The 112,868-nt window shown below is 69.0% G+C and carries 103 protein-coding genes and 1 other RNA gene (2 of these 104 cut by a window edge); 57 read left to right on the top strand and 47 right to left on the bottom strand.

The window, feature by feature from the left end:
* The 6 genes from J2W78_RS19770 to J2W78_RS19745 all read left to right on the top strand — a co-directional run.
* Positions 1-246, top strand: partial view of a quinoprotein dehydrogenase-associated SoxYZ-like carrier gene (locus tag J2W78_RS19770; RefSeq protein ID WP_253373313.1) — the end only. 570 nt of this gene lie to the left of the window's left edge; only the last 246 of its 816 coding nucleotides appear in the window; its start codon lies beyond the left edge, outside the window; it ends in the stop codon at positions 244-246.
* 17 nt (positions 247-263) lie between these two features.
* Positions 264-851: a rhodanese-like domain-containing protein gene (locus J2W78_RS19765; protein WP_253374093.1), complete on the top strand. Its 588-nt coding sequence runs from the start codon at positions 264-266 to the stop codon at positions 849-851.
* A 31-nt stretch (positions 852-882) separates the two neighbouring features.
* On the top strand, positions 883-1,278 hold the full coding sequence (locus J2W78_RS19760) for a thioredoxin family protein (RefSeq protein ID WP_253373312.1): 396 nt from the start codon (positions 883-885) through the stop codon (positions 1,276-1,278).
* Between the two features lie 427 nt (positions 1,279-1,705).
* Positions 1,706-2,530: a 3-methyl-2-oxobutanoate hydroxymethyltransferase gene (panB, locus tag J2W78_RS19755; RefSeq protein ID WP_253373311.1), complete on the top strand. Its 825-nt coding sequence runs from the start codon at positions 1,706-1,708 to the stop codon at positions 2,528-2,530.
* Positions 2,531-2,744: 214 nt separating this feature from the next.
* A complete protein-coding gene (gene rpmG, locus J2W78_RS19750; RefSeq protein ID WP_003602581.1) occupies positions 2,745-2,912 on the top strand; it encodes a 50S ribosomal protein L33 in 168 nt (55 codons plus the stop codon).
* A gap of 256 nt (positions 2,913-3,168) precedes the next feature.
* A complete protein-coding gene (locus tag J2W78_RS19745) occupies positions 3,169-3,351 on the top strand; it encodes a hypothetical protein (RefSeq protein ID WP_253373310.1) in 183 nt (60 codons plus the stop codon).
* Positions 3,352-3,382: 31 nt separating this feature from the next.
* On the opposite strand, the gene J2W78_RS19740 is transcribed toward J2W78_RS19745, so the two are convergent.
* On the bottom strand, positions 3,383-3,904 hold the full coding sequence (locus J2W78_RS19740) for a hypothetical protein (RefSeq protein ID WP_253373309.1): 522 nt from the start codon (positions 3,902-3,904) through the stop codon (positions 3,383-3,385).
* A 160-nt stretch (positions 3,905-4,064) separates the two neighbouring features.
* Between J2W78_RS19740 and J2W78_RS19735 the strand changes: the two genes are divergently transcribed.
* Positions 4,065-5,207, top strand: coding sequence for a PA0069 family radical SAM protein (locus tag J2W78_RS19735; protein ID WP_253373308.1), 1,143 nt, complete (start codon positions 4,065-4,067; stop codon positions 5,205-5,207).
* A 220-nt stretch (positions 5,208-5,427) separates the two neighbouring features.
* On the opposite strand, the gene J2W78_RS19730 is transcribed toward J2W78_RS19735, so the two are convergent.
* The 3 genes from J2W78_RS19730 to J2W78_RS19720 all read right to left on the bottom strand — a co-directional run bounded on the left by J2W78_RS19730 (position 5,428) and on the right by J2W78_RS19720 (position 8,122).
* On the bottom strand, positions 5,428-6,078 hold the full coding sequence (locus J2W78_RS19730; protein WP_253373307.1) for a ribonuclease HII: 651 nt from the start codon (positions 6,076-6,078) through the stop codon (positions 5,428-5,430).
* Positions 6,079-6,207: 129 nt separating this feature from the next.
* The gene (locus tag J2W78_RS19725; protein WP_253373306.1) at positions 6,208-7,284 is read right to left on the bottom strand and encodes a glycosyltransferase family 4 protein; all 1,077 of its coding nucleotides are present in this window, start codon (positions 7,282-7,284) and stop codon (positions 6,208-6,210) included.
* A 25-nt stretch (positions 7,285-7,309) separates the two neighbouring features.
* Positions 7,310-8,122: a UDP-2,3-diacylglucosamine diphosphatase gene (locus J2W78_RS19720; RefSeq protein ID WP_253373305.1), complete on the bottom strand. Its 813-nt coding sequence runs from the start codon at positions 8,120-8,122 to the stop codon at positions 7,310-7,312.
* Between the two features lie 653 nt (positions 8,123-8,775).
* On the opposite strand from J2W78_RS19720, the gene J2W78_RS19715 reads away from it, so the two are divergent.
* The 9 genes from J2W78_RS19715 to J2W78_RS19675 all read left to right on the top strand — a co-directional run bounded on the left by J2W78_RS19715 (position 8,776) and on the right by J2W78_RS19675 (position 20,908).
* Positions 8,776-9,984: an aminotransferase class V-fold PLP-dependent enzyme gene (locus tag J2W78_RS19715; RefSeq protein WP_253373304.1), complete on the top strand. Its 1,209-nt coding sequence runs from the start codon at positions 8,776-8,778 to the stop codon at positions 9,982-9,984.
* Between the two features lie 163 nt (positions 9,985-10,147).
* Positions 10,148-11,092, top strand: a complete 945-nt coding sequence (locus J2W78_RS19710; protein ID WP_253373303.1) for a D-2-hydroxyacid dehydrogenase — start codon at positions 10,148-10,150, stop codon at positions 11,090-11,092.
* Positions 11,093-11,238: 146 nt separating this feature from the next.
* The gene (locus J2W78_RS19705; RefSeq protein ID WP_253373301.1) at positions 11,239-12,105 is read left to right on the top strand and encodes an NADP-dependent methylenetetrahydromethanopterin/methylenetetrahydrofolate dehydrogenase; all 867 of its coding nucleotides are present in this window, start codon (positions 11,239-11,241) and stop codon (positions 12,103-12,105) included.
* A gap of 134 nt (positions 12,106-12,239) precedes the next feature.
* Positions 12,240-12,866 (top strand): methenyltetrahydrofolate cyclohydrolase, encoded by a 627-nt coding sequence (gene fchA / locus J2W78_RS19700; RefSeq protein ID WP_253373299.1) that lies wholly within the window; start codon positions 12,240-12,242, stop codon positions 12,864-12,866.
* A gap of 420 nt (positions 12,867-13,286) precedes the next feature.
* On the top strand, positions 13,287-14,459 hold the full coding sequence (locus tag J2W78_RS19695) for a malate--CoA ligase subunit beta (RefSeq protein ID WP_253373297.1): 1,173 nt from the start codon (positions 13,287-13,289) through the stop codon (positions 14,457-14,459).
* 22 nt (positions 14,460-14,481) lie between these two features.
* Entirely contained in the window at positions 14,482-15,372 is an 891-nt protein-coding gene (gene sucD / locus J2W78_RS19690; RefSeq protein WP_253373295.1) for a succinate--CoA ligase subunit alpha, read from the top strand.
* Between the two features lie 281 nt (positions 15,373-15,653).
* Positions 15,654-18,434: a phosphoenolpyruvate carboxylase gene (locus tag J2W78_RS19685; protein WP_253373293.1), complete on the top strand. Its 2,781-nt coding sequence runs from the start codon at positions 15,654-15,656 to the stop codon at positions 18,432-18,434.
* Between the two features lie 187 nt (positions 18,435-18,621).
* Positions 18,622-19,596 (top strand): HpcH/HpaI aldolase/citrate lyase family protein, encoded by a 975-nt coding sequence (locus tag J2W78_RS19680; protein ID WP_253373291.1) that lies wholly within the window; start codon positions 18,622-18,624, stop codon positions 19,594-19,596.
* A gap of 436 nt (positions 19,597-20,032) precedes the next feature.
* Positions 20,033-20,908: a dienelactone hydrolase family protein gene (locus J2W78_RS19675; RefSeq protein WP_253373289.1), complete on the top strand. Its 876-nt coding sequence runs from the start codon at positions 20,033-20,035 to the stop codon at positions 20,906-20,908.
* Positions 20,909-20,950: 42 nt separating this feature from the next.
* Here the strand turns inward: J2W78_RS19675 and J2W78_RS19670 are convergent, their stop codons facing one another.
* Positions 20,951-21,328, bottom strand: a complete 378-nt coding sequence (locus J2W78_RS19670) for a 4a-hydroxytetrahydrobiopterin dehydratase (RefSeq protein ID WP_253373287.1) — start codon at positions 21,326-21,328, stop codon at positions 20,951-20,953.
* A gap of 213 nt (positions 21,329-21,541) precedes the next feature.
* Here J2W78_RS19670 and J2W78_RS19665 point away from each other — a divergent pair, with 213 nt between their 5' ends.
* The 6 genes from J2W78_RS19665 to xoxJ all read left to right on the top strand — a co-directional run bounded on the left by J2W78_RS19665 (position 21,542) and on the right by xoxJ (position 28,180).
* Positions 21,542-22,537 (top strand): ABC transporter substrate-binding protein, encoded by a 996-nt coding sequence (locus tag J2W78_RS19665; RefSeq protein WP_253373285.1) that lies wholly within the window; start codon positions 21,542-21,544, stop codon positions 22,535-22,537.
* A gap of 38 nt (positions 22,538-22,575) precedes the next feature.
* Positions 22,576-23,310: an ABC transporter permease gene (locus tag J2W78_RS19660; protein ID WP_253373283.1), complete on the top strand. Its 735-nt coding sequence runs from the start codon at positions 22,576-22,578 to the stop codon at positions 23,308-23,310.
* Positions 23,291-24,070, top strand: a complete 780-nt coding sequence (locus J2W78_RS19655) for an ABC transporter ATP-binding protein (protein ID WP_253373281.1) — start codon at positions 23,291-23,293, stop codon at positions 24,068-24,070. Before J2W78_RS19660 ends, J2W78_RS19655 begins: the two co-directional genes overlap by 20 nt.
* A gap of 705 nt (positions 24,071-24,775) precedes the next feature.
* On the top strand, positions 24,776-26,581 hold the full coding sequence (xoxF1, locus tag J2W78_RS19650; RefSeq protein ID WP_253373279.1) for a lanthanide-dependent methanol dehydrogenase XoxF1: 1,806 nt from the start codon (positions 24,776-24,778) through the stop codon (positions 26,579-26,581).
* A gap of 193 nt (positions 26,582-26,774) precedes the next feature.
* The gene (gene xoxG, locus J2W78_RS19645; protein ID WP_253374092.1) at positions 26,775-27,326 is read left to right on the top strand and encodes a methanol metabolism c-type cytochrome XoxG; all 552 of its coding nucleotides are present in this window, start codon (positions 26,775-26,777) and stop codon (positions 27,324-27,326) included.
* Complete coding sequence (xoxJ, locus tag J2W78_RS19640) at positions 27,326-28,180, top strand: rare earth element methanol dehydrogenase accessory protein XoxJ (protein WP_253373277.1); 855 nt, start codon at positions 27,326-27,328, stop codon at positions 28,178-28,180. The genes xoxG and xoxJ overlap by 1 nt, the downstream gene beginning before the upstream one ends.
* 46 nt (positions 28,181-28,226) lie before the next feature.
* Here the strand turns inward: xoxJ and folK are convergent, their stop codons facing one another.
* From folK to fhcB, 16 genes are all read right to left on the bottom strand, one after another.
* Positions 28,227-28,703, bottom strand: a complete 477-nt coding sequence (gene folK / locus J2W78_RS19635) for a 2-amino-4-hydroxy-6-hydroxymethyldihydropteridine diphosphokinase (protein WP_253373275.1) — start codon at positions 28,701-28,703, stop codon at positions 28,227-28,229.
* On the bottom strand, positions 28,700-29,092 hold the full coding sequence (folB, locus tag J2W78_RS19630) for a dihydroneopterin aldolase (RefSeq protein ID WP_253373273.1): 393 nt from the start codon (positions 29,090-29,092) through the stop codon (positions 28,700-28,702). The genes folK and folB overlap by 4 nt, the downstream gene beginning before the upstream one ends.
* Positions 29,085-29,954, bottom strand: coding sequence for a dihydropteroate synthase (gene folP, locus J2W78_RS19625; RefSeq protein WP_253373271.1), 870 nt, complete (start codon positions 29,952-29,954; stop codon positions 29,085-29,087). The genes folB and folP overlap by 8 nt, the downstream gene beginning before the upstream one ends.
* 99 nt (positions 29,955-30,053) lie before the next feature.
* The gene (locus J2W78_RS19620) at positions 30,054-30,419 is read right to left on the bottom strand and encodes a hypothetical protein (RefSeq protein WP_253373269.1); all 366 of its coding nucleotides are present in this window, start codon (positions 30,417-30,419) and stop codon (positions 30,054-30,056) included.
* A complete protein-coding gene (locus J2W78_RS19615; RefSeq protein ID WP_253373267.1) occupies positions 30,400-31,149 on the bottom strand; it encodes a hypothetical protein in 750 nt (249 codons plus the stop codon). The genes J2W78_RS19620 and J2W78_RS19615 overlap by 20 nt, the downstream gene beginning before the upstream one ends.
* Positions 31,146-32,300, bottom strand: a complete 1,155-nt coding sequence (pqqE, locus tag J2W78_RS19610) for a pyrroloquinoline quinone biosynthesis protein PqqE (protein WP_253373265.1) — start codon at positions 32,298-32,300, stop codon at positions 31,146-31,148. Before pqqE ends, J2W78_RS19615 begins: the two co-directional genes overlap by 4 nt.
* Positions 32,297-33,382 carry a pyrroloquinoline-quinone synthase PqqC gene (pqqC, locus tag J2W78_RS19605; RefSeq protein ID WP_253373263.1) on the bottom strand — a complete coding sequence of 362 codons (1,086 nt, stop codon included), beginning with the start codon at positions 33,380-33,382 and terminating at the stop codon, positions 32,297-32,299. The genes pqqE and pqqC overlap by 4 nt, the downstream gene beginning before the upstream one ends.
* 166 nt (positions 33,383-33,548) lie before the next feature.
* Positions 33,549-34,448 (bottom strand): pyrroloquinoline quinone biosynthesis protein PqqB, encoded by a 900-nt coding sequence (gene pqqB / locus J2W78_RS19600; protein ID WP_253373261.1) that lies wholly within the window; start codon positions 34,446-34,448, stop codon positions 33,549-33,551.
* Between the two features lie 47 nt (positions 34,449-34,495).
* Entirely contained in the window at positions 34,496-34,585 is a 90-nt protein-coding gene (gene pqqA / locus J2W78_RS19595) for a pyrroloquinoline quinone precursor peptide PqqA (protein ID WP_012317526.1), read from the bottom strand.
* 232 nt (positions 34,586-34,817) lie between these two features.
* Positions 34,818-35,525 carry a response regulator transcription factor gene (locus J2W78_RS19590; RefSeq protein WP_012453681.1) on the bottom strand — a complete coding sequence of 236 codons (708 nt, stop codon included), beginning with the start codon at positions 35,523-35,525 and terminating at the stop codon, positions 34,818-34,820.
* On the bottom strand, positions 35,522-37,156 hold the full coding sequence (locus tag J2W78_RS19585; RefSeq protein WP_253373258.1) for a sensor histidine kinase: 1,635 nt from the start codon (positions 37,154-37,156) through the stop codon (positions 35,522-35,524). The genes J2W78_RS19590 and J2W78_RS19585 overlap by 4 nt, the downstream gene beginning before the upstream one ends.
* Before the next feature lie 108 nt (positions 37,157-37,264).
* Positions 37,265-37,471: a hypothetical protein gene (locus J2W78_RS19580; RefSeq protein WP_056196321.1), complete on the bottom strand. Its 207-nt coding sequence runs from the start codon at positions 37,469-37,471 to the stop codon at positions 37,265-37,267.
* 147 nt (positions 37,472-37,618) lie between these two features.
* Entirely contained in the window at positions 37,619-38,416 is a 798-nt protein-coding gene (locus J2W78_RS19575; RefSeq protein WP_253373256.1) for a formylmethanofuran dehydrogenase subunit C, read from the bottom strand.
* Positions 38,413-39,348 carry a formylmethanofuran--tetrahydromethanopterin N-formyltransferase gene (gene fhcD, locus J2W78_RS19570; protein WP_253373254.1) on the bottom strand — a complete coding sequence of 312 codons (936 nt, stop codon included), beginning with the start codon at positions 39,346-39,348 and terminating at the stop codon, positions 38,413-38,415. The genes J2W78_RS19575 and fhcD overlap by 4 nt, the downstream gene beginning before the upstream one ends.
* Positions 39,349-39,373: 25 nt before the next feature.
* Entirely contained in the window at positions 39,374-41,020 is a 1,647-nt protein-coding gene (locus tag J2W78_RS19565; protein WP_253373252.1) for a formylmethanofuran dehydrogenase subunit A, read from the bottom strand.
* Positions 41,014-42,102, bottom strand: a complete 1,089-nt coding sequence (gene fhcB, locus J2W78_RS19560) for a formyltransferase/hydrolase complex subunit B (RefSeq protein ID WP_253373250.1) — start codon at positions 42,100-42,102, stop codon at positions 41,014-41,016. Before fhcB ends, J2W78_RS19565 begins: the two co-directional genes overlap by 7 nt.
* A 399-nt stretch (positions 42,103-42,501) precedes the next feature.
* On the opposite strand from fhcB, the gene J2W78_RS19555 reads away from it, so the two are divergent.
* From J2W78_RS19555 to fae, 7 genes are all read left to right on the top strand, one after another.
* On the top strand, positions 42,502-43,497 hold the full coding sequence (locus J2W78_RS19555; protein WP_253373247.1) for a beta-ribofuranosylaminobenzene 5'-phosphate synthase family protein: 996 nt from the start codon (positions 42,502-42,504) through the stop codon (positions 43,495-43,497).
* 112 nt (positions 43,498-43,609) lie between these two features.
* Positions 43,610-44,503 carry an NAD(P)-dependent methylenetetrahydromethanopterin dehydrogenase gene (gene mtdB, locus J2W78_RS19550; RefSeq protein ID WP_253373245.1) on the top strand — a complete coding sequence of 298 codons (894 nt, stop codon included), beginning with the start codon at positions 43,610-43,612 and terminating at the stop codon, positions 44,501-44,503.
* Between the two features lie 98 nt (positions 44,504-44,601).
* Positions 44,602-45,726: an ATP-grasp domain-containing protein gene (locus tag J2W78_RS19545; RefSeq protein WP_253373243.1), complete on the top strand. Its 1,125-nt coding sequence runs from the start codon at positions 44,602-44,604 to the stop codon at positions 45,724-45,726.
* Positions 45,656-46,627 (top strand): methenyltetrahydromethanopterin cyclohydrolase, encoded by a 972-nt coding sequence (gene mch, locus J2W78_RS19540; protein ID WP_253373241.1) that lies wholly within the window; start codon positions 45,656-45,658, stop codon positions 46,625-46,627. The genes J2W78_RS19545 and mch overlap by 71 nt, the downstream gene beginning before the upstream one ends.
* 277 nt (positions 46,628-46,904) lie before the next feature.
* Complete coding sequence (locus tag J2W78_RS19535) at positions 46,905-47,819, top strand: ATP-grasp domain-containing protein (protein ID WP_253373239.1); 915 nt, start codon at positions 46,905-46,907, stop codon at positions 47,817-47,819.
* Complete coding sequence (locus tag J2W78_RS19530; protein ID WP_253373238.1) at positions 47,816-48,682, top strand: triphosphoribosyl-dephospho-CoA synthase; 867 nt, start codon at positions 47,816-47,818, stop codon at positions 48,680-48,682. The genes J2W78_RS19535 and J2W78_RS19530 overlap by 4 nt, the downstream gene beginning before the upstream one ends.
* A 256-nt stretch (positions 48,683-48,938) precedes the next feature.
* Positions 48,939-49,451 (top strand): 5,6,7,8-tetrahydromethanopterin hydro-lyase, encoded by a 513-nt coding sequence (gene fae, locus J2W78_RS19525; protein ID WP_003604760.1) that lies wholly within the window; start codon positions 48,939-48,941, stop codon positions 49,449-49,451.
* Between the two features lie 142 nt (positions 49,452-49,593).
* Here the strand turns inward: fae and J2W78_RS19520 are convergent, their stop codons facing one another.
* Positions 49,594-50,289, bottom strand: coding sequence for a HisA/HisF-related TIM barrel protein (locus J2W78_RS19520; protein ID WP_253373236.1), 696 nt, complete (start codon positions 50,287-50,289; stop codon positions 49,594-49,596).
* A 3-nt stretch (positions 50,290-50,292) separates the two neighbouring features.
* Here J2W78_RS19520 and J2W78_RS19515 point away from each other — a divergent pair, with 3 nt between their 5' ends.
* Positions 50,293-51,327 carry a hydantoinase/oxoprolinase family protein gene (locus tag J2W78_RS19515; protein WP_253373234.1) on the top strand — a complete coding sequence of 345 codons (1,035 nt, stop codon included), beginning with the start codon at positions 50,293-50,295 and terminating at the stop codon, positions 51,325-51,327.
* Positions 51,328-51,481: 154 nt separating this feature from the next.
* Positions 51,482-51,682 (top strand): hypothetical protein, encoded by a 201-nt coding sequence (locus J2W78_RS19510; protein ID WP_253373232.1) that lies wholly within the window; start codon positions 51,482-51,484, stop codon positions 51,680-51,682.
* Positions 51,683-51,684: 2 nt separating this feature from the next.
* Here the strand turns inward: J2W78_RS19510 and J2W78_RS19505 are convergent, their stop codons facing one another.
* The 8 genes from J2W78_RS19505 to J2W78_RS19470 form a co-directional block, all read right to left on the bottom strand.
* A complete protein-coding gene (locus J2W78_RS19505) occupies positions 51,685-52,701 on the bottom strand; it encodes a YncE family protein (protein WP_253373230.1) in 1,017 nt (338 codons plus the stop codon).
* Positions 52,702-52,708: 7 nt separating this feature from the next.
* A complete protein-coding gene (locus J2W78_RS19500) occupies positions 52,709-53,239 on the bottom strand; it encodes an SRPBCC family protein (protein WP_253373228.1) in 531 nt (176 codons plus the stop codon).
* 66 nt (positions 53,240-53,305) lie between these two features.
* On the bottom strand, positions 53,306-53,860 hold the full coding sequence (locus tag J2W78_RS19495) for an SRPBCC family protein (RefSeq protein ID WP_253373226.1): 555 nt from the start codon (positions 53,858-53,860) through the stop codon (positions 53,306-53,308).
* A gap of 20 nt (positions 53,861-53,880) precedes the next feature.
* Positions 53,881-54,477 carry a DUF447 domain-containing protein gene (locus J2W78_RS19490; RefSeq protein WP_253373224.1) on the bottom strand — a complete coding sequence of 199 codons (597 nt, stop codon included), beginning with the start codon at positions 54,475-54,477 and terminating at the stop codon, positions 53,881-53,883.
* Positions 54,478-54,535: 58 nt separating this feature from the next.
* Positions 54,536-56,110 (bottom strand): DUF6513 domain-containing protein, encoded by a 1,575-nt coding sequence (locus tag J2W78_RS19485; RefSeq protein WP_253373222.1) that lies wholly within the window; start codon positions 56,108-56,110, stop codon positions 54,536-54,538.
* On the bottom strand, positions 56,107-56,721 hold the full coding sequence (locus J2W78_RS19480) for an amino acid kinase family protein (RefSeq protein WP_253373220.1): 615 nt from the start codon (positions 56,719-56,721) through the stop codon (positions 56,107-56,109). The genes J2W78_RS19485 and J2W78_RS19480 overlap by 4 nt, the downstream gene beginning before the upstream one ends.
* A 5-nt stretch (positions 56,722-56,726) precedes the next feature.
* The gene (locus J2W78_RS19475) at positions 56,727-57,437 is read right to left on the bottom strand and encodes a (5-formylfuran-3-yl)methyl phosphate synthase (RefSeq protein WP_253373218.1); all 711 of its coding nucleotides are present in this window, start codon (positions 57,435-57,437) and stop codon (positions 56,727-56,729) included.
* A 45-nt stretch (positions 57,438-57,482) separates the two neighbouring features.
* Positions 57,483-58,004 (bottom strand): DUF3280 domain-containing protein, encoded by a 522-nt coding sequence (locus J2W78_RS19470; RefSeq protein WP_253373216.1) that lies wholly within the window; start codon positions 58,002-58,004, stop codon positions 57,483-57,485.
* Between the two features lie 232 nt (positions 58,005-58,236).
* Between J2W78_RS19470 and J2W78_RS19465 the strand changes: the two genes are divergently transcribed.
* The 10 genes from J2W78_RS19465 (at position 58,237) to J2W78_RS19420 (ending at position 67,944) form a co-directional block, all read left to right on the top strand.
* A complete protein-coding gene (locus tag J2W78_RS19465; protein ID WP_253373214.1) occupies positions 58,237-59,505 on the top strand; it encodes an ABC transporter substrate-binding protein in 1,269 nt (422 codons plus the stop codon).
* Between the two features lie 178 nt (positions 59,506-59,683).
* Positions 59,684-60,670: a YVTN family beta-propeller repeat protein gene (locus J2W78_RS19460; protein ID WP_253373212.1), complete on the top strand. Its 987-nt coding sequence runs from the start codon at positions 59,684-59,686 to the stop codon at positions 60,668-60,670.
* A 38-nt stretch (positions 60,671-60,708) separates the two neighbouring features.
* Positions 60,709-61,143, top strand: coding sequence for a hypothetical protein (locus tag J2W78_RS19455; protein WP_253373210.1), 435 nt, complete (start codon positions 60,709-60,711; stop codon positions 61,141-61,143).
* A 13-nt stretch (positions 61,144-61,156) separates the two neighbouring features.
* On the top strand, positions 61,157-61,435 hold the full coding sequence (locus tag J2W78_RS19450; protein ID WP_253373208.1) for a hypothetical protein: 279 nt from the start codon (positions 61,157-61,159) through the stop codon (positions 61,433-61,435).
* Complete coding sequence (locus J2W78_RS19445) at positions 61,432-62,181, top strand: ABC transporter ATP-binding protein (protein WP_253373207.1); 750 nt, start codon at positions 61,432-61,434, stop codon at positions 62,179-62,181. Before J2W78_RS19450 ends, J2W78_RS19445 begins: the two co-directional genes overlap by 4 nt.
* Positions 62,178-63,071, top strand: a complete 894-nt coding sequence (locus tag J2W78_RS19440) for an ABC transporter permease (protein WP_253373205.1) — start codon at positions 62,178-62,180, stop codon at positions 63,069-63,071. Before J2W78_RS19445 ends, J2W78_RS19440 begins: the two co-directional genes overlap by 4 nt.
* Before the next feature lie 10 nt (positions 63,072-63,081).
* On the top strand, positions 63,082-63,711 hold the full coding sequence (locus tag J2W78_RS19435) for a hypothetical protein (protein WP_253373203.1): 630 nt from the start codon (positions 63,082-63,084) through the stop codon (positions 63,709-63,711).
* A 435-nt stretch (positions 63,712-64,146) separates the two neighbouring features.
* A complete protein-coding gene (locus J2W78_RS19430; protein WP_367399390.1) occupies positions 64,147-66,666 on the top strand; it encodes a TonB-dependent receptor in 2,520 nt (839 codons plus the stop codon).
* A gap of 313 nt (positions 66,667-66,979) precedes the next feature.
* On the top strand, positions 66,980-67,381 hold the full coding sequence (locus J2W78_RS19425; protein WP_253373199.1) for an EF-hand domain-containing protein: 402 nt from the start codon (positions 66,980-66,982) through the stop codon (positions 67,379-67,381).
* A gap of 203 nt (positions 67,382-67,584) precedes the next feature.
* Positions 67,585-67,944 carry a hypothetical protein gene (locus J2W78_RS19420; RefSeq protein WP_253373197.1) on the top strand — a complete coding sequence of 120 codons (360 nt, stop codon included), beginning with the start codon at positions 67,585-67,587 and terminating at the stop codon, positions 67,942-67,944.
* Positions 67,945-68,062: 118 nt separating this feature from the next.
* On the opposite strand, the gene J2W78_RS19415 is transcribed toward J2W78_RS19420, so the two are convergent.
* The 3 genes from J2W78_RS19415 to J2W78_RS19405 all read right to left on the bottom strand — a co-directional run bounded on the left by J2W78_RS19415 (position 68,063) and on the right by J2W78_RS19405 (position 71,743).
* The gene (locus J2W78_RS19415) at positions 68,063-69,601 is read right to left on the bottom strand and encodes an undecaprenyl-phosphate glucose phosphotransferase (protein ID WP_253373195.1); all 1,539 of its coding nucleotides are present in this window, start codon (positions 69,599-69,601) and stop codon (positions 68,063-68,065) included.
* Between the two features lie 131 nt (positions 69,602-69,732).
* A complete protein-coding gene (locus tag J2W78_RS19410; RefSeq protein WP_253373193.1) occupies positions 69,733-70,992 on the bottom strand; it encodes a glycosyltransferase family 4 protein in 1,260 nt (419 codons plus the stop codon).
* 172 nt (positions 70,993-71,164) lie between these two features.
* Positions 71,165-71,743, bottom strand: coding sequence for a polysaccharide biosynthesis/export family protein (locus tag J2W78_RS19405; RefSeq protein ID WP_253373191.1), 579 nt, complete (start codon positions 71,741-71,743; stop codon positions 71,165-71,167).
* A gap of 221 nt (positions 71,744-71,964) precedes the next feature.
* Here J2W78_RS19405 and J2W78_RS19400 point away from each other — a divergent pair, with 221 nt between their 5' ends.
* Entirely contained in the window at positions 71,965-74,367 is a 2,403-nt protein-coding gene (locus J2W78_RS19400; RefSeq protein WP_253373189.1) for a GumC family protein, read from the top strand.
* Positions 74,368-75,019: 652 nt separating this feature from the next.
* On the opposite strand, the gene J2W78_RS19395 is transcribed toward J2W78_RS19400, so the two are convergent.
* From J2W78_RS19395 to ffs, 3 genes are all read right to left on the bottom strand, one after another.
* Positions 75,020-75,343: a YbaB/EbfC family nucleoid-associated protein gene (locus tag J2W78_RS19395; protein ID WP_012253408.1), complete on the bottom strand. Its 324-nt coding sequence runs from the start codon at positions 75,341-75,343 to the stop codon at positions 75,020-75,022.
* Between the two features lie 89 nt (positions 75,344-75,432).
* Positions 75,433-77,313 (bottom strand): DNA polymerase III subunit gamma/tau, encoded by a 1,881-nt coding sequence (locus J2W78_RS19390; protein ID WP_253373187.1) that lies wholly within the window; start codon positions 77,311-77,313, stop codon positions 75,433-75,435.
* A 57-nt stretch (positions 77,314-77,370) separates the two neighbouring features.
* Positions 77,371-77,467: signal recognition particle sRNA small type (ffs, locus tag J2W78_RS19385), an RNA gene on the bottom strand.
* 113 nt (positions 77,468-77,580) lie between these two features.
* On the opposite strand from ffs, the gene J2W78_RS19380 reads away from it, so the two are divergent.
* Complete coding sequence (locus tag J2W78_RS19380) at positions 77,581-78,084, top strand: DUF5991 domain-containing protein (protein ID WP_253373185.1); 504 nt, start codon at positions 77,581-77,583, stop codon at positions 78,082-78,084.
* A gap of 33 nt (positions 78,085-78,117) precedes the next feature.
* Here the strand turns inward: J2W78_RS19380 and J2W78_RS19375 are convergent, their stop codons facing one another.
* Positions 78,118-78,378, bottom strand: coding sequence for a PepSY domain-containing protein (locus J2W78_RS19375; protein ID WP_253373183.1), 261 nt, complete (start codon positions 78,376-78,378; stop codon positions 78,118-78,120).
* Between the two features lie 150 nt (positions 78,379-78,528).
* Between J2W78_RS19375 and J2W78_RS19370 the strand changes: the two genes are divergently transcribed.
* The 3 genes from J2W78_RS19370 to J2W78_RS19360 all read left to right on the top strand — a co-directional run bounded on the left by J2W78_RS19370 (position 78,529) and on the right by J2W78_RS19360 (position 82,733).
* Positions 78,529-80,067: a YifB family Mg chelatase-like AAA ATPase gene (locus J2W78_RS19370; RefSeq protein ID WP_253373181.1), complete on the top strand. Its 1,539-nt coding sequence runs from the start codon at positions 78,529-78,531 to the stop codon at positions 80,065-80,067.
* A 112-nt stretch (positions 80,068-80,179) separates the two neighbouring features.
* Positions 80,180-81,358 carry an FIST N-terminal domain-containing protein gene (locus J2W78_RS19365; RefSeq protein ID WP_253374091.1) on the top strand — a complete coding sequence of 393 codons (1,179 nt, stop codon included), beginning with the start codon at positions 80,180-80,182 and terminating at the stop codon, positions 81,356-81,358.
* A gap of 10 nt (positions 81,359-81,368) precedes the next feature.
* On the top strand, positions 81,369-82,733 hold the full coding sequence (locus tag J2W78_RS19360) for an ATP-binding response regulator (protein ID WP_253373179.1): 1,365 nt from the start codon (positions 81,369-81,371) through the stop codon (positions 82,731-82,733).
* 22 nt (positions 82,734-82,755) lie between these two features.
* Here the strand turns inward: J2W78_RS19360 and J2W78_RS19355 are convergent, their stop codons facing one another.
* Both J2W78_RS19355 and J2W78_RS19350 read right to left on the bottom strand, forming a co-directional pair.
* Positions 82,756-83,073: a hypothetical protein gene (locus J2W78_RS19355; RefSeq protein WP_253373178.1), complete on the bottom strand. Its 318-nt coding sequence runs from the start codon at positions 83,071-83,073 to the stop codon at positions 82,756-82,758.
* A gap of 165 nt (positions 83,074-83,238) precedes the next feature.
* A complete protein-coding gene (locus J2W78_RS19350) occupies positions 83,239-83,907 on the bottom strand; it encodes a transglutaminase-like cysteine peptidase (RefSeq protein WP_253373163.1) in 669 nt (222 codons plus the stop codon).
* A gap of 244 nt (positions 83,908-84,151) precedes the next feature.
* Here J2W78_RS19350 and J2W78_RS19345 point away from each other — a divergent pair, with 244 nt between their 5' ends.
* The gene (locus tag J2W78_RS19345) at positions 84,152-84,571 is read left to right on the top strand and encodes an acyl-CoA thioesterase (RefSeq protein ID WP_253373161.1); all 420 of its coding nucleotides are present in this window, start codon (positions 84,152-84,154) and stop codon (positions 84,569-84,571) included.
* 34 nt (positions 84,572-84,605) lie between these two features.
* On the opposite strand, the gene J2W78_RS19340 is transcribed toward J2W78_RS19345, so the two are convergent.
* Together J2W78_RS19340 and J2W78_RS19335 are read right to left on the bottom strand one after the other, a co-directional pair.
* A complete protein-coding gene (locus J2W78_RS19340) occupies positions 84,606-85,511 on the bottom strand; it encodes an alpha/beta hydrolase (protein WP_253373159.1) in 906 nt (301 codons plus the stop codon).
* 63 nt (positions 85,512-85,574) lie between these two features.
* Entirely contained in the window at positions 85,575-86,489 is a 915-nt protein-coding gene (locus J2W78_RS19335) for a transglycosylase SLT domain-containing protein (protein ID WP_253373157.1), read from the bottom strand.
* Positions 86,490-86,711: 222 nt separating this feature from the next.
* On the opposite strand from J2W78_RS19335, the gene J2W78_RS19330 reads away from it, so the two are divergent.
* The 3 genes from J2W78_RS19330 to J2W78_RS19320 all read left to right on the top strand — a co-directional run bounded on the left by J2W78_RS19330 (position 86,712) and on the right by J2W78_RS19320 (position 91,851).
* Positions 86,712-88,892 carry a molybdopterin-containing oxidoreductase family protein gene (locus J2W78_RS19330; protein ID WP_253373155.1) on the top strand — a complete coding sequence of 727 codons (2,181 nt, stop codon included), beginning with the start codon at positions 86,712-86,714 and terminating at the stop codon, positions 88,890-88,892.
* Between the two features lie 105 nt (positions 88,893-88,997).
* Entirely contained in the window at positions 88,998-90,626 is a 1,629-nt protein-coding gene (locus tag J2W78_RS19325) for an ABC transporter ATP-binding protein (protein WP_253373153.1), read from the top strand.
* A 4-nt stretch (positions 90,627-90,630) separates the two neighbouring features.
* Positions 90,631-91,851: a phosphopentomutase gene (locus tag J2W78_RS19320; RefSeq protein ID WP_253373151.1), complete on the top strand. Its 1,221-nt coding sequence runs from the start codon at positions 90,631-90,633 to the stop codon at positions 91,849-91,851.
* A 46-nt stretch (positions 91,852-91,897) separates the two neighbouring features.
* On the opposite strand, the gene ettA is transcribed toward J2W78_RS19320, so the two are convergent.
* The 4 genes from ettA to J2W78_RS19300 form a co-directional block, all read right to left on the bottom strand.
* Positions 91,898-93,550, bottom strand: a complete 1,653-nt coding sequence (gene ettA, locus J2W78_RS19315) for an energy-dependent translational throttle protein EttA (protein WP_253373149.1) — start codon at positions 93,548-93,550, stop codon at positions 91,898-91,900.
* A 245-nt stretch (positions 93,551-93,795) separates the two neighbouring features.
* Positions 93,796-94,071, bottom strand: a complete 276-nt coding sequence (locus J2W78_RS19310; protein WP_253373147.1) for a hypothetical protein — start codon at positions 94,069-94,071, stop codon at positions 93,796-93,798.
* Between the two features lie 66 nt (positions 94,072-94,137).
* Positions 94,138-95,013 (bottom strand): DNA/RNA non-specific endonuclease, encoded by an 876-nt coding sequence (locus J2W78_RS19305; protein WP_253373145.1) that lies wholly within the window; start codon positions 95,011-95,013, stop codon positions 94,138-94,140.
* A gap of 7 nt (positions 95,014-95,020) precedes the next feature.
* On the bottom strand, positions 95,021-95,275 hold the full coding sequence (locus J2W78_RS19300) for a hypothetical protein (protein ID WP_253373143.1): 255 nt from the start codon (positions 95,273-95,275) through the stop codon (positions 95,021-95,023).
* 328 nt (positions 95,276-95,603) lie between these two features.
* On the opposite strand from J2W78_RS19300, the gene dxs reads away from it, so the two are divergent.
* The 7 genes from dxs (at position 95,604) to J2W78_RS19265 (ending at position 104,665) form a co-directional block, all read left to right on the top strand.
* Positions 95,604-97,577, top strand: a complete 1,974-nt coding sequence (gene dxs / locus J2W78_RS19295; RefSeq protein ID WP_253374090.1) for a 1-deoxy-D-xylulose-5-phosphate synthase — start codon at positions 95,604-95,606, stop codon at positions 97,575-97,577.
* Positions 97,578-97,752: 175 nt separating this feature from the next.
* Positions 97,753-98,778 (top strand): hopanoid-associated sugar epimerase, encoded by a 1,026-nt coding sequence (gene hpnA / locus J2W78_RS19290; RefSeq protein WP_253373141.1) that lies wholly within the window; start codon positions 97,753-97,755, stop codon positions 98,776-98,778.
* The gene (gene hpnC / locus J2W78_RS19285) at positions 98,775-99,668 is read left to right on the top strand and encodes a squalene synthase HpnC (protein WP_253373139.1); all 894 of its coding nucleotides are present in this window, start codon (positions 98,775-98,777) and stop codon (positions 99,666-99,668) included. The genes hpnA and hpnC overlap by 4 nt, the downstream gene beginning before the upstream one ends.
* Positions 99,665-100,516 carry a presqualene diphosphate synthase HpnD gene (gene hpnD, locus J2W78_RS19280; protein WP_253373137.1) on the top strand — a complete coding sequence of 284 codons (852 nt, stop codon included), beginning with the start codon at positions 99,665-99,667 and terminating at the stop codon, positions 100,514-100,516. Before hpnC ends, hpnD begins: the two co-directional genes overlap by 4 nt.
* On the top strand, positions 100,516-101,817 hold the full coding sequence (gene hpnE / locus J2W78_RS19275) for a hydroxysqualene dehydroxylase HpnE (RefSeq protein ID WP_253373135.1): 1,302 nt from the start codon (positions 100,516-100,518) through the stop codon (positions 101,815-101,817). Before hpnD ends, hpnE begins: the two co-directional genes overlap by 1 nt.
* Positions 101,818-101,861: 44 nt before the next feature.
* Positions 101,862-103,865 (top strand): squalene--hopene cyclase, encoded by a 2,004-nt coding sequence (gene shc, locus J2W78_RS19270; protein WP_253373133.1) that lies wholly within the window; start codon positions 101,862-101,864, stop codon positions 103,863-103,865.
* Positions 103,866-103,996: 131 nt separating this feature from the next.
* Entirely contained in the window at positions 103,997-104,665 is a 669-nt protein-coding gene (locus J2W78_RS19265) for a spermidine synthase (RefSeq protein ID WP_253373131.1), read from the top strand.
* 93 nt (positions 104,666-104,758) lie between these two features.
* Here J2W78_RS19265 and J2W78_RS19260 read toward each other — a convergent pair whose 3' ends face one another.
* Entirely contained in the window at positions 104,759-106,132 is a 1,374-nt protein-coding gene (locus J2W78_RS19260) for an aminotransferase class I/II-fold pyridoxal phosphate-dependent enzyme (RefSeq protein ID WP_253373129.1), read from the bottom strand.
* A protein-coding gene (locus J2W78_RS19255; RefSeq protein WP_253373127.1) for a type I polyketide synthase crosses the window boundary here: on the bottom strand, positions 106,129-112,868 show its 3' portion. It continues 667 nt past the right edge of the window; only the last 6,740 of its 7,407 coding nucleotides appear in the window; its start codon lies off the right edge, out of view — the gene reads right to left on this strand; it ends in the stop codon at positions 106,129-106,131. Before J2W78_RS19255 ends, J2W78_RS19260 begins: the two co-directional genes overlap by 4 nt.

Here is a 112,868-nt window from a genome sequence, read left to right as displayed (position 1 = left end):
TTCTCGGGGATGCAGATGAACCAGCTCACCCGCGACTACACCCCGGCCCGCTACATCCAGGCGCTCGACGTGACCTACGGCGACACGCTCGTGTTCCACCTCGACGGCGACATCTCCATCGCCTCGAACCCGGTCATCAACTTCGCCTTCAAGCCGGAAGGACAGGGGTCGCTCAAGGTCACGGCCTCGGACAACCAGGAAGGGCGCTGGGCGCAGACCTTCCCCGTTCCGTCCGCGAGCAACTGACGCCGATGGGGAAGAGCATGCGGGTGATCGCCAGAACCGCGGCGTTGGCCGCCCTCGGCCTGATGCTCGGCGCGGCCGGCCCTGCCGACTCGCCGGTCAACGTGCCGGAGCCGGACGGGCTCTATACCGGGCCGCCGAAGGGCTACACCCCGGCGACCCTCAAGGGCGCGACGGTCATCGATCTGAAGGGGCTCGAGGGCCTGCTGGCGCAAGGGCCGGTCCTCATCGACGTGGTGCTGGCCGACCGCCGGCCCGAGGGCCTGCCCGCCGACCGGCCCTGGCTGCCGACCCACCGCTCGCTCCCCGGCGCAGTCTGGATGCCGGGCGCGGGCGGCGCCCCGCTCGCACCCGAGAAGGAGGAAGCCTTCCTCAAGCGCGTCGCCGAGCTGACGGGCGGGGACAAGGCCAAGCCCGTCGTGACCTTCTGCCGGCCGGAATGCTGGGGCAGCTGGAACGCCGGCAAGCGGCTGGTCGCGGCCGGCTATAGCCGCGTCCACTGGTTCCCCCCCGGCGTCGAGGGCTGGCAGGACGATCACGACACCGCCGTCGCCAAGCCCGATCCGGCCTGGGCGCGTGTCGACAGCGCGCGCGCCCCCCAGCGCTGAGCCTTTGAGCTGAGAGGCCGTGAGGACACCGATGACGAACCGCCGGAACGTTCTCATCCTCGCGGCGGCCGTCCTGGCCGGCGGCTGGGCCGGTGCCGGACAGGCCGCCGAGTCCGCCGCCTACGACCAGAAAGCCTTCGAGGCGGCGCAGGCGGCGGGGCGGCCGATCCTCGTGCAGATCTCCGCGCCGTGGTGCCCGATCTGCCGCGCACAGAAGCCGATTCTGGCCGCGCTCTCCGCCGACCCGCGCTTCAAGACGCTCGCCGTCTTCACGATCGACTTCGACACGCAGCGCGAACTCGTGCGCCGGTTCGGAGCGCAGATGCAGAGCACGCTCATCGTCTACAAGGGCGGCACTGAGGTTGCCCGCTCGGTCGGCGAGACCCAACCCGAATGGATCGAGCAGCTCCTCGAAAAAGCGCTCTGACACGTTTTTGCCATGATTCGGCCAAGTGTGCTCAAGAGTCTAAATTTCGAGCAATCTCAATCGCCTCGATCTTCAGGCTACGCCATTGACACCGGCTTGGATGTGGCGGAAAAACGGCGGACCCGGAGGCGGTCCGAAGTCTAGGGAGGAAACGCCCGAAAAAGGGCGAGCGGGACGACCGAAGCGCATTTCACGTTGATTGCCGGCCGCCGCTTTCGGCGGTCGTTGCGTGAAGGAGCCGGAACGCCGCAGGAGAAGGCAGGCCCCTCCGGGTGAACCTTCTCGTCGTGACACTTCGCGTCCGATCCACCGGAACCGACCTACAGGCCCCCTGCGGGGCGGCGCGATCGGGCTTATAGAGGCGTTCCGCACGCCGCGCCCGATCCGATGGGCGCCCCCGGGAACGCCAGACTCCGGATCACGAGCCATGTCGCAGGTCGTTCAAACGCGCCGTCTCCAGGCGGTCGATCTGATCAAGCGCAAGGCCGAGGGGCGCAAGATCATCGCGCTCACCGCCTATCACGCGCACACGGCGGGCATCGTCGATGCCTATTGCGACTTCGTGTTGGTGGGTGATTCTCTCGGCATGGTCATGCACGGCATGGAATCGACCCTGCCGGTGACCCTGGAGATGATGATTCTCCAGGCCCAGGCCGTGATGCGCGGCACCTCCCGCGCCCTCGTCGTGGTCGACATGCCGTTCGGCTCCTACGAGGCGAGCCGCGAGCAGGCTTTCCTCAACGCCGCCCGCGTCCTCAAGGAAACGGGCGCCGGGGCGATCAAGCTGGAGGGCGGCGCGCGCTTTGCCGAGACGGTCGCCTTCCTGACCGAGCGCGGCGTGCCGGTGATGGGGCATATCGGCCTCACCCCCCAATCGGTGAACACGATGGGCGGCTTCAAGGTGCAGGGGCACGGGGCCGGCGACGAAGACCGCCTGCGGGCCGATGCCCGCGCGATCAGCGATGCGGGCGCCTTCGCCATCGTGTTCGAAGGCATCGTCGAGCCGGTGGCGCGGGCCATTGCCACCGACCCGACGATCCGCGCGGCGACCATCGGCATCGGCGCGACCGCCGCCTGCGACGGGCAGATCCTCGTGCTTGAGGACATGCTTGGCCTGAGCGACCGGGTACCGCGCTTCGTCAAGAGCTACGGCTCGCTGCGCGCCCATATCGAGGAGGCGGTGCGCGCCTATGCCGATGAGGTGCAGGCGGGCCGCTTCCCGGCCGAGGGGCACACCTACCCGCCGCGGTGACAAGGCCATCGCTTCAGAGCGATCACCCTGGGTTTCGGCCGGCCCCAATCGCTGGCGCCCGCCTGCGCAGGCACAGTCCGGCTTGACGAAACGCCCCCCATCGGGCATTGACCGCGCCGGAATTCGGCCGGGGCTTCCCGGCCTTTTGCGTTTCGCCCGCGCTGGCGCCGCCACCAGCGAATCGCCCCTCGACCCGCTTTAGGAGCGCCACGCCATGGCCAAGGCCGTTACCGTCAAGATCCGCCTCGTCTCGACCGCCGACACGGGCTACTTCTACGTCACGAAGAAGAACTCCCGCACGCAGACCGAGAAGATGGTCATGAAGAAGTATGACCCGGTCGCGCGCAAGCACGTCGAGTTCAAGGAAGCCAAGATCAAGTAAGAGAGATCAAGTAAGCCGGTCTCGCCCAAATCCCGGACCCCGACCGCCTTCGGGGCGTGTCGGTGCAGCCGGGGGCGAGATACCAAGCGTCCGCTTCCCTGGGAAGCGATGCGGCAAGGCCGCTCCGGCATCGGGGCGGCTTTTTCGCGTTCCGGCACCCGCTTCCTTGTAGCATCGACCCATCCTCACGGAGTGCTGAAGAATCAGGGCGGCCCGGCGTAACGCTCGCGCAAGCGATCGCGTCTAGGGTCGGCGCATGAACGCCTTGCCCAGCTGCCTCGCTCCGGCCGGTATCGGCCTCACCATTGCCTCGGCCGCCACCGTCCTGGAACGGTCCGGCTACGCGCATTCAGCCGAAATCACCCTGGGGGCCGCCCTGGTGGCGACCGCTCTGGTGGTGTTGCTGCGCTCGGCCCCGGCCTGGTTCCGGGTGAGCTGACGTTCTCGCCGAGGCGTGGCCGGTCGCGGGCTCAGGCGCGGTCGAGCCGGGCGGTCAGCATCCGCACCTTGAGGCGGGGCGAGAACGGCAGGCCCGCCAGCACCCGCTCCCGCCGCACCACATCGCCCGCCCGCGGTCCGCGCGCGCCGACCACGCTCTCTCCTCGCGCGGCGATCCGAGCCGGTAGAGCACCGTATGCCCGTCGCATCCGGCCGAGCGCCATGTCCGGCCGCGCCGTGCCGACGAAGCGGTCGAGGCTGCGGATCCAGCCCTCCGCCGGGATGTCGCCCGGCTCCAGGCACAGCAGCCACTCGCGCCGCGCCGCCCGCGCGCCCGCGCTCCACGGGTTGGCGCCGGGCGGGCGCACGACCAAGGTTGCACCGCTGCCCTCGGCCACCGTCTCCAGCGCGGGGCAGGCCTCCGCCGTCACGATCACCGCGTCGCCCACGAGCCCGGCCGCCACGCCCGCAACGAGTGCGCTCAGCGTGTCGGCGAGGCACTCGATCGCGGCAGGGTCGGCGGATCGCGCCACGTGGATGAGGCCGGAGATCATGGGGGGCGAATACCCGATTTTCCGCCTTCGCAAAGCACTCGTTGCGCTGCCCTCGCCTTCGACGGCCCCGGAGGACGGACAAAGCCCTCACCTGCACGAAACTTGTGCATCCCCGCTTTTCATGTTCGCGCTATGTTCTTATGAAGAACGCGAGCATGGCATGACGGTGGGGTTCGGGGTGGGGAACGGACAGACGCCGCTTCGGGGAAAGCCGACCGGCTTCTCACAAGGCGGTTCCCCGGTCGCGCCGGAGGCACGGCGCGGTCGCGGGGCGACCGCCAACCCGGAGGGGCGCTTCGAGGCGACCCGGCACGAGACCTTCGACGATGGCTGGCCGGGGGAGGCGGAACGTGTCCGGCGTACGGAGGTGACGCCGGAACGCGCCCGCCACATCATCACCCGCAACGCCTCGCCGGACATCTCGTTCGACCGGTCGATCAATCCGTATCGCGGCTGCGAGCACGGCTGCGTCTATTGCTTCGCCCGGCCGAACCACGGCTATGTCGGGCTCTCACCGGGTCTCGATTTCGAGACGCGGCTGTTTTCGAAACCCGATGCGGCCGCCCTGCTGGAGCGCGAGCTGTCGGCGCCGGGCTACCGGCCGCGGACCATCGCGCTCGGTACCGCGACCGACCCCTACCAGCCGATCGAGCGCACGCACGGCATCACCCGCGCCGTGCTGGAGGTTCTAGCCCGGTTCCGCCATCCCGTCGGCATCGTCACGAAGTCGAACCTGATCCTGCGCGACCGCGATCTCCTCGCCGAGATGGCGGCGCAGGGTCTCGTGAAGGTGGCGATCTCCGTGACCACCCTCGATCCGGATCTCGCCCGCCGCATGGAGCCGCGCGCGCCGCATCCGCGCAAGCGCCTGGAGGCGATCCGGAGCCTGAGTGAGGCGGGCGTGCCGGTGATGGCGATCGCTGCACCCGTCATTCCCTCGCTCAACGATCACGAGATCGAGGCGATCCTCGAAGCGGCTCGGACGGCGGGCGCGCGGGAGGCCAACTACGTGCTGCTGCGCCTGCCGCACGAACTCGACGAACTGGTCGGCGACTGGTTCTCGGAGCATTATCCGGGGCGCAAGGCGCACGTCTTCTCCCTGCTGAGCGGGGCCCGCGGCGGCAAGGCCTACGATGCCGCCTTCGGCACCCGCATGATCGGGCAGGGCCCCTATGCCGACCTGATCCGCCGCCGCTTCGCCCTGGCCAAGCGCCGCCTCGGCTATCCGGAAGAACCGGTGCGCCAGACGACGGAGCTGTTTCGCCGGCCGGAGAGGGCAGGGGACCAGCTCGCTTTGTTTTGAGGAGTCTCGGGGGAGGGCGAGCGCATCCCCTCGCCCCGCGTGCGGGGAGACGGCAGCCGAGGGTGAGGGGGCTTGGCCGGAACAGGCTGATCCTGAGCCGCCCCCTCACCGCCGCTGCGGCTGCGCCTCCGCTTCCCATGGGCAAGACGGGGTGGCCATGGGCCTCTCCCCGCGTGCGGGGAGAGGGGGGCTCAACGGGACACGCAGCGATCCAACCGCGTCACGCGTCCGAGAGGGCGCGCGCGGCCTCGAACCGCCCCGTGAAGCTCACCCGGTGGTGCGGGCTGCGACCCTGCGCGGTGAGGCCGGCAAGGTGGGCGGCGGTGCCGTAGCCGGCATTGCGCTCCCAGGCATAGGCCGGGTGGCGCGAGGCCAGACGACGCATGATCTCGTCGCGAACGGTTTTGGCGACGATGGAGGCGGCGGCGATCTGCGGCACGAGGCGGTCTCCGCCGATCACCGGGCGGCAGCCCTGCGTGAGGCCGGGAACCGGATCGCGCCCGTCCACCAGCACGGTCGCGTCGAGCCCGAGGCCCAGGACCGCCCGGCGCATGGCGTCGAGGGTCGCGCCGCGCACGTTCACCCGGTCCACCAGCGCCCGCGAGCCCGCCGCGAGCGAAACCCGCGCATGCGCCCGGATCAGCGGGGTCAGCGCCTCGCGCGCGGCATGGTCCAGGCGCTTGCTGTCGTCGAGCCGGGCCAGGATCTCCGGCGGAAAGGCGACGGGGTCGAACCAGACGGCCGCCACCATTACCGGACCGCACAGGGCCCCGCGCCCGACCTCGTCGCAGCCGATCACCGCCGGATAGGTCGCGGCAAGTGCCGGATCGAAAGGGCGCGGGGCTTTGACGGATTTCGGTCGAAGGGCCATGGCGCGGACCCTCGCATTCTCGCGGTCGCCGGTCATCCCGGGGCGGGTCAAAACCCGGCGGACAAGGGGGACCACACTGAAAAAGTATCCGGCGGCATCCGATCGGTCCCGCCGGAAGGTCGGCGTCGTTCAGCCGGGGCGCGGCAGCGGGGCGCCGCTCGGATGGCGGGCGGAACGCCGAGCCGATCCGGGCGCGTGGGCGGTCGCTATGTTGTCGTAGAACTGGCGGGCGCTCTCGGCCCAGGTGTAGCGCATCGCCTCCGCCCGGCAGCGCTCTCGCGGGATCGCGAGCGCGGCGAGCGCTGCCGTGCGCAAGTCCGCGTCGAGGGCGCCCGCGCCGGTGCCACCGATCACGTCAAGGGGCCCGGTCACGGGATAGGCCGCCACCGGCAGGCCCGAGGCGAGCGCTTCTAGCAGGACGATGCCGAAGGTGTCGGTCAGGCTCGGAAACACGAAGGCGTCGGCGCTGGCATAGACCCGCGCCAGCGCCTCGCCGGTGAGCGCACCGAGGAAATGCGAGTCCGGCGCCAGCGCCTCGAGCCGCGCCCGATCCGGCCCGTCGCCGACCACGACCTTTGAGCCCGGCAGGTCGAGGCTGAGGAAGGCGGCGAGGTTCTTCTCGACCGCGAGCCGGCCGACCGAGAGGAAGATCGGCCGCGGCAGATCGCGCAACGGGCCGGCTTCTGTCTCTTCATCGCGGGGGCGAAAAAGGTCGGTATCGACGCCGCGGGTCCAGCGCATCAGGTGGGTGAAGCCGCGCCCGGCCAGTTCCCGTTCGAGAGAGGGCGTGCTGACCATGGTGCCGCTCGCCGCGGCGTGGAAGCGGCGCAGCCACGCATAGCTCCAGGCCTCCGGCACGGGGGCGCGGGCGGCGAGGTATTCGGGAAAGCGGGTGTGGTAGCTCGTGGTGAAAGCCTGCCCCCGTGACAGGCAGGCGGCGCGCACCGCGTGGCCGATCGGCCCTTCGGTGGCGATGTGCACATGGGTCGGCGCGAGCCGCTTCCAGCGCGACAGCACCCGGCCGCGGGTGACCAGCGAGAGCCGGATCTCGCGGTAGCCCGGCATCGGCAGGGAGGGGAAGTCGGCCGGCGTCAGCATCAGCGCCTCGACGCCGAGGCCGGCGGCGGCCTCGGCCATGCGCTCCACGGAGCGCACCACGCCGTTGACCTGCGGGTGCCACGCATCGGTGGCGAGCAGCAGCCTCATGCGGGTCTCGTGTGTGGGGGAAAGGTCAGGCGACGGCGCGTCGGATTTCGGGCTCGAAGCTCTCCGCCGCACGGCGCTCGCGCAGCAGGGTCGGGTAGTGCAGCACCTCCATGCGGCCGTCGTAATGCTCGACGATGCCGGTGCAGGATTCCACCCAATCGCCGGTGTTGAGGTAGGTCAGCCCCTCGACCTCGCGGTGGGCCGCGTGGTGGATGTGGCCGCAGATCACCCCGTCCGCGCCCTGGCGCCGGGCTTCCGTGGCGAGGAAGGTCTCGAACTGGCCGATGAAGTTGACTGCGTTCTTCACCTTGAGCTTCGCCCAGGCCGAGAGCGACCAGTAGGCGAGGCCGAGGCGACGCCGCACCCGGTTGACCACGGTGTTGACCGCGAGCGCCGAGGTGTAGGCCCAGTCGCCCAGATGCGCGAGCCACTTGGAGTGGCGCACCACCATGTCGAACTGGTCGCCGTGGATGACGAGGTAGCGCTTGCCGTCGGCCGCGACGTGGACCCGGCTGTCGGCGATCTCGATGCCGCCGAAGGTCATGCCGATATAGTCGCGCAGGAACTCGTCGTGGTTGCCCGGCACGTAGACGACATGGGCGCCTTTCCGCACCTTGCGCAGCAGCTTCTGCACCACGTCGTTATGCGCCTGCGGCCAGTACCAGCCCGAGCGGAGCTGCCAACCGTCGACGATGTCGCCGACGAGGTAGATCGTGTCGGCATCGACGTCGCGCAGGAAGTCGAGCAGCAGGGCCGCCTGGCAGCCCTTGGTGCCGAGATGCAGATCGGACAGGAAGAGCGTCCGAACGCGGATGGTCGATTCCGGATCTTGGGACACGGGCGCCTCCGGCTCCTCACAACCGCATCGCGATGCGGGAGAGCCAAATCGCATTCCGATCTCAGTTTGATGACGGCGGGGTGCATCAACCTGCCCCGCTTCCGCGCTCCGGCCGGCCTTTCCCGGTTTCGGGCATCGCGCCCGCCCACGGCGTGCCGCAGACCCCGCCCGCGGCCGGCGCATACGAAAATCTTTTTGTTTTTCAGTTCAGTTTTTTCCGTTTTCCATTCCCCGGCGGGGGAGGCATAACGGCAGCCAAGGTCATCCGCCGTGCGTGCCTCGTGCATGCGCGGCAGCACCCGGCAGAGGTGTGGGAATGGCCGCGACGGATGGGAGCGCTGGACACGCAGCAGGAGCGCGCTTGAATGCGGCGCTGGGCTGACGCATCGAGGGTTCTGTCCTTTGGAGGCGACCGGCGCGGCTGCACGCGCCGCGACGCGGGCGGCACGACGGCCGCTTCGCCGCTCCGGGACGGTCAACGATCCGACATCGCAGTGGTACGGTCCCGGCCGGCGGAAGGCATCTTTGCGCGCGGCCTTGCGGCGGGACTGAACGACGTTTCGCGGCGGGCTTGCGCCCGCCATCAGGATCGGGCGGGATCGCGGCCGCGAAGGGCCGCTCTGCCCAGAACGACTTAATTGGAGGAAATTCTCATGGCGGCAACGAGACGTCCGGGACGCAACCACCTGTTCGTTCCCGGCCCGACCAACATCCCGGACCGGGTGATGCGCGCCATGTCGGTGCAGTCCGAGGATCACCGCTCGGTCGATTTCCCGTCGCTGACGAAGCCGCTGTTCGAGGACACCAAGAAGGTGTTCGGCTCGACCGAAGGCACGATCTTCCTGTTCCCGGCCTCCGGCACGGGCATCTGGGAATCGGCGCTGAGCAACACGCTCGCCCGCGGCGACAAGGTGCTGGCCGCCCGCTTCGGTCAGTTCAGCCACCTCTGGATCGACATGGCCCAGCGCCTCGGCCTGGACGTGATCGTCCAGGAAGAGGAGTGGGGCACCGGCGCCAAGCCCGAGAAGATCGAGGAGGCCCTGCGCGCCGACAAGAACCATGAGATCAAGGCCGTCATGGTGGTCCATAACGAGACCGCGACCGGCGTGACCTCCAACATCGGCGCCGTGCGCAAGGCGATCGACGCCGCCGGCCACCCGGCCCTGCTGTTCGTGGACGGCGTGTCGTCCATCGGCTCGCTGCCCTTCAAGGCCGACGAGTGGAAGGTCGATTGCGCCATCGCCGGCTCCCAGAAGGGCCTGATGCTACCCGCCGGCCTCGGCGTGCTCTGCGTCAGCCAGAAGGCGCTCAAGGCTGCCGAGGGCCAGTCCGGCCGCAACGACCGGCTCGCCCGCGTCTACTTCGACTGGGAAGACCAGAAGAAGCAGAACCCGACCGGCTACTTCCCCTACACCCCGCCGCTGCCGCTCCTCTACGGCCTGCGCGAGGCGCTCGCCTGCCTGTTCGAGGAAGGCCTGGAGAACGTCTACCACCGCCACGCCGTGCTCGGTGAGGCGACCCGCCAAGCCGTCGCGGCCTGGGGCTTGAAGACCTGCGCCAAGTCGCCGGAGTGGAACTCCGACACCGTCACTGCCATCCTGGCGCCCGAAGGTGTGGATGCGGCCAAGATCATCAAGCACGCCTATGTGCGCTACAACCTCGCCCTCGGCGCCGGCCTGTCCCAGGTCGCGGGCAAGGTGTTCCGCATCGGCCACGTCGGTGACCTGAACGAACTCTCGCTGCTCGGCGCGATCGCCGGTGCCGAGATGTCGCTCATCGACAACGGCGTGAACGTGACCCCCGGTTCGGGTGTCGCCGCCGCCTCCAGCTACCTGCGCGAGAACCCCCTCGCCAAGGCCTGAATTTTGGTGAGCGGCGCCGGTTCCAACGGCGCCGCTTCCGCCAAGTAGAGAAGGGCGCCCCGCGGACGATCCGGCTTGCCGGACCTTGCGCGGGAGACGCTTCGAGACAGTGAGGAAACGGGGCCGGCGTTACGCCCGCCGGTCGATCCGGAAGGGGTCCAGAATGACAAAGAAAGTCGTCTTCCTCGATCGCGAGTCGCTCGACGCGACCGTGCGCGAATTCAACTTCCCGCACGAGTACAAGGAATACGAGTCGACCTGGACGCCGGAGGAGATCGTCGAGCGCCTTCAGGGCGCCGAGATCGCGCTCATCAACAAGGTGCCGATGCGCGCCGACACGCTGAAGCAGCTTCCCGACCTGAAGCTGATCGCGGTGGCCGCCACGGGCACGGACGTCGTCGACAAGGCTGCTGCCAAGGCGCAGGGCATCACCGTCGTCAACATCCGCAACTACGCCTTCAACACCGTGCCCGAGCACGTGGTCGGGCTGATGTTCGCCCTGCGCCGGGCGATCGTCCCCTACGCGAATTCCGTGCGCCGGGGGGATTGGAACAAGTCGAAGCAGTTCTGCTACTTCGATTACCCGATCTACGACATCGCCGGCTCGACGCTCGGCATCATCGGCTACGGCGCGCTCGGCAAGTCGATCGCCAAGCGGGCGGAAGCCCTCGGCATGAAGGTGCTGGCCTTCGACGTGTTCCCCCAGGATGGGCTCGTGGATCTCGATACGATCCTGACCCAGTCCGACGTCATCACGCTGCACGTGCCGCTGACCCCCGACACCAAGAACATGATCGGGGCCGAGCAGCTCAAGAAGATGAAGAAGTCCGCGATCCTCATCAACACCGCCCGCGGCGGGCTGGTGGACGAGGCGGCCCTGCTCCAGGCGCTCAAGGACGGCACCATCGGCGGCGCCGGCTTCGACGTGGTGGCCCAGGAGCCGCCGAAGGACGGCAACATCCTGTGCGACGCCGACCTGCCGAACCTGATCGTCACGCCCCACGTGGCCTGGGCGAGCAAGGAGGCGATGCAGATCCTCGCCGACCAGCTCGTGGACAACGTCGAGGCCTACGTCGCGGGCAAGCCGCAGAACGTCGTAGAGGCGTGAGTGGCTGCGGCGCCAAACGGGGCCGCGCTATGAGAAACATCTCAGGGGCGAGGACGATCGGGGCCGGATGGCCCTGGGCTTATCCTCCCTACGGACGTGCCGCGTGACCCGTCACGGCGGCCCATGAACAACCGGCCAGAGGAATCATGTCCAAGAAGCTGCTCTTCCAGTTCGACACCGATGCCGCCCCGAGCGTGTTCGACGTCGTCGTCGGCTACGACGGCGGTGCCGACCACATCGCCGGCTACGGCAACGTCACGCCCGAGAATGTCGGCGCCTATGTCGACGGCACGATCTACACCCGCGGCGGTAAAGAGAAGCAGTCGACGGCGATCTTCGTCGGCGGCGGCGACATGGCCGCTGGCGAGCGGGTGTTCGAGGCGGTGAAGAAGCGCTTCTTCGGACCGTTCCGCGTCTCCTGCATGCTGGACTCGAACGGCTCCAACACGACCGCCGCGGCGGGCGTGGCGCTCGTCGTCAAGGCGGCGGGTGGCTCGGTGAAGGGCAAGAAAGCCGTGGTGCTCGCGGGCACCGGCCCGGTCGGCATGCGCTCCGCGGCGCTGCTGGCCGGCGAGGGCGCCGAGGTCGTGCTGTGCGGGCGCAAGCTCGACAAGGCGCAGGCCGCGGCCGATTCCGTGAACAAGCGCTTCAAGGTGAACGTCACCGCGGCCGAGACGCCGGACGACGCCTCGCGCTCGGAAGCGGTGAAAGGCGCCCATCTCGTCTTCGCCGCCGGCGCGATCGGCCTCGAATTGCTGCCGCAGGCGACTTGGCAGAACGAAGCCTCGATCGAGATCGTGGCCGACTACAACGCCCAGCCGCCGCTCGGCATCGGTGGCATCGACGCGACCGACAAGGGCAAGGAGTACGGCGGGAAGCGCGCCTTCGGTGCGCTCGGCATCGGCGGCCTGAAGCTCAAGCTGCACCGCGCCTGCATCGCCAAGCTGTTCGAGTCGAGCGAGGGCGTCTTCGACGCCGAGGAGATCTACAAGCTCGCCAAGGAAATGGCCTGACGGCTTCATAGCCTAGGACATCGTCCCGAAAATGGTTGCCGTCTTTCGGGACGATGCAAAAACAAGAACTTGAGGTGGCGCCGGCCTTCGGCGCCACCTCGGTGAATCAACAAGAACCGACAGGGGAGGGACCCATGGCCGCGAACGAGACGATCGAAACATTCCTCGACGGGCTCGCCAGCTCGGCTCCCACCCCCGGCGGCGGCGGGGCCGCCGCGATCTCCGGCGCCATGGGCGCGGCGCTGGTCTCGATGGTGTGCAACCTCACCATCGGCAAGAAGAAATACGTCGAGGTCGAGGCCGACCTGAAGCAGGTGCTGGAGAAGTCGGAAGGCTTGCGCCGCACGCTCACCGGCATGATCGCCGACGATGTGGAAGCCTTCGATGCGGTGATGGGCGCCTACGGGCTGCCGAAGAACACCGACGAGGAGAAGGCCGCCCGCGCCGCGAAGATCCAGGAGGCGCTCAGGACGGCGACCGACGTGCCGCTCGCCTGCTGCCGCGTCTGCCGCGAGGTGATCGATCTGGCCGAGATCGTCGCCGAAAAGGGCAATCTCAACGTCATCTCCGATGCCGGCGTCGCCGTGCTCTCGGCCTATGCCGGCCTGCGCTCGGCCGCGCTCAACGTCTACGTCAACGCCAAGGGCCTCGACGACCGCGCCTTTGCCGAGGAGCGACTGAAGGAGCTGGAAGGCCTGCTAGCCGAGGCGGGCGCGCTCAACGAGCGGATCTACGAGACTGTGAAGGCCAAGGTGAACTGAGCCGTTCGCGCCCCTGCCATCCTCGCGAGTGAGCGCGGGGCGATCCAGGGGCGCGACGTGTCCGGACGGGGCTCAAGCCCGCGATTGCGTCGGCTCCGCTTCAACAGAGCGGATGCGCATATCCTCGGCCCGACCCTGTGCCTTATCCTGAGGTGCCGCGAAGCGGCCTCGAAGGATCCTCCCGGGATCGCGTGGCCGCCGGACGATCCGTCGTCTCAGGCGGAGGCGGATGAGACGAGCCTTGTTATGCTCCGTCCCCGCACCGGACGATTCGCAGTTGAGAAGCCCGCTAAGTCTCTGACGGGCAAGCAAACTGAAGCACTACAAAAGAAAAAATTGAGAGCTGACCCGCTTCCCGAAAAGTAATTTTTCCGCGAAGGTCAGCCCAACAAAAACGACGGAAACGCGAAGGAGGTCTCGATGGACGTTCACGAGTACCAAGCCAAGGAGCTGCTCGCGAGCTTCGGGGTCGCCGTCCCGAAGGGCGCCGTGGCCTTCAGCCCGGATCAGGCGGTCTATGCGGCGACCGAGCTCGGCGGCTCGTTCTGGGCGGTGAAGGCCCAGATTCATGCCGGCGCCCGCGGCAAGGCGGGCGGGATCAAGCTCTGCCGCACCTACAACGAAGTGCGCGATGCCGCCCGCGACCTGCTGGGCAAGCGCCTCGTCACGCTCCAGACCGGCCCCGAGGGCAAGCCGGTGCAGCGCGTCTACATCGAGACCGCCGATCCGTTCGAGCGCGAACTCTATCTCGGCTACGTGCTGGACCGGAAGGCCGAGCGCGTCCGCGTCATCGCCTCTCAGCGCGGCGGCATGGACATCGAGGAGATCGCCGCCAAGGAGCCCGAGGCGCTGATCCAGGTCGTGGTCGAACCGGCGGTGGGCCTGCAGCAGTTCCAGGCCCGCGAGATCGCGTTCCAGCTCGGCCTCAACATCAAGCAGGTCTCGGCCGCGGTGAAGACCATCATGAACGCCTACCGGGCGTTCCGCGACTGCGACGGCACCATGCTGGAGATCAACCCGCTCGTCGTCACCAAGGACGACCGGGTTCTGGCGCTCGATGCCAAGATGTCCTTCGACGACAACGCCCTGTTCCGCCGCCGCAACATCGCGGACATGCACGATCCGTCCCAGGGCGATCCCCGCGAGGCCCAGGCCGCCGAGCACAATCTCAGCTATATCGGCCTTGAGGGCGAGATCGGCTGCATCGTCAACGGCGCGGGTCTGGCCATGGCGACCATGGACATGATCAAGCACGCGGGCGGTGAGCCGGCGAACTTCCTCGATGTCGGCGGCGGTGCTTCGCCCGACCGTGTCGCCACGGCCTTCCGCCTCGTCCTGTCGGACCGCAACGTGAAGGCGATCCTCGTCAACATCTTCGCCGGCATCAACCGCTGCGACTGGGTCGCGGAGGGTGTGGTGAAGGCCGCGCGCGAGGTGAAGATCGACGTGCCGCTGGTGGTGCGGCTCGCCGGCACGAACGTCGATGAGGGCAAGAAGATCCTCGCCGAGAGCGGGCTCGACCTCATCACCGCCGACACCCTTACGGAAGCCGCGCGCAAGGCTGTCGAAGCCTGCCACGGCGCCAAGCACTGACGAACGGGGGAGGAATCACGCCATGAGCATTCTCATCGACGAGAAGACCCCGATCATCGTCCAGGGTATCACGGGCGACAAGGGTACCTTCCACGCCAAGGAAATGATCGCCTACGGCTCCAACGTCGTCGGCGGCGTCACGCCGGGCAAGGGCGGCAAGACCCATTGCGGCGTGCCGGTGTTCAACACCGTCAAGGAGGCCGTGGAGGCGACCGGCGCCACCACTTCGATCACCTTCGTGGCGCCCCCCTTCGCGGCGGACGCGATCATGGAGGCGGCCGATGCCGGGCTCAAGCTCGTCTGCTCGATCACCGACGGCATCCCCGCTCAGGACATGATGCGGGTGAAACGCTACCTCCGGCGCTATCCCAAGGAGAAGCGCACGATGGTGGTGGGCCCGAACTGCGCGGGCATCATTTCGCCCGGCAAGTCGATGCTCGGCATCATGCCCGGCCACATCTACCTGCCCGGCAAGGTCGGCGTCATCTCCCGCTCCGGCACGCTGGGCTACGAGGCCGCCGCGCAGATGAAGGAACTCGGTATCGGCATCTCGACCTCCGTCGGCATCGGCGGCGATCCGATCAACGGCTCCTCCTTCCTCGACCATCTCGCGCTGTTCGAGCAGGATTCCGAGACGGAAGCGGTGCTGATGATCGGCGAGATCGGCGGTCCGCAGGAGGCCGAGGCCTCGGCCTGGATCAAGGAGAACTTCTCCAAGCCCGTGATCGGCTTCGTGGCCGGGCTGACGGCTCCGAAGGGCCGCCGCATGGGGCATGCCGGCGCGATCATCTCGGCCACCGGCGACAGCGCTGCGGAGAAGGCCGAGATCATGCGCTCCTATGGCCTGACCGTGGCGCCCGATCCGGGCTCCTTCGGCAGCACCGTGGCCGACGTGCTTGCCCGCGCGGCCTGAGGCACTCTCCGTCGGCGGCGCTTCTCCTGTCCAACGCCTCACCCTGAGGTGCCGCGACGCGGCCGCGAAGGGTCCTCCAGATCGCGGGCGATTCCTGGACGACCCTTCGAGGCTTCCGCTTCGCTCCAGCACCTCAGGATGAGGGTGAGGGTTGGGGCAAACGAGCACGAGGTCTCCATTCCGGCCTGCGGGGAGGAAGCGCCCCGACGATCGACTCAATCCGCCCGCCCGAAGGCATCAGCCTGCGGAACTCCGAAAAGAACCTCGCCAGGGGGGATCCCATGACCAAGATGCTGCACGCCCGGCCGTCAGCCGCGACCGACACGACCTTCGCGCCGCCGGTCATCACCGGCACGGCCACCGAGGACGCCCTCGAGATCTTGTTCCACGCCCTGCTCGACGTGGCCCGCCGCCACGATCCCGAGCTGGAGGACGTGCTGCACGGCCGCGCCGACATCTCGTCCTTCACGCCGGAGATGCTGGCCCGCGCGCTCCAGGTGCAGGGCATCTGGTTTCAGCTCGTCTCGATCGCCGAGCAGAACGCGGCCATGCGCCGCCGCCGCCATGTCGAGCGCGACCAGGGTCGCGAGGCGCTGAACGGCTCCTTCGCCAAGGTGCTGGCCGAGGCCTCCGCCCGGGGCATCGGCCCGCAGCAGATCCACGCGCTGCTGAAAGACCTGCGCATCCGCCCGACCATCACGGCGCACCCCACCGAGGGTAAGCGCGTGACGGTGCTGGAGAAGCTGCGCCGCATCTACCTCGTCCTGCGCGAGCTGGAACTGCCGCGCTGGACCGAGCGCGAGCGCAACGGCCTCATGAACGAGCTGCGCGACCAGATCGAGCTGATCTGGATGACGGGCGAGCTGCATCTGGAGAAGGCCACCGTCGAGCGCGAGGTCGCCTGGGGCCTGCACTTCTTCGACGAGACCCTGTTCGAGATGCTGCCCGAGGTGCTGCTCTCGTTGGAGGAGAGCCTCGCGCAGTACTATCCCGACGAGACCTTCGAGGTGCCGCCGTTCTTCCAGTTCGGAAGCTGGATCGGCGGCGACCGCGACGGCAACCCCTACGTGACCGCCAGCGTGACCCGCGAGACGCTTCAGCGCAACGCGCTGGCGAGCTTGCGCCGCTACCGCGACGGCATCACCCATCTCGGCCGGGTGCTGTCGATCACCGAGCGCTCGCTGCCGGTGCCGGAGACCTTCGGCCGCGAACTGGCGCACATGCTGGCCGAGTCCGGCGACGCGCGGGCGATCGCCAGCCGCAATCCCGGCGAGGCCTATCGCCAGTTCCTCTCCTGCGTGCTGCGCAAGCTCGAAGCGACGATCGCCCGCAACAAGGGCGCCCGCTCGGTTGGGCCGGATTATCCGAGCGCCGATGGGCTCATCAACGACCTGCGGACCCTGGAGAGGGGGCTGGCCGACGCCAAGTGCGGCGCGCTCGCCACCGACATCGTGCGGCCCGTGCGGCGGATGGTCGAGATCTTCCGCTTCTCCACCGTGAGGCTCGACCTGCGCGAGAACTCGACCCGCACCACCCGGACGCTGCACGCGCTGTGGAAGCTGCGCAACGGCGACCGCGAGCCGCCGGAGCTGGACTCGCCGGCCTGGAAGGAATGGCTGCTCACCGAGCTCGCCCGCCCGCGCACGCCCGAAACCTCGTTCGAGGATTTCGCCGACCGTCTGCCCGACGATGCGCGCGAGACGCTTGCCACCTTCGCCCTGGTCGGCGAGATGCGCGACACCCTCGACCGCGAAGCCTTCGGCGCCTTCATCCTGTCGATGACGCGCTCCACCGTCGACGTGCTCGGTGCCTACCTGCTCGCCAAGGAGGCCGGCATCTTCCTCGACGCGACGGGGACCGAGATCTGCCCGCTGCCGATCGTGCCCCTGTTCGAGACCATCGACGACCTGCGCGCCGCCCCGGCCATCATGAAGGAGCTGCTCGGCATCCCCGTGGTGCGCCGCTCCACCCGCTGGCAGGGCGGGGTGCAGGAAGTGATGATCGGCTACTCCGATTCCAACAAGGACGGCGGCTTCATCGCCTCGAACTGGGAACTCTACAAGGCGCAGGTGCGGCTGACGACGCTCGGCAACCATCTCGGCGTGCCGATCGCCTTCTTCCACGGCCGCGGCGGTTCGGTGAGCCGCGGCGGCGTGCCGACCCATCGCGGCATCGCCGCCCAGCCTCCGGGCTCGATCCAGGGCCGCTTCCGCATCACCGAGCAGGGCGAGGTCGTCTCGTTCAAGTACGCCAACCGCGGCACGGCGGCCTACCAGATGGAGCTGCTGGCGGCTTCGGTGTTCGAGCACGCCCTGCTTTCGGAGGGCACCGGTAATGGCTCGGGCAACGGCTCGCGCGCCGAATTCGACGATGCGCTCGAAGCGCTCTCGGGCGCCTCGCGCGCGGCCTATGTCAACCTGCTCCAGGCCGATGGGTTGGTGGACTACTTCCAGGCGGCAAGCCCGCTCGACGAGATCTCGCTGCTCAACATCGGCTCGCGCCCGGCCCGGCGCTTCGGCGCCAAGTCGCTCTCGGACCTGCGCGCGATCCCCTGGGTGTTCGCGTGGTCGCAGAACCGGCACGTCATCACCGGCTGGTACGGCGTCGGATCGGGGCTGAAGAGCTTCATCGACGTCCGCGGCGAGGCGGGCGAAGCCCTGCTCAAGCGCCTGTTCCGGGATTGCCGGGTGTTCCGCCTCGTCCTCGACGAGGTCGAGAAGACCCTGCTGATGGTCGATCTCGAGATCGCCCGCGACTATGCCGGCCTCGTCGAGGACGAGAGCATCCGCGCGCGCATCTTCGGGATGATCGAGGCGGAATATGCGCTGACACGGGAAATGGTCCTGCGGGTGTCCGGCGACAGCGAACTCGCCCAGCGCTTCCCGCAATTCAGTGAGCGCCTGCGCGGGCGGCTGCCGACCATCAATCAGGTCAGCCGCGAACAGGTCGAGCTGCTGCGCCGCTACCGCAACGAGGCCGACGAGGACAAGCGCGAGGCGGTGAAGTCCGCGCTGTTGCTGTCGATCAACTGCATCGCAGTCGGCTTCGGCGCGACTGGATAATGCATACAATCTCGGCGACGTGTTCCGGGCCCGGCTGGACGGCCGGCCCGGACGCGCGAGATAAACCATCGTCACGAAAGGTCGCCGCCGGCTTTCGGAAAACGACGATGCACTTCAAGTGCGGCACGCGACGCCAGAGCGTGACCGCGCAGACGACAAGACGGTCTCACAGAACGGAGGATTCCCGATGAGCTTCACCCTGATCCAGCAGGCCACCCCGCGCCTGCACCGCTCCGAACTCGCGGTTCCCGGCTCCAACCCGACCTTCATGGAGAAGTCGGCCGCCTCGAAGGCCGACGTGATCTTCCTCGACCTTGAGGACGCGGTTGCGCCCGACGACAAGGAGCAGGCCCGCAAGAACATCATCCAGGCCCTGAACGACCTGGATTGGGGCAACAAGACCATGATGATCCGCATCAACGGTCTCGACACCCACTACATGTACCGGGACGTCGTCGACATCGTGGAGGCCTGCCCGCGCCTCGACATGATCCTGATCCCCAAGGTCGGCGTGCCGGCGGACGTCTACGCCATCGACGTGCTGACGACGCAGATCGAGCAGGCCAAGAAGCGCGAGAAGAAGATCGGCTTCGAGGTGCTGATCGAGACCGCGCTCGGCATGGCCAATGTCGAGGCGATTGCGACCTCGTCGAAGCGCCTCGAGGCGATGTCCTTCGGTGTGGCCGACTACGCCGCCTCCACCCGCGCCCGCTCCACTGTGATCGGCGGCGTCAACGTCGATTACAGCGTGCTCACGGACAAGGACGAGGCCGGCAACCGCCAGACCCACTGGCAGGACCCGTGGCTGTTCGCCCAGAACCGCATGCTAGTCGCCTGCCGCGCCTACGGCCTGCGCCCGATCGACGGCCCGTTCGGCGACTTCTCCGATCCGGATGGCTACACCTCGGCGGCCCGCCGCTGCGCCGCGCTCGGCTTCGAGGGCAAGTGGGCGATCCACCCCTCGCAGATTGATCTCGCCAACGAGGTGTTCACCCCCTCCGAGGCCGAGGTCACCAAGGCCCGCCGCATCCTGGAAGCCATGGAAGAGGCCGCCAAGGCCGGCCGCGGCGCCGTCTCCCTCGACGGCCGCCTGATCGACATCGCCTCGATCCGCATGGCCGAGGCGCTGATCCAGAAGGCCGACGCGATGGGCGGCAAGTAAGCTCTTCACATGATCGACGGAGGATGGCCGGGTTCGCCCGGCCATTTTCTTTTGTGGGGGCCGGCATTCAGGCGCGGCCGTTCCACTCGTCTGATACGGTTTCTGCTTGATCCAAGCGGAAACAGGATCAGCCAGCCCGCGCGGCGACTGAGGAGGGTACCCCATCGCGCCAGCGCGATGGGATCCCGCCGAAGCCCAAATCCGCTATCCCGAAGGGATCGACCGGATTTGGTATGCACTGGCATCGACAGGCAGAGCCAGGAGCCCAGCGGCGCAACCGGCCAGAGCCGCACGGCTGACCCCGCCAAGCTGAGCCCCAGCACGCCCCGCCTCGACGGAAGCGAAAGCGCCGCGCCACCGTCGTCATTCGCCGATGCGCCGCTAACTATGCCGACGGGCACTGTTCCGCTCGATGTTCACATCCCGAGAGGCTCGCATGACCGCGTTCGATGCCGACCTGCGGAGCCTTTCGGCTCAGACGACTCTGTCGCGGCGCACTGTGATCGCCACGAGCCTCGCCACCGGCTTCGCGCTCGCGGCGCAGCCCGTCGCGGCACAGACCACCATCACCACGGATACGAGCGGGCTGATCGCGGGCGAGGTGAAGATCCCGACAGGGGACGGCGAGATCCCCGCCTACCGGGCGATGCCGAGCGAGGGCGGACCCTTTCCGACGATCCTGGTCGTGCAGGAAATCTTCGGGGTCCACGAACACATCAAGGACGTATGCCGCCGCTTGGCCAAGCTCGGGTATGTCGCCCTGGCGCCCGAACTCTATGCCCGGCAGGGCGACGTCTCCGGGCTCACGAACATTCAGCAGATCGTGAGCGAGGTCGTCTCCAAGGTACCTGACGCTCAAGTGATGGGCGACCTCGACGCGGCGGTCGCCTACGCCAAGGGGACGGGCAAGGCCGACACGGCCCGCCTCGGCATCACCGGTTTCTGCTGGGGCGGGCGCATCACTTGGCTCTACGCCGCGCACAATTCGAGCGTGAAAGCGGGCGTGGCGTGGTACGGGCGGCTCGTCGGCGACAGCTCGGCGCTGACGCCGAAGCACCCGGTCGATGTCGCCGCCGACCTCAAAGCGCCGGTGCTCGGCCTCTACGGCGGGGCCGACCAAGGCATCCCGGTCGCGACGATCGACCGGATGAAGGAGGCCTGCCGCGCCGCCGGCAAGACCTGCGAATTCATCGTCTTTCCCGATGCCCCGCACGCCTTCCATGCCGATTACCGTCCGAGCTACCGAGCGGAGCCGGCGCGGGACGGCTGGAAGCGGCTGCAGGACTGGTTCCGGCAGCACGGTGTGGCTTGAGGCCGATGGCGCCTCGCTCCAGGCCGGAGCGAGGCGCCGGACTTACTTGTCGTACTTGATGTAGGCGAAGCGCGGATCAGTCGGCGTGCCTTCCAGCCCGGCGCCTTCCGTGCCCGGCTGCCAGCCCACCACCTCCTCGATCTTCCGGGCCAGGGCAAAATCCTTCTCGGTGATGCCCTTGGCGGCGTGGTTCATCAGCCGCACCTCGACCCAGGCGTAGGATGCGGTGAGGTCGGGGTGGTGCCACGCGGCTTCCGCCAGATGGCCCACGGTGTTGATCACCATCAGCGTGCTCTTCCACGAAGCGGTCTTATAGGTTCGCCGGATCCAGCCATCCTCCAGCCGCCATTCCGGCAGCTCTTCCTTGAGTCGCCGCTCGACCGTGGCGTCGTCGAGGACGCCTTCACGCGCTTGAGTCATCGTTACCCTCCCTCGAAGAGGGCGAAAACCTGCTTCGGGACCGGCGCGCGCGCAAGCTCAGGATCGCAGAGATCGGACGCTTGCATGTCGCAGCGGAAACGCCAGGGCCGGCTGTGGACGGGGCGGGAGCGATTCCCTATTAAAAAATTCAACAGAAACTGTCCGCCTCCGCCGGGGACGGAACGGCCTGACCGATAATTCATGAGGACGCCCATGCTGTCACGGCGCGGAATGCTCGCGACGGCGGCTCTGTCGCTGGCGGCGGCGCTGCCGATGGGGCGCCGCGCGCAGGCAGCGGGCGAGACGTTCCGGCTCGGCGTACTGCCCTTCGGCACCGCGGCCTGGGAGGCTGCGATCATCAAGGCGCGTGGCCTCGACGCGGCCAACGGCTTCACCCTCGATATCGTCAAGCTCGCCGGCAACGACGCCGCCCGCATCGCCTTCCTCGGCGGACAGGTCGACGCCATCGTCGGCGACCTGATCTTCGCCGCCCGCCTCGGCAACGAGGGGCGGGGCGTGCGCTTCTCGCCCTACTCCACCACCGAGGGCGCGCTGATGGTGCCTGCCGGAAGCCCGATCACGGATCTGAAGGGGCTCTCGGGCAAGCGGCTCGGGGTGGCGGGCGGCGCGCTCGATAAGAACTGGATCCTGCTGCGGGCACAGGGCCGTGAGACGGCGGGGCTCGACCTCGAGAACGTGGCGCAGGTCGCCTACGGGGCGCCGCCGCTTCTGGCGCAGAAGCTGGAGACCGGCGAACTCGACGCGGCCCTGCTCTACTGGCAGTTCTGCGCCCGCCTCGAAGCCAAGGGCTTCAAGCGGCTGATCTCGGCCGACGACGTGATGCGGGCTTTCGGCGCCAAGGGTGCCGTCTCGCTGATCGGCTATCTCTACGAGGGCCACACCGTGGCCGACCGGGGTGAGGTGGTGCGGGGCTTTGCCCGCGCCTCGTCCGCCGCCAAGGACGCGCTCGCCAACGAGCCGGCCCTGTGGGAGACGGTCCGCCCGCTGATGGCGGCGGAGGACGACGCCACCTTCGCCACGCTCAAGCGCGACTTCCTCGCCGGCATCCCCCGCCGGACCATCGCCGCCGAGCGCGCGGACGGCGAGCGCATCTATGCGGCCCTCGACCGGCTCGCGGGTGCGCAACTCCTCGGCGTCGGCAAGAGCCTGCCGCCGGACCTCTATCTCGACGCCTCGGGCAACGGCTGAAGAGGCGCGATGACGGTCCTGGTCCGCTGACCCTGCGCATGGCCCTGCTCGCGCGCCTCCTCTCCCTCGCCGTCCTCCTCGCCCTGTGGCAGGGCGTCTCCGTTTATGCCGACACGCGGACTTTGCCGACGCCGAGCGCGGTGTTCGCGTTCATCCTGCGCGAGGCGCAGAGCGGCAGCCTGTTCTACAATGTCGGCGTCACGCTCGCCCGCGTCGCGATCTCGTTCGTGATCGCCATGAGCCTCGGTGTGCTGCTCGGCATCGCGCTCGGCCGCTCGCGCCTTGCCGACCGGCTGCTCGATACGCCGCTTCTCGTCGTCCTCAACACGCCGGCCCTCGTCATCACGGTGCTGGCCTATGTCTGGCTCGGGCTGACCGAGACCGCGGCCATCGTCGCGGTGGCGCTCAACAAGCTTCCGAACGTCGCCGTCATCATGCGTGAGGGCGCCCGCGGTCTCGATCCGGGGTTGGAGGAGATGGCGACGACCTATCGCTTCGACCGGCGGACCTGGATCGCCCATGTGCTGCTGCCGCAACTCCAGCCCTTCATGGTGGCGGCAGCGCGCTCCGGCATCTCGCTCGCCTGGAAGATCGTGCTGGTGGTGGAACTGCTGGGGCGTCCCAACGGGGTCGGCTTTGCGATCAACTACTACTTCACCCTCTTCGACGTCACCGCGGTGATCGGCTACAGCCTCGTCTTCATGAGCGTGATGCTCGCCCTCGATGCGCTCCTCCTCCAGCCCCTCGATGCCCATGTCCGCCGCTGGCGTTGAGTCCGCCTCCGGCGCTGAACCCGGCGCCGGGTCGGCGCCGCTGCTGACGGTGCGCGTGGACCGCAAGGTTTACCGCAAGGCGCGGACCGAAGCCGTCGAGGCCGTGTGCGGCCTCGCCTTCGAGCTTCATGCCGGCGAGATCACCTGCCTGATCGGGCCTTCGGGCGCGGGCAAGACGACGACCCTGCGCATCCTGCTCGGCCTCGACCGCGACTATGAGGGCAGCGTGACGCCCGAGCCCTCCGAGGCCGGCATCGCGATGGTGTTTCAGGACCCGCGCCTGCTGCCCTGGCGCACGATCGAGCAGAACGTGCGGCTCGGCCTGCCGCGCGCGCGCCGGGGGCGCGACCTCGACGGCCTGTTCGCGTCGCTCGGGCTCGCGCCATGGCGCGCGCATTATCCCGGCGCGCTGTCGCTCGGGATGCAGCGCCGGGTGGCGCTGGCGCGGGCGCTGGCCCTGGAGCCGCGCATCCTCGTTCTCGACGAGCCCTTCGTCTCCCTCGACGATGCGGCGGCCGCGTCCCTGCGCGCGCTGGTGGTCGAGGCGGTGGCCGGCTCCGGTACGAGCGCGCTGATGGTCACGCACAACGTGGCCGAGGCCATCGAGATCGCCGACCGCCTGCTGCTGGTCTCGCCCCGGCCCGCGCGGCTGCTGGCGAGCCTGCCCCTCGACCGGCCGCGCCGCGAGCGGGACCGATCTTGGGCCGACGCGACACGGCAGAGCCTTGCCGCGCGCTTTCCCGGCATCGTCGCTCAGTAGAATCACGTCCGAGAGAATCGTGCGCGGCCAAGGCCGCAGACGCGTCGGCAGCCCATCTGAGGCTGCCGCAGCCCGCTCTGCGCGGTCCGGTTGGGGATGGCTGCCATCTCTTAAGGATAAACGGAGCGGTTCATTGCAAAAAATTCCCGGCTGCTACGAGGCGGATCGAGCAGCCTGACGACCCTTCCAGCGCATCGGCGGAGGGTTGTCATGTTTGCAACGCGGCATCGCGAATGGGCATCTGTGGCACCGAAGGCAGGAATTAAAGTGCCGCTGACGCATGGGGGGTGGGAAAATTTGGTCATACCATGCGGTGGGCGCATCGGTGTTGCTGGTAAAGGGTTCGAGCTCGTCAAAACAAACTTGAGAAGTGTGCGCCGCCCATCAAATTGTGCAGCGCAAAAAGCTGAATTTATCCGGCAAGTTTCCTGATAAAGGCCGATGCGAGTGCGACATTCGACACACGAAAGCGAGTTGACGGCGCCCGAAATTTTCTTAGAGTTCGTTCAAGCTTCGGTTTCGGGGAGCCGCTAAGGGATGCGGACCCAGCCGGGTAAGTCGCCGGGAACTATGGAATAATCCTAATTCCTGTGCGGCAGGCGCGAGCGGCCGGAGCGAATATCATCCCTGTCGCAAACAGCAGGTCAATCAACGGCGGGTAGCGGGCTGCTATTCGGCGGCGGATAAGACTTGTCGGAGGAATCCATGAGAGCGGTACATCTCCTCGCACTCGGTGCGGGTCTCGCGGCTGCAAGCCCGGCCCTCGCCAACGAAAGCGTTCTGAAGGGCGTCGCCAACCCGGCGGAGCAGGTGCTCCAGACGGTCGATTACGCCAACACCCGCTATTCCAAGCTCGACCAGATCAACGCCAGCAACGTCAAGAACCTCCAGGTCGCCTGGACCTTCTCGACCGGCGTGCTGCGCGGCCACGAGGGCTCCCCGCTCGTCGTCGGCAACATCATGTACGTCCACACCCCCTTCCCGAACATCGTCTACGCGCTGGACCTCGACCAGGGCGCCAGGATCGTCTGGAAGTACGAGCCGAAGCAGGATCCGTCCGTGATCCCGGTCATGTGCTGTGACACGGTCAACCGTGGTCTGGCCTATGCCGACGGCACCATCATTCTGCACCAGGCCGACACCACCGTCGTGTCGCTCGACGCCAAGACCGGAAAGGTCAACTGGTCGGTCAAGAACGGCGACCCGTCCAAGGGTGAGACCAACACCGCCACCGTCCTTCCGGTGAAGGACAAGGTCATCGTCGGCATCTCCGGCGGCGAGTTCGGCGTGCAGTGCCACGTCACCGCCTACGACCTGAAGTCCGGCAAGAAGGTGTGGCGCGGCTACTCGATCGGCCCGGACGATCAGCTCATCGTCGATCCCGAGAAGACCACGTCGCTCGGCAAGCCGATCGGCAAGGATTCCTCGCTGAAGACCTGGGAAGGCGATCAGTGGAAGACCGGCGGCGGCTGCACCTGGGGCTGGTTCTCCTACGATCCCAAGCTCGACCTGATGTACTACGGCTCGGGCAACCCCTCCACCTGGAACCCCAAGCAGCGTCCGGGCGACAACCGGTGGTCGATGACCATTTGGGCACGTAACCCCGACACCGGCATGGCCAAGTGGGTCTACCAGATGACCCCCCACGACGAGTGGGACTTCGACGGCATCAACGAGATGATCCTCACGGATCAGAAGTTCGACGGTAAGGACCGTCCGCTGCTGACGCACTTCGACCGTAACGGCTTCGGCTACACGCTCGACCGCGCCACCGGTGAAGTGCTCGTCGCCGAGAAGTTCGATCCGGTCGTGAACTGGGCCACCAAGGTCGACCTGGACAAGGGTTCCAAGACCTACGGCCGTCCGCTGGTCGTGTCGAAGTACTCGACCGAGCAGAACGGTGAAGACGTGAACTCGAAGGGCATCTGCCCGGCGGCTCTCGGCACCAAGGACCAGCAGCCGGCGGCCTTCTCGCCCAAGACCGGTCTGTTCTACGTCCCCACCAACCACGTCTGCATGGACTACGAGCCGTTCCGGGTCACCTACACCCCGGGCCAGCCCTACGTCGGTGCGACCCTCTCCATGTACCCGGCTCCGGGCTCGCATGGCGGCATGGGCAACTTCATCGCCTGGGACAACCTCCAGGGTAAGATCAAGTGGTCCAACCCCGAGCAGTTCTCGGCTTGGGGCGGCGCGCTCGCCACGGCCGGTGACGTGGTGTTCTACGGCACGCTCGAAGGCTTCCTGAAGGCCGTCGACTCGAAGACGGGTAAGGAACTGTACAAGTTCAAGACCCCGTCGGGCATCATCGGCAACGTGATGACCTACGAGCACAAGGGCAAGCAGCACATCGCCGTGCTCTCGGGCGTCGGCGGCTGGGCCGGCATCGGCCTCGCGGCCGGCCTGACCGACCCGAACGCCGGTCTCGGCGCCGTGGGTGGCTACGCGGCTCTGTCGAGCTACACCAACCTCGGTGGCCAGCTCACGGTCTTCTCGCTGCCGAACAACTAAGTCGCTTGCGACATAGAGCCTAAAGGATGCCGGCGCGGGAAATCGCGCCGGCATCTTTATGATTTTATGATTATGCTGTAGGGCCTGCTTGGTAGCCGCACAGATTACGTTGCGGTGCAACATGATGGTCTCGGGAGAAACGTCGTTGTCTTCGATGAAAAGAACCGCTCTTCTTGGTCTCGTCGGTGCAGCCTTGCTCGGAGCGGTTCCCGCCGCCACCGTCGCCTTCGCCCAGGATGCCAAGCCCGAACTCGCCAACAAGCTCGATCCGAACGCCAAGGAGCTCGACGAGCCGGTGCTCAAGGCCGCCGCAGCGACGAAGGAAGAGGACGGCAAATACTTCGATAAGGACGGTCACCCGACCTTCCACATCACCAACGACGGCAAGAAGGTCGATTGGTTCACCTATTCCGGCTATCGCCGCTATCACGCCGAGTGCCACGTCTGCCACGGCCCGGACGGCATGGGCTCGACCTACGCGCCCGCCCTCAAGGACTCGCTGAAGCGCCTCACCTACGAGGAGTTCTACGGCATCCTCGCCGGCGGCAAGCAGGAGGTCAGCAACACCGCCAACCAGGTGATGCCCGCCTTCGGCGACAACAAGAACGTGATGTGCTACGCCAACGATCTCTACGTGTACCTGCGCGCCCGCGCCGCCGGTGCCTGGGGTCGTGCCCGTCCGGGCGAGAAGGAAGACAAGCCCGAAAGCGCCAAGACCGTCGAGAAGGAGTGCCTGGGCGGCTGATGACCCGCTCAAGCGCACCCGTTTCGGTCGCGGTCGCCGCGCTCCTGCTCTCGGCAGGGGCGCGGCTCGCTCATGCGCAGCACCTGCCGGATCTGGTCACGCAGGATGTCCTGCGTGTCTGCAGCGATCCCGGCAACATGCCGTTCTCCGAGCGCAAGGGCGGCGGTTTCGAGAACAAGATCGCGCAGATCGTCGCCGACGAGCTCAAGATCAAGCTGCGCTATTACTGGCTGACCCAGGGGCCCGGATTCGTCCGCAATACCCTCGGGACCGGCCTTTGCGACTTGATCATCGGCACGTCGGGCGGCGACATCGTCCAGGCGACCAACCCGTATTACCGCTCGGCCTACGTCCTGGTCGCGCGCAAGGGTGAGTTGCCGGACCTCAAGCGTCTCGACGACCCGCGATTGAAAGACAAGCAGATCGGTATCATTGCCGGCACGCCGCCCTCCAACCGCCTGAGCGAGTTGAAGCTCGTCGGCGAGCGGATCCATGCCTACGCGCCCTACGCTTTCGGGGCCGAGCGCAAGCATCAGACGGTCGCGGCGGAAGTGATTGCGGATCTCTCCGAGAAGAAGATCGACGTGGCGATCCTCTGGGGGCCGTCCGCAGGCTGGTTGGCCAAGCAGAGTGGCGTACCGATGGATGTCGTGCCGCTCCTCCAAGAGCCGGGACGGCCGCCGCTGACCTTCCGTGTCTCGATGGGCGTCCGCCACAACGAGAACGACTGGAAGCGCAGCCTCAACGCGGTCCTGCGCAAGCGCAAGGCCGACATCGAGGCGGTGCTGCGGGAATATGAGGTGCCGCTGCTGGCGGAGGAGGACAACAAGCCTCTCGACGCCGCGGACGAGTGATCCCGGATCGTGATGCGAAGGCCCGAACCCCGGTTCGGGCCTTTTGTCATTCCACCCGTTCGATGCCCGTCGGATCGAGTTTGGACAGAGCCTCCGTGACCGTCTCGCCGCCGATGACGAGGTCGGGGGCGATCTCGGCGAGCGGCACCAGCACGAAGGCACGCTCGCGCACGAAGCGGTGCGGCAGCACGAGGCGCTCGTCGGCGACCTGCGCCCCCTCGTAGGCCAGCACGTCGATGTCGATGGCGCGCGGCCCCCAGCGGCGCTCGCGTACGCGTCCGAGCGCCGCCTCGATCGACAGGCAGACCTCCAGCAGCCCGTGCGGCGTCAACTCGGTGTCGATGGCGGCGGCCGCGTTGAGGAACCATTCCTGATCGGTGTCGCCCCAAGGCGGCGTACGGTAATCGGCGGAACGCGCCACGACCCGGATGCCGGGCGTCGCCGCAAGCTGCTCGACGGCCCGGGCCAGCATCGCGGCCTTGTCGCCGATATTGCTGCCGAGTCCGAGATAGGCGCGGGTCATCTCGTCTCCGGCGTCGCTGGTCTGTCGGAACGGCCCCGCACGATCTCGATGGCCGCGTAGTCGAGCACGGCGGGGATCGGCGCACTCGGCTTGTCGATCCGCACGGCGATCGTCTCGATCCGGGCAAACCGCGCGAGGCAGGTCTCGGCAATCGCCTCGGCGAGGGCCTCGATCAAAGCAAAGCGCCGGTTCGTGGCGATGTCGAGGGCGATCTCGGCGAGATCCGCGTAGCTTACGGTGGCGGTCACGTCGTCGCTGCGGCCGGCGGGCGCGAGGTCGAGCCGGCATTCCAGCGAGATGTAGAAGCGCTGGCCGAGCCGCTCCTCCTCCGGCAGCACGCCGTGACGGGCGAAGACCGCAAGGCGGTGGACGAGGATGCGGTCAGCCATGGATCGTCCCAGACGTCCCCTTCGGACGCATCACCGCGTCGAGCACCCGCAGTGCCTCGACATGCGGCGCCACGTCGTGGACGCGCACGATGTCGGCGCCGAGCGAGCCGGCCAGCACATGCGCGGCGAGTGAGCCGACGAGGCGGTCGCGCGGCGCCGTCTCCCGGTCGTGCAGGCGACCGAGCAGGCTTTTCCGCGAGACACCGACGAGGAGGGGGAAGCCCAGCGCCCGGATTTCGGGCAGGCGGCGGAGCGCCTCGAGGTGCTGTTCCCAGCTCTTGCCGAAGCCGATGCCGGGATCGAGCACGATGTCGCCGTCGGGGATGCCGGCGCGGCGGGCGATGGCCAGCGAGCGCTCGAAGAAGCGCAGCATGTCGGCGATGATGTCGAGCGAGCCGTCGATCGTCTCGCGGTTATGCATGACGATGACCGGCGCGCCGTGCTCGGCCGCGACGCGGGCGATGTCCGGCTCGCGCTGCAGGCCCCAAACGTCGTTGACGAGGGAGGCCCCCGCCTTCAGCGCAGCCTCCGCCGTGGACGCCTTGTAGGTGTCGATCGAGATCGGGGCGGACAGGCCCGGAGCCACAGCCTGGATCACGGGCAGGACACGGGCCTGCTCCTCGGCGGCCGGCACCGGCGTATGGCCGGGGCGGGTCGATTCACCGCCGATATCGAGGATGTCGGCGCCAGCCTCCTTCAATGCCGCCGCCTGCGCGCGGGCCGCCTCGACGCCCTCGAAGCGGCCTCCGTCCGAAAACGAGTCCGGCGTGACGTTGAGGATGCCCATCACCAGCGTGCGCCGGCCGAGGCCGGGCAGCAGGGTGTTCAGGCGCGTCGGCGGAGGGGAAGCGTCGGGCGGCATCGCGGATCGAGGATGAGGGGCTGACTTTGCCGGCCTAGCCCCTCCGGCGGGGTTGCGCCAGATCCAATCCGCTTCAGCCTCATCCCCGGCCCAGCATACTCAGGAGGCGCCGCGATAGCAGCGGATCTCCGCCTCGGCCTGGGCACGGCGCAGCTCGGCCACCTTGTCGTCGAACATCTTGGTCGACTTGAACGCGGCGGTGCGCTGGCCGATGCCCTGGCGCATCGACAGGATGGTCGAGGCCTGAACGTAGCGGTCATAGGGCAGGATCGATGCGAGCGCGTCGAGGGAGCAGGAGCATTTCTCCAGCGCCTCGCGGGTCTGCCCGTTGGCGGCCATGCAGCCGAACACGTAATCGGCCCGCACATCCGTCGGATAGTCGTTGTCGTCGGCACGAGCCGGCGCGGCGAGCATCGCGGCCGCGAGCATCGCGGCGGCGAGCGCCTCAGGAATCCTTCTGGTCATAATCAAGCCTCTCTTCGAGGAGTTCGCCGCCATCCGGCTTCAGCGCGCGGGCCTGGATCGAGACAATCTCTCCCGGCACGTCAGGCGCGACGACGAAGGTGTAGGTGATGGTTTCAAAACCGCGCATCCGCTCCGACTGAGGATCGCCCGCGAACGGCTTCATCTCGACGCGCCAGCCCTCGACGGTCCGGCCTTTGAACGACACCTGCATCGGCGTCACCGTCGCCTTGTCGCGCAGACCCTTTCGGATCGCGTTCTTGATGTAGCGCGGGTTGGCTTCCAGCAGGCTGGCGAGACCCTTCAGGTGGTTCTCGAGGAACAGGCTCAGCACGGGGTTGCCGGGCATGTCCGTGAAGGGGCCGGCCGGGAGGCGGTTGCCGCCGGAGAACATCTGCACGCGGATGTCGCGGCTCTCGGCGCTCTTGCCGGGCTCGACCGTGAGCTTGATCGCGTCGCTGAGCGGCGGCCCGTAGGGTCCACGTTCGATGCCGCTGCGGCGCGCATAATCGTAAGTCAGGGTGCTGCCGGGCGCGGTGTTCTTCATCTGCGGCTGCTCGAACAGCAGGTCGCTGGCGTCCGGTGCGGTGCCCTTGGTTGCCGGATCTCTGTTTGTCGAACCTTCGGCCGCCGTATCGCGAGGCGCCGCCGGGGCAGGGTCGGAGGCTGCCCAGGCGGAGGGGGTGGTCACGAGGGCGGCCGAGAGGGCGACCGCCAGAAAGGATCGTCTCAAAGGGGTGCCTTTTCGCTCAACGGGTTTTGCACATTCGTCCCGATGCTGCGGTATATATAATCGGGTGGTGTCTCGGCAGCCTCTTCCTTGGCAAGATCGCGCATTTTCCCGTGCAGCGGCGAAAGGGAGCAGGCCGGATCGGTGTTGGCGGCATCGCCCGTGAGCGCCAGCGCTTGGCAGCGGCACCCGCCCCAATCCTTCTCGCGCCGGTCGCAAGAGCGGCAGGGCTCCTTCATCCAGCCTGTGCCGCGATAGGCGGCGAAGGCCGGTGATTGCGTCCAGATGTCGCCGAGCGAGTGGTCGCCGACGTACCAGAATTCGAGGCCCGGAATGGTCTCGGCGGCGTGGCAGGGCAGCACCTTGCCCTGCGGCGTCACGTTCATGAGCTTGCGGCCCCAGCCGCCGGCGCATGCCTTGGGGTACTTGGCGTAGTAGTCGGGCACCACGAGGTCGATGACGAGCTGACCCTTCAGGCGCTCGCGCGCGGCCTCGACGATGCGGATCGATTCATCGACTTGGCTCTTATCCGGCATCAGCGCGGCGCGGTTCACGTAGGCCCACCCGTAATACTGGGTATGGGCCACCTCCAGCCGCTTGGCGCCGAGCTTGACCGCGAGGTCGATGAAGCCCGGTACCTCGTGGATGTTGCCGCGGTGGATCACCGAGTTCAGCGTCAGCGGCAGGCCGAGTTCGGTGACGCGGGCGGCAAACTGCATCTTCTGCGGCTGCGCGTTCTTGAGGCCGCCGATCTTTTCCGCGTTGGCAGCGTCCACCCCTTGTACGGAGAGCTGCACGTGGTCGAGGCCGACGTCGTAGAGCGCGTCGAGCTTGGCCAGTGCACCGCCGACGCCGGAGGTGATCAGGTTCGAGTACAGGCCGAGTTCGGCGCATTTGGCCGTGATCTCGACGATGTCGGGGCGGGCGGTCGGTTCGCCGCCCGAAAGGTGGACGTGCAGCACGCCGAGACCCGCCGCCTCCGTCAACACCCGCAGCCACGTCTGCGTATCCAGCTCGGCCGAGCGCCGGTCGAGCTCCAGCGGGTTCGAGCAGTACGGGCAGCGCAGGGGGCAGCGGTGAGTCAGCTCGGCGAGCAGACCCACCGGCGCCGGAATGACGTCCACGGGGGAGGGGGCGGGGGTCGGTGCATTCATCGCTCCAGAACCCTTTTTTGCGCGAGGCCAGCCAGCATCGGGAGGATGTCGGCTTCGATGATGGCCGGATCGGCGTCGTAGGTCTGGCCCAGAATTCGGGCGATCTGCGAAACCGTGTTCTGGCCATCGACGAGCTTGAGGACCGCGACGGCGTTGTCGTCGAGGTCGAAGGTGCGCTCGGGGGCGAGCAGCACGTGCTTGTTGCGGACCTCGTCGAAGCGCAGGCGCACGCCGCGGGGCAGGCGCGGCACGTCGCTGCCCGAGAAGGCCGCGGGCTGAGCCGTCGCCGCGGCGGGGCTTGCCTCGGCGACGAGGCCCTCGCCTGGCTGCCACGCATCGGGCGGCACCAGGCCGGGGGCGACGTAGGCGAAGTAGAGTGCGTCGAGCTGCGTCCAGAGCACGTTGCACTTGAAGGTCAGCGCCTCCATCGCCGCCCGCTGCATCTCCGGCGTGGTGGCGTGCCGCTTGACGTAATCGAGGGCGAAATCGGCGTCGCGCGGGGCCTGGGTCAGGCGCTTGTCGAAATAGGCCAGCGTGTCCTTGGTGATGAAGTCGTAGTTCTTCAGCATCCCGGCGACGCGCTCGGAGATGATCGTCGGCGAGAACATCTCGGTCAGCGAGGAGGCGATCGCTTCGAGCAGGCTGCGCTCGGAGACGAAGTGGACATAGGCATCGACCGAGAAGCGGGTCGCCGAGAGGATGCCTTTGGTCGAGAGCACGTAATCGCGCGTGAAACCCACGCCTTCGGCAAGCTTGAGCCAGCGCTCGATGCCGCCGTCGCCCTCGTGGTCGCCGTCGTGATCGACGATGCGCTGGCGCCAGATCCGGCGAAGCTGCGCGTCCGGCAGGCGGGCGAGAAGCGCCGCGTCCTTCACCGGGATCATCGCCTGATAATAGTAGCGGTTGAGCGCCCAGGCCCGGACCTGATCCTTCGAGAGCTTGCCGTCGTGCAGCAGCCGGTGGAACGGGTGGAGGTTGTGGTAGCGCCGCGCACCGATGTCGCGGAGTGCCGCCTCAAGCTCCTCGTGGCTCAGCAGGCGTTGCTCGGCGTCCGGGACGGGCGGCGGGAATTGGGCGGTCATGGCGTTCGGTTTCCCCCGAGCTTCGAGTGACGTTTCCTGGAGTTGTTTTTAAATGGGGCCCGTTGCCGGTCGGAGCAGGGCCGCTGCCGCACGATTGCATCGTGCAAAACATATTCAGTCCGGCACTAAATTTCCAGGCCGGACCCTTCCTGCGAGGCCTGCCCGATCAGAGATCGAGGGTCAGGCCGTCATGGGCGACCGTCCAGCCGAGCTCTTCGACGCTCGCGCGCTCGGGCGAATCCTCGACCAGGACCGGATTGGTGTTGTTGATGTGAACGAAGACCCGCCGGCCGATCTCGATATCGGCGAGGGTAGCGATCGAGCCGGTCTCGCCGTTCATCTGGATATGGCCCATCCGCCAGCCGGTCTTGGTGCCGACGCCGGCGCGGATCATGTCGTCGTCCTCCAGCACCGTGCCGTCGAACAGGAGCGCGTCGGCGCCCGCGATGCGGGCTTTCAGATCCGCCGTCACCCGAGCGCAGCCCGGGATGTAGGCGAGGCGCTTGCCCCCGGCCTCGATCATCGTGCCGACCGTGGTCTCGGTCTCCGCCCCGATCTCCATCGAGGCGTCTTCCAGCCAGAGCGGCACCTTGCCGGGGACGGAGAACAGCGTCACCGACAGGCCGGGCACCGGCTCGAAGGTCTCGTTGAGGGCGATCGTCTGCCGTTTCACCACCTCGGCGGCCATCACGTCGAAGACGCGGTTGTCGGAGACGGAGGCCAGGATGCCGGGCGTGGCGTAGAGCGTGAAGGGCTGGCCTTCACGCAGGGTCAGCAGGCCCGCCACGTGATCGACATCGCCATTGGTCAGCAACACCGCGTGGATCGGCGAGTGGCGCAGGCCCTCGCGCGGATGCATCTGCGGATTGGCCTGGATCTGCTGGCGGATGTCGGGGGAGGCGTTCAGCAGGAGCCAGCGTTCCCCATCGGGGGAAACCGCAAGGCTCGACTGCGTGCGCGGCCTGACGCGGGAATCGCCCGCCCAGGCCAGGGAACAGATGGAGCAGCGGCAATTCCATTGAGGAACGCCGCCGCCCGCAGCCGAGCCCAGGATCACGACATGCATGGTGAAAACCCGCTGATGCCTGCAACCCCAACCCGGCTCAAATCACCTTAGTTGAAGGTGTCGATCTCGGCCGACTCGTAGCTCGTGACTTCCATGCCGACGCAGATCTCGGAAACGATGGGGGCAGCCCACTTCATGGTGTCTCTCCTCGACTTTATGGAACGCCGGAACCTCTCGATCTCCTGATTAAGAGGATCGTAAGATACTGGCGACGCACTCGTTTTCGCACGCCGGAGGTATATCGCCAATTCCGGCCCCGCCTGCAAGAGCCAGCTTGCCGTTTCTTCCCAGGTTCAGGCCAAGTTTGCGTGAAACACGCGGGTGGACTTTAGGGGAAAAGAGGACGGCCGGAGCAAAATGCCGCGAGGGTCAGTGGCGGAAATCCTGGCCGCGCAGATCGAGCATGAAGCCCTTGCCGCGCACGGTGACGATCACCGGACCGCCCAGCCGCACGAAGTCCGAGAGCTTCGAGCGCAGGTAGCCGACATAGACATCGACCACGTTGAGGGAGAGCCCGCCCTGGCTCGCCCAGAGCCGGTCGAAAATCTCGCCGCGGGAGATCGGCCGGTTCACCTCCTGCATCAGCAGAGCGAGCAGCTCCGCCTCCCGCGGGGTGAGTCGGGCCGAGGCCTCGCCGAAGCTGACCTGACGAATGTTCACGTCGAGGGTCAGGCGGCCGGCGGTAAAAACGGTGCGCGGGGTGTCCGCCTCGCGGCGGCGCAGCAGGTGGACCTGGAGCCGGGCCAGCAACTCATCGAACACGAACGGCTTGACGATGTAGTCGTCGGCGCCGAGCGCCAGCCCCTCGGCCCGGTCGCGGACCTCGTCGCGGGCGCTCAGGAAGAGGATCGCGCCGGGATAGCCGCCCTCGCGCAAAGAACGGCAGACGTCGTGGCCGGAGCCGTCGGGCAGAGTGATGTCGAGCACCACCGCCTCCGGCGCGTCGTCGCGGGCGGCACTCAGCGCATCCTCGACCCGGCCTGCGACGCCGACGGAAAACCCTTCCGCCTCCAGGCCGCGAGCCAGAATGCCGCGGATGTCGATGTCATCCTCAACGATCAATACGCGCGTCGTCATGCGGCGCCGATCCTCTCGTGTCCTGCCCCGTGGAATTCCGGTGCGACGCCATCGTCGAGCGAGGGCAGGTCGATGACCACCCGGGCGCCGCCGTGTTCGGCTCCGCCGAGGCTGATCGCGCCATCATGGCGCTCAACGACCCATCGCGCCAGAGCTAAACCTATGCCGAATCCCGCTTCTCCCGATCGGGCCTCGCGGCGGAAGCGCTCGAACAGCCCGTCCCCGCCCGCGGGGAAGCCGGGGCCGTCGTCGTCGATGGTGACGAGCGCCCGGCTGCCCTGCGGCGTGCCGTGCTCGCTCAGCGAGACGGTGATACGGGTCAGGCCGGTGGCGTGGCGCAGGGCGTTGTCGATCAGGCTCTCGACAACCTGGCGGAGCCATTCCGGATCGGCGGCGATCTCGATGTCGTGGTCGCCCGGTTCCAGCACCAGCTCGACCCGGCGGCGCGCGGCCTCCGAGCCGGCGCTGTCGACGGCATCGGTCAGCACCTCGACAGCGCTCACGGCGCGCCGGTCGAGTTCGATCTGGCCGGACTCGGAGCGGGCCACGCGAAGCAGATCCTCGACCCGCCGCTTGAGGCGCTGCGCCCGCTTGCGAATGGTGGCAAAGACGGGACCGTGATCGATGGTTCGGCCTGCGGCGCGCTCCGCTGTCCGCTGGGCGAGGTCGCATTCGCCCAGGATCACGGTGAGCGGCGTGCGCAGTTCGTGGCTGACATCGGCGAAGAAGCGGCGCCGGGAGCGGTCCACCATCTCCAGCCGCTCGTTGGCCGCGCGCAGGTCGGCGGTGCGGGCCTCCACCGTGTCCTCCAGAGCGGCCCGGTCGGCGGCAAGCCGGCCCTCGCGGCGGGCGAGCCGCGCGGCCATGCGGTTGAAGTTCGCGACCAGAAGCCCGAGTTCGTCGCGGGTCTCGACCGAAAGCCGGGTCTCGAGCGCGCCGCTGCCGACGGCGCCGGCCGCCCGGCGGATCTCCTCGATCCGCGCCAGGGTCGGCCGCGTAACCGAGCGGTAGAGCACCCCAACGAAGGCGAGCGCCAGCACCGTCGCGGCGAGCGCGGCGGCGGTGAGCCGCTGCGAAAGGGTCCGGGCCGCCGCGGAACCGGCAGTCATGCTGCGCCGCTCCGCCTCGATCAGCAGGGAGAGCGGCGGTCCCGTCATCGCGCCGAAGGCGTTGAGCGCGCCTTGCATCGCCGTCTTGCGCCGGTCGGGATCGGTCTCGCGCCGCACCAGGGTGACCTGACGGTCGAGCATCGCGCGGGCCGCGCGCACATTGGCGAGCGGCCGGGTGCGGGCGACGTACTGGATCCGGTCTTCCAGGTTGGCGCTGGTCGCCATGCCGTTGCCGATGGCGTCATCGACATGGTTGAGCGCCTGATCGACCCGGTCGCGGGTCACCGACAGGGCCTCGGGCGGCGCGTCCGGGTTGCCGACGCTGTCGATGGCGGCAAAGCCATACTGCGCCAGCCGCCCCGACAGTTCCGCCAGAAGCTCAAGCCGGTGCTGGGCGGCGAGGGTGCGCTCGATGACGTTCTCGGTCAGCCGGATCGACCACAGCACGCCGGCCGCCGCCAGCAGGGCGATCAACGCCGTGCCGCCGAGCAGGAGGGCGAACCGGACTCTCAGCGAACGCATGGTCTCCCTCTCCGCCGCGGCTGCGGCGGGCGGACCATGTCACTGCCGGGGCGGGGTCTCAAGCCGGCTTGCATTGCCGGCTTTTCCCGGTCCGTTCGCAGATCGGTCCTACAGATCGTTCGGCAGGCTCGCCCTGGGGGCGCAGCGCCAACTCTTCACATGATAGTCCGGATGTTCCTCCTGCCACGCCGCGAGCGTGCTCTGCGAGTTGCGCAGACACAGGAAGGGGTTCGGATTGTCGTAGTTCAGGTTGATCCGCTCGTCGTGGCACTTCGCTGGCTGGGCGATCAGGCAGACGGAGAGGAGCAGGAACATGCGCGCGGCCTCGGTTCGGAGGGGGCGCGGTCGGCTCGACCGGATCGGTGTCCCGCGCCTCGGTTCAAGGCAAGGTGGGAGAATCCGGCAGGCCGGCAAGTCATTTTTCTGCGACTTGCCGGCGGCTTTCGGAAAAATCGTGCGGACCTAAGCCGGCACGAACAGTTCGCCCTTGCCGAGCGTCGCGAGATCGCCCGAGTAGCGCCGCAGCGTGCCGCCGAGAAGGCCGGCCTGCGCCGCGCCGAGACGCTTGAGGCTCTGGGCCAGCAGCCGGACGAAGACCAGATCCGGCGTGCCGGTCTCGACGAAAGTCGGCAGCAGCGCCCCGTGGCTGCCGGCAATCAGGGTTCCGCGGCGCATGCCGTAGCCCGGATGGTCGCCGATCGCGCCGGAGACGATGATGGTGCCGGCGATCATGCGTGAGCCGGCGTAAGCACCGGCCGAGCCGGCCAGGATCATGCCGCGGCGCATGCGGTCGCCGAGATGATCGCCCGCCCGGCCCTCGATGACGAGCGTCGCGCCGTCGAGCCCGGCCTTGGCTGCGTAGACCGCGCCGCCCGCGTGGTCGCCGGCATCGCCTTGAATCGTGATCGTGCCGCCGGTGGCGCCGGTGGCGGCATAGGGGCCGGCCGAGCCTGTCACCGTGAGCGTGCCCGCCGCCATGCCTTCGCCGAGGCGCTGGCCGACATCGCCCTCGACCCGGATCTCGCCTTGCGAGAGCGCCGCACCCACCCGGTCAAGCCGGGACGAACCGCCCTCGATCACGAGGCGGTCGGAGCCGTCGAGGCTGATCTCGAACACGTCGCCGAGGGTCAGGCCGCGGCGGCTCGTGCCGATGGCGAGCTTGCCCGCCTCGGCCTCGGATAGACCGCTCAGGGCGAGGGGGGTGATGTTGAGAAGGTCGACCCGCTCCGGCAGATCACCGCGCAGTCTCAGCGTGCTCATGCGGCGGGTTTCTCCAACAGGTCGCGGAGGTGGTAGTGATGCCGGCCGAGATTGCCGCCATAATTGCCGGCGGTGACGGCCACGAGCCCGTGCTTGGCGCCGATCTCGGTGGCGGCGTGGAGCGCCGCGCGCATCGAGTCGGAGACACCTTGCGAGGTCAGCGCGTCGATGACGATCTCCAGCACCACGCCGCATTCGGGCGGCAGCGCCGAGCCGGCCCGGCCCTTGAGCGTCGGGCAATAGGCGTCGTTGGTCGAAGCCATCATGCCCTTGGTGCGCCCGCCGACCTTCGAGCCGGAGCGGACGATGCCACCGGGGAAGGGCAGGATCGCGCCGGGGATGGCTTTCGCCGCCTCGACGGCGATCTCGGCGACGACCAGCGTGTCGGCGTGCTTGCGGCCGAGGAACAGCAGGTTGCCGCCGCCGACCGCGCCGTCGACCGCGCGCACCGAATCCTCGCACAGGAATTCGCCGTCCATCACGGGGATGCGCCAGTAGCGACGCATCTTGCCCTCATGGTCCGGAAGACGCTTGGCGACCGCGAAGCCGTCACCGAAATAGCGGATCGCGCCGCCAAGCTTGATCTTGGTCGGGCCTTCGACGCCCGCGAAGCACGCGGTGCCGGGGCAGGTGAGGATGCACTGACCGACGCGCTTGAGGAGCTGATCCTTCAGTCCGTTCGGCTCGAAGCCGAACAGCAGGATCCGCACGCCCGGGCGCCCGTCCGGCGTCTCCTCGGGGGAGAGTTCGGCGTCGATGCCGGCCTCGGCGCCGCAGCCGATCACCGAGGTGGCGAAGCCCGTCATCACCGTCGCCGCGATCATCGCCCATTTCGGCGTGTCGTTGGTGACGATGATCGCGGTGCCCGCGACGTCGAAGGCTTCGGCGAAGGTGTCCTCGACCTTGATGCCGTTGAGGGTGAAGTCGCTCATCGATTCGATTCCATCACCCTCGACATCAGGCCCGGCACGCCACGTCTTCGAACGTCCCGGTGTTCTCCGGGAAGGCGGCGTCCGGCACCGCGAAGGTGTCGAGCCCGGCGCCGAAGCGGTCCTGCAGGTAGCTCTCGGCGCGCTTCTCCATGCCCGCATCGGCCTCGACGTCGAGGCTGAGCGTTTTTCCTGAGAACCACGCCACGACCTCGCCGTCCTCGACGATCGGCTGGCCGTCCTTGAGCACCAGCTTGGCGTGCGAGAACATCGCGGTGCGGTCCTTGTCGTCTCGGTAGATCGCGACGTCGGCCTTGGCACCCTCGCGCAGGTGGCCGCGGTCGGTCAGGCCGAGGAGCTTGGCCGGGCCGGAGCGGGTAAGCTGGGCGATCTCGCTGAAGCTGTACTCGCGCTCGATCTTGGGCAGGCCGGAGCGCTCGCCGACGATCGCCGGCAGCGTCGCGATTTCCTTGGCGCGCTCCTCTGCATCCATCAGCAGGTGGATGATGCGCGGGTATTCGGTGAAGACGCCGCCGTTCGGATGGTCGGTCGTCAGGATGGTGCGCTCGGGGTTCGAGGAGAGCAGCATCAATTCCAGGCCGATCGCCCATTGCAGCGACGAGACCGGGCCGCGGGGCCGGTAGAGGAACGGCACCACGCCGCCGCCCTCGGCGTCGCCGGCCTGGATCACCCACTTCTTCGGCTTGGCGCCCTTGCGGCCGCCGAACTGGCGCAGGATGTCGAGCGAGATCGTCACCGTCTGGCCGAACACCACCTGACCCACATCGTAGGTCGCGTTGGGGTGCTCCTCCATCGCCGCGTTGATGCGTTCCGCCGCCGAGCGGAAGCCGCCGGTCATCGGGTTCTCGGGATCGACCACGCCGTAGGCGTAGAACTGGGCGTGGGCGAAGTGGATGCGCCGGCCTTCCGCCGCCTCCAGCGTCGCGACGAGGGAGTCGTCGGCACCGGGGAGCCCCAGATTGTTGCAGTGGACGTGCAGCGGGTGCGGCACGCCGATCTCTTCCACCGCGTCGAGCAGGGCCGACATGATCTTGCGCGTCGAGAGCCCGTAGCAGGGGATCTCGTCATCAAGGCTGAGCTTCAAGACGCCGTCCTTGAAGGCCGAGGCGCCGCCCGCGTTGATGCACTTGACGCCCAAGCCCCGCGAATGGGCCAGCGTCTGCTGCACGAGATCGCGCACAGCCTGCTTGCCCTCGCCGTCGCGCAGGAGCTGAAGGAGGTGGTCGTCGTTGCCGAGCACGGCCAGACCGCCGCGGTCGAGCAGCGGGATGTCGGCGAGTTCGAGATGGGTCGCGAGCGCGTTCGAGGGCGGCAGTGCCGGTTCGACCGCGGTGGTGTAGCCCATCCGCGCGTAGTTGGCGCCGATCCAGCTTCCCGAGCCGCCGGCATGGGCGAAGGGATGGCCGTTGGGGGCGGACTCGCTGACGTAGAGGTCAGGCAGCAGCAGGCGGCTCATCACCACGTTGCCGCCGGCGATGTGCGAGTGGACCTCGACGCCGCCGGCCATCACCACGCAGCCCGTGGCATCGATGGTCTGGTCGGGGGCGCGCTCGCTCGGGGCGACGACGCGGCCGTCCTCGATCCAGACGTCGCCGATGGCGTCGCGCCCGGCCGTGGGATCGACCACCCGTCCACCGTGGATACGGGTCAGCATGAGACACCCTTCTCGATGAGGCGGTCGCGGATGCGGGTGAGCACGCCGGCCGCTGTCTCCGTTTCAGCCTGGGTCTTCGATGGATCGCTGGCCTCGGCGTAGGCGATGGCGCCGCGCCGCTCGTTCCAGAGGGCGCCGCCGACGCTCTGGCCGGGCACGCCCACGGTGATGACGACCTCCGCCGTCTCGCCCGCAGCCTCCTGAGAGCCCTCGCCGACGATGGCGATGGTCGGCAGGCTCCCGAGCCAGGTGGGGCGTGGGGCGGGAAGCGAGGCGAGCCACAGCACGGCATCGGCCTCGCCCGCGGCGATCTGGCGGGCGCTGTCGAAGCGCCAGGAATCGTGCTCGGGCTGGTGCCGGCCGAAGCCGACCCGCGGCGCCTGTCCCGTGGTCCAGGCGGAGAGCTGCACCGCCGCGCGGCCCTGGAACGGGTCGGCCAGCGACAGCGCGAAGAAGCGGGTGGATTCGTTGAGGTCGCGGATCAGCCCTTGGAGCATTTCCGTGCCGAGTTCGCCGACCTCCTCCGGGTCGTAAACGACGACGCCGTACTGGGCCGCGAACAGGCGCTTGGCGAGGTCGGCAAAGGCGGCCTCACCGGCGAGATGTCCCTTGGCGAAGGCGCGCAGGTGCCCGAGCGAGATGGCGAGGCCACCGGCATCCGCCGCATAAGCGACGTGGCGGATCGCACCGTTCTGAGGACCGCCGAGCGAGAGCAGAGCCCGCTCGGTGCCCGCCGCGCGTCCGCGGCGCGGGGCCGCGGCGGCGATCTCGGCGACCAGCTCACCGTCCCAGGGCCGGTTGCCGACGATCAGGACCACGTCCGCCCGGCCGATCGTCTCGGCCCGTGTCGTGCTCATCGCACCACCCGCGCTCAGCGCGCCGAGTTCGGCGTAGACGCTGGGGCCGGAGACGGGATCGAGCGAGGCGCCGAGGGTTTCGGCGAGCCGGTAGGCGGCGCGCAGCGCCGAAACCTCGGCGCTCAGGCCCGCCAGCACCGGCACGCGTGAGGCGGCGAGCAGGTCGGCCGCGGCCTCGACCGCAGCGTCACCATCCGCTGCGCCTCCCTTCACCCAGGCTGCCATGCTTCCTCACCGTCGCTTCTTCGGGCATCCCCGCCTCAAGGCGGGGCGAAAGACGGTCACGTCCGAAAGGCGCGGGCGCCCCTGGTGGAGCCTCGATGCCTCGAAATCCGGAATGCGGGTTCGGGGGCAGTGGCTCGGACCGGCTCCGCGAAGGGAGCCGGGTGGTTTTGCATTCCTGTGCCGGAGGCCGCAAGCCCCCGGCGAAGTTTGCGTCAGGATTTCGTTCGTCGGCCGCTCTCTCCGATCGCCGGGTTTGCGCGCGAAATCCGTTCGGCGCGGGGACAACCGCGTCGGCATTTGCGAGGTTGTCGCGGGCGCCGCAGCATGTGAGAAGCCGCCCCCATCGTGGGCGCGTCCGCGCCGGCTGGGCCGGCGACGTCGGCGGAAGGGAATGAGACCGTGGCCGAGGTCCCGGACCAGACGGGTGAAATCGTGAGCACGACGCCCCGGCCGGCCGGGGCCGCCGTGCGGGTCCGCGCGCCCGCGCGCCTGCATTTCGGTTTCCTCGATCTCAACGGCGGCCTCGGGCGCCGCTTCGGCAGCATCGGCCTCGCCCTCGACGCGCCGGCCGTCCAACTCGTCGCGCGCCCTGCCAAACGCGCCTCCGCCAGCGGCCCGGAGGCCGAGCGGGTGCGCGCCAACCTGCTCGCGGCCGCCGCCTATCTCGATGTGCCGGAGGCTGTGGCGGTGGAGGTCGAGGAATCGATTCCCGCTCATGCCGGCTTCGGCTCGGGCACGCAGCTCGCGCTGGCGGTCGCCGCCGCGCTGGCGCGCCTCAACGGACGTTCCTTCGCGCCGGCGGACTTCGCCGACGTGCTCGACCGCGGCAACCGTTCCGGCGTCGGGCTCGCCGCCTTTACCGAGGGCGGGTTGATCGTGGATGGCGGGCGCGACGGCTCCGGTGCGCCGCCGCCCGTCATCGCCCGGCTGCCCTATCCGGAGGATTGGCGCGTCGTGCTGATCCTCGACGAGGCGATGACCGGCGTGCATGGCTCCCGCGAAACCGAAGCGTTCCGCGATCTGCCGCCCTTCGATGCGGGACAGGCCGCCGAGATCTGCCGGATCGTGCTGATGCAGGTGCTGCCCGCCGCCGCGACCGCCGAGCCGAACGGGTTCGGTGCCGGCATCACGGCGATCCAGAAGCGGATCGGCGACCATTTCGCACCCCATCAGGGCGGACGATTCGCCAGCCCCGCCGTGGCCGACGCTCTCGCGGCGATCGCAGGGGCCGGCGTGCCCGGCTACGGCCAGAGCTCCTGGGGGCCGACCGGATTCGCGCTCGTGCCCTCGCAGAGGGAGGCGGAGGCGCTGGTCGCAGGGCTGGCGCGGCCCGGCCGCCTGCGCTTCGTCATCGCCCGCGGGCGCAATGTCGGCGCCTCGGTTTCCGAAGTTTAGAGTTTTTTTCTTTCGCCCGTTTCAAAGAAACCTGCGCTTGACCGGCGCCAGCCGTTCCGGTTTTGCACCTGAAGCGCTCTGCCAAGGGCGCGGTCACGAGAGGACGAACACCATGGCCCGCTCGATCCTGCACATGCTGACGCCGCTCAAACACATGAGCCCGTTCGACGTGAACATGGCGATCGATGCCGGCTTTGAGACGCTGATTCCCTACACGAGCGTCGATCTCGCCGATGTCGTCTCGCTGACCCAGGACTCGATCTTCTCCCGCGCGCCGCAGGACGGCGTGCGCACCGGCATCTTCATCGCCGGCAAGAACGCCGAACTGGCGCTCGATATGGTGGATCGGGCGAAGAAGGCCTTCGTGCCGCCCTTCGTCAACCACGTCTTCGCCGACCCGGCCGGCTCCTTCACCACCGGCGCGGCGATGGTCGCCGAGGTGTCCCGTGCGCTCAAAGCGAAGTTCGGCACCGATCTCAAGGGCAAGCGCATCGTCATCTTCGGCGGTGCGGGCGTGGTCGCCTACGTCGCGGCGGTGATCGGCGCGCTGGAGGGGGCGCACAGCGTGCTCGTCGGCCATGACGGCGAGGAGCGCGTCTCGAAGATCGCCTTCACCATGAAGTGGCGCTTCGGCATCGAGGTCGGCGCCGTGGACGGCACCTTGCCCGAGGCGCGCCGCGCCGCGATTGCGGACGCCGACGTGATCCTCTCGGCCGGCCCTGCTGGTGTCTCGATCCTGACGGCGGAGGATCTCGAATCGGCGCCCAAGCTCTTGGTGGCCTCCGATGTCAACGCCGTGCCGCCCGCCGGCATCGCCGGCATCGATGTGAACGCCGTCGACGTACCCCTGCCCACCGGCAAGGGCGTCGGCATCGGCGCGCTCGCAGTCGGCAACGTCAAGTACCAGACCCAGTGCCGCATGTTCCGCAAGATGCTGGAGGCGCAGGAGCCGCTCTGCCTCGATTTCCGCGACGCCTACAAGCTCGCTGTCGAGATCGCCGGCTGAGCCCGTTCCGCTACCGTGAGGGCGGCGCGATCCTGATCGCCGCCCAATCCGGCCGGGCGCTGGCGCAGGCCGCGCGGCGCGCGGGGTTTCGCCCGTTCGTGCTCGATCTGTTCGGCGACGAGGACACCCTGGCGCTGGCCGAGAGCCACCGCCCGCTGCCCGGTCGCTTCGGTGCGGGCGCCCGAGAGCGGGCCGGCGTGCTGGCAGGGCTCGATGCGTTGTCGGAGGAAGCCGGCGGCACCCTTGGCGTGGTGCTCGGCAGCGGTTTCGAGGGTGCGCCGGATCTCATTGCCGAGATCGCCGCCCGCCACCGCCTGCTCGGCGCCGGCCCCGGGACGGTCGCCGCCCTCAAGGACCCGTTCCGTTTCGCCGCCCTGTGCGACCGCCTCGCGATCCCGCATCCGGCGGTCAGCGCCGGTCCGGTCACGGAGCGCGGCGCATGGCTCCTGAAGCAAGCGGGGGGCTGCGGCGGCTCGCATATCCGCGCGAGTGCGGCCGGCACCGCCCCGCCGGGCCATTACCTCCAGGCCCGGATGCCCGGCCGCGCCTTCGCTCTGAACCTTCTGTCCGACGGCCGCGGCATCGAGCCCCTGGCGCTCACCGAGCAGTGGCAGTCCCCGTCGCCTTTGCGGCCGTTCCGCTATGCCGGGGCGCTCGCCCGCGGCCGCGACGAGGCGTCGCCGGTTCCGGCCATGGTCGCCACGCAGATCGCCGAGGCGGCGCTCCGACTCGCTTGCGCCACCGGCCTCACCGGCCTCGCCAGCGCCGATTGTCTCGTCGATGGGGACACATGGTGGCTGCTGGAGATCAATCCGCGCCCCGGCGCCACCCTCGACGTGCTCGATTACCGCCCGACGCCGCTCCTGATTCAGCATATCGAGGCGGCGCTCGGCCGGATGCCGTCAATCGAGGCTGCCCCGGCGGATGCGACGGGCGCCGAGATCTGTTACGCGGCCCGGACCTGTGCGGCGGTGCCGCCGCTCGACTGGCCGGATCACGTGCGGGATCGGCCGCGGGCCGGCAGCCGTGTGGCGCGCGACGCACCGTTCTGCACGGTGACGGCCTCCGGGCCGGACGCCGCGGGGGTCAAGCAAGAATTGCGGGCGAGGGCCGAGACGGTCCGCGCGCTGCTGGAGGAGACGGAGAACAGTCATGAGTTCCAACACGAGCGCGCCGAGCCTCAACGCCCTGGCCGGGCCTCTGGTCGAGAGTCTCGTCGCTGACGCGGCCAAGCTCCGTCTCATCGTCGCCCAGGAGAACGGCGCGCGCACCGTCGATGCCGGCGCCAATGCCCGCGGCTCGATCGAGGCCGGCCGGCGCATCGCCGAGATCTGCCTCGGCGGCCTCGGCACCGTGACGATCGCGCCGATCGGCCCGGTCGCCTCCTGGCCCTACACGGTCGTCGTCCACTCGGCCGATCCGGTGCTGGCCTGCCTCGGCTCGCAATATGCCGGCTGGAGCCTCGCCGACGAGGAGGGCGATTCCGGCTTCTTCGCCCTCGGCTCCGGCCCCGGCCGCGCGGTCGCCGTGGTAGAGGAACTCTACAAAGAGCTCGGCTATCGCGACAACGCGACGACGACCGCCCTCGTCCTCGAATCCGCCAGCGCCCCGCCGGCCTCCGTGGTGAACAAGGTCGCCCGCGAGACCGGCATCGCGCCGGAGAACGTGACCTTCATCTACGCCCCGACCCAGAGCCTCGCCGGTTCGACCCAGGTCGTCGCCCGCGTGCTGGAAGTGGCGCTGCACAAGGCTCACACCGTCGGCTTCGATCTGCACAAGATCCTCGACGGCATCGGCTCGGCCCCGCTCTCGCCGCCGCATCCGGACTTCATCCAGGCGATGGGCCGCACCAACGACGCCATCATCTATGGCGGCCGGGTGCAACTCTTCGTCGATGCCGACGACGCGGATGCCAAGGGGCTCGCCGAGCAGCTCCCCTCCACCACCTCGGCCGATCACGGCGCGCCCTTCGCCGAGATCTTTTCGCGGGTGAACGGCGACTTCTACAAGATCGACGGCGCGCTGTTCTCCCCGGCCGAGGCCATCGTCACCTCGGTCAAGACCGGTAAGTCGTTCCGCGGCGGCCGGCTGGAGCCGCAGTTGGTGGATGCGTCGTTCGCGTAAGGCACGCATGTGAGGCCCTCCCCCGCAGAGGGAGAGGGTCGCCGAGAGCCGATTTGATCGGAGTGCTCTGGCAAGCTCCTCGGCCCTCATGCCGAGGTGCTGCGTCAGCAGCCTCGAAGCACGCCGCGCCGCGTACGCCAACAGGCCGGTGCCGCAGGATCGGTCGTTCCGGCGTGCTTCGAGGCCGAGCTTTCGCTCGGCACCTCAGCATGAGGGCCGTCATGAACGTCCGATCCGGTCGGTCGAACAGGCGCTGAGAAGAACGGAAAAAGAGCGAATGCGCATCGGGCTCGCGGCCGACAACGGCAATTGGCACAAGGCGCGGCTGCGGGAGGCGTTGCGGGGCTTCGGCGTCGAGCCGGTGCTGTTCTCGCTGGCCGACGTCGCCGTGGTGACGGGCGGCGGCGAACCGCTGCGCGTTCCCGGCTTCGAGGATGGGTTGCCGGACGGCGTCCTGCTGCGCACCATCGCGGGCGGCACGTTCGAGGCCACCACCATGCGGCTCGGCGTGCTCCACGCGCTCGTCGCCTCCGGCGTCACCGTCTGGAACGGGCCGGCGGCGATCGAGCGCTCGGTGGACAAGGCGGCGACCTCGCTGCTGATCGCCCGCGCCGGCTTGGCCACTCCCGACACCTTCGTCGTCTCGAAGCGCGAGGCGGCGGCCGAGATCGTCGCCCGCGAGGCACGGCCGGGCCAGCCGATCGTGCTCAAGCCGCTGTTCGGCTCGCAGGGCGAGGGGCTGATGCTTCTCGAAAGCCCCGACGACCTGCCGGCGCAAGAAGCGGTGAGTGGCGTCTACTACCTTCAGCGCTACGTCGCCCGATCCGATGGGCTGTGGCGCGACTACCGCGTCTTCGTCTGCGAGGGCCGGGCGATCGCCGGCATGATCCGCGAGGGCGACGGCTGGATCACCAACGTCCACCGCGGCGGCCGGCCCTTCGCCTGGGACGTGCCGGCCCGCGCTGCCGAACTCGCCGAGGCTGCCGCCGCGGCGGTCGGCGTCGATTACACCGGCATCGACCTCGTCGAGGACGGCGAGGGCGGCTTTCTCGTGTTGGAGGTCAACTCCATGCCGGCCTGGTCCGGACTGCAGCAGGTGACGGAGGTCGACATCGCCGGTGCGGTGGCGCGCGGCTTCCTCAACGCGGTGCGCGCGGCCCGACCGCCGCGACTGGTCTCGGCGCTCGGATGATGGCGGCGCCCGGCGGCCTGCCTGCGGCGACGGTGGCCGACCTCTACCGGGCTGCCTGCCTTGCCGAACTCGACGCGCTGAAACCCGGCAACGTCCACGGCTACGCCCCCGGCCACCGCATGGTCGTGGCCGATTTCGTCACCAGTGCCGACGTGTCGGCGCCGCCGCTCGCCGCCGCAGGGGCGCGCGTCGGGCAGCGGGTGTGCGGCGGGGTCGAGGCGACCTTCGCCGCCGTCGGGCAGAACACCAATCTCGGCATCCTGCTTCTCTGCGCCCCGCTGGCGTATGCCGCGGAGCAGCCCGGCCCGCTGCCCGAGGCCCTGAACGCCGTGCTGGCGGGGTTCGACGCCTCCGATTCCTACGACGTGTTCGCGGCGATCCGCCGGGCCAATCCCGGAGGCTTGGGCCGGGCCGAGCGCCATGACGTGTCCCAAGCGGATGACGCTCCGGTCCCGCCGCTGCGCGCGGCGATGGCGGAGGCCGCCCCGCGCGACCGCATCGCCCGTGCCTACGTGGACGGGTTTCGCGACCTGTTCGCGATCGGCCTGCCGGCACTGGTCGGCGCGCGCGCGGGCGGGCTCGCCCCGCCCTGGACGACGACGGCCGTGCACATCGCCTATCTCATCGCCGTGCCGGACAGCCACATCGCCCGCAAGCACGGCCCCGAACGGGCGGAGGCGGTGCGGGCGGATGCGCGGGCGCGGCTCGCGGGCCTCGACCTCGCCGCGGCGCCGGTGGAGGAACTCCTCGCTTACGACCGGGAACTGAAGGCGGCCGGCCTCAACCCCGGCACGAGCGCCGACTTCACCGTCGCGACGTTGTTCCTCGATGCGCTCCTGTCCGCCCGCGGCGAGGCCGTCTGAGCCATTTTGAGGCATTGCCGGGCCCTCGCCCGCGAGGGGACGAATCTTGTCGCGTCAAGGCCCCCCGACCTCCAAAAAATCGCCGATTTCAGGGCTTTGCGCGGGTTGTTCGGCGGAATGGCCCGCTGTAGGGTCCGCCCCGCTATCCGGGCAAACCGGCTCGGCTCTCAGCCGGGCGCCGCAAACAAGGATGGCTTCCAGGCCCCGCCTCCTCTCAGGGCGGGCCTTTTTTCAGGAATCCAGGGAGAGACCCCGAATGGCAAAGATCACCAAGGTTCAGGTCGGCGAGGCCCTCGTCGGCGATGGCAACGAAGTCGCCCACATCGACCTCATCATCGGACCGCGCGGTTCGCCGGCCGAGACGGCCTTCTGCAACGGTCTGGTCAACAACAAGCACGGCTTCACCAGCCTGCTCGCCGTGATCGCGCCGAACCTGCCGTGCAAGCCGAACACGCTGATGTTCAACAAGGTCACCATCAACGACGCCCGTCAGGCCGTCCAGATGTTCGGCCCGGCTCAGCATGGCGTCGCCATGGCCGTGCAGGACGCGGTTGCCGAAGGCATCATCCCGGCCGACGAAGCCGACGACCTGTACGTGCTGGTCGGCGTGTTCATCCACTGGGAGGCGGCCGACGACGCCAAGATCCAGAAGTACAACTACGAGGCCACCAAGCTCTCGATCCAGCGCGCCGTCAACGGCGAGCCGAAGGCTTCGGTCGTCACCGAGCAGCGCAAGTCGGCGACCCACCCCTTCGCCGCCAACGCTTAGATCGGAGGCAGTCCTGGGCAGAGCGAGCCTCCGCCCGCACCGCGGGGTCTGCTCCAGCGACTGGCTTCGATCTTCCTTGGACGTTAGTTGATGGATTGGGACGGCTTCGGCCGTCCCTTTCTTTTTGGGCGCGCCCTGAATTTCAGCGCAGGCGCCCGTCATGGATCGCCGAGGCGACGAGCGCGCCGGCCACGCCCGCCGCGCTGAGCCGGGCGACATCCTCCGGCCCGCGCACGCCGCCGGCCGCATAGATCCGCCGGCCCTCGCCCGTTTCGACCGCCCGCGACACCCCTGAGAGGTCGGGGCCGGTCCCGGTGCCGACGCGTGCCAGCGTCATCACGATCACATCCTCGGGCCACGTCGACGCATCGTCGTGCAGGGCGTCCGGTCCGAGCCGCTCATCGCCGCGGCTGTCGAGGGAGAGCACGGCACGGTGGCCGAGGGCGCGCACGAGATCCGCGTCGCGCTGGCTCTCGCTGCCGAGCACCGGGCGACCGAGGCCGAGTTGGATGAAGCGTTCAACTGCCAAAAGATCGGAGAAGCCGGCATCGACCCACAGCGTGACGCCGGGGCAGGCATCGGCCACCGCCTCCAGGCTGGCGCGGTCGGGCGCGCAGCCCTCCATGATCGCGTCGAGGTCGGCGACGTAGAGGCGGTCCCCCCCGACGGCATCGAGGAGGCCGCGGGCCACGTCAGCGGGTCTTGAGCCTCTGGCCAAAGGGGTGTCGATCGGGGCATAGGCGTCCCGCTCGCCCGCGCGGGCGCGCACCACCTGCCCGTGGCGCAGGTCGATCACCGGGATCAGCCGAAACGGCCGCCCCTCAGAACCGTGAGACATCGCGTGAACCGGATTGAGACCAGGGTCATCGGGTGGGATCTCGGCGGGGTGCATGTCAAGGCGGCGCTGGTCGAGGCGGGCCGCGTGGTCGAGGCGGTGCAGGCGCCCTGCCGGCTTTGGCGCGGCGTCCCCGCCCTCGACGAGACGTTCGCGCAATTGCCGGATTGGGTGCGGGGCGAAGCCATGCACGCTGTCACCATGACCGGCGAGCTGACCGATTGCTTCGCTGACCGCACCGACGGGGTACACCAGCTCTCGGCCTGGGCCGCCGCGACGCTCGTGGGCCCGGTGCGGATCTATGCCGGCCGCGCCGGCTTCGTCTCGGCCGAGGACGCCCGCGCGCATGCCGCCGACATCGCCTCGGCCAATTGGCATGCCACCGCCGCCCTGATCGGCCGGCACCTGCCGCACGCGCTCTTGGTCGATATCGGCTCGACCACCGCCGACCTGATCCCGATCGTCGGAGGGAAGCCCGCCGCGCAGGGCTACAGCGACGCCGAGCGGCTGGAGACGGGCGAACTGGTCTATACCGGCGTGGTGCGCACGCCGCTCCTGGCCTTTGCCACCCACGCGCCCTGGCGCGGCCGCCGCACGCGGCTAATGGCCGAGACCTTCGCCAGCACCGCCGACATCTACCGGCTCACCGGCGACCTGCCGGATGGCGCCGACCAGCAATACAGCGCCGACCTGAAGGGCAAGTCGATCCCCGAGACCGAGATCCGGCTCGCCCGTATGGTCGGGCGCGACCGGGGGGAGGGGAGCGCCGGGGAATGGCAGGCGCTGGCCGCGTGGTTCGCCGAGGCGCATCTGCGCCCGCTGCACGATGCCGCCGCGGTTCTGCTGTCGCGCCCCGATCTGCCGGAGGATGCACCGGTCGTCGTCTGCGGCGCCGGCCGCTTTCTGGCCGAGCGGCTGGCCGCCCGGCTCGGACGCCGCGCCGTGCCGCTCACCGAGACCATCGCCGGCTGCTTGAACGGCGAGGATGCCGCCTGGGTCTCGACCTGCGGCCCGGCGGTGGCCGTGGGTTTGATCGGTTAGAGCATCGTCCCGAAAGGTGGTTGCCGGCTTTCGGAAAAAGACGATGCAAAAACAAGAGGAGAGAGCATCGTCCTGGATTCGGTACCCAGGACGATGCTCTCGGGAACGGGGCCGTTCCCGCGCGTTGACGGGGACATGTCACAAGGAGAGGCGCATGACTGCAGGAAACAAGCTCGCCCGCATCCTGGCCACCCGCACCGGCGAGGCGATCGAGCTGGCTTTCGTCACCGAGGACGGCCGGACCACGCGGGTGCTGGCGAGCGAGGACCAGATTGACCGTCTCGTGGATGAGCTGGAGGACGTCCTCAACTCGCCTACCGAGACGGGCTCCGGCGAGCCGCCCGCGGCGGCCTGACGCTACCTCAGGAAATCCCCGAAGGCGCGCGGCCCGTCCCCGGTCCCGATCGTGCCGGTGACCTGAAGGCTCGACGGGTCGATCAGGCTCAGGGCGTTGTCGCCCCAGTTGGCGACGACGATCGTCTTTCCGTCGCGGGTGGCGGCGATGCCTTCGGGGTGATCGCCGACATCGATCGCGGCGAGTGTCTTCAAGGTGGCGGGGTCGAACACCGTCACGGTGTTGGAATACTGGTCGGTCACGAACCCTTTGCCGGCGGCGAACGCGATCACGTAGGGCCGCTGACCGGTGGCGACCCGGCCGGTCTCGCGGCCGGCCCCGACATCGACGGCCGAGACGTCGTTCGAGACCACGTTGGCAGTGTAGGCGTAGCGACCGTCCGTCGAGAGGGTCAGGCCGAACGGGTGCTGGCCCACGGACACGCGCCGCGTCTCCCGGCGGCTTGCCACGTCGACGATCGAAACCGAGTCGGATTCGCGGTTGGCCACCAGCAGCGTGGCGCCATCCGGCGTCACGGCGATGCCGGAGGGGGATTTTCCGGTGGCGATCTCGCCTTCCAGCGTCAGGCCGTCCGCCTCCGGGCGCAGCACGAACACGCGCGCACCGTACCAGTCGGCGACGTAGACCTCGCCGGATTTCGGGTTGACGCCGATGCCGAGCGGGCCGCCGGGCAGATCAAGGCTCGCGGTCACCCGGCGCGCATCGAGGTCGATCACCGAGACGCCATGCCCCTCGGGGCGGGTGACGTAGGCCGTCTTCCGGTCCGGTGAGAGGGCGATGCCGGCGGGTGCCCCCGGCACGGGGATCGATTGCAGGATTTTTCGGGACGCGAGGTCGATGATCTCGACGGCGTTGCCGAGCTGCGCCGTGACAAGGGCTTCCTGCGCCAGGGCGGGCGTGGACAGCGCAGCCAGGCAGACGAGGCCCAGGGCCCAAACCTTCCCCCCGTTGCGGAGGGGAGGGGGGGACGGCCGGCGCGCCCGCCGAATCAATCGAAGCACGCCGGCCTGCCGCATCATCGAGCCCTTACGAACCCTTCTCGGCCTTGGCCTTCACGTTCTCCAGGCTTTCCTTGTAGAGGCCGGAGACGGCCTTCTTGGCGGCCTCGTCGTTCAGCTCGGGCGGCGGATCGTTGTTCATGTAGCCGCGGTAGAACGCGCCGCGCCACGTCAGCTTGGTCTTGGCGCCGTCGCCTTCGACCTCGACCGTCGAGGAGTAGTCGTTCACCGGCAGGGTCTTCACGTCGACCTTGGTGATCCGGTACATGAAGGTCTTCTTCTCGGCGTCGTACTTGGCGAGCTCTTCCTCGACCGTCGCGCCGCCCTTGAGGGTCAGCGTCCGGGTCGCCTTGACCTCATTGCCGCCCTTACCCTCGGTCTTCTCGACCGCCGGAATCCAGCTTCCGTCCTGGAAGTTGCCGAGGATGGCCCAGACCTTGTCGGCGGGGGCATTGATCTCGATCGACTCCGAAACCTTCTGCCGGGTCGGGCCGTGGGCCTGCGCGGCGAAGGTGACCGTGGCCAGCGCCGCCACGGCGGCGAGCGTCCTGAACTTCATACGTTTTTCTCCTCCCATCGAAGCTGCCGAGCATGGCAGCCTCATCCCTCATTCGAGCGACTTGTGTCAGGAGCCGCTCTTCTCAAGCCGGGCCTTGAGGTTCTCAAGGCTGGCGTGAATCCAGGCCCGCACGCGCTTCTCCGAATTCTCGTCGTTGAGTTCGGGCGGCGGGTCGTTGTTCGGATGGCCGCGGTAGAACGCGGCCCGCCACTCGACCCGCGCCTGCGCGCCCTCGGGCTGTACCGTGATCGTGGCCGAGTAATCCTTGGCCGGCAGGTCGGCGACCTCGTTTTCAAGGATGTAGTAGCCGAAGCTCTTGCGCTCGGGATCGAGCTTTCGGCTTTCCTCGACGATGACGTGGCCGTTCTTCAGCGTCAGCCGGAAGACCGGCTTGTCGGCGTTGCCCTGCCGTTCGCCGCGGGCCACGTTCTCGATCCAGCCCGCATCGGCGGGGTTGCCGACCACCGCCCAGACCTTGTCGGGCGAGGCGTCGATGGTGACGCTTTCGACGACCTTGCGCCGCGTCGGCGCGTGCTGGGCCTGCGTCCCGACGGTGGTGACGGCGAGCGCCGCAGCGGCGAGAAGGGCGATCCGCTTCAAACCGGAGGTCTCCTTGAGCATCGCTTGAGTCTGTCGGCGCCTCACAGGGGGCGGCTCGTCCCGTCGAGGACGCGGCCGATGCGCCCGAGGGCTCCCGCGACCTTGTCCTCGATCCAATCCCAGGCCTCGCGCTCGGCGGGCCCGGCGGTCTTGGCAATGGCTATGGCATGATAGGCCATCTCCGTCAGGATCTTTTCCGGCTCCAGCATGTGGAGCCGCGTGGACAGGATCGCCGCCTCGATCACCACGGCTTGCGCCCGGTTGTAGCCGATGAACGGCATGTGGCTCACCGCGTGCACCATCCGCCCGCGGTAGCGCGGGCGCTGCGGGTCGTCCTCGATCGCCGCCACCTCAAACTCGGCATGGCCGAAGCATTCGGCGAGGCGCTTGCCGGGAATGTGATCGCAATCGACCACCGGCCAATCGCGCCGCCCGGTGACGATACCCGCGATCACCCGCACGTCGCTGGGCGCCGAGGCCGTGAAGTACGGGCGCTCCGCGAGGTTGTCGATCGTGGGAGAGGGCCGGAACGGGGCGAGCACGAAATCCTCGCCCTCGCGGATCAGCCCGAACGGCACGAGATGCATCGCGCCTTCCGCCGACAGGGTGGTGACGACGGTCTCAAGGATCAGCGGCATCAAGCATCGGTCCGAAAGGTGGCCACCGGCTTGTCCGAAGAAGCCGATGCAGAAATGACTAGTTCCGGTCCTCGTCGGGCACCAGCCGGCCGCAGACGATGCGGCTGCCCTTCGGCTCGCTGAGCGGGTCGCGGTCCGTTGCCGTGCCGCTTCCGGTCTCGGTTCGCGGCGGCGCGGCGTCACGCTCCGGATCGGCTTGCGTCGCGCGCTCGGCGGCGGGCGCCTCGGGGCCGCTATGCTTGGTATGAGCGGATTTCGTCGGACCGGCCGCCTTGAAGGCGGTGGTGTCGTCCTGGGTGCGGTCGGCGGCGCAGCCCCAATCGAGGGGTTCGTCCTGCACGTAGCGCTTGCCCAGCCGAAACGCGGTCTCGGCCTTGGTCAGCTCTCCGCCGAGATAAAAGGCGTGGGCGCCGTCGCTCTCCACACTCAGTTCGGGGAAGAAGGCCATCGCGTCGGTGCCGGTGGTGTGACGGTCGCGGTTGTAGACGTGGATGCCGTCCTCGGCGACGGCGATGCGGTAATTGGGATCGCGCACCTCCGCGGCGAGAGCCGCAATCTCATCGGGGGTCTGCACGAAGGGGCGCTTGTCGTGCAGTGCGAGCAATTCGCGGCCGTAGCCCTTGGGAAGGGCGGCGTCCTCTTTGGCCGCGTACATCACCCGGCGGGCGGCGTCGTGCTCCTCCACCGTGCGGCGGGTGTGGTTCGAGACCTGCACGATCAGCACGTTGCGCAGGCTGAGTTCCGAGCACATGCCGACGAGGAGCGCCGTGACGCCGAGACTGTCGGCCTCGGTGAGTTCGGTGAGGTTGCCGGTGCCCATCATCATCTCGATGTTCGGCCAGCGCGCCCGGATCTCGCGGTAGCGGCAGATCGAATCGACGAAGCCGAAATGGATCGGCTCCAGGATCGGGTCGGCCATGAAGGGCCGGCCGGCCCGCTCCATCCGCTCGATGGCGCGGTCGAGGGAGGGCAGGTCGTCGGGCCGCATCGGCACGAGGACCGGCACTGCGTCGGTCTCGAAGGCGAGGTCCAGCGTCTCCTCATTGAGGCTGAGAAGATAGTCGGCCCCGGCCCGCGCCCCGCGGGTCAACTCGTCCAGCGAGAAGGAATCGACGCTGACCTTCAGCCCGGCCCCCTTGAGGGCCCGCACGCTGTCTTCGAGATGGGGGAACGCGGTGTCGGGCAGTCCCCCGAGATCAATCACGTCGGCGCCGCGACGGGCGAGGTCGAGACCCTTGGCCAGGATCTGGTCGGGCGTCATCTTCGAAGCATCGACGATCTCGGAGAAGATGCGCAGGTCGTGGCGCGAGAGATCGACCTTGCGCCCAATCAGGCCAAGATAAGCCGGCAAATCAACGATCTCGTCCGGCCCCCGCTCGACCGGCAGGCCGAAATGGGCGCTGAGCGCCTCCGGGTTGGCCCGGCAGCGGCCGGGCAGGACGATCCGGGTCGCGCCCGCCGGCATCTGCACCCGGCGCTTGATGATCTCTTCCGTCATCAGCGCGGCGACCTTCACCCCGGCATCGGCGATGCTCCAGGTGAACCGCTCGGCCGGCAGCGTGGCCGCGACCTTTTCGAGGCGGGCATGCGCCAGCTTGCCGGTGATGAAGACGAGATGTTCGGGCGCGCTCATGCGGCGTGCCTTTGGCGGAAATCCTCGGGGTCCCGGATCACGATCGCACCGCGATAGGCGGCGGCAAAACGCGGGAACGCGGCATCGACGAAGCCGACGCGCGCCAGAGCCGCGAGGTCGGTCTGAACGGGAAGTTTTGCCGACTTTACAAGCATGCAGCGATCGACGCCGAGCCTGCCTGCCAGCCACAGGGCGAGGCTGTCGGAGGTGACATCCCAGCTTTCGGCGATCTCGGCATGACCCGCTTTGAGCGCGACCGGATCCCAGATCACGGAGCGGCCCTTCGCGAGGGCATCGGCAACGGTCTCGGGGCTCGCGGCGATGGTCAGGCGCCGTTCGAGGGCGCAGAACACTTCGGCCATGCGGCCCATGGCGTCGAGGGCGAGGCAGTGGGCGAGGGTGTCGTCGAAGCCGAGCGCCGCTTGGGTCGAGCGCACCGCGTCGGCAAAGGGGCCGCCACCGGGCACGATCGCGACCGGCGGTTCCTCTACGCATTCGGCGAGGATGGCGCAAAGCCGCGCGCGGTCGGCGACGAGGCTGCCGCCGATCTTGACCACGGCGCCGTCGATTGTCCCCGTGAAGCGGGGAGGGGCGGGGGGGACGCTTGTCATATGCCTTACGCCGCGTCGGCCCTTGGGCCGTCCCGCATCGCGGTCACAGCCTGCGCCACCCGCGCGCCGTCGAGCGCCTGCCGCCGGTCGCCGGCGCGGCACAGGCCGCCGCGGAAACCGAGATAATCGGGGTCGAGCCGCGCGAGCGCCGGGATGTCGCCGAGGCCGAGCGAGCCGGCAAGCCCGCTCATCAGGCCGTGCGCGCGGCATCCGGCGACGAAGTCCGCGAGCTGCGGCGCGGCCATGAGAGTGCGAAGCGTGGTGCCGCTCTTACCGCGGGTGTCGATCATCGCTCCGACAAAGCCCGCTGCGGCGAGGCGCGCCGGCCAATCCTCGGCCACGTCATCCTCGGCGAAGAGCACGCCGATGACTCGGCCCGGCGCCCGCGCGGCGGCCTCGGCCAAAGCCGCATCGTCCGCGGCACCGACAGCGATCTTGATGAAATCCACGCCGGTTGCGGCCATGGTCGCGATGGCCGCGGCGATTTCGCATCCGGTGCCGTCGCCGGCCACGGCGCTGGTGACCGCCCGCCCGCCGACATCCGCGACGATGGCGCGCACGGTCTCGGGCGGCAGAGCGCCGAGCGCCCCGCGCTCGGGGTCCTTGGCGTCGATGAGGTCCGCCCCGGCCCGGAGCGCCGTCAGCGCCTCGTCGGGCCCACGGACGCTGACGAGCAGGCGGGGACGCGCGGAAGAAATCGATACGATGTCGGACACGGGAAACGTTCTTGCTCAGCCTTGCACGCCCACACAAGCCCCGCTTCAGGAACGGCCGGGCAGCGGCTCGGCCAGGAGGCGGTTCTTCACGATCCAGCGCGTGGCGTGGGACCAGTCGTCGTCGGTGTTGGCTCTTATCACGACCTGGCCCTGGCGCACGACCTTGCCGGTCTCGGCCTCGGCGATGGTGACGACGAGGCTGAACAACTGGTTGGCGCCCTTGTCGGCGAAGGCGGTCACGGCGAGTTCCGCGCCCAGCGCCTTGGCGATCGGAGAGGCGCAGCCGTTGCACTTGTAGAGCGGGCTCTCCTTGCGGATCTCTTCCGCCTGGGGGGCTAGATCGACGCTCTCGAGGCCGCCCTTCTCGGCGAGTTGTTTGCGCAGCACGTCGGTGACGAGGTCGAGCCGCTTCTGGTCGGCTGGAAGCGGCTTGCGGCCATAGGCCAGCGTCGGGTCGTTCACCTCCGCCGGGAAGATCGCGGCCTTGCGCGCCGCATCCTCGGCCAGGGCTGTACCGCTCAGCGTGGACAGGAGAGCGAGGGCGGGCAGGAGGGCGCGAAGTCGCATGGGGTCAGAGCCTCGGACGGGCGCGGGGCCGCGCGGACTGTCTTTAACTCGGTTTCCCGGAGGATTTGGCAACTGTCGGGGCGGCCGTCCCTGGAGCGTACCGGCATGTCCGGCAACGGTGAGGAGCCGAATGAGGGCAGCGGCGGCCGGAAACACCGATCGCATAATCTTATGAAAATCTTATGCTTCTCTCGTTGAGGCCGGTGGCAAGATGTTGCTAGCGTACCGGGTAATGCGTTTGTCCGTTCCGCTCCTCCTCGCCGCCGGTCTCGCGATCGGCCCGGCCGCATTCCTGGCCGCTTCCATCCATGCCCGCGCCCAGGAGCCGAAGGCGGCCACCGGCGAGCTGCCGCCGGGGTCCCCCGCTGCCGAGACGCCCGCGCCGGTCCCCGGCTCCGAGACCCATATCGCCGTCCTCTATCGTCCGGTGCCGGCGCCCTCATCCTACGATGCCGAGGCCGATCCTGAAGACCTCGGCGTGGCCGGCGCACGCATGGCGGTGAAGGACAACAACACCACCGGGCGTTTCACCAAGCAGACCTTCGCGCTGGATGAGGTCGCCCTCGACGGCGAGCGCGATCCGGTGGAGGCGGCCAAGGCGCTTTCGGCCAAGGGCGTGCGGTTCTTCGTGCTGGCCCTGCCCGCCGCCGAGGTGCTGGCGGTGGCCGATGCGCTGAAGGAGACGGGCGCGGTCATCCTCAATGCCGGCGCGCCGGACGACCGCCTGCGCGGGGCCGATTGCCGCGCCAACCTGTTTCACGTGCTGCCGAGCCGCGCCATGCAGACGGATGCGCTGGCGCAGTACCTGACGCTGATGCGCTGGCGGAAGATCTTTCTGATCGTCGGCCCGACCGAGCGCGACAAGGCCTATGCGGATGCGATGCGGAACTCCGCCCGCAAGTTCGGCCTCAAGATCACCGCGGAGAAGCCCTGGACCTTCGGGCCCCTGGCGAAGGCCCGCGGCGACACGCCGACCCGGGCCGAGGCGATGGTGTTCACCCGCGGGCTCGACTACGACCTCGCGGTGGTCGCAGACGAGGAGGGCGACTGGGGCGATTACGTCCCGTTCCGCACCGTCGATCCGCGCCCCGTGGCCGGCACGCAGGGGCTGATCGCGACCACGTGGCACCCGACCCTGGAGACCTGGGGCGCGGCCCAGGCGCAGAACCGTTTCCGGCGGCTGGCGAGCCGCCTGATGCAGCCGCTCGATTATCAGGTCTGGGCAGCCGTGCGCACGGTCGGCGAGGCGGCGACGCAGACGCGGGGCACCGATCCGGCCACGCTCGCGGCCCATCTCGTGAAGCCCGAATTTTCGCTGCCCGCCTACAAGGGCGTGTCGCTGACCTACAGGCCCTGGGACCACCAGCTCCGTCAGCCGGTCATCGTGGTGCAGCCGAAATCGATGGTCTCGGTGGCGCCTGAACAGGGCTTCATCCACCAGCGCACGCCGCTCGATACGCTGGGGGCCGACATGCCGGAGACCGCTTGCAAACTGCCGTGACCGCTGGCGGAAGCGATCCCGGCGTGTCGGAGGGCGATGCGGCAATCCACCGCCCGGTGAGGTTCGGCCGGTCACCTGTTTCTTGTTTGAGCGATGGGGCCGCGGGGGCCATGTCGCTCGGGCCGATGTGGACGCAGGCGCGCGAGACGACGCGCCGGAAACGACAGGGAGAACGCCGATGGTCACGCGCTTGAGGGCAGGACTGGGATGCGCGCTGCTCGCGGGCGTATCGCTCGGGAGCGCGGGAAGCGCGCAGGCCTTTACCGCCTACGTCACCAACGAGAAGGCCAACACCGTCTCGGTCATCGATACCGAGACCCTGGCGGTGACGGGGACCTGGAAGGTCGGGCGGCGCCCGCGCGGCGTGACGCTCTCCAAGGACGACAAGGAGCTGTTCGTCTGCGCCAGCGACGACGACCGCATCGACGTGCTCGACACGGCCACCGGCAAGGTGGTGCGCTCCCTGCGCTCGGGGCCCGACCCGGAGCAGTTCATCCTCGATCAGAGCGGCAACCCGCTCTACGTCGCCAACGAGGACGATAGCCAAGTCACCATCCTCGACATCGAGAAGAACAAGGTGCTGGCCGAGGTCCCTGTGGGCGTCGAGCCGGAGGGGATGGGCCTGTCGCCGGACGGCAAGCTTCTCGTGAACACCTCCGAGACTACCAACATGGCCCACTTCATCGACACCAAGACCTTCGAGGTGATCGACAACGTGCTGGTCGATGCCCGGCCGCGCTTCGCCGAGTTCTCGACGGACGGGAAGTTCCTCTGGGTCTCGGCGGAGGTCGGCGGCACGGTCTCGGTGATCGATGTCGCCACCCGCAAGGTCATCAAGAAGATTACCTTCAAGATTCCGAGCGTCACCGACGAGCAGATCCAGCCCGTCGGCGTGCGCCTGACCAAGGACGGCACCCGCGCCTTCGTCGCGCTCGGGCCGGCCAACCGCGTCGCGGTGGTCGATGCAAAGACCTACGAGGTCCAGAAGTACCTGCCCGTGGGCCAGCGCGTGTGGCAGCTCGCCTTCACGCCCGACGAGAAGCAGCTCTACACGACCAACGGTACCTCCAACGACGTCTCGGTGATCGACGTCGAGGGTCTGAAGGTGGTGAAAAGCATCCCGGTCGGGTTGCTGCCCTGGGGCGTGGCGATCTCGAAGAAATAAGTTCGGTTCGCCGGCTAACGGCGGTGGGAGGAAGCGACATGAGATGGACTACGCGCCTCGGCCTCGCCGCCGCGGCCCTGATGCTGGCCGCGAGCCCGGCCGGCGCCCTCGACCTCACCAAGAAGCGGCAGAACCTGCCCGACCTCGTGCTTGGAAACGAGGAGGGCAACGACTTCGTGGTCGAGAACAAGGATATCGAGCTGGAAGCCGGCAAGGCCTACCGCCTGCGCATCGTCGCCAAGGGGCGGCAGGAGTACAAATTCTACGCGCCCGAGTTCTTCCGCTACATCTGGTTCAACCAGATCGTGATCGAGCACAAGGAGATCCACGGCGGCGGCCCGCCGGATCATCTCGAGTTCGACGATCCCGGCGAGATCGCCATCGAATTCGTCGCCATCAAGCCCGGTGCCTACAAGTGGTACGCGCAGGGGCTTGAGGAGAAGGGCATGGCCGGCACGATTACGGTGAAGTGAGAGGGGACATCTCATGATGCGCACACGCTCCTCCCTCGCTGCACCGAGAGTCTTCCGCGGCGGCGCCGCCCTTGCCGTTCTCCTCCTCGCCGCCCCCGCGCTCGCCGACGACAAGGCTGCCTGCGCCGAGGGCATTGCCGCGGTAAAGGTGCAGGCCGAAAAGCTGGCGCCCGGTGCGGCTCCGCAGAAACTCACCCGCGCCCTGAAGATCGCCGAGCGCGAGCAGGGCGAGGGCGAGTTCGACGAGTGCCTGGAGGCGCTCGACGACGCCAAGCGTGCGCTGCCGAAATGAGCGCGGCTCTCGAGGTCGCCGGCGTCAGCCACCGCTTCGGCCAGCGCGCCGCGCTTTCCGATGTCTCGATCACGGTCGAGCGCGGGCACTTCATGGCGCTGCTCGGGCCCAACGGCGCGGGCAAGACCACGCTCTTCTCGGTGATCACCCGGCTCTACAACAATCAGGAGGGCCGGGTCTCGATCCTCGGCCATCCCCTCGAACGCGAGCCGTCGCGGGCGCTCGCCGGCCTCGGCGTGGTGTTCCAGGCGCGCACCCTGGATACCGATCTCACCGTCGCGCAGAACTTGCACTACCATGCCAGCCTGCACGGCATCGGCCGGGCGGCGGCACGCTCGCGCATCGAGACCTTGCTCGCGCGCGTCGGATTGGCCGAGCGGCGTGACGACAAGATCCGGACCCTCTCCGGCGGCCAGTCGCGGCGCATCGAGATCGCCCGCTCGCTGATCCACGCGCCGCGCCTGCTGCTCCTCGATGAGCCGACGGTCGGGCTCGACCTCGAATCGCGCGCCGACATCGTCGCCATCGTCCGCGCCCTGGTACGCGAGGAGGGACTGTCCGTGCTGTGGGCGACCCACATCTTCGAGGAGATTTCGTCCGAAGATGATGCGGTCGTTCTTCATAAGGGCCGCATCGTCGCCCGGGGCCGCGCCGGCGAGATCGGCGCTCCCGGCGAGACGCTGGAGGCCGCCTTCCGCCGCCTCGTGGCCGAACCCGACAAGAGAGCCGTGAAGTCCGCCGCATGAGGTCTCCCCCGAACCCCGCCGTCGCAGCCCGTGCCGAGGACGGCGCGAAGACCGTGCCCCATGCGGGCCGGCTCGATGCGGTCGGCTACCTCATCGCGCTCGGCGGCATCGTGCGCCGCGAATTGCTGCGCTTCTTCCACCAGAAGGAGCGCTTCTTTTCGGCGATGGTGCGCCCGCTCGTCTGGCTGTTCATCTTCGCGGCGGGCTTCCGCAACACGCTCGGAACCTCGATCGTGCCGCCCTACGAGACCTACGTTCTCTACGAGGCCTACGTGGTGCCGGGGCTGGCAGTGATGATCCAGCTGTTCAACGGCATGCAGTCCTCACTCTCGATGGTCTACGACCGCGAGGTCGGCTCGATGAAGGTGCTGCTCACCTCGCCCTATCCGCGCTGGTCGCTGCTGCTGGCCAAGCTGATCGCGGGCGTCAGCGTCTCCATCGTCCAGGCCTACGCGTTCCTCGCCATCGCATGGTTCTGGGAGACCGGCATCCCGCCGGTCGGCTACCTCGCCGCCCTCCCGGCCTTCCTGGCTTCCGGCCTGATGCTCGGGGCGATCGGCTTGTTCCTGTCGTCGCTGGTGCGGCAACTCGAGAACTTCGCGAGCGTCATGAATTTCGTGATCTTCCCGATGTTCTTTGCCTCTTCTGCCCTATATCCGCTTTGGCAGGTTAGGGCATCGAGCGAGTGGCTCTATCTGATCTGCCAGGCCAACCCGTTCACCCACGCGGTCGAATTGGTGCGTTTCGCCCTCTACGGGCGCTTCGAGCCGGTCGCCTGCGCCGTCGTGGTCGGCACCGGCCTCCTGTTCTTCACCCTCGCCGCGATCGCCTACGATCCGGGCCGCGGCATCATGGCCCGGCGCGGCGGACCGGCCGGCGAAGCCGCCTGAGAGACCTCCCATGATCCCTCGTTCCGTTCGTGCCCCGCTTTGCCTCGCTCTGATCCTCGCGATGGCTCCGGCGCTCGCGCAGCCCAAGGCCGATCCGGATTGGCCCTGCGCGCAGCGTAAGGTGACGACTTTGGGCTACGGCTCGTTCTGGACCGGGCCGGACCTCGCCGAGGCGGGTGAATGGGGCAGCGACCGCGAGGCAGCCCAACTCGCCCGCAAGCTCGCCTCCCGCCGCACCGAATTGCGCGAGGTCGATACCCTGCTCGATGAATTCGCGCAGAAGGCCGATCCCGCAGAGAAGGGCAAGCGCCTCACCCGCGTCTTTGCCGGGGTGTTCGAGATCATCAACGGCGAGCGCAGCACGGTGATGAACGGGATCAGCCGCTACGCCCAGGGCCAGCGCCGTCTCGCCGAACGCATCCGCGACGAGGCGGACAAGGTGAGCGAGCTCAAGGACAGCCCGGAATCCGATTCCACCAAGGTCGCCTCCAAGGATGTCGCGGACTTGGAAAGCCGGTTCAACTGGGATCGTCGCATCTTCGACGAGCGGAACCAGTCGGTCTCCTATGTCTGCGAGGTGCCGACGATTCTGGAGCAGCGCCTGGGCGAGATTGCCCGTCGCATCCAGGCGCATCTCTGACCTGCTTCCCTTGCCAATCGACGGCCAGGCCCTTTGATGCCGGGCGCGATGCAGCTTGCAGCTGGGCGGCATGGCGTCGGGCCACGCTTCGTCATCGGCCTTCTTGTTCGCAGCGAATTCGTTTGATGTGGGGCAAGCCGATTCTCGAGCAGAAAGAGCCTCGGCAGAATCTTGGCCGGATGGGCTGACGAATGCCGGTCGAGGATTGCCGAATGATCCCGGATATGTCTGCCTTTTTATCCATAAGTCTTTGGTGGAACGTCAGAAATATGTTGCCGCAACACCACGCGTCGGCGGAAGCTTGAGCGTCCCATCATAATTGATCCCGTAGAAGCTCGGCAGCGATTGTCGTGACCCCCTAGCTTCAGCAACATCCGGCAACGGTCCCGCTCGAATGGGCCGCAAGCACGAATGACAAGGGCTGGGGGAATGACAATGCGGGTGCTGCGAGGCAGCCTCATCGCATCGGTTGCGCTGCTTCCGGGACATGTGATGGCGCAAGGCGCGGGCGGCGGGCAGGCCGTCACGCTCGAAGAGATCAGCGTCGTCTCGAATACGCCGGTCGCGGCCTCGCGCCGGGTCGTGGCCACACAGACCCCCTCGGGTCTGCGCGAGGTGACGGTGCTCGACGGCATCGATCGCAACAAGCTGCCGCAGAACACGAGCGTGCTGACTTCGGGCGACGTCTCGCGCGTCGGCTTCCCGAGCACGGTTCGGGCACTCGACGAGCGCGTCGGCTCGATCAGCGTCAACAACGCCCAGGGCAACCCCTTCCAGCCGACGATCACCTACCGCGGCTTCGAGGCCTCGCCGCTCGGCGGCTCACCGCAGGGCGTGGCCGTCTACCTGAACGGCGCCCGTTTCAACACCTCGTTCGGTGACACGGTGCAGTGGGATCTGATCCCCGACATCGCCGTCGATCGGATCGAGCTCGAGGGATCGAACCCGGCCTTCGGCCTCAACGCGCTCGGCGGCTCGCTTGCCGTGACGCTGAAGAACGGCTTCACCTACCAGGGCAGCGAGATCAACGTGCTCGGCGGCTCGTTCGGCCGCGGCGCGGTGGCGTTCCAGCACGGCCAGCGCATCGACAACATCGGCCTCTACGTCGCTGGCACCAAGCTCGGCGAGGATGGCTGGCGGCGCCACTCGCCGTCGCGCCTCAACCAGATCTACGCCGACCTCGGCGTGCAGGGGGAGCGGAGCGAGTTCCACTTCAACGTCATCGGCGCCAGCAACAGCCTGACCGGCAACGGCACCGCCCCGGTCGAGCTGTTGAAGGCCGACCGCAGCGACGTCTTCACCTATCCCGACCAGACCAAGAACGACTTCCTGCGCTTCCAGCTCTCCGGCACCTACGACGTCACGCCGACCATCACCGTGCAGGGCAACGCCTATTACGGCCTGTTCCGCCAGCGCACCGCCAACGGCGACGCCGCCGACGTGGAGAACTGCGAGGTCGACGAGCGTTTCGTCTGCTCCGAGGGCGCGGACGACAACCAGTTTTTCCTGCGTGACCGCACCGGCAACCCGGTGGCGGTCAACCGGCTGCGCACCTTCAACTTCGGCGGGATCAACCCGACCTTCGCCGACCGCTTCGACGAGGGCGGACCCTACGCCTTCCTCAACCAGACCCGCACCGACACCGACAATTTCGGTGCCACGGTCCAAACCGTGGTGCGCGAGACGCTGTTCGGCCTGCCCAACCGCTTCGTGCTCGGCGGCCAGTATGACGGTGGTCGCACCCGCTTCGGGGCCGACAATTCCATCGGTGGCCTCACGCTCGACCGCGGCTTCTCGCCCCCCGGCATCGTCGTCTCCAGCGACGACGGCATCATCACCCCCGTCTCCGTTCATACCTCGAACGATTACGGCGGCATCTACTTCTCGAACAACACCGATCTGACAGACCGGCTGACCCTGACGCTGCAGGGCCGGTTCAACATGGCCAAGATCATCCTGCGCGACCAGATCGGCACGGCGCTGAACGGCGACCACTACTACCAGCGCTTCAATCCCGGCATCGGCGCGACCTACAAGGTCATCCCCGATTACCTCGTCGCCTATGGCGGCTACACGGAAGCCAACCGCGCCCCGACCCCGGCCGAGCTCTCCTGCGCCGATCCGCAGGCGCCCTGCTCGCTCACCAACTTCTTCGTCGGCGACCCGCCGCTGAAGCAGGTCGTGGCGCGCACGGTCGAAGCCGGTATCCGCGGCCGCATCCCGCAGCCCGACGATCTCTTCGGCGGCATCCTCTCGTACAAGGCCGGCTTCTTCTCGACCCGCAACGACGACGACATCCTGTTCGTGCCGGCCCCCGACACGATCGGCCGCGCCTTCTTCCGCAACGTCGGCTCGACCAAGCGGCAGGGCGTCGAAGCGAGCCTGTTCTACAACGCGCCGCGCTGGAACGCCTTCATCGACTACGCCTTCGTCGATGCGACCTTCGAGTCGCCGGTCGAACTCGCAGCCCCCGGCAACCCGTTCAACAGCGCGGGCGGCGACGAGAGCGGCGTCGTGCTCGTGCGTCCGGGCAACCGCCTGCCCGGCGTCGCGCCGCACCAGCTCAAGGTCGGCGTGCAGTATCAGGTGACGCCGGAATGGCGTGTCGGCGCGCTCGCCCGCTTCGCCACGGGCAAGTTCCTTGTCGGCGACCCGACCAACCAGAACAAGACCACCGGCGACTTCGCGGTGTTCGGCTTCAACACCAGCTACCGCGTGGCGTCGAACATCGAGATCTACGGCTACGTCGAGAACGCCTTCAACGCCAATTACGCCACCTTCGGCACCTTCTCGCCGGTGGACGAGGTTCCGATCGTACGGGTGCCCAACGCCACCTCGAACCGCAGCCTCGCGCCCGGCGCGCCGGTGGCGGCCTTCGGCGGCCTGCGCATCCTGTTCGAGCCGCCGCCTCCGGTCCCGGTGGTGGAGCCGCTGCCCCTGGTTCGTAAGGGCTGAGCGGGTCTCCCAACCGAACAGGCTCTCGGACCATCTCCGGTCCGGGACAGTTCTCGATCGATGCAAAGCGGCGCGGTTCTCCGGAACCGCGCCGTTTCCATGTTCAGGACGAGCCTCAGGGGTTCGCCGAGTGCGACCTGCCAACGGCACTCCGGCTATTGCCATTTCATCCCGGGCAAGTTACGCAATCCAAGCGAGGCCGATCGGCCGCTTTGCCTAGGCTGGTTTGCCTGAGGCGTGGCGGGCGTCAGCGTCTCCGCGATTTTGCCGTTGGCCCGATTGCCGGGCCACTTCGATCAGGAGTTTACCCCCGATGGCGTTGCGCCTCTCCTCTGCCGTTCTTCTTGCTGCGCTCGTCGCGGCCCCGGCCTATGCGGCTCCGACGACGACGACGAAGGTCGACATCGCTGCCTTCGATCCGGACAAGGACGGCACCGTCGATCTCAAGGAGGCCCTGGCCGCCGGCTCCGCCGCCTTCGACAAGCTCGATCCGGATAAGGACGGCACGCTCGATGCCAAGGAGCTGAAGGGCCGCGTCAGCGAGGCCGATCTCAAGAAGCTCGATCCGGACAACGACGGGACCCTCGACAAGAAGGAATACCTCGCCGCCGTCGAGGCTCAGTTCAAGGCCGCCGATCCGGACAACGACGGCACCATCGACGCCAAGGAACTGGCGAGCCCGGCCGGCTCGGCCCTGGTCAACCTGATCCGCTAAATCTCCGGACGCTTCGTTCTGGACGAAAACGAGGGTGCGGATCGCGAGATCCGCACCCTTTTTCATCTCCAGCGACCCTTCCGAGAGCCGTGGGCGAAGCGTCGCAGAGCGGAACTCCAAGGGGCCTTCGAGGGCTGTTCCGGCCGAAGCGGGCGGTCACGGGACCGGCTCGCGAAAAGCCGATCCGGAGGAGCCCCAACCCCATGCGCATTGCCCTTACGCTGCCCGTCGCCCTCGCTGTCCTCATTGCCGCGGGCCCTGCCCTGGCCGTCACCTGCAAGGACGACATTTCCACCGTGGAGCGGCGGCTCAACAGCAGTGGCGCGGAGATGGTGACCGGCAAGGAGCCACCGGGCGGCGCCACCTCGTCGAATTCGCCCAAGGCCCTCGACAAGCCGCCGGCCGGCGCTCCTTCCGATCCGTCGACCAAGTCGACGAAGGCGGGTGTGGAAGAGGCACGCACGCTGCTTGCCAAGGCCAAGGAGCAGGACAAGGCCGGTCAGGAGACCGCCTGCCAGGATACGATGACACAGGTGAAGGAGAAGGCCGGCGCGCTGCCGTAGTTCGGCATACGGGCCCGAGCCGGATCATTCCTTGAAAACGGTGAGGCCCAGAAAAAAGAGGCCCAGGACTGCGCTCTGGCGGTCCTGGGCCTCGTCCCGTTCGTGATCTCAAGGATCCTCAATACGCGTTTTCGGTCTTGAAGAGCGCGAGCGGCGTGGTGAGCAGGATCTTGAGGTCGAACAGGATCGACCAATTCTCGATGTAATGCAGGTCGTGCTCCACACGGCGCTGGAGCTTCTCGCTGGTATCGGTCTCGCCGCGCCAGCCATTGATCTGCGCCCAGCCGGTGATGCCGGGCTTCACCTTGTGGCGAGCGAAGTAGCCGTCCACCACCTGATCGTAGAGGGTGTTTGCCGCCTTGGCCTGGACGGCATGCGGGCGCGGTCCGACCAGCGAGAGATCACCGCGGATCACGTTGAAGAGCTGCGGCAGCTCGTCCAGCGACGTCTTGCGGATGAAGCGGCCCACGGGTGTCACGCGGGCATCCGTCTTGGTGACGAGTTGCGATGCGCCTGCATCGCACAGATCGACATACATCGAGCGGAACTTGAAGATCTCGATCAGCTCGTTGTTGAAGCCGTAGCGCTTCTGTCGGAACAGCACCGGCCCTGGCGATGTCAGCTTCACCGCGACCGCAACCGCGATCATCGCCGGCGAGAGCGCCAGCAGCAGCATCAGGCCGACGAGGCGGTCGAACATCCCCTTCAGGATAACGTCCCAATCAGCCAGCGGCTTGTCGAACACGTCAAGCAGCGGGACCCCGCCGAGATAGGAATAGGCGCGCGGGCGCAGACGCAGCTTGGTAGCGTGAGCCGACAGTCGGATATCGACCGGCAGAACCGAGAGCTTGGCGAGCATCTGCAGGATGCGTGTCTCGGCCGAGATCGGCAGGGTGAACACCACGAGATCGACGGGGGTGTGGCGGGCGTAAGTAACGAGGTCGCTGACATTGCCGAGCTTGGGATAGCCGGCGACGTGGGTGCTGGACCGGTCATCGCCGCGGTCATCGAAGATCCCGATGATGCGGATCCCGTTGTCGCCGCTCGCTTCCAGGGCGTGGATCAGTTCCACCGCCGCCGGTCCGCCGCCGACGATCGCGGTACGACGGTCGAAGCGCCCCTTGGCCACCTGCATCCGCACGAAGGCCGAGAGCGCCGCGCGTCCGCCGAGCAAGATAGCGAGGCCGGCCATGTAGTAGCTGAGCAGCCAGAACCGGGAGTAATGGTCCGCGACCTTGCCGAGCACCATGGCCGCGGCCACCATCAGGAACGCGATGGACCAGCCGGTGGCAAGCTTCACGGCTGTTCTTGGTAGATCGCGGAATGCGCTGATCCGGTAACTGCCCGAGGCTTGGAACAGTCCGAGTGCCGCCAGGGTCACCGCTAGAATGGCAGCGTGGTAGCGCGGCGCGAGCGGCACGACGCCTCTCAGCAAGGCCTGATGCAGAACCAAGCCGAGCAGGATCAGACCGAAGAATTCGGCAAGCCGCACGCAACCGGCCAGCACGACCGGCGACAGCCAAGTCCCCTTCAATGCGGACGCGGAGGGCGCAGCCCCTGGATTCTCGCCGTGGAGCGGGAGCGGCGCCGGCACGGATGTCAGCGAGCCGTTTTCCTTCGCGACCTTAAGCAGATCCCGAACGTCGATGGCGCTCATAGGAATGTTCCACGTGAAAACATCGAGCCTCTCCGGCCATCGAGTGTGCCGGATCGATCTTCACGAAAGCCTAATGTGCGGGCGGGCCGGGCTGTGAAAAACGGGGACATCGAACGCATCGCCGCCCGCCCTCAAGCCGTCACGACGCCAGACATCTTTCGTATGCGTTTCGCATTGAAGGCAGCGGCGTAGCCGCACAGCACGTCGGTCGCCATGCGGTTCATCGAGAAGCGGGTGCGCAGCGAATTGCTGAGCGCCCGGGCGCGGCCCTGCCGGCGTGCAGGCTCCTCATCGAGGATACGGAGGATGGCGGCGCTCAGGGCCTCGCAATCGCCGGGTGGAACCAGATCGGACGAGAAGGCCCCGAAGATTTCCGGAATGCCGCCGACATTGGTCGCGACGAGAGGCTGGCCGGCCGCCGCAGCCTCCAGCACGACGTAGGGCAAGGATTCCGCCAAGGACGGCACCACCATGACCCGGCCGCGTCCGAGCACCGGCCGGATCGCCTGAGGCGGCTCGAACGCAATGGCATGGCGCAGACCGAGATTCTCGGCCATCGCGGCGATGCTTTCGGTATCAGGGCCTGACCCCACCATCAAAAGCCGGAGGTCGCGACCTCGTCCCCGCAGCCGTGCGAGGGCCCGCAACAGCACCGGCAATCCCTTGGCCTCTCGCAGTTCACCGACATAGACGAGGTCGAACGGGTCATCCGCCGTCTCCACGGGGGCGAACTCAGCTTCCGCGATGCCGTTGTGGACGATGCGCTCGAGGCGCGGCGCGCCTCCGGCAAAGGTGGCATGACGCGAGGCGACGTATTCGCTTTCGAACAGGAATAGGTCGGTCGCCCGCGCCATCACCTGCTCGGCGGCCATGTAGACCCGGTGCAGAGCCGTTCCCGGACGATAGTTGTAGCTGCCGCCATGCGGGGTGTAGGCGCGGATCACCCCGCGTCCGCCTGTGCCGAGTGGGGCGAGGCGGGCGAACACGCCGCCTTTCGCGCCATGGCCGTGCAACACGTCGGCCCCCACCGCGAGAGCCTGCGCTCTCACCGTGCGCAACACCTGAAGGTCGCTCGCATGCGGATTCCGGCGCATCGGGACACGCGTGACGCCGAGTGCGAGAGAAGGGGCCAGATCCGCCAGGGTCCGTTCCGCGCGCTCACCGCCGGTCGAGGCGTCGCAGACGAGGCCGACGGCGTGGCCCGCCTCCGCCTGGAGGCGGGTGAGGTCGATGACGTGGCGAAACAGACCGCCGACCGGGGCCCGGAACACGTGGAGGATGCGGTGCCGCTCACCGGTCCCGACGCGGGACGATAGGTCCGCGCCCAGGTGACCTATCGGCCCGTGTGGCGTCACGGCGGCGGTCAGAGGAGCGGCGAAGGGAGAGGCCACGGCAGTCGGTCTCCGCGCGGGCGGCCCCAATGCGGGGCCCGGTCCGGCGGAAGATCGTCATGGCGCGGTCAGCGCCCGGTTAAGGGGCAAGCGAGAATGGCACGCGGAGGTCTCTCACGCCCGGCTTTCGTGGATCACGGTTAGGCGTTGGTGAATGCCGCAGTGAGCCGGCTCAGAAAAACCGCTCCTTGACGACGATCGTGTCGCCCGGCCGCACCGGGTAAGACATTGGGACGATGCCGTTGATGAGCCCGCCCTGGCCCTCGCGGGTCAACACCGCGTAGTCGCGCGCCGCGCGGGGGCCGAAGCCTGCGGCGATCGCCACCGCCGTCTCGACGGTCATGCCGTTGACGTAAGGGTACTGCCCCGAGGTCGTCACCTCGCCGAGGATGTAGAAGGGCCGGTAGGCATCGACCTCGACCGTCACGTGCGGCTCGCGCACGAAGCCGGCCGCGAGCTTCGCTTCGATCAGCCGGGCGGCCTGCGCCGTCGTCTGCCCGCCCACCTGAACCACGCCGATCAGCGGCATCGCGATCCGCCCACCGCCATCGACCGCGTAGATGTTGGACAGGTTGTCCTGCCCGAACACGATGACGCGAAGCTTGTCGCCTGCCGCCAGCGAGTAGCGCGTGCCGATGGAGCCGGTGCCGGTGGCATCGAGATCGACCGTCCGGAAATCCGGACGCAGACAGCCGCCGAGCGCGAGGACGGACGGAAGGGCCAAGAGGAATGCGCGCCGCTGCATCGCCATCGCCGTTGTGAAGAACCTCAGCGTTACTTAACGGCGTATGGTTAACGAATGCTGATCCAGCCGCGATGCCGGGCGGAAACATGTCCGGCCTCCGGCGCGGCGTCTCGAATGTCGATGAGGGCCGGCCGCAGCTCTTAACGAGAAGTCAACCTTAACGACCTCTATTGGTCGAAGGTGGATCGATCGCCCCGATCCGCGTCCCGCCTTCGTAAAGACTGCCCATGCCGCGCCTCAGGCTGTCGACCGATCCGTCTCTTCCGCCGCCCGGCGGGCCCGGTGGGCCCGGCGATGGATTGGCGGTTGCGCAGATTGGCGGCGTCCTGCGCCGCTCCTGGGCCTGGATTGCCGTGCCGACGCTGGTCGCCGCGCTCGGGGCGGGCGTCTTCGTGCAGGTGGTGACCCCGCGCTACACCGGAGAAGCCAAGGTTCTGCTGGAAAGCCGCGATCCCGCTTTCGCCCGTACCGCCGCCGAGCGGACGGACCAGATCCAGCCGATCGACGAGCAGGCCGTCGCCAGCCAAGTGCAGGTGGCGATGTCGCGCGACATCGCCCGTGAAGCGATTCGCAGCCTGAAGCTCGTCGGAAACCCCGAATTCGATCCGGAAGCCGAGAGCAGCTCGGCGATCCGGCGCACGCTGATGATGCTGGGCCTCGTCTCGGCGCCGATGGAGCGTCCTTCCGAGGATCGCATTCTCGAAAGCTATCTCGACCACCTGCTGGTCTATCCGGTCGGAAAGTCACGCATCCTCGCCGTCGAGTTCCGCTCGCGCGATCCCGAACTCGCCGCGCGCGGCGCCAACACCGTGGCGGACCTCTACCTCGCCTCGCTGGAAGCCGCCTCCGTCGATACCGCCCGTTACGCCTCGACCTGGCTCGGCAACAACATCGCCAACCTGCGCGCCCGCGTGGCCGAAGCGGAGGCGAAGGTCGAGGCGTTCCGCGCCAAGCACGGCCTGATCGGCACGGGCAGCAGCGCGGCGGCTCAGCCGCTCTCGTCCCAGCAGCTCTCCGAATTGTCGAGCCAGCTCTCGCAGGCGCGCACGATCCAGGCGGACCTGACCGCCCGCGCCAAGCTCCTCAAGGACATGATCAAGGAGGGCCGCGCCTTCGAGATCCCCGATGTCGCCAACAACGAGCTGATTCGGCGCACGGTCGAGAGCCGCATGGCGATGCGTGCGCAACTCGCCCTCGAATCGCGCACGCTGCTGCCGGCCCACCCGCGCATCAAGGAGCTGACGGCCCAGGTCCAAGATCTCGAGAATCAGATCAAGGCCGCAGCCGAGCGAGTGGTGCGCACCCTCGAAAACGACGCCAAGATCGCGGGCGCCCGGGTCGAGTCCTTGCGCGCGGCGGTCGACGGCCAGCAGGACGTGGTCGCCAAGGGCAACACCAGCGAGGTGGAGCTGCGTGCTCTCGAGCGCGAGGCGAAATCCCAGCGCGAGCAGCTCGAATCCTATCTCGCCCGCTACCGCGAGGCGGCCGCGCGCGACGCCGAGAATGCCAGCCCGGCCAATGCCCGCGTGGTGTCCCGTGCGATCGTGCCCGATCTGCCCTCCTTCCCGAAGAAGCTGCCGATCGTCGCCTTCGCTACGATGCTCGCCTTCCTGCTCGCGAGCGCGGGCGTCATCGGCCGCCATCTCCTCGTCACGCCGTCCGAGCCGGGCGGAGACCGTACCGGGGATGAGGGGGAGCCCCTCGTTCAAGACGCACGGACCGATCGTCCGCGCGACTTCTACCCGGAGCCGGAGCCGCCCGCGTCGCGCCGTCCTGCCTATGAGCCGGTCTATGGCGGGGCCTATCCGGCCTCTGCGGCGGAACGCTTCGCGCCGGCCCTCGCCTTTGCCAATTCCCTGAGGGCGACCGCGACGGTGCATCACCCGGTCTTCGCCAGCACGGCGCCGATCGGAGCCGAGGCGGCTGCGCCAGGGGATGCGGCAAGAGCGAGCAAGGAAGGGCTCGGCGTCCCCACGAAATCCTCCGCCTCCTATGCCGATCTCGATGGTCTGATCGCCCGGCTGGAGAACGGAACCGGCAAGCCGCACGGCAAGGGGCAGTTGACCGGGCCATCCAAGGGGGGCTGCGTGCTCGTGGTCGAAACCCCGCGTGCCGACGGCACGCCCGGTCTCGCCTCCAATCTCGCCCGGGTGCTCGGTCCGCGCCGCCAGACGCTACTGGTCGATGTGAACGGCGCGGTCTCCGGACCGTCCGAGCCGGGCCTGACCGATCTGGTGGCCGGTGCGGCCGATTTCCTCGACGTGATCCAGCCGGTGCGGGGTTCGCGTCTCCACGCGGTGAAGCGCGGCGCAGCGCCTCTCGACGTGCTGTCGGAGGAGCCGCAAGGCCTCGCCATCGGGCTCAACGCCCTGTCGCAGAGTTACGATTGGGTGCTCTGCCGCCTCGATGCGCGGAATGCCGAGGACGGCGCCGAACTCATTCCGGCGGTCGGCCCCTGCATGGACTCGATCGTGATCGCCTCGGATGCGGCGTCCGACGACCCGGTTCTGGTCTCACTCTATCGTCTCGCCAAGGAAACCGGCGTGGGCCGGGTGGTGGTCGCCCGCCACGGCGAGGATGCGGAACGCACTCCGAGCCTGGAAGCGACGCCTCTGCGGCTTTCGGCCTGACGCGCCGGCAGACCTCCGAAGCGGCAAGGCGCCGCTTCAGCAACCCGTTCCCTGCTCTTCTTCCGTTGCGGTCATCGCGGCGGCAACAAGCAGGGCCGAGAGGTTGGGGTGCCAACAATGGCCGCGAGGGCAACGCACGCGGCGGTCAGGGAAACCGGGAACAGGATCCGCACGGTATCTCCCCGAATCAGGGCGGTGGTTCCGCCGGCCCAGATCGGAGGGACCGGCGGAACCGCCGAGCCTCGCTAAGGGGGGGCCGCGTTCGACCCGGCCCACTCACCTTGCCGCTCCGATGAAATTGCTGCCTTAACAAAATTTGGAGTTGTGCCGCCGCGTTCGGGGAACGTTCAGCTGTCGGACTCAAGGCACCCTGGATGCGCCATGGCCCAGCGATGCCAAGCCCTTGATACGTCACTCTGATTTCGCGAGCGGCTCCCGCGCGAGGGCGTCGGGTCTCACCCTCGCTGACGTATGTGGCAAGTCGCCTCACTCGTCCGGCCGACACCTTTCCGGCCGACGGGATAGCCCGCGCCGATCCTGCCGAACCAAAGCTAGCGCATCGCCCTGGATATCGGATCCAGGACGATGCGCTAGCTTTTGTTTTTGCATCGTCTTTTTCCGAAAGCCGGCAACCACCTTTCGGGACGATGTTCTAGAATGGCAGCTTCATGCCGGGCGGGAGCGGCAGGCCCTTGGTCAGCTCCGCCATCTTCTCCTGCGCCGTCGCCTCGGCCTTGCCGCGGGCGTCGTTGCAGGCGGCGACGATCAGGTCTTCCAGGATTTCGCGTTCGTCGGCGACCATCAGGCTTGGATCGATGGAAACACCGAGCACCTGACCCTTGGCCGTCATCCGCACCGTCACGGCGCCGCCGCCGGACGCGCCCGACACCTCGACCGCTTCGAGTTCGGACTGAACCGAGGCCATCTTCTCCTGCATGGCCTGGGCCTGCTTCATGATGCCCATGAGGTCGCGCATGGTGGGTTCGCTCCGGTTCCGGTCGAGAAAGGGTCAGCTCCCCGCACTTAGGCGCGGGAGCCCGGCCTTGCCAGGGTAAGGCGGGCGCCTCAGGCGTCGTCGTCCGTCTCTTCGGGCGGAGGGGCTGCCGGCCCGGTGCCCGCCGCCGCGGCGTCGGCGCCATCGGTCTCCGGCGCCTTGTCCCGCACATCGACGATCTGCGCGCCGGGGAAGCGCGACAGAACCTCCCGCACCAGCGGGTGCGCGGCGGCGTTCTGGTGGCGGGTTTCCTCGGCCGCCCGCGAATTCTCCGCAAGCGTCGGCGCGCCGGGCTCCTTGGAGAGCGCCACCAGCCAGCGCCGCCCGGTCCAGGCATCGAGAGCGCGGGCGAGATCGGTCGGAAGGCTCTGCCGGCCACCGGGGGCAAGGCGGAACTCGATCCGCCCCTCCTCGAAGCGCACGAGATGCACGTCGCGCTCCAGGGCCACCTTCAGGGCGATGTCGCGGGCCGCCTCGGCCTGGGCGACCACGTCCTCGAAGCGTCCGAGCCGCGGACCGGCGGGGGCCACCGGAGCCGGGCGCGATGCGGGTTGCGGTGCCGCGGCGGTGACGGGGGAGGGAACCGCGGCCAAGGTCGGCCGAGGCGCGGGTTGCGGGGCGGGGGGCGCCATCTGCAGCGCGGCCGAGCCGTGCGAGGCCATGGCGGAACCGCCGTCGCGCCCGGAACTCGGGCGAGCGGCGCCATTGCCCTCGGACGAGGCGATGTCGGCGCGAAGCTGGCGCAGGGCCTCGTCGGGCGTCGGCAGATCGGCGGCGTAGGCGAGCCGCACGATCGCCATCTCGGCCGCCGCCAGCGGGCGGGGGGCGGCCTGCACCTCGGGCAGCGCCTTGAGTAGGATCTGCCACGCCCGCGACAGGGCCCGCACCGGCAGGCGCCCGGCGAACGCGACGCCGCGCACGCGCTCCGCCTCGCTCAAGGTCGGGTCGGCCTCCGCCCCCGGCACCAGCTTGAGGCGGGTGACGAGATGGGTGAAGCCGGCCAGATCCGAGAGCACCACCGCCGGGTCGGCGCCCGCATCGTACTGGGCGCGGATCTCGGCGAAGGCGGCCGGCACGTCGCCGCGCATCACGGCCTCGAACAGATCGACGATGCGTGAGCGGTCGGCAAGGCCGAGCATGTCGCGGACGCCCGCGGCCGAGACCGCGCCCGCCCCGTGGGCGATCGCTTGATCGAGCAGGGAAAGCGCATCGCGCACCGAGCCTTCGGCGGCGCGGGTGACAGCGGCCAGCGCCTCGTCCTCGGCCTCCACGCCTTCCGCGGCGCATATCTTCTTCAGGTGGGCGGAGAGCACGTCGGCCTCGACCCGGCGCAGGTCGAAGCGCTGGCAGCGCGACAGGATCGTCACCGGAACCTTGCGGATTTCGGTGGTCGCGAACACGAACTTGGCGTGGGGCGGCGGCTCCTCCAGCGTCTTCAGGAAGGCGTTGAACGCCTTCTCCGAGAGCATGTGGACCTCGTCGACGATGTAGACCTTGTAGCGGGCCGAGACCGGGGAATAGCGGATGCCATCGATGATGCCGCGCACGTCGTCGATGCCGGTATGCGAGGCGGCGTCCATCTCCAGCACGTCCATGTGCCGGGATTCCATGATCGCCTGGCAGTGCTGGCCGAGTTCCGGCATCGACACGGTGGGGCCGGTATCCGGCTGCCCGGTGCGGAGGTAGTTGAGGCCGCGGGCGAGGATGCGGGCGGTGGTCGTCTTGCCGACGCCGCGCACGCCGGTCAGCATCCAGGCCTGCGGGATGCGGTTGGCCGCGAACGCGTTGGCCAGCGTGCGCACCATGGCGCCCTGGCCAATCAGGTCATCGAAGGTCTGGGGGCGGTACTTGCGCGCGAGCACCCGGTAGGGCGTCGTGGCCGGCACGGGCGCAGCGGCGGGCATGCCGGGCAGGCCCGGCTCGTCGGTGAGCGTGCCGTGCGTCTCGTCCATGCCGCCGTTCGAATTTTCGGAAAGTGGCCGGGCCGTCCCGCTCAGGCGGACGGCGAGGGTGGGAGGCTGGACAAAGACCCGCTCGGTCTCGTTAGGGCTGCTTCCTTCCGGACCTGACCCGGTTGGCGAGTGAAACGTCCCTCGCCAACCTCCCGCGCCGTATATGACGGCCCGCGCGGCGGGATGCAAGCGGGTTGCAGGCGGGTTGCCTCGCCCGATCCGCGCGGCCATGCTTCCGGTAAGCAGGGGCCGATGCAGGGAGAGGTTATGCGGACGACCACGATTCCGGTGCGCTTCACCGTACTCGCTCTGCTCGCGGGCCTGTCCGCGCCCGCCGGCGCGCAGGATCGGGCCGGAGAGCCGGCACAGGAGGGCGCGCCGAAGGATTGGCAGGGTCGCTACCGCTACGAGCACGTCGCCGGTCGCACGGCCGGCGGCACGGGCATCGTCGTCAATTACGACCTCGTGATGCTGCCCCCCGATGTCCGCAACGGATGCGTTCTGACCGTACGGGGCTTCCAATCCGACGAGGCGCTCCGCTGCCGCACCCGTCGGGACGGGCAGGATCTCGTAGTGGCGTTCGATCGCTACGGCGATGGCGGAACGGTCAACAAGTACGGGGTTGCAGTCTACAAGCCGGGCCAGCCCCTGTTCACTTTAGCCAAGGTTGCTCGCGCCAAGGATGCGGCGCTGACCACACGCTGGCAGGGCCTCATGCCGGATGGGCAGGGCGTGGCCGAGAGCGGTGCTACCTTCAAGAAGATGCGGTAGTCCCGGAGAGGCGACCTCTCCGGGAGCGGGTGCCTACTCCGCCTTGCGCTTCACGATTTCCAAGGTCTTCGGGTCGAGCTTCAGGTCGAACTGCTTGCCGTTGGCGTCGATGGCGTCATCCACCTCGATCATGCCGTCGTCGAGTTCGATCTCCTTCCACTTGGTGAAACCCTCCTTCTTCAGGATGTCCTCGACCTTGGCCTGCTGATCGGGCGGCAGCTTCTCGTCGGCGAGCGCCGGACCACTGAGAAGCGCGAGGCCGAGGGCGAAGGCGGCGAGGGGGCGGAAGGACATGAGACGCTCCAAATTAATAAGAGACGCCGGGCGAACGGTCGATCGTCCCGGTTGTTCCTGCCCGATCTCCAGACGACCCCGCTCGTGATTGCCAGCGCGCGTAGTGCCGCCTAGGCTGCAACCTCCGGGTTCGGAGCTTGCCGCAACACCATGGTCACGCGCGTCGCCACCGTCGCCTTCGAGGGGATCGAGGCGCGTGCCGTCGATGTGCAGGTGCAGATCGCAGCCGGCGCCGTCGCCTTCACCATCGTCGGCCTGCCCGACAAGGCGGTGGCGGAATCCCGCGAGCGGGTGCGCTCGGCGCTGATCGCCTCGGGGCTGGCGCTTCCGGCCAAGCGCATCACGGTCAACCTCGCCCCGGCCGACCTGCCCAAGGAGGGCTCGCATTACGATCTGCCGATCGCGCTCGCGGTGATGGGTGCCATCGGCGCCCTGCCGGCGGACGCGCTCGGCGGCTATTGCGTGCTCGGCGAACTGGCGCTCGACGGTTCGATCACCGCAGTGGCCGGCGTGCTGCCCGCGGCGATGGCGGCGAATGGCCGTGGGCTCGGCCTGATCTGCCCGGCCGCGACCGGGCCCGAGGCGGCCTGGGCGGCCGGCGACATGGATGTACTGGCGCCGCGTTCGCTGATCCAGCTCGCCAACCATTTCAAGGGCAGTCAGGTGATGGCCCGGCCGCAGCCCGCGGTGGCAGCACCCGTCGGGCCGATGTCGGACCTGCGCGACATCAAGGGCCAGGAGGGCGCCAAGCGTGCCCTGGAGATCGCCGCGGCCGGCGGCCACAACCTGCTGATGAACGGCCCGCCCGGAGCCGGCAAGTCGATGCTCGCCGCGCGCCTTCCCTCGATCCTGCCGCCGCTCGGTCCGCGCGAGCTGCTCGAAGTCTCGATGATCCAGTCGGTCGCGGGCGAGCTGAAGGGCGGCGCCCTCTCGAACCGGCGCCCGTTCCGCCAGCCGCACCATTCCGCCTCCATGGCGGCTTTGGTCGGCGGCGGGATGAATGCGCGGCCCGGCGAGGCCTCGCTCGCCCATGGCGGCGTGCTGTTCCTCGACGAGCTCCCCGAGTTCACGCCCCAGGTGCTCGATTCCTTGCGCCAGCCGATGGAGACGGGCGAAATCATGATCGCCCGCGCCAACCATCGGACCACGTATCCGGCGCGGTTCCAGCTCGTGGCGGCGATGAACCCGTGCCGCTGCGGCATGGCGCTGGAACCCGGCTATGCCTGCCGCCGGGGGCCGAACGAGCGCTGCGTCGCTCAGTACGGCGCCCGCATCTCCGGGCCGCTGCTCGACCGGATCGATCTGCGGATCGAGGTCGCGGCGGTCACCGCCGCCGACCTGATTCTGCCGCCGCCCGCGGAGGGCTCGGCCGAGGCCGCCGCACGGGTCGCTGCGGCCCGCCTGCTCCAGAGCGCGCGATACACTGCCCTCGGCCTGCCGGCTGCGACGACCAACGCCACTTGCCCGGCGACCGTGATCGAATCCGCCGCCGCGCCCGATGCCGAGGGCGCTGCGCTGATCCGCCATGCGGCCGAGACCATGCGGCTGTCCGCCCGCGGCTTCCACCGCACCCTGCGGGTCGCCCGCACGCTGGCCGACCTCGACGGCGAGGCGCAGGTGCGGCGGCTGCATCTGGCCGAGGCGCTGTCCTACCGGGCGCGGGGCGAGCGGCCGGCGGCGGCGGCCTGATCGGCTCACGGGTCCGGCCATTGCCACGCCCTGTCACGGCGGACATAGTCGTGCACAATATGTCAGGGGCGGCCGGCTTGCCGGAACAGACTCCGTGCAAGGGAGCGAGGCGGTGGCACACGGCACGCAGATGCGCAGGCATCTGTGCGGAATCCAGACGGCCTGGACGGATGCGGGCGAGGCACTGGACGCGGTCGCGGCCGTCGCGGAGGCCCTCGACCGGGCGGCTGTCGGCCATCTGATCGTCTTCTTCTCGCCGGCCTACGAGGCGGAAGCCCTGACGGCCGCGCTCGCGGCGCAGTTTCCCGGCGTCGGGCTCACGGGTTGCTCCACCTCCGGCGGGATCAGCCCGGCGGGCTCGATCGACCGCGGCCTCGTCGCCATCGCCTTTCCCCGCCAGGGCTTCCGCATCGTCTCGGGCCTGCTCACCGACATCGCCCGGCTCGACGTGGAGGGGGCGGCCTCGACCGTGCGGGCCTTGCGCCGGACCCTCGACGGGGGGCGGTTGGACGGCGGCAGCGGCCACCGCTTCGCCCTCTCGCTGATCGATTCCCTCGCCAACGCGGAGGAGACGGTGGTCTCGGCGGTGGCCTGGGCGCTCGACGGCATCCCGCTGATCGGCGGCTCGGCCGGCGACGACCTCGCCTTCCGCAGCACGGTGCTGATCCACGAGGGCCGGCTCTGCCGCGACGCGGCGGTGATCCTGCTGGTCGAGACCGATTTCCCGATCCGCATCTTCAAGAGCGACAATTTCGAGCCGACGAACCGCAAGTTCGTGGTCACCGCCGCCCGCGAGGACGAGCGGCGCGTCACCGAACTCAACGCCGAGCCCGCGGCGCGCGAATATGCCATGGCGGTGGGGCTCGACCCGGAAAACCTCTCGACCATGAGCTTTGCCGCCTACCCGCTCGCGGTGAAGATCGGCGGGGAGTATTACTGCCGCTCGATTAGCCGGGTGGAGCCGGACGGCTCGATGACCTTTTTCTGCGCCATCGGCGAGGGCGTGGTTCTGACGCTGGCGCAGCCCCGCGACATCGTCGAGGCGACGCAGGCCGAACTCGAAAGCCTCGACGCGTCGCTCGGCGGGCTCGATCTCGTGATCGGCTTCGACTGCGTGTTTCGCCGGCTCGACGCCGAGAGCCGGCAGGTGCGCCACCGGATCGCCGACCTCTACCGGCGCTACGGCGTGGTCGGCTTCGAGACCTATGGTGAGCAGTACCGCTCGATGCACCTGAACCAGACGTTCACGGGCATCGCCATCGGCCGGGCCGAACCGAAGCCCGCGACATGAAGACGGCCCGATGAACCGCCCGACCCTCTGGATGGAACCGGTCCCCGAAGCGCAGACCATCGAGTCCCTGACGCATCGCGTGGCCAAGCTCGAGCGCATCAACGCGGCGCTGATGGCCCATGTCGAACGCACCATGGACCAGCAGGGCGGTGCCTACTCGCTGTTCCAGACCGCGATCATGCTGGAGGGCCGCGTCCGCGCCCGAACGGAAGAACTGACCGCGCTGATGAACAGCCTGGAGCGCTCGAACGCGGCGATGCAGGCGGCCAAGGAAGAGGCCGAGACCGCCAACCGCTCGAAGACGCGCTTCCTGGCCGCCGCGAGCCACGATCTGCTCCAGCCCCTCAACGCCGCCCGCCTCTCGCTCTCGGCGCTGACCGACCTCGCGCCGGGGCCGGAAGCGCAGGGCATCGCCCGGCAGGTCGAGCGCGGCCTGGAGACGATCGAGGATCTGATCAAGGCGCTCATCGACATCTCGAAGCTCGATGCCGGCATCGTGCGCCCCGTGGTCAAGCCGGTGCGCCTCGCCGACCTCGTGGCCGGGATCGAGGCCAGCTTCCGGCCGTTTGCCGAGCGCAAGGAGCTGCGCCTCGTCACCCGCTGCGCCGACCTTGTGGTGGAGACGGACGGGATCCTGCTCCAGCGCATCCTCCAGAACCTCGTCTCCAACGCGATCCGCTACACCGAGAGCGGCGGCGTGCTGATCGCCGCGCGCCGACGGGACAGGCTCTGCCGGATCGACGTGGTCGATACCGGCTGCGGCATTCCCGAGACCGAGCGGGCGCTGGTCTTCGAGGAGTTCTTTCGTGGCGCGCGCGAGTGCGACGATGGCGGGATCGGTCTCGGGCTCGGCCTGTCGATCGTGCAGCGCATGGCCTCGACGCTGGATCACGCCATCGAACTGCATTCCCGCAGCGGCCACGGCACGCGGCTGAGCCTCACCCTGCCGCTGGCCACCCAGCGTCCGGACGCGCGGGTGACCCTCGCGCCGCTCGCCACGGCGCTGACAGGCGCACGGGTGCTGGCGATCGAGAACGACGCCTCGACGGCGGAGGCGCTGCAACGGCTCCTGCGCAACTGGGATGCCGAGGTGCAGGTGTTTCGCGATCTGGCCGGCGTCGTGGCCGCCCTCGGTGCCGGTCTGGCGCGGCCGGACGTGATGGTGATCGACTACCACCTCGACAACGGCGCCTGCGGCCTCGATGTGGTGGATTACCTGCGGCGCAACCGGGGCTGGGTGACGCCGGTGATCCTTACCACCGCCGATCACGGGGCCGACATCGCCGCCCGCGCCCAGGCCACGGGGGCCGAACTCGTCCACAAGCCGATCAAGCCGGCGCAGTTGCGCTCGCTGCTCGCCTACATGCTGGCGTGAGGCGCGGTGAGGATGGGCGGGATCAAAGCGCGCTGAAGCGCCGCTCGCCTATCAGCCGGTCGCGCGCGCGGGCGACGAGGGCGGGGCGGATGCGGGTGACGTCCTCGCCGTCGAGGAGCGGCGATCCGGCCAGCACGCCGAGATAGGCCTCTTCCCGATCCCGGCAGGTCGAGACCGCCTTGGTGGCGGCGAAGCTGCGGCTGGTGGTGCGGATCTGCTCCGCGAACGCTTCGTCGAGACAGGCCTGCCACGCCGCGTGGCGCGCGCCCTCCGCGGTTTCCGCCCGCGCGGGGAGGGCGGCGAAGAGGGCGAGAATGCTGGCGAGGAGGACGCGACGCATGGGACGAGCGGACCCTGGGACGGCGAACCTGAGGCGGTGACGGGGTTTTCCGGGGCGGAAAGCCTTCGCGGAAACCTCTCATCAACCTTGGCGGCCGAACCGTTAAAACCTGCTAACGCGCCGGGTCCGGGTCCGGTCCCGATTTGGGACCGGGAAACGTTTCCCTCAGCGGTTGGCCGCCGTGAGCGGCGAGGCGTCGCGGCCGAGCGCCATCCAGCCCACGGCCTCCTGGCTCTCGCGCTTGACGAAGGTGTAGCCGGTCTGGGTCCAGGGCAGCACCGCGTTGGTCTTGTTGTCGAGGATCAGGTCGCCGCGGTTGGTGATGACCGTGAGGACCGCGTGGCCCTCGCCCTTCTCGTCGATGACCACCGTCATCCGCATCGCCCGGCGCGGCAGGCCGGCCTCGACCAGCAGGCGACGCTTGAGGAGTTGGAAGTCCTCGCAGTCGCCCCGGCCGTCCTCGGCGAGGTCCCAGCGGTCGGCGGCGCGCCAGTGCTCCTGATCGGTGACCGCCTCCACCGACCGGTTGATCCGGCGGTTCACCGCGTTGATCGTCTGCCACAGCGCCGGGGTCAGGGTGATGCTGGCGGCCTCGGTGCGATCGACCGCGCATTCGCCCGGATAGCGCTCGCAGAACTCGGCCCAGGCGGCGATCGGCCGGGCAGGGCCGGTGGTGACCGCCGACAGGCTCACCGCGGGCAGCGCGGCGGTCGGCTGCGCCTCGGCGCGCGGGGCCGGCGCGATGAGAAGGGCCCCGGCCAGGGCGAGGCCCGCCAGCAGGCGGCTCGTGAGCGCGGGCCGGACGACACAGAGCTTGGAGAACGCGATACGCATGGCCCTGACCGAGCAGTTAAGCTTCTGTTAATGAAGCTCTCACGGCCGTCCGGTTCCCGCAATCGGCGAGTTAAAAATCGGTTAACGCGATCCATCGCATTTGATCGATCGGGGCCGGGACGCCCGCGGCGGGGCGCATGAGCCGGTGCGAGACAAGTCCCGAGCACCGTCACCGAGCGCGGTGGCCGCGCCGGCACGGCACCTGCTAGGCTTGGGATTATTCCAAGATCCGCAAAGCCTTCCGATGACGAGCGAACTCCTTTCCGCCGAAGCCGTGCAGCCCACCGACCGCGGGCCGGCGGTGATCCGCACCGTGGCGATGCCCACCGACACGAACCCGGCTGGCGACATCTTCGGCGGCTGGCTGATGGCGCAGATGGACATGGCCGCCGGCAATGTCGCCGCCCGCCGGGCGCGGGGGCGCTGCGCCACGATCTCGGCGGAGGCGATGACGTTCCACCGCCCGGTCTTCGTCGGCGATGAGGTGAGCTTTTATGCCTGGATCGTGAAGACCGGCCGCACCTCGATGCGCATCCAGGTCGAGGTCTGGCGCCGGGAGCGGGAGGGCGAGACCACCATGAAAGTGACGGAGGGCCTCTTCACCTTCGTCGCCATCGGGCCGGACCGCCGGCCGCGGCCGATCCCGGAGGCTTTGGAGGGCTGAAGGCGGCGATGCCCGCCGATCGCGGACCGGGCTGTCAGTGCATCGTCAGCGTGGTGAGCCGGCGTGCGCTCGCGTGCTGGTGCAGGAAGGCGCTCATCTCGGCGAGCACCGGCGCCTTGCGGCGGAAGCTGACGGAGAGCGACAGCAGCGTGTCGGCATGGTCGAGGCCCTCGTAGACCCGTTCCTGCACCGGCACGCGGGCGGTGCGCAGGCGCTCGGCGAGGCTCGCGGTGTTGCGGGGCCGCACGACAGTGTCCTTGTCGCCGGTGGCGAGGAAGGTCGGCGGCGAGTGGGCGCCGGCAAAGGACACCGGCTGCGTCGCCTCCGGGTCGGGCGCCTGCCCGAACACGTCGATCGAGGTCTTCTGGTCGAAGGGCAGGAAGTCGTAGGGGCCCGACAGGCCGGCCACTGCCCGGATGACCCGCGGATCGACCCCGGCCTGGCGCAGATATTCCGGGTCGAGCCCGAGCATCGCCGCGTTGTAGGCGCCCGCCGAATGGCCCGCGAGCACGATCCGGCTCGGGTCGCCGCCCTGCGCGGCGATGTTGTCGCGCACCCAGGCGATGGCCGCTGCCCCGTCCTTCAGGAAGTCGGGAAAGCGCACCTGCGGGTAGAGCCGGTAATCCGGCAGCACGGTCACGAAGCCCTGCGCGGCCAGGGCCTGCGCGGCGAAGGCGTAATCGTCCTTGCTGCCGCTGTTCCACGAGCCGCCGTAGAAGAACACCAGCACCGGCGCCCGCGTCACGGGGTCGGTCGGCACGAACACGTCGAGGCGCTGGCGCGGGTCGGTGCCGTAGGCCGCGTCGCGGATCGCGAGGCGCCCGCCCTTGTCGCGCGGCCCGAGCGCATCGAACAGCGCCAGCGGCGAGCAACCGCTTAAGCCCAGGGCGGTGAGCCCGAGGCAAACCAGCGAGACGAGGGAGACGAATGCCTTAATCATGTAACCCGTGATTGACGCGGCGGTCGCGGCGGATTCATGGCCGCGGGGTGGCGACGTTGGGAGTTATGTCCTCAGGACGAGGCAGGCGCCGCCGACCCCGCGGATCTTCTGGCAGAGCCCGTCGGCCGCGTTCCGGCTCTCGGCCGGGATGCGCACCCGGTAGAAGGTGCGCGTGCCGCGAAAGCGCAGGCGGGTGCCGACGATCATCGGCCGCACCTCACCGATCACGCTGGTGTAGCGCGTGCGCGCCCGCTGGAAGCTCGCCAGCGCCAGCGACTTCGAGAAGTTGCCGGCAAGCTGCACGCCCCAGGGCGCGGCCGGGCCGCCCTCGATCGCCAAGGCGAAGCGGTCTCCGCGCGACGGGACGCGGAGCGCCGCGGTGACCTGAAGGCAGCTCTGCGTCTCGGCCTCCGGCGGGGGGGGCTTGTCCTCCGGCTTCCCTTCAACCTTCTTCGCTGCCGGATCGGCCCCTTCCGGCATTTCCACGCTCGCGCTCGGCCGCCAATCCTCCGCCGGGCGGCCGGTGATGCCGATGACGTAGGCCCGCGTCTCGGCGGGCAGGCCGCCGCTGCCGGCGAGCCAGGCCGAGACGCGCCCCGGTCCGCCGTTATAGGCTGCCGCCGCGAGCCCGAGATTGCCGAACTGCCGCTTGAGGTCGGCCAGGAAATGCGCCGCGTGCGGGATCGCCTGTTCGGGATCGAACGGATCGCTGAGCCCGCGCTCCCGCGCCGTACCCGGCATGAACTGCGCGATGCCCTGTGCGCCCGCCGGGCTCACCACGCCGACGCGAAACGCGCTCTCGCGCCAGATCAGGCGGGTGAGGAACGGCACCGGCAGCTTTCGCGCCCTGGCCGAGTCCTCGATCAGCCGGCAGAGCGCCTGCTCCACCGTCTCGCTCTCGGGTGAGGGGGCCGCGCGCGCGGGACCGGCGAGCACCGCGAGGGCGGCCGGCAGGAAGACGAGGGCGAAACGAGACACGGCGGCTGATTTAGGGCGCCGGCCCGGGAAGGGGATGGCTGCCCGCTTACCCCGCACCGCCTGCCCTGTCGGCGAGCATCATTGTGCCGGCGCAGCGCTTCGCGAGGGAGCCGTACCTTAGTAGCGTTCTTAGAATTGCACTATTTTTCTGGAGCCCCGCGCGCTAGGCTCGATGCTTGCAAGAGCCGGACGCCAAGATCCGGCCTCATGAGGAGGAACACGATGCTCGAAGAGCGCATCTCGGAGATCGACGCCGAGGCGGCCGCAAAGTCCGTTTCCGAAGCCGTCACCCGGCTCGGCGCCTGCCCGCACGACTGCCCCGATACCTGCTCGATGATATACACCGTCGAGAACGGTCGGCTGATCGACGTGCGCGGCAACCCCGACCACCCGATGACCCGCGGCGCGCTCTGCGGCAAGCTCAAGGACTTCGACCGTCACCACTACAACCCCGATCGCATCCTCTACCCGATGCGCCGCGCCGGCCCGAAGGGCAGCGGCCTCTTCGAGCGGATCACCTGGGACGAGGCGCTCGCCGAGATCCACCGCCGCTTCACCGGCATCATCGAGACGCACGGGGCGGAGGCGATCCTCCCCTACAACTACCTCGGCAACGAGGGCGTGGTGCAGGGGCTCACCGTGGGTGACGCCTTCTTCAACCGCCTCGGCGCCACGGTGGCGGAGAAGACCTTCTGCGGCTCCGGCTCGTGCACAGCGTGGCTGCTCACGGTGGGCCCGACCAACGGCACCGACCCGATGAGCTTCGCGCAATCGAAGCTGATCGTGATCTGGGGCTGCAACTCGGTCTCGACCAACATCCACCACTGGCACGTGGTGAAGGAGGCGCAGCGCCACGGCGCCCGCGTCATCGTGATCGACCCCTACCGCTCGCGCACCGCCGCCCAGGCCGACTGGCACCTGATGCCCAAACCCGGCACCGATGGCGCGCTCGCCATGGCGATGATCCACGTCATCGTCGAAGAGGGCCTGACCGACGATGACTACATCGCCCGCCACACGGTCGGCTTCGAGCCGTTGAAGGAACGGGCGCAGGCCTTCACGCCGGAATACGCGTCTGAAATCTGCGGCATCTCGGCCGATGACATCCGGCAGCTTGCGCGCGAATACGCCACCACCCGCAACGCGGCGCTGCGGCCCGGCGTGGCGGTGGAGCGGAGTGCCGGCGGCGCCCAGGCGCTGCGGGCGATCTTCTCGCTTCCCGCCCTCACCGGTTCTTGGAAGGATCCGGGCGGCGGCGTCTACCAGATGCCGCTCTGGGAGTTTCCGGTGCACTGGGGTCGGGTCTGCCGGCCGGACCTGATCCCCGAGGGCACGCGGGTGCTCAACGTGCTCAAGCTCGGCGAGGTGCTGACCGGCGAGGCCGGGATCGAGCCCGGCATCCACGCCCTGATGGTCTACAACGCCAACCCGGTCTCGAACTCGACCGAGACCGCCAAGATCAAGCGCGGGCTCGCCCGCGAGGATCTGTTCACGGTCGTCAGCGAGCACTTCGTCACCGACACCGCCCGCTACGCCGATATCCTGCTCCCGGCCACCATGGCGGCCGAGCACGACGACATGATGTTCTCTTGGGGGCACTTCTTCTTCACGCTGAACCAGAAGGCGATCGAGCCGCCGGGCGAGACGGTCTCGAATGCCGAGCTGTTCCGGCGGCTGGCCAAGACCTTCGGCTTCACCGAGCCGCAGTTCTCCATGAGCGAGACCGAACTCATGGAATGGTATCTCGATTGGGAGAGTCCGAAGCTCGGCGGCATCGGCATGGACCATTTCCGCCAGCACGGCTGGTACCGCCTGAACATCGGCGATCCGGACACGCGCACACCGCATGCCGAGGGCAACTTCCCCACACCATCCGGCAAGTGCGAGTTCTACTCGGAAGCGGCGGTCACGGGCGGCAATTTCGTCGCGCCGCCCTTCCGGCAGATGTACGAGCAGTTCCAGGGCGGCGAGGCCCTCGACCCGCTGCCGGGCTACGTGCCGGCCAACGAGCGGCCGGAGACGAATCCGGCCCAAGCCGAACGCTATCCCCTCAACATCGTCTCACCGAAGAGCCACGGCTTCCTCAACTCGCAATACGCCAACGAGGCGCACAAGGTCCGCGCGCAGGGCGAGCAGACGATCCTGATCAACCCGAGCGACGCCCAGAGCCGCGAGATCGGCGAAGGCGCGCTGGTGCGGGTGTTCAACGATCGCGGCGCCTTCCACGGGCAGGCGCGGGTGACCGACGAGGTGCCGCCGGGGCTGGTGATCGCCTCGCTCGGCTACTGGCACTCGCTCAACCGCGACGGGGCGGTGAACGTCATCAGCGCCTCGACCTATGGCGGCATGGGCCACTCGCCGACCTTCAGCGACAACCTCGTGCAGGTCGGGCTGGCGCAGTAGCGCGACGCGAAGACGATTCGCGTAGGAGGCCCCGCGCGCTATAACCCCTCGGCCCGCCGCTCCGACACCGGATCGCGGCGGGCCGTTTTTCGTCGCCGGGGTTCGATGTCCGATACGCTGCTGACCGTCGAGGATCTCTCGGTCGCCTTCCGAAGCGGGACACGTGAGACGCACGCGGTGGACCGCGTCTGCTTCGCCATCGAGCGCGGCGAGACCCTGGCCCTGGTGGGCGAATCCGGCTCCGGCAAGTCGGTGACGGCGCTCTCGATCCTGCGCCTGCTCGACGGGGCGGCGCATCACCCGGGCGGAAAGATCCTGTTTAAGGGGCGCGACCTCCTGGCCTTGCCCGAGCGCGAGATGCGCGCGGTGCGCGGCGCGGACATCACCATGGTGTTCCAGGAGCCGATGACCTCGCTCAACCCGCTCCACTCCATCCAGCGGCAGATCGGCGAGGTGCTGGAAATCCACCGCGGCCTGAAGGGCAAAGCGGCGCGGGCCCGCATCCTCGAACTCATGGATCTCGTCGGCATCCGCGATGCCGAGCGGCGGCTCGGCGCCTATCCGCACGAATTGTCCGGCGGCCAGCGCCAGCGGGTGATGATCGCCATGGCGCTCGCCTGCGAGCCCGACCTGCTGGTCGCCGACGAGCCGACCACCGCCCTCGACGTCACCGTGCAGGCGCAGATCCTCGCGCTGCTCGCCGACCTGCAGAAGCGGCTCGGCATGGCGATGCTGTTCATCACCCACGATCTCGGCATCGTCCGGCGCATCGCCGACCGGGTCTGCGTGATGCTCGCCGGCCGGATCGTCGAGGCGGGTCCGGTCGATCGGGTCTTCACCCGGCCCCAGCACGAATACACGCAGCGCCTCCTCGCCGCCGAGCCCACCGGCCGGGCGAACCCGGTGCCCGATCACGCCGAGGAGCTGGTCGAGGCCGGTCCGCTCAAAGTGTGGTTTCCCCTCAAGGCGGGGCTGCTCCGGCGCACCGTCGGCCACGTCAAGGCGGTCGATGGCGTGCGGCTCCGGGTGCGGGCGGGCGAGACCGTCGGCGTCGTCGGTGAATCCGGCTCCGGCAAGACCACCCTCGGCCTCGCTCTGCTGCGGCTCACTGAATCCGAGGGCCCGATCGTGTTCCTCGGGCAGCGGATCGAGGGGCGCGGCCCCGCCCTGATGCGGCCCCTGCGCAAGGACATGCAGGTGGTCTTCCAAGATCCCTACGGCTCGCTCTCGCCGCGCATGTCGGTCGGCGACATCGTCGCCGAGGGGTTGGCCGTGCAGGGGCTGGTAAAGGGCGGCGACGAGCGCCGCGCCCTCGTAGCGAAGGCGCTCACTGATGTCGGGCTCGATCCGGCGGCGATGGACCGCTACCCGCACGAATTCTCCGGCGGCCAGCGCCAGCGCATCGCGATTGCCCGCGCCATCGTCTTGAAGCCCCGCTTCGTCGTCCTCGACGAGCCGACCTCGGCGCTCGACCGTTCGGTGCAGGCGCAGATCGTGACGCTGCTGCGCGACCTCCAGCGCGAGCGGGGCATCGCCTACCTGTTCATCAGCCACGACCTCAAGGTGGTGCGGGCGCTCTCGAACTATGTCATGGTGATGCAGCACGGCCAAGTGGTCGAGGAAGGCCCGGCCGAAGAGATCTTCGCCGCGCCCAAGACCGACTACACCCGCACCCTGTTCGCGGCGGCATTCGAGATGGACGCCGCGACCACCGCCGAGATCGAGCCGGCCTGAATGCATGGCCCGCGCCCTCCTCATCGTCCTCGATTCCGTCGGCATCGGCGGCGCTCCGGATGCCGACCGCTACGGCGATGCCGGCTCCGACACGGTCGGGCATATCGCCGAGGCCTGCGCCGCCGGGCGCGGCGACCGGCCGGGCCTGCGCGCCGGCCGCTTGCGCCTGCCGAACCTCGCCGCGCTCGGCCTTGGGCTGGCCTGCGAGGGCGCCACCGGGCGCGTGCCGCCGGGGCTCGCGCCGGAGGGGCCGGTGCAGGCGCTCTGGGGCCACGCCGTAGAGACCGCTTCGGGCAAGGACACCCCGTCAGGCCATTGGGAGATCGCGGGCGTGCCGGTGCGGGAGGCCTGGGGCCACTTTCCCGATACGCAGCCCGCCTTCCCGGCGGAGCTGACGGCGGAACTGATCGAACGGGCCGGGCTGCCGGGCATCCTCGGCGACCGCCACGCCTCGGGCACCGCGATCATCGACGCGTTCGGGGCCGAGCATGTCCGGACGGGCCGGCCGATCTGCTACACCTCGGCCGACAGCGTGTTCCAGATCGCCGCGCACGAGGAGGCGTTCGGGCTGGAGCGGCTCACCGAGACCTGCCGGATCGCACGCGAACTTTGCGACCCCTACCGCGTCGGCCGGGTCATCGCCCGGCCCTTCCTCGGCAGCGAAATGGAGGGTTTCCACCGCACCAGCCGCCGCAAGGATTTTTCCGTCGCGCCTCCGGCCGGGACGCTGCTCGACGGTTTGGAGGCTGCGAGCCGGGCGGTCGTGAGCGTCGGCAAGATCGGCGACATCTTCGCCCACCGCGCCACCGGCCGCGAGATCAAGCCCGCCGGCAACGCCGCCTGCCTCGACGCGGCGCTCGATGCCTTCGCCGGACTGCCGGAGGGCGGCTTCGTCTTTCTCAACCTCGTGGATTTCGACACCGAGCACGGCCACCGCCGCGACGTGCCGGGCTACGCCGCCGAACTGGAAGCCTTCGACGCCCGCGTGCCCGAGATCCACGCGGTCCTGAGGCCCGGCGATCTCTGCGTCATCACCGCCGACCACGGCAACGACCCGACTTGGACCGGCACCGAGCACACCCGCGAGCAGGTGCCGGTGCTGGCCTTCGGACCGGAGATCGCGCCCGGTTCGATCGGGCCGCGCGAAACGTTTTCGGACATCGGCGCGTCAGTCGCGGCTCATCTCGGCCTGCCGCCGCTCGGGGCGGGCCAGGCATGGTGGTGAGGACCGTACGGAGCCCTCTCCCCGCATGGCGGGGAGAGGGGAGTGATCAGCGTGAAAACTTCTTGTACTTCAGCTTCTTCGGGATAATCGAATCGAGGCCGAGGCGGCGCTTCTTGTCCGCCTCGTATTCCGAGAAGTTGCCCTCGAACCACTCGACGTGGCTGTCGCCCTCAAAAGCGAGGATGTGGGTCGCGATGCGGTTCAGGAACCAGCGATCGTGGCTGATGATGACGGCGCAGCCCGCGTAATCCTCCAGCGCGTCCTCGAGGGCGCGCAGGGTCTCCATGTCGAGGTCGTTGGTCGGCTCATCGAGGAGCAGCACGTTGGCGCCGCCCTTGAGCGTACGGGCCAGATGCACGCGGTTGCGCTCACCGCCCGAGAGCGTGCCGACCTTCTTCTGCTGGTCGCCGCCCTTGAAGGCGAAGGCCGCGCAATAGGCGCGCGAATTGATCTCGCGCTTGTTGAAGTAGATGATGTCGTTGCCGCCCGACACTTCCTGCCAGACGGTCGCGTTGGGATCGAGCGCATCGCGCGACTGATCGACGTAGCCGAGCTTGACCGTCTCGCCGACGGCGATCGCCCCGCCGTCGGGCTTTTCCTGGCCGGTGATCATCTTGAACAGGGTGGTCTTGCCGGCGCCGTTGGGGCCGATGACCCCGACGATGCCGCCCGGCGGCAGCTTGAACGAGAGATCCTCGATCAGGAGGCGATCACCGAACGCCTTGTTGAGGTGGTCGAACTCGATGACGTTGGTGCCCAGCCGCTCGTCGATCGGGATGACGATCTGCGCGGCCGCGTCGATCTTGTTGTTCTGCTTGGCGACCAACTCCTCGTAGCGAGTAATACGCGCCTTCGACTTCGACTGCCGGGCCTTGGGCGAGGCCGAGATCCACTCCTGCTCGCGATTGATCGAGCGCTGGCGGGCCATGTCCTCGCGGCCCTCCTGCTCCAGGCGCTTCTGCTTCTGCACCAGCCACGCCGAGTAGTTGCCCTCGTAGGGGTAGCCCCGTCCGCGATCGAGCTCGAGGATCCAGCCGGTGACGTTGTCGAGGAAGTAGCGGTCGTGGGTCACGATCAGGATCGCGCCCGGATACTGCTTGAGGTGGCCCTCCAGCCAGTTCACCGTCTCGGCGTCGAGGTGGTTGGTCGGCTCGTCCAGAAGCAGCAGTTCCGGCTCCCACAGCAGCAGCTTGCAAAGCGCGACGCGGCGGCGCTCGCCGCCCGAGAGCGTCGCGACCGGCTGCTCGTCGCTCGGGCAGCCGAGCGCTTCCATGGCCTGATCGACCTTGGAATCGAGTTCCCACAGGTTCTGGGCCTCGATCTGGTCCTGGAGGGCGGTCATCTCGTCCGCCGTCTCCTCGGAATAGTTCATCGCGAGTTCGTTGTAGCGGTCGAGCAGCGCCTGCTTCTCGGCGACGCCCTCCATGACGTTCTCGCGCACCGACTTGTTCGGATCGAGCTGCGGCTCCTGCGGCAGGTAGCCGACGCGCGCGCCCTGCGCGACGAAGCCTTCGCCGGTCCAGTCCTTGTCGATGCCGGCCATAATCTTCAGCAGCGTCGACTTACCGGCGCCGTTGATGCCGAGCACGCCGATCTTGGCGTCGGGGTAGAACGACAGGTTGACGTTTTCGAGGACCTTCTTGCCCCCGACATAGGTCTTGGTCAGACCCCGCATGTGGTAGATGAATTCGCGGGCCATGTGCGTTCGTCCTGCGTGAAGCGTGGGAGCCGGTCGGGCCGGCGCTCGCGGATGCGTGGCCTCTCGCGCGAGGCTGGCTCTGTCGAGCCGAGGGGCTCGAGCCATGCCGCGCGGGGCGCCGTCCGCTCGCGGATGAAGAATTTCGTGTTCGAGTATCAGGGCCGCCCGGCAGGGGCAAGGCGGCGCCCGGCAAGGGCAAGGCGGCGCCCGGCGCCGGCCCGATGTCGGGCAGGGGTGAAAGGTCCTCAGGCGAAGGGGTTGCGCACCGGCTCGGCCGCCTCCGGCTCTTCGGGCACGGCGTCGGGCAGATCCTCCGCTTCGAGGGTCGTGACCACCGCGTCGAGCAGACTCTTCAGCGCTCTGGCACGCTTCAACCCTGCCCGGTCACGGGTGAGGTCGAGGCTGCCGTGCAGGGCGATGCGCTGCCTGCCGTTCTCGATGGAGAAGCCGGCGAAGGTCTGGACGCCCGCATCCTCCGCGAAGGGACGGAAGTGGAGGGCATCGGCTTTGCGGCGCGGCATCGGGGACTCCTTGGCTCGATCATCGTCCGAATCCGAAAGCCGGTGGCCACCTTTCGGGACGACGCTCTAAAAGATCGCGCGCATCAGCTCGCGCCAGAGCCGGCGCAGGACATCGACGGCCAGTTGCTTGAGGAAGTCGGCGACGGATTCCTGGCCGCCGCGGGAGAATTCCTGCGGCTCGGGCAGCGCCATCGCCTTGGCCTTGCTCGTCTCGGGCAGCGACGGGAACACGTCGAGCCCTGCCGTCTCCCGCAGGGTCGCGAGCGAGACCGCGCGCCACTCCGCGCCCGCCGCATTCGGTACGAGATAGGCCCCGGCCTCACCGGTGCGCGGATCGTAGATCGCCTTGAACATCTGGGTCGGCACCAGGACCCGCCCCTTGATCGCCCCGACCGAGCGGCCTTCGAAGACCGGGCCGGTCACGACGAAGATCTCGCCGCGCTCGGCGGCCAGCCGGCGCACGCTCTCCTCGATCGCCGCCCACAGGCCGCGGTTCACCGCCCGGTTCTGGGGCACGATGTTGGCGAGGCTGAAGGATTCGGCCTGGGCCACCGCGCTCGGCATGTCGCCGGCCGGCGCGAGATGGCCGCGGTCGTAGCCGCTGCGGACATAGTCGGCCAGGCTCGCGCGGTCGTCCTCGGGCAGCCGGTCCTCGTCGTGGAAGGCGTCGGCGCGCTCGACCCGCCGGGCGGCGGACACGCTCCGGCGCGTCAGGCGCTCGGCGGCGTAGAGCGGCGTGCGCGAGACGCCCGAATGGAGCACGGCGAAGGCCTCGAAGCAGAGCGGGACGGCTCTGTCGGCCAGTTTCGGGTTGGTGAGCGTCGGCGCCCGGCCGTCCGCGAACAGGGTGGGGCAAGCCGGCGCCTCCGGCAGGGCCTGGGACAAAGCCGCGTGCGAGACGACGACAAGGAGAAGAGCCGGAACGAGCGGACGCAGTGCCATCGCCAGGTTAGTAGCAGACCCGGACGCGGCGGGGGCCGGACGGCGTTTCGCGCCAGCGGAAGCCGCAGGGGCGCCCGAGCGGATCGATCAGCGGACGGATGTCCCGGTCCGGCGGTCCCGGCGGGCGGCGGCAGCGAACGTCGTCGGGGCAGCGCGCCGTGCCGGGGTAGGGCCTGCCGGCATCCGCCGCCCAGGCCGCGCTCCCACCGATCAAGGCGAGCGCCAGCGCGGCCGCGGCCGGTAACGTTGCGGCGATAGGCATCGGGCGGCAGCCTCAGGGATGAGCGGGCGAGATGTTGATCAATGCAGCCTTCATCCATAATTGAGGGCGCGTCACGCGTGAAATCGTGAGGCTGCCTTAACTCTGAAGGCAGACGAAGCAGCCGAATCGTCTGAAAGACGCGCCGCTGTTGCAGCAAGATCATGGTATCCCATGATCGGTTTGCGCTAGAATGATCGTTCATATGTCCCGGGAGAGCGGTTTCCGGGGGCGGGCGAGATCCGAAGGCAGGCCGCGTTCGAGGATTCGGGCGTGCGGCCCTGCAAGAGCCGCCTGCCGACGGGAACGCATTGAGAGACGGGTGAAGGCTTTGGCACTAGCGGACACGACGATCCTTGAGGGTCTTGAGACGCCGGATCGTCTCCGGCTTCTGCCGGAGAGCGAGCTTCGGCGGGTGGCCGACGCGGTGCGCGCCGAGATGATCGACGCCGTGTCGATCACCGGCGGCCATCTCGGTTCGGGGCTGGGCGTGGTCGAGCTGACGGTGGCGCTCCACCACGTCTTCGACACCCCCGACGACCGCATCGTCTGGGACGTCGGCCACCAGTGCTACCCGCACAAGATCCTCACCGGCCGCCGCGACCGCATCCGCACGCTGCGCCAGGGCGGCGGCCTGTCCGGCTTCACCAAGCGTTCGGAGAGCGAGTACGACCCCTTCGGCGCGGCGCATTCCTCCACCTCGATCTCCGCCGCGCTCGGCATGGCCGTGGCGCGCGACCTCGACGAGGCGAACGCCAAGGCTGCGGGTGGCCCGGCTCTGAGGCGCCGCAACATGATCGCGGTGATCGGCGACGGCTCGATGTCGGCGGGCATGGCCTATGAAGCCATGAACAATGCCGGCGCGCTGCACTCGCGCCTGATCGTCATCCTCAACGACAACGACATGTCGATCGCGCCCCCCGTCGGCGCGATGTCGGCCTACCTCGCGCGGCTGGCCTCGGGCGGCACCTACCGGAGCTTGCGCGAGACCGCCAAGCAGCTCGGCAAGCTGCTGCCGAAGGCGCTCTACCAGCGCGCGGCGGCGGCCGAGGAATATGCTCGCTCGCTGATCGTCGGCGGCGGCACGATGTTCGAGGAGATGGGCTTCCATTATGTCGGCCCGGTCGATGGGCACAACCTCGACCACCTGCTCCCCGTCCTGAAGAACGTGCGCGACTCGGACCAGGGCCCGATCCTGCTCCACGTCGTCACCCAGAAGGGCAAGGGCTACGCGCCGGCGGAAGCATCCGCCGACCGCTACCACGGCGTGGTGAAGTTCGACGTGGTCTCGGGCGTGCAGGCCAAGGCCAAGGCCAACGCCCCGGCCTATACCCGCGTGTTCGGCGAGAGCCTGATCAAGGCGGCCGATGCCGACCCGAAGGTGGTGGCGATCACCGCCGCCATGCCCGGCGGCACCGGCATCGACCTGTTCGGCAAGGCGCATCCCGACCGGACCTTCGACGTCGGCATCGCCGAGCAGCATGCGGTGACGTTTGCCGGCGGTCTGGCGACGGAAGGCTACAAGCCGTTCGTGGCGATCTACTCGACCTTCCTGCAGCGGGCCTACGATCAGGTCGTGCACGATGTGGCGCTGCAGAACCTTCCGGTGCGGTTCTGCCTCGACCGGGCCGGTCTGGTCGGTGCCGACGGCGCGACCCATGCGGGCGCGTTCGATCTGGCCTATCTCTGCTGCCTGCCGAACATGACGGTGATGGCCGCCGCCGACGAGGCGGAACTGGTGCACATGGTGGCGACCTGCCACGCGCATGATTCGGGCCCGATCGCGCTGCGCTATCCGCGCGGCGAGGGGGTCGGCATCGAGCTGCCGGAGAAGGGCGAGCCGCTGGCGATCGGCCGGGGCCGTGTGGTGCGGCGTCCGGAGGGCGCGCGGGTCGCGCTTCTCTCGCTCGGCACGCGCCTGTCGGAGGCCTTGAAGGCGGCCGACGCGCTGGAGGCCGAGGGTGTCGCGGCGACGGTGGCGGATGCGCGCTTTGCCAAGCCGCTGGACGCGGAGCTGATCGTCGATCTGGCGATGAGCCACGAGGTTCTGGTGACGGTGGAGGAAGGCTCGGTCGGCGGCTTCGGGGCGATGGTGCTGCACCTGCTGGCCGAGCGCGGCGTGCTCGACACGGGCCGGGTCCGGGTCCGCACGCTGACGCTGCCGGACAGCTACCAGGACCACGACAAGCCGGAGAAGATGTACGCCGAGGCCGGTCTCGACGCCGACGGCATCCTCAAGGCCGTCCGCGCCGCCCTGCCGGAGCAGAAGAAGGGCAGCCGGACCGGGCGCCTGCGTCTGGCCTGATTGCCAGGAAGCGTCGACGGCCGAGAGAGGCGCGGTGCTTGCCGCACCGCGTCATCAGTGAGACAAGCGCCGCGCCGTCCGGCCCAGAATCGGGTGCGTCGACGGAGCGGCGCTTCCGCTCGCCTGCTGGTCCCATGACCGGTGGACGAGGCCACCCGTGGATCACGCGAGCACGATGACTGAGCCGACCCAAAGCGGCCCGTTCCCGGCGGGGCCGGTGCTGATCACCGGTGCCAGCGGCTTCCTGGGCGCTGCCCTGGTCGATGTTTTTCGCGCGGCCGGCTTCACGGTGCGCATTACCGTACGCGCCTCCTCGCCGCGCACGAATCTCACGTGGCCCGATGTCGAGATCGTCGAGGCCGACATGCGCGACCGCGCGGCGGTGGCCTCGGCCATGCGCGGCCAGCGCTACCTCGTCCACGCGGCGGCCGATTACCGGCTCTGGGCGCCGGACATGGAGGAGATCGTCCGCACCAATCGCGACGGCACCCGCATCCTGATGGAGGAAGCGCTGAAGGCCGGCGTCGAGCAGATCGTCTACACGTCGAGCGTCGCGACCATCAAACCGCACGACGACGGCACCCCCGCCGACGAGACCCGGCCGCTGACGCCGGAGACCGCCATCGGCGCCTACAAGCGCAGCAAGGTCGTGGCCGAGCGCGTGGTGGACGAGATGGTAGCCCGTGACGGCCTGCCCGCCGTCATCGTGAACCCATCGACGCCGATCGGACCGCGCGACGTGAAACCGACGCCGACGGGCCGAATCATCCTCGATGCAGCGCAGGGCAAGATTCCGGCCTTCGTCGATACCGGCCTCAATCTCGCCCATGTCGACGACGTCGCCGCCGGCCATCTCCTGGCCCTGCGCAAGGGCCGGATCGGCGAGCACTACATCCTCGGCGGCGAGGACGTGATGCTGGCGCAGATGCTCGCCGACATCGCGAAAATCGTCGGCCGTAAGGCGCCGACGACGCGCCTGCCCTACGCGGTGATCTACCCGATCGCGTTTATCTCCGAGCAGATCGCGCGGGTGACCGGCAAGGCGCCGCTCGCCACCATCGACGGCGTACGCATGTCGAAGTACCGGATGTTCTTCTCCGACGCCAAGGCACGGGCGGAACTGGGCTATTCCGCGCGGCCCTATCGCCGGGGCCTGGAGGATGCCATCGCGTGGTTCGCCCGAGCGGGGTACATGAAATGAGCGCCGCGCTTCAGACCGCCACCGACGCCCGCACCGGCAAGGGCCAGCACGACGAGAACTTTCCCGTCGCCTCGCACCTGATCCATCCGCGCAACCGCGGCGCGATCCTGGCTTTCTACAACTACGTGCGTGCCGGCGACGACGTCGCCGACCACACAGGCCTGAGCCCCGAGCGCAAGATCGAGCTGCTCGATGCGCTCGCTGACGCGCTCACCGGCAAGGGCGGCTCCGACCCCACGGTCGAACCGCTCAAGCGGGAGCTGGCAGCCCACCGCCAGCCGCCGACCCACGCGCTCGAACTGCTCGACGCCTTCCGCATGGATGCGCGCAAGTCGCGCTACGCGCATTGGGACGAGCTGATCCACTATTGCCGCTACTCGGCGATGCCCGTCGGGCGCTTCCTGCTCGACGTGCACGGCGAGGATCCGGCGCGGGTCTACCGGACCTCCGACGCGATCTGTGCCGCGCTTCAGGTGCTCAACCATCTCCAGGATTGCGGTAAGGATTTCCGTGATCTCGACCGGGTCTACATCCCGCTCGACGCCATGGAACGGCACGGCGCTGACGTGTCGATGCTGGGGTTGCCCCAGGCCACGCCGCAGTTGCGCGCGGTCATCCGCGAACTTGCCGAGCGCACGCTTCAACTCTTGGAGGAGGGGGCACCGCTCCCGAATCAGATCAACGACCTGCGCCTCAGCCTGGAGATCGCCGCGATCCATCGTCTCGCCGTCGTCCTGACGAAGGGGCTGCTGACCCGCGATCCGCTCTCGGAAAAAGTCCATCACGGCAAGGCCGCCTTCGCGCTCACCGCGCTCGGCGGCATCGCCGCCACGCTGGTGCGCCGCCCGTTCCGTGCGCGCCGTCCCGCCCCCGCCGGAGCCGGCCGATGAGCGCCACCGCCAGCCCGATGACGGGCGAGACCCCGGAAGCCCCCGCCCTGCCGGCCGCCGGCTCGTCCTTCTATACGGCGATGCGCCTGCTGCCGAAGGAGCGGCGCGAGGCGATGTACGCCGTCTATGCCTTCTGCCGGGTCGTGGACGATGTCGCCGACGACGGCGGCCCGCGCGAGGTCCGCGCGACTGAGCTCGACCGCTGGCGTGCCGATATCGATGCGCTCTTTGCCGGCAACCCGCCGCCGCGGGTGAAGCCGCTCGAAGAGCCGATGCGCCGCTTCGACCTCAAGCGCGAGGACTTCCAGGCGGTCATCGACGGCATGGCGATGGACGCGGAGGAGGACATCGTCGCCCCCTCGGAGGCCAAGCTCGATCTGTATTGCGATCGGGTGGCGAGCGCCGTCGGTCGGCTCTCGGTGCGCATCTTCGGCATGCCCGAGGAAGCCGGCATCCGGCTCGCGTGGCACCAGGGCCGGGCGCTGCAGCTCACCAACATCCTGCGCGACATCGACGAGGATGCCGAGCGCGGGCGCCTCTACCTGCCGATGGAGAGATTTCACAAGATCGGGCTGATGAACCCGACCCCGCAGAGCGCCCTGGCGCATCCCCGCCTCGGCGAGGTCTGCGCGGCGGTCGCCGCGGAAGCGCAAGAGCATTACCGCCAGACCTGGGCGATCATCGAGCGCAGTCCGCGGCAGGCCACCAAGGCGGCCCGCCTGATGGCGGCGGCCTACCGGCTCTACCTCGACGCCGTGGTGAAGCGCGGCTGGGCGGCCCCGCGGGCGCGGGTGAAGCCGGGCAAGCTCCCCCTTCTCCTCGTCGCGCTGCGCCACGGAATTCTGTAATGACGGGTACGGTTCACGTGGTCGGCGCCGGGCTCGCCGGCCTCTCGGCGGCGGCTTCGCTGGCGGAGGCGGGCAACCGCGTGGTGCTGCACGAGGCGGCCAAGCAGGCGGGGGGGCGCTGCCGCTCCTACTACGACCCCTCGCTCGGGCTGACCATCGACAACGGCAACCACCTGCTCCTGTCGGGCAACCGCTCGTCCCTTGACTTCATGCGCCTCATTGGCGCGCCGTCTAACGCCCTGACCGGACCCGACGAGGCGGTCTTCGACTTCGCCGACATTCGCACCGGCGAGCGCTGGGCCCTGCGCCCGAACGAGGGCCGCCTGCCGTGGTGGGTTCTGCGGGCCGGCCGGCGCGTTCCGGGCACTCGCGCGCGCGACTATCTCGCGCCGGTCTCCCTGATGATGGCGGCCTCCGGCAACAAGCCGGGCCAGAGCGGCACGATCGGCGAGAAGATGTCCTGCGAGGGGTCGCTCTACGAGCGGCTCTGGCACCCGGTCCTGCTCGCCGCGCTCAACACCGATCCGCGCGAGAGCGATGTCGGGCTCGCTGCCACCATCCTGCGCGAGACCCTGGGCGCCGGCGGGCGGGCCTGCCGCCCGCTGATCGCGGTCGAGGGCCTGTCCGCAGCCTTCGTCGATCCGGCCCTGCGCTACCTCGAAAGCCGCGGTGCCGAGATCCGCTACGGCCGGCGCCTGCGGGCGCTGACTCTCGGGCAGGGCCGCATCGAGCGCCTGGATTTCACCGACGAGCCGACGGTGATCGATCCCGACGACGCCGTGGTCATGGCCCTGCCGCCGTGGGTGGCGAGCGAACTCCTGCCCGGCACGCCCGCGCCGCAGGAGTTCCGCTCGATCGTCAACGCGCATTTCGCCGTGCGCCCGCCCGAGGGCGCTCCGCTGATGCTCGGCGTCGTCGGCGGCCTGACCGAGTGGCTGTTCGCCTATCCGGACCGATTCTCGGTCACCATCAGTGGTGCCGACCGCCTGCTGGAGGACGGCCGCGAGGATCTCGCCCGCCGGATCTGGGCCGAGATCGCGAAGCTCAACGGTCTTGCACGGGATTTGCCTAGCTGGCAGATCGTCAAGGAAAAGCGGGCGACCTTCGCGGCGACGCCCGCGGAGGCCGCGCGCCGCCCCGGCGCGGCGACCCGCTACCGGAATCTGGTTCTCGCCGGTGATTGGACGGAGACGGGGCTGCCCTCGACCATCGAGGGGGCGATCCGATCCGGCACAAATGCCGCGCAAGCCCTGTTCCGCACCGGGATGTGCGGACGGGCACAGGCACAGGGAGTCGCTTGAAGGATATGACGCAGGCATCGAGACAGTCGAGCGAGGCGAGAACGATGCGTGAGGCGGCCGTAAGCAAGGTCGAGACGCTGCAGCGTCCCAAGACCCGCGACGTCTCCCTCGACGACGTGGAGCGTGGCGTCCAGAACGCCACCCGCGCGCTCACCGAGATGACGCAGGCGGACGGCCACATCTGCTTCGAACTCGAGGCGGATGCGACCATCCCCTCCGAGTACATCCTGTTCCACCAGTTCCGCGGGACCGAGCCGCGGCCGGGGCTGGAAGCCAAGATCGGCAACTACCTGCGCCGCACGCAGTCGAAGGTGCATGGCGGCTGGGCGCTGGTGCATGACGGCCCGTTCGACATGAGCGCGTCGGTGAAGGCCTACTTCGCCCTCAAGATGATCGGCGACGACATCGAGGCGCCGCACATGCGCGCCGTGCGCAAGGCGATCCTCCAGCGCGGCGGCGCGGCCAACGCCAACGTCTTCACCCGCATCCTGCTCGCCCTCTACGGCGAGGTGCCGTGGGCGGCGGTGCCGGTGATGCCGGTGGAGGTGATGCACCTGCCGAAGTGGTTCCCGTTCCACCTCGACAAGGTGTCCTACTGGGCCCGCTGCACCATGGTGCCGTTGTTCGTGATCCAGGCCAAGAAGCCGCGGGCCCAGAACCCGCGCGGCGTCGGCGTGGCCGAACTGTTCGTGACGCCGCCCGATTCGGTGCGGACCTGGCCGGGCTCGCCCCACGCCACCTGGCCGTGGACGCCGATCTTCGGCGCGATCGACCGCGTGCTGCAGCAGACGCAGGACAAGTTCCCCAAGGGCTTCCGCCAGCGCGCCATCGACAAGGCGGTCGCCTGGACCAGCGAGCGGCTGAACGGCGAGGACGGCCTCGGCGCCATCTTCCCGGCGATGGTCAACTCGGTGCTGATGTACGAGGTGCTGGGCTATCCGCCCGACCACCCGCAGGTGAAGATCGCGCTGGAAGCCATCGAGAAGCTCGTCGCCGAGAAGGACGACGAGGCCTACGTTCAGCCCTGCCTCTCCCCGGTCTGGGACACGGCGCTGAACAGCCACGCCATGCTGGAGGCCGGCGGCCATCAGGCGGAGTCCAATGCCCGCGCCGGCCTCGATTGGCTGAAGCCGCTCCAGATCCTCGACATCAAGGGCGATTGGGCCGAGACCAAGCCGAACGTGCGCCCCGGCGGCTGGGCCTTCCAGTACGCCAACCCGCACTATCCCGACCTCGACGACACCGCCGTCGTGGTGATGGCGATGGACCGCGCCCAGCGCCAGCACGGGCTGGTGAGCGGCATGCCGGACTACGCGACCTCCATCGCCCGCGCCCGCGAGTGGGTCGAGGGGCTTCAAAGCGCCGATGGCGGCTGGGCGGCGTTCGATGCCGACAACAACCACCACTACCTCAACCACATCCCGTTTTCGGATCACGGCGCGCTGCTCGATCCGCCGACCGCGGACGTGACCGCCCGCGTCGTCTCGATGCTGTCGCAGCTCGGCGAGACCCGCCAGACCAGCCGGGCGCTCGACCGCGGCGTGACCTACCTGCTCAACGACCAGGAGAAGGACGGGAGCTGGTACGGCCGCTGGGGCATGAACTTCATCTACGGCACGTGGTCGGTGCTGTGCGCGCTCAACGCCGCCGGTGTCGATCCGCAATCGCCGGAGATCCGCAAGGCGGTGGCGTGGCTCATCCGCATCCAGAACCCGGATGGCGGCTGGGGCGAGGACGCTTCCTCCTACAAGCTCAATCCCGAATTCGAGCCGGGCTACTCGACCGCTTCGCAGACGGCCTGGGCGCTGCTTGCTCTCATGGCGGCGGGCGAGGTGGACGATCCGGCGGTCGCCCGCGGCGTCAACTACCTCGTCCGCACGCAAGGACAGGACGGGCTGTGGAGCGAGGAGCGCTACACCGCCACCGGCTTCCCGCGGGTGTTCTACCTGCGCTACCACGGCTACCCGAAGTTCTTCCCGCTCTGGGCGATGGCCCGCTTCCGTAACCTGAAGCGGGGCAACAGCCGGCAGGTGCAGTTCGGGATGTAATTCTTTCGGGGATTTCCCGAAGACGAACCGGAGTAGGGGCGGCGCGGGGCGATCCTGCGCCGTTTTCGTTTGCGCCGGGTCCGGCCGCCGGGCGGCCCGACCCTCCTCGACACGAGCCCGCGAGACGACCGTTGATTCCCTGGGAGCACCTCGACACCGCCGCGATCCCCGGTGAGGCCGGCACGTTGCGCCTGATGCGCCGCGGCACCGAATTCTCGATTCAACTCGACCGTAACGAGCTGATGAACAGCCGCCTCAGCGGCTCCGAGGAAGCGCTGGCGCGGCTCTCGGCCGAGCGCATCGCCGGCGTGACGACGCCGCGGGTGCTGATCGGCGGCTACGGGATGGGTTTCACGCTCCGCGCCGCGCTGAGCCTGCTACCGGCAACGGCACAGGTGACCGTCGCCGAGATCGTCCCTGCGGTACTGGCCTGGGCGCGTGGTCCGATGGCGGAGATGACCGGCGGCTGCCTGGATGACCCGCGGGTCTCGATCCAAGAGGCCGACGTCGCGGCGGTGATCCGCGCGCGGCCCGGCGTCTGGGACGCGATCCTGCTCGATGTCGATAACGGCCCCGACGGCCTCACCCGCAGCGCCAACGACCGCCTCTACGACGCCGGCGGCCTCGGTGCCGTGCGCGCGGCTTTGCGCCCCCGCGGGGTGCTCGCGGTTTGGTCGGCGCATCCCGATGCCGCTTTCAGCCGGCGGCTCGGACAGGCGGGGTTTTCGGTCGAGGAGGTCGGCACGAGGGCGCGCGGCAAGCGCGGGGCCCGGCACGTGATCTGGCTGGCGGGGCGCTGACCCTCAGAGCGATCCCGGTCGCAACCCCATCCTGAGGTGCCCGCTTCGCGACTGCACCTTAGGATGAGGGGATGGATGGGATATGCGGGTGGCTCACGCCCCCCGGCGCGCCATCAACTGCTCGATCAGCGTGGCACCGGTCTCGAGCGCGGCCAGCTCCTCCACAATCGTCGCGACCGTCTGCGCGATCTGCTCCGGCGTGTGCTCGGAGGTCATGAAGAAGCGCAGGCGGGAGGAGCGTTCCGGCACTGCCGGATGGATGATCGGCTGCACGTTGATCCCGCGCTTGAACAGCCGGTCGGACAGCGTCACGGCTTTCAGCGAATCACCGATGATGATCGGGATCACCGCCAGCCCGAGGCTCGTGCCGGTGTTGAGGCCGTGCTTCTTGGCCAGCGCCAGGAACTGGTTGCCGTTGCGGCGAAGGCGCTCCACCCGCTCGGGCTCGGCCTGCATCACCGAGAGCGCGGCCTCGGCCGCGGCGGCGAGCGGTGGCGACATGCCGACGCTGTAGACGAAGCCGCCCGCGGTGCATTTCAGGTACTCGACCAGCACGGACGGGCCGCAGATGTAGCCGCCGCAGGAGGACAGCGTCTTCGAGAGCGTGCCCATCCAGATATCGACGTCGCCGGCATCGACCCCGCAATGCTCGTGCAGGCCGGCGCCGGTGCGACCCAGCACGCCGAGCCCGTGGGCGTCATCCACCATCAGCCAGCAATCGTAGCGGCGCTTCAGCTCGACGAAGGCGGCCAGATCCGGCGCATCGCCGTCCATGCTGTAGAGGCCCTCGATCACGATCAGCGCGCGGCGGTGCTCGTGGCGCGTCGCCTCGAGCAGCTTCTCGAGCGCGGCCGGATCGTTATGGGCAAAGGAGCGGCGCTGGGCACCGGAGAGCTGCGCGCCGGTCACCACGCTGTTGTGGATCAGCGCGTCGTGGAAGATCACGTCCGGCGCTTCCAGGATCGCGCCGATGGCGGTGACGTTGGTGGCGTGCCCGCTCACCAGCACCACGCAGGCCTCCGTGCCGTAATGGGCGGCCAGCGCCTGCTCCAGCTTGAGGTGGCCGGGCCGCTCGCCCGCCACGATCCGGCTCGCCGAAGCCGAGGTGCCGAAGGCCTCGATCGCCTTGCGCGCCGCACCGCTCACCGCCGGGTGGCCGTTGAGGCCGAGATAGTCGTAGGACGAGTAGTTCGAGAAGCTCTGGCCCTCGATGCGCGTGTTGGCGCCCGCACGGGTCTCGTGCACCCGGAAGAACGGGTTGCAGAGGCCGATCAGGTCGGCGGCCGAGCGCTGCAGGCGCAGCTCCCGGTAGCCGGTCAGCTTCTCGAAATCCTGCGGTGAGTCATTGGCCGGCGCCTTGGTCTCGGCGAGGGCGGGGGAGGGCCGGGCATTGGCGCGGCCGAGCCGGTTGGTGACGAAGCTCGCGAGCGCGGCCCGGCCGTCCTGCGGGCGTGACGGCTGGGTCATGGCAAGATCTCTTTGATGTCCGAGACGTTCTTCTCGACGAGTTCGTTGAACGGCACGAGCGTGGCGGCATCGAGATCGCCGACATGCTTGGTGGCGAGACTCAAGGTCACGCCCGCCGCCTCGTCCACCGGCGTCGCCACCGCCTGGATCAGGGTTTCGGTCAGCTCGTTGACGGTCAGTCCCGAGGAGATGCCGGCCGGCGGCGCATCGAGGGCGAAGCGCTCCTGAAGGCTCGCCCCCAGCTCGACGCCCATCAGCGAATCGAGGCCGATCTCGGAGAGCTGGCGCACGCGGCTGATGTCGTCCTTCGGCAGGCGCAGGATGCGGGCGATGTCCTCGACGATAGCGTCGGAGACGGTCTTGCGGACCGAATCGATGTCCGTGGACCGCAGCAGCGCGCCGATGTTGATGGCGGCCACCGTGCCGGACTCGGCCTGCTGGTCGCCGCCGAGGCTGGCATAGCTCGGCGAGCGCAGGGTGGCGAGGCGTTCGCGCGCCTTGCCCCAGTGCATCGCGGCAATCGCGATCACGCCCTCGTCGCTCGCCTTGCCCTGACTCTCCAACGCCTCGGCCATCAGGTCGAGGCAGAGGCGGGCATCCATCGGCGTCACGCCGACGCGGGACGCCAGCGTCTCCATCACCGCCTTGTTGCGGGCGAGCACGCCGACATCGCCGATGGCACCCCAGGCGACCGCGAGCGCGGGCAGACCGAGGCGGCGGCGCTGGCGGGCGACGCCCTCCATGAAGCCGTTGGCGGCGACATAGGAGCCCTGCCCGGGATTGCCGATGAAGGTTGTGGCCGAGGAGAACAGCACGAAGTAGTCGAGCTTTCGCCCGCGGGTGGCGGCGTCGAGATGGCCTGCGCCGATCACCTTCGGCGCGATCACCGCCTCCAGGGTCTCCGGCTCGATCGCCGAGATCAGGCCGTCCTGCAGCACCATGGCGCCGTGGATCACGCCCGCGAGTTTTTCGCCCCGGGCCTCGATGCCCTCGATCAGCGCCTCGACCGCACGGCGGCTGGTGATGTTGCAGGCCTTGGTCTCGACCCGCACGCCTTGCGCGGCGAGTTCGGCGACGACCGCGCGACCCTCCTCGTTCGGCTTGCCGGAGCGGCCGACGAGGACGATGCGCTTGGCGCCCCGATCGGCGAGCCAGCGCGCCGCCTCGATGCCGAAGCCGCCGAGGCCGCCGGTCACGAGGTGGACGCCCTCGGCGCTCACCGTGAAGGCGTTGCGCTGGACCCGCGCCACGGAGCCGGGCGCCGGCGGCGTCACGACGATCTTACCGACATGCCCCGATTGCTGCATCAGCCGGAAGGCGTCCGAGGTCTCGTCTGCGGCGAACGGCTGGTAGGGCAGCGGGCGCAGGCCCCCTTCGGCGAACAGCGCCATCACCTCGCGGAACATCCGCGCGCCGTCCTCGCCCTGGTGCTGGAGCACCTGATCGAGATCGACACCGAAGTAGGAGAGGTTCCGGCGGAACGGCCGCAGACCGATATGGGTGTTGGCGACGTAGTCGCGCTTGCCCAGTTCGACGAAGCGCCCGAACGGCCGCAGGCAATTCAGCGAGCGCTCCATCATCTCGCCGAACAGCGAGTTGAGCACGACGTCGACGCCGTCGCCGGTGATGCGGCGGACGTCGTCCACGAAGGCGAGCGAGCGTGAATCGAGCACGTGCTCGGCGCCGAGCGCGGCCACCAGCGCGCGCTTCTCCCGCGAGCCGGCGGTGGCGATGACCCGCGCGCCCTTCCACTTGGCGATCTGGAGCGCGGCCAGCCCCACGCCGCCCGCGCCGCCATGGACGAGCAGCCACTCGCCCTTGCGCAGGCGGGCGCAGGTGCAGAGCGCGTAGTAGGCGGTGAGGAACGCGACCGGCACGGTCGCGGCGGCGGCCGGATCGAGCCCGGCCGGCATCGGCGCGACGACCATCTCGGGCACCACCACGTGGGTGGCAAAGCCCGACTGGGCGAAGGCGACGACGGAATCGCCGACAGTGAAATCCACCACGCCGGGGCCGATCGCGGTCACTTGTCCGGAGACTTCGAGGCCCAGGCGCGGGCCGGCAAAGCCGTCCTCCAGGATCTCCTCCGGGAGCATGGAGAGCGCCCAGAGCACGTCGCGGAAGTTGAGGCCGGTGGCGGCTACCGCGATCTCGACCTCGCCGGGACCGGGGGCGGCGCGCTCGGCCGGGCCCCAGACCATCTCGTTGAGGCCGCCGGTGTTGGAACGCTCCAGCCGGGCGGCGGGCGCCGCCGCGCCGGCCGTGTTCGCGGCGCGGCCGGGGTGGAAGCGCACGACGCGGGTGGCGTCGGCATCGAGCACGATCTCGGTCTCGTCGGTGCCCGACAGGATCAGGGCGCGCAGCCGCTCGGCGGCGTCCTTCGAGGACAGGGTCGGCGCGAGGTCGATCCGGCGCACGTCGAGGGTGGCGGTTTCGTTGGCGAGCGTCCGGCTGAAGGCCCAGACGCCGGCCTCGACTGCCGCCGCCTCGCCGCCCGCGTCGCGGGTGGCGCCGGGGGCGACCACCCACAGCCGGGTCTGGCGGCTGCCGAGATGCTCGGCGCAGCGCTTCAGGCTGAGGCAGCGGTCGCGCAGCCTTGTTGCCGCCGCGCCCTCGCCGGCGAAGGCACCGGCCAGGAACACCACGGTGTCCGGGGTCTCGCGTTCGAGTTCCCGCAGCGACTGCTCGGAATCGAGGATGATCGAGACGTGGACGCCGCTCGCCACCAGCAGGGTCGCCAGTGACGAGGCGGTCTCCGCGCCGAACTCGTCATGGGAGCCGACGACGAAGGCGAAGCTCTGGCCGTGGCCGACCGCCGAGCGCGTCGGGGCTTCGGCGACGAGAAGCAGGTCGTCGCCGTTGGCCGACGCCGCGCGCTCTGCAGAAACCCGCACGAGGCCCGACGCGCTGAGGCGGCGCTGCCAGCCGGTCACGTCGTCGAGGCGCGAGAGCGGCATGCCGCCGACGGCCTCCTCGAACCAGTCCGGCGCGAGGCCGAAGACGAGGTCGCGGAACAGCGAGGCGCCGGGCTCGACCGCGACGAGCAATCCGCCCGAGGCGAGCGCAGTGGCGAGCTGTCCCGGCAGGGCCTTGTCGGCACGGTGCAGCACGTCGCTCGCCAGAACGAGGTCGAAGGCGGCGGCCGGTAGAGCGTCGATATCTTCGATCACCTCGACCGCGCTCGGCAGGGCGAGGCGGGCGCGCTCGGCGAGGCGCCGGTCGGTGTCCAGCACGGTCAGCCGGGCATCCGCCTCGCGGGCGAGCGCGGCGGCGCGGGCCGAGAGCGGGCCGAAGCCGACCTGAAGGATGCGCAGCGCCCGGTCCGACGGCAGGCGTCCGCGGGCCTCGGCGACGATCCGCGCCACCACGTCGGCGGCGGCGCGGGCCGTGGCGCCGCGCAGGTGGAAGGCGTCGAGAGCCGCCGGGGGCAGGCTGGCGGAGGCCGGCGCATCACCCGCCACGATCCGCCCGACCAGGGCGGTGGTGTCGGCGAGCAGCACCAGTTCGGCGGCCAGCTCCGGATGGTCGGCCGCGATCCAGCGCATGGTCTCTTCGGGCGCGGGAAGGGACACGTCGCGGCGCAGGCGCCAGACGCCCTTCTCGAGGCTCGCAAGGCCGCTGCTCTCCAGGGCGTAGAGGGCGTTGGTCGCCCAAGCGTGCAGCGCCGCGGGCAGGCGGCGGTCGAGGGTCACCTTGCCCTTCTCGGAGAGGCCGTCGGCGAGGCGGTAGGCGAGTGCCGTCGCCCAGCCCTCCAGCAGCAGGTGGCCCGGCCCGAGATCGGCCGTGTCCGGCGCGGTCGCGGCGGCGAGGCTCGGGCGCAGGCGCTCGGCCACGCTCGGGCGCCGTTCCAGCGGCAGGGCGGTCGGCTCGGTGGCGCGCTCGACCCCCTGCGTGATGGCGTAGGCGTCGAGGTCGCTGCCGTTGCGGGCACGCAGGGCCTGGAACCGGCCCTCGCGGATCGTCGCGATCACCTCGCCCTCGGCGTCGGTGAGGGTGAAATCGGCCAGGATCGAGCGCTCGTTGCAGCGCCGGGTGCGGATTTCGGCGCGGGCGATCGCGGCGCCGGGGCGCAGCAGGCGCACCTCGCCGAAGCGCACCGGCACGTAGGCCTTGGTGGCGCCTTCGCCCATTAGCTCGGCGAAGAGCAGGATCAGGCCGTGGAAGCAGGAATCGAGGCGCGCAGGCACGAGGCCGTAGCGGTCGTCGGCCTCGGCCGGGATCAGTTCGGAAACGATGGTGGTCTCGTCGATCCGAGCGGATGCAGCCACCTGGCGAAAATTCTCGCCGAAGCCGAGGCCGGAGGCGAGCGCCCGGCGGTAGAGCCCTTCCCCGGAAATCGCGTGCTCGGCGGGAACCGCGAGATCGCGGCGGGCGGGCACGGGGAAGTCGCCCTCGATGATCTTGGCCGAGGCGTGGAGCTGCCACGGCGTCGGGGTCAGGCGGGGGCGGCTGAGGATCTGGATCTGGTTGCCGGAGCCCGACAGGCGCACCAGCACCTCGCGCAGCGAATCCTCGGCGAAGACCATCGGCGAAAGGATCTCGACGTCGGAGAGCGTCACGGCGTCCGTGCGCAACGCCTGCCGGGCGACATGCAGCGCCATTTCGACGAAGGCGGCGCCGGGCAGGATCACCTGACCGTCGATGCGGTGGTCGTCGAGTTCGGGCACGAGCGCCGCGTCGAGATGGCCGTGCCATTCGAGGCCGTCGGGCGCGAGCCGGTTGCCGGCGAGCGGGTGATAGGGCCGCGGCGCGGCGCCTGCGCCTTCGGTGGTCTCGGCGAGGCGGAACGGGCGGCGCTGCCAGGGATAGAGCGGCAGGGCGACGATTCCGGCCGGATCGGCGCCGAACAGGCGCGCCTCATCGACGGCGGCACCTGCCACCAGCGCGGCGGCGACCGCCTTGGCGATTGGATCGCCCCCGACGGGCTTGCGGTGCATGACGCCGACCGAGGCCACCTCGATGGCGAGCGGTTCGATGGCGTCGCCGATATGCGGCAGCAGGGTCGCGCGCGGGCCGACCTCGACGAAGACGCGGGCGCCCTGGCGGGTCGCCTCCTGCAGCGCCTCGCAGAAGCGCACCGGCTCGCGGATGTTGCGCCACCAGTAGCCGGCGCCGAACTGCGTGCCCGCCAGCACCGTGCCGGTCACGGTCGAGACCATGGCGGTGTGGCCGGCCGACGCCTTCAGTCCGTCGAGGTCGCGCAGCAGCGGACGCTCGGTCGGGTCCATCAGGCGACCGTGGAAGGGGTATTCGAGGTCGAGCTTGCGCCCGCGGCGGCGCTTGCGCGCCAGCGCCTTCATCGCGGCCTCGATATCGGCCTCGGGGCCGGCAACCGTGATCGCCTTGGGGCTGTTATAGGCGGCGATGTCGAGGGTGGGATAGTCGGCGAGGAATGCCTCCATCTCCTCGGCCGGTCCGAGCAGCACGGCCATGGTGCCGAAGCCGCGCGTCGATTCCTGGTGCTTGCTGCGGAAGAAGATCACCCGCACCGCCTGTTCCAGGCTCAGGATGCCGGCGGCCTCGGCCGCGGCGATCTCGCCGACGCTGTGGCCGAGGACATAACGGGGCGCGAGGCCCTTGGCGCGCAGGGCCGCGGTCGAGGCGCTCTGGATCGCGAAGATCAGCGGCTGCGAGACGCGGGTGAGGGAGAGGCGCGCGTCGAGATCCTCGGCGAACATCGCTTCCTTGAGCGACCAGCCGGACAGCTTCTCGAACAGCTTGTCGGTCTGGTCGAAGCGGGCACGGAAGGCCTTGCTCTGCTCGTAGGCCTCGCGGCCCATGCCGACCCACTGGCTGCCGTTGCCGGAATAGACGAAGGCGACCTCGGCCTGGCGCTCGACCGCGGTGCCGACGATGGCAGCATCGCTGTCCTCGCCCTCCGCCAGCGCCCGCAGGGCGGCAGGAACGTCCGTCTCAGGGGTGAGCGGCAGAGCGAGCCGCGTGCCGAGGCGCTCGCGGCGATGGAACGCGGCGGCCGTGACGCGGGCGGCCTCCGTCGGAGCAGCGCCGTCGAAGCGGGCGGCGTAGTCGAGGGCGAGATCGTTCAGGGCCGCGCGGCTCTGGGCGGAGAGCAGCAGGATCTCGGGCGCAGGGCCCGCATCGTTGGCGGCCGCGACCGGGCCTGCGTCGGTCAGCACGACGTGGGCGTTGGTGCCGCCGAAGCCGAACGAGTTCACGCCGGCGAAGCGCTCGGCCTTGGTGCGGGCGAGAGCCAGAGGCGCGCGGTTGACCGCAAGCTTCATCGCCTCGAACGGGATGTCGGGATTCAACTCGGCCGCATGCAGCGAGGGCGGCAGCAGGTCGTGCTCGAGGGCGAGGCTGGCCTTCAGCAGGCCCGCGAGCCCCGAGGTCGGCTCGGTATGGCCGATATTGGTCTTGATCGAGCCGATCGGCAGCGGGGTCTGGCGCGGCTTGCCGAGCTTGCTCCCGATGGCCCCGGCCTCGATCGGATCGCCGACGGGGGTGCCGGTGCCGTGCGCCTCGACGAAGGCGAGTTTGTCGAGGTCGATCTCGGCGTCGCGGTAGACCTGCTCCAGCAGCGCTCCTTGCGCGTGGCCGGAGGGCAGCGAGATGCCGGTGGTGCGCCCGTCCGAGTTGACGCCGCTCGCCGCGATCACGCCGCGCACGGCCCGGCCGCTGCGGGCGGCGGCCTCGGCCGATTGCAGGATCAGGACGACGCCGCCCTCGGCGCGCACATAGCCGTCGGCGCTCGACGAGAACGCCTGGCACAGGCCGG

This window comes from Methylorubrum extorquens (assembly GCF_024169925.1).
GTDB lineage: Bacteria > Pseudomonadota > Alphaproteobacteria > Rhizobiales > Beijerinckiaceae > Methylobacterium > Methylobacterium extorquens_A.
Note: the sequence above shows the minus strand (reverse complement) of the source record. Positions and strands in the feature narration are given on the sequence as shown.

Bases quoted from the DNA above. Each gene is read 5' to 3' on its own strand.
- J2W78_RS19765 (WP_253374093.1), top strand. From the start codon at position 264: ATGCGGGTGATCGCCAGAACCGCGGCGTTGGCCGCCCTCGGCCTGATG.
- J2W78_RS19760 (WP_253373312.1), top strand. From the start codon at position 883: ATGACGAACCGCCGGAACGTTCTCATCCTCGCGGCGGCCGTCCTGGCC.
- panB (WP_253373311.1), top strand. From the start codon at position 1,706: ATGTCGCAGGTCGTTCAAACGCGCCGTCTCCAGGCGGTCGATCTGATC.
- rpmG (WP_003602581.1), top strand. From the start codon at position 2,745: ATGGCCAAGGCCGTTACCGTCAAGATCCGCCTCGTCTCGACCGCCGAC.
- J2W78_RS19745 (WP_253373310.1), top strand. From the start codon at position 3,169: ATGAACGCCTTGCCCAGCTGCCTCGCTCCGGCCGGTATCGGCCTCACC.
- J2W78_RS19740 (WP_253373309.1), bottom strand. From the start codon at position 3,904: ATGATCTCCGGCCTCATCCACGTGGCGCGATCCGCCGACCCTGCCGCG.
- J2W78_RS19735 (WP_253373308.1), top strand. From the start codon at position 4,065: ATGACGGTGGGGTTCGGGGTGGGGAACGGACAGACGCCGCTTCGGGGA.
- J2W78_RS19730 (WP_253373307.1), bottom strand. From the start codon at position 6,078: ATGGCCCTTCGACCGAAATCCGTCAAAGCCCCGCGCCCTTTCGATCCG.
- J2W78_RS19725 (WP_253373306.1), bottom strand. From the start codon at position 7,284: ATGAGGCTGCTGCTCGCCACCGATGCGTGGCACCCGCAGGTCAACGGC.
- J2W78_RS19715 (WP_253373304.1), top strand. From the start codon at position 8,776: ATGGCGGCAACGAGACGTCCGGGACGCAACCACCTGTTCGTTCCCGGC.
- J2W78_RS19710 (WP_253373303.1), top strand. From the start codon at position 10,148: ATGACAAAGAAAGTCGTCTTCCTCGATCGCGAGTCGCTCGACGCGACC.
- J2W78_RS19705 (WP_253373301.1), top strand. From the start codon at position 11,239: ATGTCCAAGAAGCTGCTCTTCCAGTTCGACACCGATGCCGCCCCGAGC.
- fchA (WP_253373299.1), top strand. From the start codon at position 12,240: ATGGCCGCGAACGAGACGATCGAAACATTCCTCGACGGGCTCGCCAGC.
- J2W78_RS19695 (WP_253373297.1), top strand. From the start codon at position 13,287: ATGGACGTTCACGAGTACCAAGCCAAGGAGCTGCTCGCGAGCTTCGGG.
- sucD (WP_253373295.1), top strand. From the start codon at position 14,482: ATGAGCATTCTCATCGACGAGAAGACCCCGATCATCGTCCAGGGTATC.
- J2W78_RS19685 (WP_253373293.1), top strand. From the start codon at position 15,654: ATGACCAAGATGCTGCACGCCCGGCCGTCAGCCGCGACCGACACGACC.
- J2W78_RS19680 (WP_253373291.1), top strand. From the start codon at position 18,622: ATGAGCTTCACCCTGATCCAGCAGGCCACCCCGCGCCTGCACCGCTCC.
- J2W78_RS19675 (WP_253373289.1), top strand. From the start codon at position 20,033: ATGACCGCGTTCGATGCCGACCTGCGGAGCCTTTCGGCTCAGACGACT.
- J2W78_RS19670 (WP_253373287.1), bottom strand. From the start codon at position 21,328: ATGACTCAAGCGCGTGAAGGCGTCCTCGACGACGCCACGGTCGAGCGG.
- J2W78_RS19665 (WP_253373285.1), top strand. From the start codon at position 21,542: ATGCTGTCACGGCGCGGAATGCTCGCGACGGCGGCTCTGTCGCTGGCG.
- J2W78_RS19660 (WP_253373283.1), top strand. From the start codon at position 22,576: ATGGCCCTGCTCGCGCGCCTCCTCTCCCTCGCCGTCCTCCTCGCCCTG.
- J2W78_RS19655 (WP_253373281.1), top strand. From the start codon at position 23,291: ATGTCCGCCGCTGGCGTTGAGTCCGCCTCCGGCGCTGAACCCGGCGCC.
- xoxF1 (WP_253373279.1), top strand. From the start codon at position 24,776: ATGAGAGCGGTACATCTCCTCGCACTCGGTGCGGGTCTCGCGGCTGCA.
- xoxJ (WP_253373277.1), top strand. From the start codon at position 27,326: ATGACCCGCTCAAGCGCACCCGTTTCGGTCGCGGTCGCCGCGCTCCTG.
- folK (WP_253373275.1), bottom strand. From the start codon at position 28,703: ATGACCCGCGCCTATCTCGGACTCGGCAGCAATATCGGCGACAAGGCC.
- folB (WP_253373273.1), bottom strand. From the start codon at position 29,092: ATGGCTGACCGCATCCTCGTCCACCGCCTTGCGGTCTTCGCCCGTCAC.
- folP (WP_253373271.1), bottom strand. From the start codon at position 29,954: ATGCCGCCCGACGCTTCCCCTCCGCCGACGCGCCTGAACACCCTGCTG.
- J2W78_RS19620 (WP_253373269.1), bottom strand. From the start codon at position 30,419: ATGACCAGAAGGATTCCTGAGGCGCTCGCCGCCGCGATGCTCGCGGCC.
- pqqE (WP_253373265.1), bottom strand. From the start codon at position 32,300: ATGAATGCACCGACCCCCGCCCCCTCCCCCGTGGACGTCATTCCGGCG.
- pqqC (WP_253373263.1), bottom strand. From the start codon at position 33,382: ATGACCGCCCAATTCCCGCCGCCCGTCCCGGACGCCGAGCAACGCCTG.
- pqqB (WP_253373261.1), bottom strand. From the start codon at position 34,448: ATGCATGTCGTGATCCTGGGCTCGGCTGCGGGCGGCGGCGTTCCTCAA.
- pqqA (WP_012317526.1), bottom strand. From the start codon at position 34,585: ATGAAGTGGGCTGCCCCCATCGTTTCCGAGATCTGCGTCGGCATGGAA.
- J2W78_RS19590 (WP_012453681.1), bottom strand. From the start codon at position 35,525: ATGACGACGCGCGTATTGATCGTTGAGGATGACATCGACATCCGCGGC.
- J2W78_RS19585 (WP_253373258.1), bottom strand. From the start codon at position 37,156: ATGCGTTCGCTGAGAGTCCGGTTCGCCCTCCTGCTCGGCGGCACGGCG.
- J2W78_RS19580 (WP_056196321.1), bottom strand. From the start codon at position 37,471: ATGTTCCTGCTCCTCTCCGTCTGCCTGATCGCCCAGCCAGCGAAGTGC.
- J2W78_RS19575 (WP_253373256.1), bottom strand. From the start codon at position 38,416: ATGAGCACGCTGAGACTGCGCGGTGATCTGCCGGAGCGGGTCGACCTT.
- fhcD (WP_253373254.1), bottom strand. From the start codon at position 39,348: ATGAGCGACTTCACCCTCAACGGCATCAAGGTCGAGGACACCTTCGCC.
- J2W78_RS19565 (WP_253373252.1), bottom strand. From the start codon at position 41,020: ATGCTGACCCGTATCCACGGTGGACGGGTGGTCGATCCCACGGCCGGG.
- fhcB (WP_253373250.1), bottom strand. From the start codon at position 42,102: ATGGCAGCCTGGGTGAAGGGAGGCGCAGCGGATGGTGACGCTGCGGTC.
- mtdB (WP_253373245.1), top strand. From the start codon at position 43,610: ATGGCCCGCTCGATCCTGCACATGCTGACGCCGCTCAAACACATGAGC.
- mch (WP_253373241.1), top strand. From the start codon at position 45,656: ATGAGTTCCAACACGAGCGCGCCGAGCCTCAACGCCCTGGCCGGGCCT.
- J2W78_RS19535 (WP_253373239.1), top strand. From the start codon at position 46,905: ATGCGCATCGGGCTCGCGGCCGACAACGGCAATTGGCACAAGGCGCGG.
- J2W78_RS19530 (WP_253373238.1), top strand. From the start codon at position 47,816: ATGATGGCGGCGCCCGGCGGCCTGCCTGCGGCGACGGTGGCCGACCTC.
- fae (WP_003604760.1), top strand. From the start codon at position 48,939: ATGGCAAAGATCACCAAGGTTCAGGTCGGCGAGGCCCTCGTCGGCGAT.
- J2W78_RS19520 (WP_253373236.1), bottom strand. From the start codon at position 50,289: ATGTCTCACGGTTCTGAGGGGCGGCCGTTTCGGCTGATCCCGGTGATC.
- J2W78_RS19510 (WP_253373232.1), top strand. From the start codon at position 51,482: ATGACTGCAGGAAACAAGCTCGCCCGCATCCTGGCCACCCGCACCGGC.
- J2W78_RS19505 (WP_253373230.1), bottom strand. From the start codon at position 52,701: ATGATGCGGCAGGCCGGCGTGCTTCGATTGATTCGGCGGGCGCGCCGG.
- J2W78_RS19500 (WP_253373228.1), bottom strand. From the start codon at position 53,239: ATGAAGTTCAGGACGCTCGCCGCCGTGGCGGCGCTGGCCACGGTCACC.
- J2W78_RS19495 (WP_253373226.1), bottom strand. From the start codon at position 53,860: ATGCTCAAGGAGACCTCCGGTTTGAAGCGGATCGCCCTTCTCGCCGCT.
- J2W78_RS19490 (WP_253373224.1), bottom strand. From the start codon at position 54,477: ATGCCGCTGATCCTTGAGACCGTCGTCACCACCCTGTCGGCGGAAGGC.
- J2W78_RS19485 (WP_253373222.1), bottom strand. From the start codon at position 56,110: ATGAGCGCGCCCGAACATCTCGTCTTCATCACCGGCAAGCTGGCGCAT.
- J2W78_RS19480 (WP_253373220.1), bottom strand. From the start codon at position 56,721: ATGACAAGCGTCCCCCCCGCCCCTCCCCGCTTCACGGGGACAATCGAC.
- J2W78_RS19470 (WP_253373216.1), bottom strand. From the start codon at position 58,004: ATGCGACTTCGCGCCCTCCTGCCCGCCCTCGCTCTCCTGTCCACGCTG.
- J2W78_RS19465 (WP_253373214.1), top strand. From the start codon at position 58,237: ATGCGTTTGTCCGTTCCGCTCCTCCTCGCCGCCGGTCTCGCGATCGGC.
- J2W78_RS19460 (WP_253373212.1), top strand. From the start codon at position 59,684: ATGGTCACGCGCTTGAGGGCAGGACTGGGATGCGCGCTGCTCGCGGGC.
- J2W78_RS19455 (WP_253373210.1), top strand. From the start codon at position 60,709: ATGAGATGGACTACGCGCCTCGGCCTCGCCGCCGCGGCCCTGATGCTG.
- J2W78_RS19450 (WP_253373208.1), top strand. From the start codon at position 61,157: ATGATGCGCACACGCTCCTCCCTCGCTGCACCGAGAGTCTTCCGCGGC.
- J2W78_RS19445 (WP_253373207.1), top strand. From the start codon at position 61,432: ATGAGCGCGGCTCTCGAGGTCGCCGGCGTCAGCCACCGCTTCGGCCAG.
- J2W78_RS19440 (WP_253373205.1), top strand. From the start codon at position 62,178: ATGAGGTCTCCCCCGAACCCCGCCGTCGCAGCCCGTGCCGAGGACGGC.
- J2W78_RS19435 (WP_253373203.1), top strand. From the start codon at position 63,082: ATGATCCCTCGTTCCGTTCGTGCCCCGCTTTGCCTCGCTCTGATCCTC.
- J2W78_RS19430 (WP_367399390.1), top strand. From the start codon at position 64,147: ATGCGGGTGCTGCGAGGCAGCCTCATCGCATCGGTTGCGCTGCTTCCG.
- J2W78_RS19425 (WP_253373199.1), top strand. From the start codon at position 66,980: ATGGCGTTGCGCCTCTCCTCTGCCGTTCTTCTTGCTGCGCTCGTCGCG.
- J2W78_RS19420 (WP_253373197.1), top strand. From the start codon at position 67,585: ATGCGCATTGCCCTTACGCTGCCCGTCGCCCTCGCTGTCCTCATTGCC.
- J2W78_RS19415 (WP_253373195.1), bottom strand. From the start codon at position 69,601: ATGAGCGCCATCGACGTTCGGGATCTGCTTAAGGTCGCGAAGGAAAAC.
- J2W78_RS19405 (WP_253373191.1), bottom strand. From the start codon at position 71,743: ATGGCGATGCAGCGGCGCGCATTCCTCTTGGCCCTTCCGTCCGTCCTC.
- J2W78_RS19400 (WP_253373189.1), top strand. From the start codon at position 71,965: ATGCCGCGCCTCAGGCTGTCGACCGATCCGTCTCTTCCGCCGCCCGGC.
- J2W78_RS19395 (WP_012253408.1), bottom strand. From the start codon at position 75,343: ATGCGCGACCTCATGGGCATCATGAAGCAGGCCCAGGCCATGCAGGAG.
- J2W78_RS19390 (WP_253373187.1), bottom strand. From the start codon at position 77,313: ATGGACGAGACGCACGGCACGCTCACCGACGAGCCGGGCCTGCCCGGC.
- J2W78_RS19380 (WP_253373185.1), top strand. From the start codon at position 77,581: ATGCGGACGACCACGATTCCGGTGCGCTTCACCGTACTCGCTCTGCTC.
- J2W78_RS19375 (WP_253373183.1), bottom strand. From the start codon at position 78,378: ATGTCCTTCCGCCCCCTCGCCGCCTTCGCCCTCGGCCTCGCGCTTCTC.
- J2W78_RS19370 (WP_253373181.1), top strand. From the start codon at position 78,529: ATGGTCACGCGCGTCGCCACCGTCGCCTTCGAGGGGATCGAGGCGCGT.
- J2W78_RS19360 (WP_253373179.1), top strand. From the start codon at position 81,369: ATGAACCGCCCGACCCTCTGGATGGAACCGGTCCCCGAAGCGCAGACC.
- J2W78_RS19355 (WP_253373178.1), bottom strand. From the start codon at position 83,073: ATGCGTCGCGTCCTCCTCGCCAGCATTCTCGCCCTCTTCGCCGCCCTC.
- J2W78_RS19350 (WP_253373163.1), bottom strand. From the start codon at position 83,907: ATGCGTATCGCGTTCTCCAAGCTCTGTGTCGTCCGGCCCGCGCTCACG.
- J2W78_RS19345 (WP_253373161.1), top strand. From the start codon at position 84,152: ATGACGAGCGAACTCCTTTCCGCCGAAGCCGTGCAGCCCACCGACCGC.
- J2W78_RS19340 (WP_253373159.1), bottom strand. From the start codon at position 85,511: ATGATTAAGGCATTCGTCTCCCTCGTCTCGCTGGTTTGCCTCGGGCTC.
- J2W78_RS19330 (WP_253373155.1), top strand. From the start codon at position 86,712: ATGCTCGAAGAGCGCATCTCGGAGATCGACGCCGAGGCGGCCGCAAAG.
- J2W78_RS19325 (WP_253373153.1), top strand. From the start codon at position 88,998: ATGTCCGATACGCTGCTGACCGTCGAGGATCTCTCGGTCGCCTTCCGA.
- J2W78_RS19320 (WP_253373151.1), top strand. From the start codon at position 90,631: ATGGCCCGCGCCCTCCTCATCGTCCTCGATTCCGTCGGCATCGGCGGC.
- ettA (WP_253373149.1), bottom strand. From the start codon at position 93,550: ATGGCCCGCGAATTCATCTACCACATGCGGGGTCTGACCAAGACCTAT.
- J2W78_RS19310 (WP_253373147.1), bottom strand. From the start codon at position 94,071: ATGCCGCGCCGCAAAGCCGATGCCCTCCACTTCCGTCCCTTCGCGGAG.
- J2W78_RS19305 (WP_253373145.1), bottom strand. From the start codon at position 95,013: ATGGCACTGCGTCCGCTCGTTCCGGCTCTTCTCCTTGTCGTCGTCTCG.
- J2W78_RS19300 (WP_253373143.1), bottom strand. From the start codon at position 95,275: ATGCCTATCGCCGCAACGTTACCGGCCGCGGCCGCGCTGGCGCTCGCC.
- hpnA (WP_253373141.1), top strand. From the start codon at position 97,753: ATGACTGAGCCGACCCAAAGCGGCCCGTTCCCGGCGGGGCCGGTGCTG.
- hpnC (WP_253373139.1), top strand. From the start codon at position 98,775: ATGAGCGCCGCGCTTCAGACCGCCACCGACGCCCGCACCGGCAAGGGC.
- hpnD (WP_253373137.1), top strand. From the start codon at position 99,665: ATGAGCGCCACCGCCAGCCCGATGACGGGCGAGACCCCGGAAGCCCCC.
- hpnE (WP_253373135.1), top strand. From the start codon at position 100,516: ATGACGGGTACGGTTCACGTGGTCGGCGCCGGGCTCGCCGGCCTCTCG.
- shc (WP_253373133.1), top strand. From the start codon at position 101,862: ATGCGTGAGGCGGCCGTAAGCAAGGTCGAGACGCTGCAGCGTCCCAAG.
- J2W78_RS19260 (WP_253373129.1), bottom strand. From the start codon at position 106,132: ATGACCCAGCCGTCACGCCCGCAGGACGGCCGGGCCGCGCTCGCGAGC.